The 112,539-nt window shown below is 71.1% G+C and carries 102 protein-coding genes and 5 pseudogenes (2 of these 107 running past the window's edge); 50 read left to right on the top strand and 57 right to left on the bottom strand.

The window, feature by feature from the left end; all coding sequences use genetic code 11:
* The 4 genes and pseudogenes from ACIBNA_RS01605 to ACIBNA_RS01590 all read left to right on the top strand — a co-directional run.
* Positions 1-623 carry the 3' portion of a DUF4389 domain-containing protein gene (locus ACIBNA_RS01605; protein ID WP_399163265.1) on the top strand. Its footprint begins 64 nt before the window's first position, so 623 of the gene's 687 nt are visible here — the last part of the coding sequence; its start codon lies off the left edge, out of view; its stop codon occupies positions 621-623.
* An 82-nt stretch (positions 624-705) separates the two neighbouring features.
* Positions 706-837: a hypothetical protein gene (locus ACIBNA_RS01600; protein WP_399163264.1), complete on the top strand. Its 132-nt coding sequence runs from the start codon at positions 706-708 to the stop codon at positions 835-837.
* A 578-nt stretch (positions 838-1,415) separates the two neighbouring features.
* Positions 1,416-2,645, top strand: a complete 1,230-nt coding sequence (locus tag ACIBNA_RS01595) for an IS110 family transposase (RefSeq protein WP_399163263.1) — start codon at positions 1,416-1,418, stop codon at positions 2,643-2,645.
* Positions 2,646-2,673: 28 nt separating this feature from the next.
* A pseudogene (locus ACIBNA_RS01590) lies at positions 2,674-3,485 on the top strand (DUF5829 family protein).
* Positions 3,486-3,488: 3 nt separating this feature from the next.
* Here ACIBNA_RS01590 and ACIBNA_RS01585 read toward each other — a convergent pair.
* From ACIBNA_RS01585 to ACIBNA_RS01575, 3 genes are all read right to left on the bottom strand, one after another.
* Positions 3,489-4,250 carry an SDR family oxidoreductase gene (locus ACIBNA_RS01585; RefSeq protein ID WP_399163262.1) on the bottom strand — a complete coding sequence of 254 codons (762 nt, stop codon included), beginning with the start codon at positions 4,248-4,250 and terminating at the stop codon, positions 3,489-3,491.
* A 91-nt stretch (positions 4,251-4,341) separates the two neighbouring features.
* Positions 4,342-4,725, bottom strand: coding sequence for a VOC family protein (locus ACIBNA_RS01580; protein ID WP_399163261.1), 384 nt, complete (start codon positions 4,723-4,725; stop codon positions 4,342-4,344).
* Positions 4,726-4,882: 157 nt separating this feature from the next.
* Complete coding sequence (locus ACIBNA_RS01575) at positions 4,883-5,923, bottom strand: NAD(P)-dependent alcohol dehydrogenase (RefSeq protein ID WP_399163260.1); 1,041 nt, start codon at positions 5,921-5,923, stop codon at positions 4,883-4,885.
* Between the two features lie 179 nt (positions 5,924-6,102).
* On the opposite strand from ACIBNA_RS01575, the gene ACIBNA_RS01570 reads away from it, so the two are divergent.
* Entirely contained in the window at positions 6,103-7,023 is a 921-nt protein-coding gene (locus ACIBNA_RS01570; RefSeq protein WP_399163259.1) for a helix-turn-helix domain-containing protein, read from the top strand.
* A gap of 87 nt (positions 7,024-7,110) precedes the next feature.
* On the opposite strand, the gene ACIBNA_RS01565 is transcribed toward ACIBNA_RS01570, so the two are convergent.
* The 3 genes from ACIBNA_RS01565 to ACIBNA_RS01555 form a co-directional block, all read right to left on the bottom strand.
* The gene (locus ACIBNA_RS01565) at positions 7,111-10,425 is read right to left on the bottom strand and encodes a S8 family peptidase (RefSeq protein ID WP_399163488.1); all 3,315 of its coding nucleotides are present in this window, start codon (positions 10,423-10,425) and stop codon (positions 7,111-7,113) included.
* Between the two features lie 317 nt (positions 10,426-10,742).
* The gene (locus ACIBNA_RS01560; RefSeq protein WP_399163258.1) at positions 10,743-11,993 is read right to left on the bottom strand and encodes an Ig-like domain-containing protein; all 1,251 of its coding nucleotides are present in this window, start codon (positions 11,991-11,993) and stop codon (positions 10,743-10,745) included.
* Positions 11,994-12,269: 276 nt separating this feature from the next.
* Positions 12,270-12,602, bottom strand: a complete 333-nt coding sequence (locus ACIBNA_RS01555) for a hypothetical protein (RefSeq protein WP_399163257.1) — start codon at positions 12,600-12,602, stop codon at positions 12,270-12,272.
* A gap of 109 nt (positions 12,603-12,711) precedes the next feature.
* Here ACIBNA_RS01555 and ACIBNA_RS01550 point away from each other — a divergent pair, with 109 nt between their 5' ends.
* On the top strand, positions 12,712-13,026 hold the full coding sequence (locus tag ACIBNA_RS01550; protein ID WP_399163256.1) for an LPXTG cell wall anchor domain-containing protein: 315 nt from the start codon (positions 12,712-12,714) through the stop codon (positions 13,024-13,026).
* Between the two features lie 87 nt (positions 13,027-13,113).
* Here ACIBNA_RS01550 and hutH read toward each other — a convergent pair whose 3' ends face one another.
* From hutH to ACIBNA_RS01535, 3 genes are all read right to left on the bottom strand, one after another.
* The gene (hutH, locus tag ACIBNA_RS01545) at positions 13,114-14,682 is read right to left on the bottom strand and encodes a histidine ammonia-lyase (protein ID WP_399163487.1); all 1,569 of its coding nucleotides are present in this window, start codon (positions 14,680-14,682) and stop codon (positions 13,114-13,116) included.
* A 96-nt stretch (positions 14,683-14,778) separates the two neighbouring features.
* Positions 14,779-15,930 carry a diguanylate cyclase domain-containing protein gene (locus ACIBNA_RS01540; protein ID WP_399163255.1) on the bottom strand — a complete coding sequence of 384 codons (1,152 nt, stop codon included), beginning with the start codon at positions 15,928-15,930 and terminating at the stop codon, positions 14,779-14,781.
* Between the two features lie 197 nt (positions 15,931-16,127).
* The gene (locus ACIBNA_RS01535; protein WP_399163254.1) at positions 16,128-16,928 is read right to left on the bottom strand and encodes an enoyl-CoA hydratase/isomerase family protein; all 801 of its coding nucleotides are present in this window, start codon (positions 16,926-16,928) and stop codon (positions 16,128-16,130) included.
* A 215-nt stretch (positions 16,929-17,143) separates the two neighbouring features.
* On the opposite strand from ACIBNA_RS01535, the gene ACIBNA_RS01530 reads away from it, so the two are divergent.
* On the top strand, positions 17,144-17,812 hold the full coding sequence (locus ACIBNA_RS01530) for a hypothetical protein (protein WP_399163253.1): 669 nt from the start codon (positions 17,144-17,146) through the stop codon (positions 17,810-17,812).
* A 37-nt stretch (positions 17,813-17,849) separates the two neighbouring features.
* On the opposite strand, the gene ACIBNA_RS01525 is transcribed toward ACIBNA_RS01530, so the two are convergent.
* Positions 17,850-18,953, bottom strand: a complete 1,104-nt coding sequence (locus ACIBNA_RS01525; RefSeq protein ID WP_399163252.1) for an adenylate/guanylate cyclase domain-containing protein — start codon at positions 18,951-18,953, stop codon at positions 17,850-17,852.
* A 300-nt stretch (positions 18,954-19,253) separates the two neighbouring features.
* Positions 19,254-20,126, bottom strand: a complete 873-nt coding sequence (locus ACIBNA_RS01520) for a biotin--[acetyl-CoA-carboxylase] ligase (RefSeq protein ID WP_399163251.1) — start codon at positions 20,124-20,126, stop codon at positions 19,254-19,256.
* 110 nt (positions 20,127-20,236) lie between these two features.
* On the opposite strand from ACIBNA_RS01520, the gene ACIBNA_RS01515 reads away from it, so the two are divergent.
* The 4 genes from ACIBNA_RS01515 (at position 20,237) to ACIBNA_RS01500 (ending at position 22,951) form a co-directional block, all read left to right on the top strand.
* On the top strand, positions 20,237-21,838 hold the full coding sequence (locus ACIBNA_RS01515) for an acyl-CoA carboxylase subunit beta (RefSeq protein ID WP_399163250.1): 1,602 nt from the start codon (positions 20,237-20,239) through the stop codon (positions 21,836-21,838).
* A 43-nt stretch (positions 21,839-21,881) separates the two neighbouring features.
* The gene (locus tag ACIBNA_RS01510; RefSeq protein ID WP_031132777.1) at positions 21,882-22,091 is read left to right on the top strand and encodes an acyl-CoA carboxylase epsilon subunit; all 210 of its coding nucleotides are present in this window, start codon (positions 21,882-21,884) and stop codon (positions 22,089-22,091) included.
* A gap of 78 nt (positions 22,092-22,169) precedes the next feature.
* On the top strand, positions 22,170-22,298 hold the full coding sequence (gene mmpB / locus ACIBNA_RS01505) for a morphogenic membrane protein MmpB (RefSeq protein WP_010045609.1): 129 nt from the start codon (positions 22,170-22,172) through the stop codon (positions 22,296-22,298).
* 32 nt (positions 22,299-22,330) lie between these two features.
* A complete protein-coding gene (locus ACIBNA_RS01500; protein WP_399163249.1) occupies positions 22,331-22,951 on the top strand; it encodes a Maf family protein in 621 nt (206 codons plus the stop codon).
* Here the strand turns inward: ACIBNA_RS01500 and ACIBNA_RS01495 are convergent.
* A complete protein-coding gene (locus ACIBNA_RS01495; RefSeq protein ID WP_399163248.1) occupies positions 22,920-23,396 on the bottom strand; it encodes a hypothetical protein in 477 nt (158 codons plus the stop codon). The genes ACIBNA_RS01500 and ACIBNA_RS01495 overlap by 32 nt on opposite strands.
* A gap of 346 nt (positions 23,397-23,742) precedes the next feature.
* Here ACIBNA_RS01495 and ACIBNA_RS01490 point away from each other — a divergent pair, with 346 nt between their 5' ends.
* A complete protein-coding gene (locus ACIBNA_RS01490; RefSeq protein WP_399163247.1) occupies positions 23,743-25,518 on the top strand; it encodes an acetyl/propionyl/methylcrotonyl-CoA carboxylase subunit alpha in 1,776 nt (591 codons plus the stop codon).
* A gap of 485 nt (positions 25,519-26,003) precedes the next feature.
* Here the strand turns inward: ACIBNA_RS01490 and ACIBNA_RS01485 are convergent, their stop codons facing one another.
* Entirely contained in the window at positions 26,004-26,978 is a 975-nt protein-coding gene (locus ACIBNA_RS01485) for a DeoR/GlpR family DNA-binding transcription regulator (protein WP_399163246.1), read from the bottom strand.
* Positions 26,979-27,143: 165 nt separating this feature from the next.
* Positions 27,144-28,592: an NAD(P)H-quinone dehydrogenase gene (locus tag ACIBNA_RS01480; protein ID WP_399163245.1), complete on the bottom strand. Its 1,449-nt coding sequence runs from the start codon at positions 28,590-28,592 to the stop codon at positions 27,144-27,146.
* 95 nt (positions 28,593-28,687) lie between these two features.
* Between ACIBNA_RS01480 and ACIBNA_RS01475 the strand changes: the two genes are divergently transcribed.
* The 4 genes from ACIBNA_RS01475 to ACIBNA_RS01460 all read left to right on the top strand — a co-directional run bounded on the left by ACIBNA_RS01475 (position 28,688) and on the right by ACIBNA_RS01460 (position 33,659).
* Complete coding sequence (locus tag ACIBNA_RS01475) at positions 28,688-29,125, top strand: gamma-glutamylcyclotransferase (RefSeq protein WP_274818823.1); 438 nt, start codon at positions 28,688-28,690, stop codon at positions 29,123-29,125.
* Between the two features lie 93 nt (positions 29,126-29,218).
* Positions 29,219-30,043, top strand: a complete 825-nt coding sequence (locus ACIBNA_RS01470; RefSeq protein ID WP_020274367.1) for a purine-nucleoside phosphorylase — start codon at positions 29,219-29,221, stop codon at positions 30,041-30,043.
* Positions 30,044-30,396: 353 nt separating this feature from the next.
* A complete protein-coding gene (locus tag ACIBNA_RS01465; RefSeq protein ID WP_399163244.1) occupies positions 30,397-32,049 on the top strand; it encodes a phospho-sugar mutase in 1,653 nt (550 codons plus the stop codon).
* A gap of 362 nt (positions 32,050-32,411) precedes the next feature.
* The gene (locus ACIBNA_RS01460) at positions 32,412-33,659 is read left to right on the top strand and encodes an RNA-guided endonuclease InsQ/TnpB family protein (RefSeq protein ID WP_399163243.1); all 1,248 of its coding nucleotides are present in this window, start codon (positions 32,412-32,414) and stop codon (positions 33,657-33,659) included.
* Positions 33,660-33,661: 2 nt separating this feature from the next.
* Here the strand turns inward: ACIBNA_RS01460 and ACIBNA_RS01455 are convergent.
* Positions 33,662-33,942, bottom strand: a pseudogene (locus ACIBNA_RS01455) (DUF6204 family protein); the annotation flags it as partial.
* A 147-nt stretch (positions 33,943-34,089) separates the two neighbouring features.
* Complete coding sequence (locus tag ACIBNA_RS01450) at positions 34,090-34,794, bottom strand: PH domain-containing protein (protein WP_399163242.1); 705 nt, start codon at positions 34,792-34,794, stop codon at positions 34,090-34,092.
* A 102-nt stretch (positions 34,795-34,896) separates the two neighbouring features.
* Between ACIBNA_RS01450 and deoC the strand changes: the two genes are divergently transcribed.
* Genes deoC through ACIBNA_RS01435 form a run of 3 tightly spaced genes read left to right on the top strand, consistent with a single transcriptional unit; the run spans position 34,897 to position 38,193 of the window.
* Complete coding sequence (deoC, locus tag ACIBNA_RS01445) at positions 34,897-35,859, top strand: deoxyribose-phosphate aldolase (protein WP_399163241.1); 963 nt, start codon at positions 34,897-34,899, stop codon at positions 35,857-35,859.
* Between the two features lie 20 nt (positions 35,860-35,879).
* On the top strand, positions 35,880-37,316 hold the full coding sequence (locus ACIBNA_RS01440; RefSeq protein WP_399163240.1) for an aldehyde dehydrogenase family protein: 1,437 nt from the start codon (positions 35,880-35,882) through the stop codon (positions 37,314-37,316).
* Entirely contained in the window at positions 37,309-38,193 is an 885-nt protein-coding gene (locus ACIBNA_RS01435; protein WP_399163239.1) for an aldehyde dehydrogenase family protein, read from the top strand. The genes ACIBNA_RS01440 and ACIBNA_RS01435 overlap by 8 nt, the downstream gene beginning before the upstream one ends.
* Positions 38,194-38,332: 139 nt before the next feature.
* Here ACIBNA_RS01435 and ACIBNA_RS01430 read toward each other — a convergent pair.
* Positions 38,333-38,614 (bottom strand): annotated as a pseudogene (locus ACIBNA_RS01430) (hypothetical protein).
* Positions 38,615-38,669: 55 nt separating this feature from the next.
* Here ACIBNA_RS01430 and ACIBNA_RS01425 point away from each other — a divergent pair.
* A complete protein-coding gene (locus ACIBNA_RS01425; RefSeq protein WP_399163238.1) occupies positions 38,670-39,374 on the top strand; it encodes a uridine kinase in 705 nt (234 codons plus the stop codon).
* 172 nt (positions 39,375-39,546) lie between these two features.
* Here ACIBNA_RS01425 and ACIBNA_RS01420 read toward each other — a convergent pair whose 3' ends face one another.
* Complete coding sequence (locus ACIBNA_RS01420; RefSeq protein WP_399163237.1) at positions 39,547-40,302, bottom strand: SigE family RNA polymerase sigma factor; 756 nt, start codon at positions 40,300-40,302, stop codon at positions 39,547-39,549.
* A gap of 237 nt (positions 40,303-40,539) precedes the next feature.
* Between ACIBNA_RS01420 and afsQ1 the strand changes: the two genes are divergently transcribed.
* The 5 genes from afsQ1 to ACIBNA_RS01395 all read left to right on the top strand — a co-directional run bounded on the left by afsQ1 (position 40,540) and on the right by ACIBNA_RS01395 (position 44,396).
* Positions 40,540-41,217: a two-component system response regulator AfsQ1 gene (gene afsQ1 / locus ACIBNA_RS01415; protein ID WP_010048893.1), complete on the top strand. Its 678-nt coding sequence runs from the start codon at positions 40,540-40,542 to the stop codon at positions 41,215-41,217.
* Positions 41,214-42,821: an ATP-binding protein gene (locus ACIBNA_RS01410; protein ID WP_399163236.1), complete on the top strand. Its 1,608-nt coding sequence runs from the start codon at positions 41,214-41,216 to the stop codon at positions 42,819-42,821. The genes afsQ1 and ACIBNA_RS01410 overlap by 4 nt, the downstream gene beginning before the upstream one ends.
* Positions 42,821-43,438, top strand: coding sequence for a hypothetical protein (locus tag ACIBNA_RS01405; protein WP_399163235.1), 618 nt, complete (start codon positions 42,821-42,823; stop codon positions 43,436-43,438). Before ACIBNA_RS01410 ends, ACIBNA_RS01405 begins: the two co-directional genes overlap by 1 nt.
* Before the next feature lie 95 nt (positions 43,439-43,533).
* Entirely contained in the window at positions 43,534-44,118 is a 585-nt protein-coding gene (locus tag ACIBNA_RS01400; RefSeq protein WP_399163234.1) for a VanZ family protein, read from the top strand.
* A 65-nt stretch (positions 44,119-44,183) separates the two neighbouring features.
* Positions 44,184-44,396 (top strand): PspC domain-containing protein, encoded by a 213-nt coding sequence (locus tag ACIBNA_RS01395; protein WP_399163233.1) that lies wholly within the window; start codon positions 44,184-44,186, stop codon positions 44,394-44,396.
* 85 nt (positions 44,397-44,481) lie between these two features.
* Here the strand turns inward: ACIBNA_RS01395 and ACIBNA_RS01390 are convergent, their stop codons facing one another.
* Together ACIBNA_RS01390 and ACIBNA_RS01385 are read right to left on the bottom strand one after the other, a co-directional pair.
* The gene (locus tag ACIBNA_RS01390; RefSeq protein WP_399163232.1) at positions 44,482-44,835 is read right to left on the bottom strand and encodes an ATP-binding protein; all 354 of its coding nucleotides are present in this window, start codon (positions 44,833-44,835) and stop codon (positions 44,482-44,484) included.
* Between the two features lie 141 nt (positions 44,836-44,976).
* Positions 44,977-46,134, bottom strand: coding sequence for an adenosine deaminase (locus ACIBNA_RS01385; RefSeq protein ID WP_399163231.1), 1,158 nt, complete (start codon positions 46,132-46,134; stop codon positions 44,977-44,979).
* 123 nt (positions 46,135-46,257) lie between these two features.
* Here ACIBNA_RS01385 and ACIBNA_RS01380 point away from each other — a divergent pair, with 123 nt between their 5' ends.
* Positions 46,258-47,016: an alpha/beta hydrolase gene (locus tag ACIBNA_RS01380; RefSeq protein WP_399163230.1), complete on the top strand. Its 759-nt coding sequence runs from the start codon at positions 46,258-46,260 to the stop codon at positions 47,014-47,016.
* 97 nt (positions 47,017-47,113) lie between these two features.
* On the opposite strand, the gene ACIBNA_RS01375 is transcribed toward ACIBNA_RS01380, so the two are convergent.
* Positions 47,114-48,073, bottom strand: a complete 960-nt coding sequence (locus tag ACIBNA_RS01375; protein ID WP_399163229.1) for a LysR family transcriptional regulator — start codon at positions 48,071-48,073, stop codon at positions 47,114-47,116.
* A 63-nt stretch (positions 48,074-48,136) separates the two neighbouring features.
* Here ACIBNA_RS01375 and ACIBNA_RS01370 point away from each other — a divergent pair, with 63 nt between their 5' ends.
* The 3 genes from ACIBNA_RS01370 to ACIBNA_RS01360 all read left to right on the top strand — a co-directional run bounded on the left by ACIBNA_RS01370 (position 48,137) and on the right by ACIBNA_RS01360 (position 51,805).
* Positions 48,137-49,408 (top strand): MFS transporter, encoded by a 1,272-nt coding sequence (locus ACIBNA_RS01370; RefSeq protein ID WP_399163228.1) that lies wholly within the window; start codon positions 48,137-48,139, stop codon positions 49,406-49,408.
* Positions 49,409-49,508: 100 nt separating this feature from the next.
* Positions 49,509-50,669 carry a DNA polymerase III subunit beta gene (gene dnaN / locus ACIBNA_RS01365; RefSeq protein WP_399163227.1) on the top strand — a complete coding sequence of 387 codons (1,161 nt, stop codon included), beginning with the start codon at positions 49,509-49,511 and terminating at the stop codon, positions 50,667-50,669.
* A gap of 119 nt (positions 50,670-50,788) precedes the next feature.
* Positions 50,789-51,805 (top strand): sigma-70 family RNA polymerase sigma factor, encoded by a 1,017-nt coding sequence (locus ACIBNA_RS01360; RefSeq protein ID WP_399163226.1) that lies wholly within the window; start codon positions 50,789-50,791, stop codon positions 51,803-51,805.
* Here ACIBNA_RS01360 and ACIBNA_RS01355 read toward each other — a convergent pair.
* Entirely contained in the window at positions 51,689-52,075 is a 387-nt protein-coding gene (locus ACIBNA_RS01355; protein ID WP_399163225.1) for an STAS domain-containing protein, read from the bottom strand. The genes ACIBNA_RS01360 and ACIBNA_RS01355 overlap by 117 nt on opposite strands.
* A gap of 136 nt (positions 52,076-52,211) precedes the next feature.
* Between ACIBNA_RS01355 and ACIBNA_RS01350 the strand changes: the two genes are divergently transcribed.
* Positions 52,212-53,132 (top strand): AEC family transporter, encoded by a 921-nt coding sequence (locus tag ACIBNA_RS01350; protein WP_399163224.1) that lies wholly within the window; start codon positions 52,212-52,214, stop codon positions 53,130-53,132.
* Between the two features lie 6 nt (positions 53,133-53,138).
* Here the strand turns inward: ACIBNA_RS01350 and ACIBNA_RS01345 are convergent, their stop codons facing one another.
* From ACIBNA_RS01345 to ACIBNA_RS01305, 9 genes are all read right to left on the bottom strand, one after another.
* Positions 53,139-53,732 carry a Uma2 family endonuclease gene (locus ACIBNA_RS01345; RefSeq protein ID WP_399163223.1) on the bottom strand — a complete coding sequence of 198 codons (594 nt, stop codon included), beginning with the start codon at positions 53,730-53,732 and terminating at the stop codon, positions 53,139-53,141.
* Between the two features lie 96 nt (positions 53,733-53,828).
* Positions 53,829-55,106: a thymidine phosphorylase gene (locus ACIBNA_RS01340; RefSeq protein WP_399163486.1), complete on the bottom strand. Its 1,278-nt coding sequence runs from the start codon at positions 55,104-55,106 to the stop codon at positions 53,829-53,831.
* Positions 55,107-55,197: 91 nt separating this feature from the next.
* Positions 55,198-55,602: a cytidine deaminase gene (locus ACIBNA_RS01335; protein ID WP_399163222.1), complete on the bottom strand. Its 405-nt coding sequence runs from the start codon at positions 55,600-55,602 to the stop codon at positions 55,198-55,200.
* The gene (locus ACIBNA_RS01330) at positions 55,599-56,864 is read right to left on the bottom strand and encodes an ABC transporter permease (protein WP_399163221.1); all 1,266 of its coding nucleotides are present in this window, start codon (positions 56,862-56,864) and stop codon (positions 55,599-55,601) included. Before ACIBNA_RS01330 ends, ACIBNA_RS01335 begins: the two co-directional genes overlap by 4 nt.
* Complete coding sequence (locus ACIBNA_RS01325) at positions 56,861-57,982, bottom strand: ABC transporter permease (RefSeq protein WP_399163220.1); 1,122 nt, start codon at positions 57,980-57,982, stop codon at positions 56,861-56,863. The genes ACIBNA_RS01330 and ACIBNA_RS01325 overlap by 4 nt, the downstream gene beginning before the upstream one ends.
* Positions 57,982-59,553 (bottom strand): ABC transporter ATP-binding protein, encoded by a 1,572-nt coding sequence (locus ACIBNA_RS01320; RefSeq protein ID WP_399163219.1) that lies wholly within the window; start codon positions 59,551-59,553, stop codon positions 57,982-57,984. The genes ACIBNA_RS01325 and ACIBNA_RS01320 overlap by 1 nt, the downstream gene beginning before the upstream one ends.
* 207 nt (positions 59,554-59,760) lie before the next feature.
* On the bottom strand, positions 59,761-60,807 hold the full coding sequence (locus ACIBNA_RS01315; RefSeq protein WP_399163218.1) for a BMP family protein: 1,047 nt from the start codon (positions 60,805-60,807) through the stop codon (positions 59,761-59,763).
* A gap of 279 nt (positions 60,808-61,086) precedes the next feature.
* Positions 61,087-62,133 (bottom strand): BMP family protein, encoded by a 1,047-nt coding sequence (locus tag ACIBNA_RS01310; protein ID WP_399163217.1) that lies wholly within the window; start codon positions 62,131-62,133, stop codon positions 61,087-61,089.
* Between the two features lie 1,216 nt (positions 62,134-63,349).
* Positions 63,350-64,582: a M20 family metallopeptidase gene (locus ACIBNA_RS01305; protein WP_399163485.1), complete on the bottom strand. Its 1,233-nt coding sequence runs from the start codon at positions 64,580-64,582 to the stop codon at positions 63,350-63,352.
* A gap of 300 nt (positions 64,583-64,882) precedes the next feature.
* Here ACIBNA_RS01305 and ACIBNA_RS01300 point away from each other — a divergent pair, with 300 nt between their 5' ends.
* Entirely contained in the window at positions 64,883-65,563 is a 681-nt protein-coding gene (locus ACIBNA_RS01300; RefSeq protein WP_399163216.1) for a class I SAM-dependent DNA methyltransferase, read from the top strand.
* 863 nt (positions 65,564-66,426) lie between these two features.
* Here the strand turns inward: ACIBNA_RS01300 and ACIBNA_RS01295 are convergent.
* The 4 genes and pseudogenes from ACIBNA_RS01295 to ACIBNA_RS01280 form a co-directional block, all read right to left on the bottom strand.
* Positions 66,427-67,485, bottom strand: a pseudogene (locus tag ACIBNA_RS01295) (hypothetical protein); the annotation flags it as partial.
* A gap of 47 nt (positions 67,486-67,532) precedes the next feature.
* Positions 67,533-68,471, bottom strand: a complete 939-nt coding sequence (locus tag ACIBNA_RS01290; RefSeq protein WP_399163215.1) for an N-acetylneuraminate synthase family protein — start codon at positions 68,469-68,471, stop codon at positions 67,533-67,535.
* Between the two features lie 14 nt (positions 68,472-68,485).
* Positions 68,486-69,751, bottom strand: a complete 1,266-nt coding sequence (locus ACIBNA_RS01285; RefSeq protein WP_399163214.1) for a cytidylyltransferase domain-containing protein — start codon at positions 69,749-69,751, stop codon at positions 68,486-68,488.
* 44 nt (positions 69,752-69,795) lie between these two features.
* A complete protein-coding gene (locus tag ACIBNA_RS01280; RefSeq protein ID WP_399163213.1) occupies positions 69,796-71,142 on the bottom strand; it encodes a DUF6716 putative glycosyltransferase in 1,347 nt (448 codons plus the stop codon).
* Positions 71,143-71,340: 198 nt separating this feature from the next.
* Between ACIBNA_RS01280 and ACIBNA_RS01275 the strand changes: the two genes are divergently transcribed.
* From ACIBNA_RS01275 to ACIBNA_RS01260, 4 genes are all read left to right on the top strand, one after another.
* Positions 71,341-72,327: a glycosyltransferase family 2 protein gene (locus ACIBNA_RS01275; protein ID WP_399163212.1), complete on the top strand. Its 987-nt coding sequence runs from the start codon at positions 71,341-71,343 to the stop codon at positions 72,325-72,327.
* A complete protein-coding gene (locus ACIBNA_RS01270) occupies positions 72,327-73,658 on the top strand; it encodes an alpha-2,8-polysialyltransferase family protein (RefSeq protein WP_399163211.1) in 1,332 nt (443 codons plus the stop codon). Before ACIBNA_RS01275 ends, ACIBNA_RS01270 begins: the two co-directional genes overlap by 1 nt.
* Before the next feature lie 202 nt (positions 73,659-73,860).
* The gene (locus tag ACIBNA_RS01265) at positions 73,861-75,015 is read left to right on the top strand and encodes an acyltransferase family protein (protein WP_399163210.1); all 1,155 of its coding nucleotides are present in this window, start codon (positions 73,861-73,863) and stop codon (positions 75,013-75,015) included.
* Between the two features lie 63 nt (positions 75,016-75,078).
* Complete coding sequence (locus ACIBNA_RS01260; protein ID WP_399163209.1) at positions 75,079-76,005, top strand: class I SAM-dependent methyltransferase; 927 nt, start codon at positions 75,079-75,081, stop codon at positions 76,003-76,005.
* A 9-nt stretch (positions 76,006-76,014) separates the two neighbouring features.
* On the opposite strand, the gene ACIBNA_RS01255 is transcribed toward ACIBNA_RS01260, so the two are convergent.
* From ACIBNA_RS01255 to ACIBNA_RS01245, 3 genes are read right to left on the bottom strand one after another with little or no spacing between them, the layout of a single operon-like run.
* On the bottom strand, positions 76,015-76,137 hold the full coding sequence (locus ACIBNA_RS01255) for a hypothetical protein (protein WP_399163208.1): 123 nt from the start codon (positions 76,135-76,137) through the stop codon (positions 76,015-76,017).
* Between the two features lie 32 nt (positions 76,138-76,169).
* Positions 76,170-76,817, bottom strand: a complete 648-nt coding sequence (gene leuE / locus ACIBNA_RS01250; RefSeq protein WP_399163207.1) for a leucine efflux protein LeuE — start codon at positions 76,815-76,817, stop codon at positions 76,170-76,172.
* 28 nt (positions 76,818-76,845) lie between these two features.
* The gene (locus ACIBNA_RS01245; RefSeq protein ID WP_399163206.1) at positions 76,846-78,426 is read right to left on the bottom strand and encodes a methylmalonyl-CoA mutase; all 1,581 of its coding nucleotides are present in this window, start codon (positions 78,424-78,426) and stop codon (positions 76,846-76,848) included.
* Positions 78,427-78,572: 146 nt separating this feature from the next.
* Here ACIBNA_RS01245 and ACIBNA_RS01240 point away from each other — a divergent pair, with 146 nt between their 5' ends.
* Entirely contained in the window at positions 78,573-79,424 is an 852-nt protein-coding gene (locus tag ACIBNA_RS01240; protein ID WP_399163484.1) for a L,D-transpeptidase family protein, read from the top strand.
* Positions 79,425-79,581: 157 nt separating this feature from the next.
* Here the strand turns inward: ACIBNA_RS01240 and ACIBNA_RS01235 are convergent, their stop codons facing one another.
* From ACIBNA_RS01235 to ACIBNA_RS01220, 4 genes are all read right to left on the bottom strand, one after another.
* Complete coding sequence (locus tag ACIBNA_RS01235; RefSeq protein ID WP_399163205.1) at positions 79,582-80,631, bottom strand: hypothetical protein; 1,050 nt, start codon at positions 80,629-80,631, stop codon at positions 79,582-79,584.
* Positions 80,631-81,305: an RNA polymerase sigma factor gene (locus ACIBNA_RS01230; RefSeq protein WP_086561247.1), complete on the bottom strand. Its 675-nt coding sequence runs from the start codon at positions 81,303-81,305 to the stop codon at positions 80,631-80,633. Before ACIBNA_RS01230 ends, ACIBNA_RS01235 begins: the two co-directional genes overlap by 1 nt.
* Positions 81,306-81,769: 464 nt before the next feature.
* Positions 81,770-82,690 (bottom strand): hypothetical protein, encoded by a 921-nt coding sequence (locus tag ACIBNA_RS01225; RefSeq protein ID WP_399163204.1) that lies wholly within the window; start codon positions 82,688-82,690, stop codon positions 81,770-81,772.
* A gap of 164 nt (positions 82,691-82,854) precedes the next feature.
* Positions 82,855-83,478, bottom strand: a complete 624-nt coding sequence (locus ACIBNA_RS01220; protein WP_399163203.1) for an RNA polymerase sigma factor — start codon at positions 83,476-83,478, stop codon at positions 82,855-82,857.
* A 316-nt stretch (positions 83,479-83,794) separates the two neighbouring features.
* On the opposite strand from ACIBNA_RS01220, the gene ACIBNA_RS01215 reads away from it, so the two are divergent.
* A complete protein-coding gene (locus ACIBNA_RS01215; protein WP_399163202.1) occupies positions 83,795-86,506 on the top strand; it encodes an N-acetylmuramoyl-L-alanine amidase in 2,712 nt (903 codons plus the stop codon).
* Between the two features lie 188 nt (positions 86,507-86,694).
* Positions 86,695-87,900, top strand: coding sequence for a peptidoglycan recognition protein (locus ACIBNA_RS01210; RefSeq protein WP_399163201.1), 1,206 nt, complete (start codon positions 86,695-86,697; stop codon positions 87,898-87,900).
* A gap of 2 nt (positions 87,901-87,902) precedes the next feature.
* Here ACIBNA_RS01210 and ACIBNA_RS01205 read toward each other — a convergent pair whose 3' ends face one another.
* The 4 genes from ACIBNA_RS01205 to ACIBNA_RS01190 form a co-directional block, all read right to left on the bottom strand.
* Positions 87,903-88,298: a hypothetical protein gene (locus tag ACIBNA_RS01205; protein WP_399163200.1), complete on the bottom strand. Its 396-nt coding sequence runs from the start codon at positions 88,296-88,298 to the stop codon at positions 87,903-87,905.
* Between the two features lie 152 nt (positions 88,299-88,450).
* Positions 88,451-89,005, bottom strand: a complete 555-nt coding sequence (locus ACIBNA_RS01200; RefSeq protein WP_399163199.1) for a hypothetical protein — start codon at positions 89,003-89,005, stop codon at positions 88,451-88,453.
* Between the two features lie 108 nt (positions 89,006-89,113).
* Positions 89,114-89,620, bottom strand: coding sequence for a hypothetical protein (locus tag ACIBNA_RS01195; protein ID WP_399163198.1), 507 nt, complete (start codon positions 89,618-89,620; stop codon positions 89,114-89,116).
* Between the two features lie 96 nt (positions 89,621-89,716).
* Positions 89,717-91,309, bottom strand: a complete 1,593-nt coding sequence (locus ACIBNA_RS01190; protein WP_399163483.1) for a family 20 glycosylhydrolase — start codon at positions 91,307-91,309, stop codon at positions 89,717-89,719.
* A 301-nt stretch (positions 91,310-91,610) separates the two neighbouring features.
* Here ACIBNA_RS01190 and ACIBNA_RS01185 point away from each other — a divergent pair, with 301 nt between their 5' ends.
* The 9 genes and pseudogenes from ACIBNA_RS01185 to ACIBNA_RS01145 all read left to right on the top strand — a co-directional run bounded on the left by ACIBNA_RS01185 (position 91,611) and on the right by ACIBNA_RS01145 (position 98,492).
* On the top strand, positions 91,611-92,069 hold the full coding sequence (locus ACIBNA_RS01185; RefSeq protein ID WP_399163197.1) for a 2-oxo-4-hydroxy-4-carboxy-5-ureidoimidazoline decarboxylase: 459 nt from the start codon (positions 91,611-91,613) through the stop codon (positions 92,067-92,069).
* A gap of 256 nt (positions 92,070-92,325) precedes the next feature.
* Entirely contained in the window at positions 92,326-92,706 is a 381-nt protein-coding gene (sdhC, locus tag ACIBNA_RS01180) for a succinate dehydrogenase, cytochrome b556 subunit (protein WP_031107855.1), read from the top strand.
* A gap of 5 nt (positions 92,707-92,711) precedes the next feature.
* The gene (locus ACIBNA_RS01175; protein WP_328342715.1) at positions 92,712-93,194 is read left to right on the top strand and encodes a succinate dehydrogenase hydrophobic membrane anchor subunit; all 483 of its coding nucleotides are present in this window, start codon (positions 92,712-92,714) and stop codon (positions 93,192-93,194) included.
* A gap of 19 nt (positions 93,195-93,213) precedes the next feature.
* Positions 93,214-94,968 (top strand): succinate dehydrogenase flavoprotein subunit, encoded by a 1,755-nt coding sequence (gene sdhA / locus ACIBNA_RS01170; RefSeq protein ID WP_399163196.1) that lies wholly within the window; start codon positions 93,214-93,216, stop codon positions 94,966-94,968.
* Positions 94,968-95,747: a succinate dehydrogenase iron-sulfur subunit gene (locus ACIBNA_RS01165; RefSeq protein WP_399163195.1), complete on the top strand. Its 780-nt coding sequence runs from the start codon at positions 94,968-94,970 to the stop codon at positions 95,745-95,747. Before sdhA ends, ACIBNA_RS01165 begins: the two co-directional genes overlap by 1 nt.
* 153 nt (positions 95,748-95,900) lie before the next feature.
* Positions 95,901-96,521 carry a Uma2 family endonuclease gene (locus tag ACIBNA_RS01160; RefSeq protein ID WP_399163194.1) on the top strand — a complete coding sequence of 207 codons (621 nt, stop codon included), beginning with the start codon at positions 95,901-95,903 and terminating at the stop codon, positions 96,519-96,521.
* A gap of 86 nt (positions 96,522-96,607) precedes the next feature.
* The gene (locus ACIBNA_RS01155) at positions 96,608-97,378 is read left to right on the top strand and encodes a hypothetical protein (protein WP_399163193.1); all 771 of its coding nucleotides are present in this window, start codon (positions 96,608-96,610) and stop codon (positions 97,376-97,378) included.
* 46 nt (positions 97,379-97,424) lie between these two features.
* Positions 97,425-97,728 (top strand): annotated as a pseudogene (locus ACIBNA_RS01150) (hypothetical protein); the annotation flags it as partial.
* A gap of 17 nt (positions 97,729-97,745) precedes the next feature.
* On the top strand, positions 97,746-98,492 hold the full coding sequence (locus ACIBNA_RS01145; RefSeq protein ID WP_399163192.1) for a TetR/AcrR family transcriptional regulator: 747 nt from the start codon (positions 97,746-97,748) through the stop codon (positions 98,490-98,492).
* A 22-nt stretch (positions 98,493-98,514) separates the two neighbouring features.
* On the opposite strand, the gene ACIBNA_RS01140 is transcribed toward ACIBNA_RS01145, so the two are convergent.
* The 3 genes from ACIBNA_RS01140 to ACIBNA_RS01130 all read right to left on the bottom strand — a co-directional run bounded on the left by ACIBNA_RS01140 (position 98,515) and on the right by ACIBNA_RS01130 (position 102,156).
* Positions 98,515-100,056, bottom strand: coding sequence for an ABC transporter substrate-binding protein (locus tag ACIBNA_RS01140; RefSeq protein ID WP_399163191.1), 1,542 nt, complete (start codon positions 100,054-100,056; stop codon positions 98,515-98,517).
* Between the two features lie 181 nt (positions 100,057-100,237).
* Positions 100,238-101,893, bottom strand: coding sequence for a metallophosphoesterase (locus ACIBNA_RS01135; protein ID WP_399163190.1), 1,656 nt, complete (start codon positions 101,891-101,893; stop codon positions 100,238-100,240).
* 23 nt (positions 101,894-101,916) lie between these two features.
* On the bottom strand, positions 101,917-102,156 hold the full coding sequence (locus tag ACIBNA_RS01130) for an SCO4848 family membrane protein (protein ID WP_010047056.1): 240 nt from the start codon (positions 102,154-102,156) through the stop codon (positions 101,917-101,919).
* A 91-nt stretch (positions 102,157-102,247) separates the two neighbouring features.
* Between ACIBNA_RS01130 and ACIBNA_RS01125 the strand changes: the two genes are divergently transcribed.
* Positions 102,248-103,555: a D-alanyl-D-alanine carboxypeptidase family protein gene (locus tag ACIBNA_RS01125; RefSeq protein WP_399163189.1), complete on the top strand. Its 1,308-nt coding sequence runs from the start codon at positions 102,248-102,250 to the stop codon at positions 103,553-103,555.
* On the opposite strand, the gene ACIBNA_RS01120 is transcribed toward ACIBNA_RS01125, so the two are convergent.
* Genes ACIBNA_RS01120 through ACIBNA_RS01105 form a run of 4 tightly spaced genes read right to left on the bottom strand, consistent with a single transcriptional unit; the run spans position 103,503 to position 106,315 of the window.
* A complete protein-coding gene (locus ACIBNA_RS01120; protein WP_399163188.1) occupies positions 103,503-104,420 on the bottom strand; it encodes a YihY/virulence factor BrkB family protein in 918 nt (305 codons plus the stop codon). The genes ACIBNA_RS01125 and ACIBNA_RS01120 overlap by 53 nt on opposite strands.
* On the bottom strand, positions 104,408-104,860 hold the full coding sequence (locus tag ACIBNA_RS01115) for a GtrA family protein (protein ID WP_399163187.1): 453 nt from the start codon (positions 104,858-104,860) through the stop codon (positions 104,408-104,410). The genes ACIBNA_RS01120 and ACIBNA_RS01115 overlap by 13 nt, the downstream gene beginning before the upstream one ends.
* The gene (locus tag ACIBNA_RS01110) at positions 104,857-105,801 is read right to left on the bottom strand and encodes a decaprenyl-phosphate phosphoribosyltransferase (protein ID WP_399163186.1); all 945 of its coding nucleotides are present in this window, start codon (positions 105,799-105,801) and stop codon (positions 104,857-104,859) included. Before ACIBNA_RS01110 ends, ACIBNA_RS01115 begins: the two co-directional genes overlap by 4 nt.
* The gene (locus ACIBNA_RS01105; RefSeq protein ID WP_399163185.1) at positions 105,794-106,315 is read right to left on the bottom strand and encodes a phosphatase PAP2 family protein; all 522 of its coding nucleotides are present in this window, start codon (positions 106,313-106,315) and stop codon (positions 105,794-105,796) included. Before ACIBNA_RS01105 ends, ACIBNA_RS01110 begins: the two co-directional genes overlap by 8 nt.
* 133 nt (positions 106,316-106,448) lie before the next feature.
* Here ACIBNA_RS01105 and ACIBNA_RS01100 point away from each other — a divergent pair, with 133 nt between their 5' ends.
* The gene (locus tag ACIBNA_RS01100; protein WP_399163184.1) at positions 106,449-107,831 is read left to right on the top strand and encodes an FAD-binding protein; all 1,383 of its coding nucleotides are present in this window, start codon (positions 106,449-106,451) and stop codon (positions 107,829-107,831) included.
* Positions 107,832-107,865: 34 nt separating this feature from the next.
* Positions 107,866-108,621 (top strand): decaprenylphospho-beta-D-erythro-pentofuranosid-2-ulose 2-reductase, encoded by a 756-nt coding sequence (locus ACIBNA_RS01095; protein WP_399163183.1) that lies wholly within the window; start codon positions 107,866-107,868, stop codon positions 108,619-108,621.
* 26 nt (positions 108,622-108,647) lie between these two features.
* On the opposite strand, the gene ACIBNA_RS01090 is transcribed toward ACIBNA_RS01095, so the two are convergent.
* From ACIBNA_RS01090 to ACIBNA_RS01075, 4 genes are all read right to left on the bottom strand, one after another.
* Positions 108,648-109,226 carry a 2'-5' RNA ligase family protein gene (locus tag ACIBNA_RS01090; protein WP_399163182.1) on the bottom strand — a complete coding sequence of 193 codons (579 nt, stop codon included), beginning with the start codon at positions 109,224-109,226 and terminating at the stop codon, positions 108,648-108,650.
* A gap of 186 nt (positions 109,227-109,412) precedes the next feature.
* Entirely contained in the window at positions 109,413-110,426 is a 1,014-nt protein-coding gene (gene trpS / locus ACIBNA_RS01085) for a tryptophan--tRNA ligase (RefSeq protein WP_399163181.1), read from the bottom strand.
* 98 nt (positions 110,427-110,524) lie between these two features.
* Positions 110,525-111,973, bottom strand: coding sequence for a glycine hydroxymethyltransferase (locus tag ACIBNA_RS01080; RefSeq protein WP_399163180.1), 1,449 nt, complete (start codon positions 111,971-111,973; stop codon positions 110,525-110,527).
* Between the two features lie 269 nt (positions 111,974-112,242).
* A protein-coding gene (locus ACIBNA_RS01075) for a glutathionylspermidine synthase family protein (RefSeq protein ID WP_399163179.1) crosses the window boundary here: on the bottom strand, positions 112,243-112,539 show its 3' portion. It continues 879 nt past the right edge of the window; 297 of the gene's 1,176 nt are visible here — the last part of the coding sequence; the start codon falls outside the window, past its right edge — the gene reads right to left on this strand; it ends in the stop codon at positions 112,243-112,245.

Below are 112,539 nucleotides of genomic sequence, written 5' to 3'. Positions count from 1 at the left end.
GGCTGTGGCTGGTGAAGTGGCTGCTCGCCCTCCCGCACTACATCGTGTTGTGCTTCCTGTGGATCGCGTTCGTCCTCGTGAGCGTCGTCGCGTTCTTCGCCATCCTGTTCACCGCCCGCTACCCCCGGTCCCTCTTCGACTTCAACGTCGGCGTGCTGCGGTGGAACTGGCGGGTCAGCTACTACGCCCACACGGCGCTCGGCACCGACCGATACCCGCCGTTCACCCTCTCCGATGTGCCCGACTATCCGGCCCGCTTCGACGTCGCCTATCCCGAGCGGCTCTCGCGCGGACTGGTGCTGGTGAAGTGGTGGCTGCTGGCCATCCCGCAGTACATCGTCGTCGCGATGTTCGTGGGCGGTGGCTGGGGCTGGAGCTGGGGCGACAGGGACGGCTGGCGGGGCAGTGGGCTGGTGCCGTTCCTCTCGCTGGTCGCGGTGGTCGTCCTGCTGTTCACCGCCCGCTATCCGCGGCACCTCTTCGACTTCCTGCTCGGCCTCGCCCGCTGGTGCGCCCGGGTGACCGCGTACGCCGCCCTGATGACCGACCAGTACCCGCCGTTCCGCCTCGACTTGGGCGGACAGGAGCCCCCTCATCAAGGGCCACTGACCAAGAGCCCCTGACCAAGAGCCCCTTGCCCAAGGGCCTTTGACAAAGGCCCTAATCCCCAGCGGAAGCGATTCCTCCCGCTCTACGCTCCTGCGCATGACGGTCAGACGAGCATTACAGGTGATCATGGTCGTCGCCCTGGCCCTCGCGGGGGCGGTCCAGGGCGGGGTGAGCTCCGCGCGGGCCGGGGACGGCGGGCGGCAGCTCCTGTTCTACAACCACGCCTAATCCCCATGTAAGGACGGGCCGGGGCAGTGCAGGAACCCCCGGACGTTTCGAACAGCAGGGCCGTCATGCCCGACCGCATCCGGACATACGGTGTCTCGCCACAGAGCGGCAGACAGTCCTGCGGCTTGTGGCGACGGCCGGGCCGGTGCCGAGCGAATGCCTGAATCACGCCGGGCGTTGACGCCTCGCTGTAGACCGCGCGGCGCTCGGCACCTGCCCGGCCGTCACCGCTGCCAGCGCAGGGCGATTGTTGATGATCGTCGGTCTTGGACGTATGTCTCCCATGCACCTGGTCGTAAGACCTCCCCACAGAGCGGCAGCGTCCAGGGCCGTCGAGCGTCAACACTCGCCCCTTGATCACTCGTTGGTGTTGGTGGTGCGAGCCCGCTGCATGGTGACCTCTTGCGAAGCCCGAGCCGTCTGAGCTCCTGGATAGACCGAGGCCCGTGGGGTGAGCTGGTGCCACGAACGGCTACTGAGGTGGCGGACCGGCCCTCGTGCCGAGTCCTGGGATTAGGTCGCCGCGTGGTTCCGCATGAGCTCGTGACCTGCACAAACTGAACCATGGGGAGGCCATTTTGATCTACTGCGGCATCGACTGGGCGGAGCGGACACACGACGTCGCCCTGGTCGACGACAGCGGCCAGTTACTGGCCAAGCGGCACATCACCGACGACGCCGCGGGCTACAAGATCCTGCTGGACCTGCTGGTCGAGTTCGGCGACAGCGAGGAGAACCCGATCCCGGTCGCGATCGAGACCTCGCGGGGCCTGATCGTGGCGGTGCTGCGGGCCGGCAAGCGGCAGGTGTTCGCGATCAACCCGATGGCCGCCGCCCGCTACCGTGACCGGCACTCGGTCTCGCGCAAGAAGTCCGACGCCGGCGACGCCCTGGTGCTCGCGAACATCCTGCGCACCGATATGCACGCCCACCGGCCCCTGCCCAACGACAGCGACTTGGGCCGCGCGATCGCTGTCCTCGCCCGTGCTCAGCAGGACTCGCTCTGGAACCGCCAGCAGTTGTCCAACCAGCTCCGTTCGCTGTTGCGGGAGTACTACCCGGCGGCCCTGGCGGCCTTCGAGCCCTGGCGCAACGGTCTGTGCCGGCCGGAGGCCCGGGAGCTTCTGAAGGCGGCCCCGACGCCGACCCGGACCGCCAGGTTGACCCGCACGCAGCTGGAGGCCGCACTCAAGCGAGCGGGCCGCAAGCGCGGCATCACGGCCGAAGCTGAGCGGCTTCGTGGCGTCTTCCGTGACGACTACGCTCACCAGCCGCCGTTGGTCGAGAACGCGCTGGGCAAGCAAATGCTCGCGCTCTTGGTCCAGTTGGAGGCCGCCTGCACCGCCGCCGACGACCTCACCGAGGCGGTCGAAGAGGCTTTCCCTCAGCACCCGGACGCTGAGATCATCCTCAGCTTCCCCGGCCTCGGCGTCCAGCTCGGCGCCCGGGTGCTCGCCGAAATCGGAGACGACCGCAGCCGCTTCGCGGACGCACGTGGCCTGAAGGCATACGCCGGTGCATCGCCTATCACCAGGGCCTCCGGCAAGAAGTCGAGCATCACGCGCAGGTGGGTGAAAAACGACCGCCTCAACCACGCCGGCTACCTCTGGGCCTTCTCCTCCATCACAGCCTCGCCCGGCGCCAAGGCCCACTACCGGCGCCGCCGCGACGACCACGGAGACTGGCACGCCGCCGCCCAGCGCAACCTCTTCAACCGCATGCTCGGACAGCTCTACTACTGTCTCCAGCACCACACGCTGTTCGACGAACAAACGGCCTTTCCGACCGCTCTCGCCGCAGCTGCTTGACACCTTGAGCGCCTGAGGTGTCTACGGCGTGCTCGACCGGGAGACCGCCGACGCCATCGAGCACTCCGCCTTTCTGAGGGACTTCGCCAACTTCCAGGTGCGCACCACGACCGGTTCCGGCGGGCAGACCTGGACCGGCCGCTATCTGATGGGCCGCGAGACCTACATCGAGCTGTTCGGGACCGGCGACCTCCCCGGCAAGGACGGCACCCTCGGCGCCGGCGGCATGGGCGTCTCGACCGAGCGGGAGGGCGACCTGGCGAGGGTGATCACGCGGCTGCGGGAGCTGGGGATCAGCGCGACCCCGTCGAGTTCCGGCAGACCCGCGACTTCGGCGACGGCGTCCCGGTGCCCTGGTTTGACGCCGTCTTCACCACCGACCAGTACGACCTCTTCGGCGCCTGGGGCATGGAGTACCGGCCGGAGTACTTCGCCGACCCGCGCGGCAACACCGAGCCCGCCGCACACCCGGGTGACGTGGGAAGGGAGCGCTACCTGTCCGACGCCTACCGCGACCATCTGATGCGGGACGTGACCGGCATCCGGCTCGCGGTGACCGCCCGGGACCTCGCAGGCACGCTGCCGCTGCTGAAGGCCGGCGGGTTCGCCGTGCGGTCCCTGCCCGGCGGGGGCGCCGTCGCACAGGGCGGCGGCACCACACTGCGGTTCGACGCCGTGCCCCTCGACCAGGTGGGACTGCGGCAGGTCGAGATGTCGCTGAACAGGCCGGTGTCGCACCGGCACGAGGAGCGGATCGGCCACTCGGCCCTCGTCGTCGGCCCGGGGTCCCGTGCCGTGTGGACCTTCGGCGAGCAGGGCCAGCCGAGTCGCTCCGGGTGACGCTCAGCCCAGCCTCTCCTGAAGGAACTCCTCCCAGGTCCGCTTCCCTTCCTCCGCCCCCGCCAGCGTCAGGTTCGCCCCCGCCCGGTACGCCCGCCCCGCCTTCCCGGGAATCCGCACCGGCAGCATCGGTCGGCGCCGGCCCCGCAGGCCGAGGTAGGGGCGGGCCAGGGCGGCGAGGTCGTAGAGGTGCGGGCCGGTCAGGTCCGGGACGAGGCCGGACGGGGCGCCGAGGGTCAGTTCCGCGAGGCGGGCGGCGACCTCCCGGGAGTCCACCGGCTGGAGCCGGAGGCCACCGGGTACCGGGAAGACCGGCAGCTTCGCCATCTTCTCGACCATGGTCAACGCCAGGTCGTGGAACTGGGCCGCGCGCAGGGTCGTCCACGGGATGCCGGATTCGGCGACGGCCCGCTCCGACTCCAGCTTCGTCCGCATCCAGGCCAGTGGGACCCGGTCCGCGCCGATGACCGAGATGTAGAGCAGGTGCCGTACGCCGGCCCGGGAGGCGGCGCGCACCAGGGTGCGGGTCGCCTCGTCGTCGCCCTTGGGGCCGCCCGCCAGATGCAGCACGGTCTCCACGCCGTCGACGGCGGCCTCGACGCCCTCGCCCTTCAGCAGGTCACCGGTGACGTACTCGACACCGTCCGTGGCGGGACGGGCGTGCCGGGTGAGGACCCGCACCTCGTGGCCGGACGCGCGCAGCAGCGGCAGGACGTGGCCGCCCAGAGTGCCCGTGCCGCCGATGACCAGGATCGGTGATGTCATGGCTGCTCCCCAGCTCTTCGTCTTCTGATGTCGCCTTCGCCGGTATGACGAGAGGCGGCGCGAAGATGTGACGAGCCGGGGATGCGAGGACTCAGCCGCCGCTGCCGTACGGCCGTGTGATGATCTCCAGGCGATGGCCGTCGGGGTCGTCGAAGTACGCGCCGCGGCCGCCGTCGTGGTGGTTGATCTCGCCGGGACGGCTGTGGAACGGATCCGCCCAGTACGTCAGACCGGCCTGCCGGATCCGGGCGAAGATCTGGTCGAACTCGTCCTCCGAGACGAGGAAGGCGTAGTGCTGCGGCGTGATGGCGCCGGGACTGTCCATGTAGTCGAGCGTCACGCCGTTGGGGATCTCGACCGGGAGGAACGGGCCGTAGGGCGGGCTCACGTCCAGCCCCAGGATGTCGGCGAGGAACCGGGCCGAGACGCGCTTGTCGTGCGCGGCGACGATGGTGTGGTTCAGCTGCACGGTCATGGTGGGCCTCCCCTGACGTACCTGACGAACGACGTACCTGGCGCCCCCTGGTGCACTCCCCCGTGTACCCCGCGGCCACCTCCTCGTGCATCACGAACGCCCTGGGGGCCCCGGCAGCGCGCCGGGGCCCTCAGGGCGGATGCGAAACCGTCCGGTCTCAGATGGTCGCCGTGTCGATCACGAACCGGTAGCGCACGTCGCTGGCGACCACCCGCTCGTACGCCTCGTTGATCTCGTCACCGCGGATCAGCTCGATCTCGGAGCCGAGGCCGTGCTCGGCGCAGAAGTCCAGCATCTCCTGGGTCTCCGCGATGCCGCCGATCATGGAACCGGCGAGGGTCTTGCCGCCGCCGATCACCGAGAAGAGGTTGAGGGCGATGGGCTCCTCGGGGGCGCCCACGTTCGCCAGCGTGCCCTCGGTCTTCAGCAGCGAGAGGTAGGCGCCGAAGTCCAGCGGCGCCGAGACCGTGGAGACGATCAGGTCGAAGGTGCCGGCCAGCTCCTCGAAGGTCTTCGGGTCGCTGGTGGCGTAGTAGTGGTCCGCGCCCAGCTTCAGGCCGTCCTCCTGCTTGCGCAGGGACTGCGACAGCACGGTCACCTCGGCGCCCAGTGCGTGCGCGATCTTCACGCCCATGTGGCCGAGGCCGCCCAGGCCGACGATCGCGACCTTCTTGCCGGGACCGGCGCCGAAGCGCTTGAGCGGGGAGTAGAGGGTGATACCGGCGCACAGCAGCGGCGCGGCGACGTCGAGGGAGAGGCCGCCGGGGATGCGGACGACGAAGTTCTCGTCGACGACGACCTTCTGCGAGTAGCCGCCGTAGGTGGGCTCGCCGTCCTTGCCTATGCCGTTGTACGTCGGGACGTTGCCCTTGAGGCAGTACTGCTCACGTCCGGCCTTGCAGTTCTCGCACTCGCGGCAGGAGTCGACCATGCAGCCGACGCCCACGCGGTCGCCGACGGCGAACTTCGTCACGCCCGGACCGACCTCGGAGACGACACCGGCGATCTCGTGGCCGGGGACCATCGGGAAGATGCCCTCGCCCCAGCCCTCGCGGGCCTGGTGGATGTCGGAGTGGCAGATACCGGCGAACTTGATGTCGATCAGGACGTCGAACTCGCCGACATCGCGGCGCTCGATGGTGGTGCGCTCCAGGGGAGCCTTGGGCGCGGGGGCGGCGTACGCAGCAACAGTGGTCATGCCGGGGGTTCTCCTAGCAGGGTTCCGTGCCCGGCTGCCTTCTGATGTTCTGACCGGGCACGATCACCACCGTGCCAAACCCGCGCGTGTTTACCCAGACCACGCTTTTGCGTACGCACAGCGTGCGTACCACTGGCGGGGTCAGGCTCGTGTGCGTACGACCGTGAATACTGGAGGGCATGGACGAACAGCCCGAACCCGTACAGGAGCCCGCACCTCAGACCGGCGGGGGCCTGGACCGGCGTGCCGAGCTCAGTGAGTTCCTGCGCACCCGGCGTGCCCGGCTGAAGCCGGAGGACGTGGGGCTGCCCGCCTTCGGGCGGCGGCGGGTGCCGGGGCTGCGCCGTGAGGAGCTGGCTCAGCTGGCCGGGGTGTCCGTGGCGTACTACACACGGCTGGAGCAGGGCAACGGGCGCAACGTCTCGGCGGAGGTGCTGGACGCGATCGCGCGCGCCCTGCGGCTGACCGGCGCCGAGCACGCCCACCTGATGCACCTGGCGAAGCCGAAGCAGCACAAGAAGAAGCAGACGGCGCGGGCCCAGCAGGTACGGCCGGCGTTGCGGCATCTGCTGGACTCGATCGACACCGTCCCGGCGTACGTCGTCGGGCGCCGCTCGGACATCCTGGCCTGGAACCGGATGGCCGCGGCCCTCTTCGGCGACTGGGGGGAGCTGCCGGCGGCGGAGCGCAACTGGGCGCGGCTGGTGTTCCTCAGGCCCGACTACCGCGAGCTGTTCGTCGAGTGGGACCAGAAGGCGTCCGACATCGTCGGCTATCTGCGCATGGACGCGGGCTGCCATCCGGACGACCCGCGGCTTTCCGCCCTGGTGGGCGAGCTCTCCGTGAAGAGCGAGGAGTTCCGCCGACTGTGGGCCGCGCACGACGTCAAGGAGAAGAGCTACGGCGTCAAGCGGATGCGGCACCCGCTGGTGGGTGACCTGACCCTGTCCTTCGAGACGTTCCGCCTGGTCGACGACGCCGAGCAGTCCCTGCTCACGTACCACGCGGAACCGGGCTCCCCGTCGGCGGAGGCGCTGCGGCTACTGGCGAGCTGGGGCGCGGACGCGACCCGGGCGGGGGCCGGTACTCCGGCTCAGTGAACGCGAGTGGCCCGCCGGAAGCCGAGGCTTCCGACGGGCCGCTCGCTGACGAGTCCTACAGCTCACCCTGCGGGCGAGCCCTGCGGCTCACTTGCCGTAGTACGCGTTGTAGATCGAGACCGTCGACTTGTTGCCCTTCTTGTCGGCGATCTTGGCGTGGAAGGAGATGGCCTTCCCCTTCGCCGGGTTCTTGAAGCTGACCTTGCCCTTCTTGACGGTGAGCTTCTTCCAGGTCTTGCCGTAGTCGTACGACACATACACCGACAGCGACTTCAGGTTGCTGCCCTTGGCCGCGCCCTCGACGGTGACCGGGATGCTGACCGTCTTGCCGGCCGGGACCTTGCTGTCCAGCCCCGTGACCGCGTTGAAGCGGGCCGTGGAGGCGGGCAGCATCTTGATGCCGGAGGTCTTCTTGGAGCGGAACGTCCAGCTGGCGTCGATGCGGGTGGAGGCCGCCGCGACCTTGACGCTGCGCTTGACCGACGTCGTCAGCTTGTACTCGGCGTCACCGGCCGGGACCTTGAACTGCTTCTCGCCGAACAGCGGGTCGTCGTTGCTGCCGACCTTCTTGCCGTTGCGGTACAGGGTCGTGTTGACCGAGGAGAACTTCGAGTAGCCCGCGTTGCCCTTGCCGTCCGCGAACAGCGGCAGGGAGCCGAAGAGCTGGTTGCCCTCACGGAAGATGCCGAAATCGCTGTTGATACGCGGTCCGAAGACGGCAGTGTTGACGGTCTTCGAGTAGGTCTTGCCGGCGGCGAACTTCTGCGTGCCCAGCGTGTAGCCGGCCTCGTCGACCGGGAAGCCGTCCGCGTCGACACCGCCGTACTGGGAGAAGTCGAGCTGCCACTGCACGCCGCCCGTGGCGGACAGGTGCAGCGTCCGCGTGCCGGGCAGGGACTGCTCGATGCCGATCGAGGAGGCGCCGCTGCTCCACGGCAGCCAGCCCACGGCGCTGAGCGAGCCCTTCTTGCCCTTCGCCGCGGCGCCGAGGCCCGCCTTCACCGTGGCGAGCTCGCTCGCCTTGTAGTGCTTGGTGTAGCCGGTGGCGAGCTGCTTGACCTTGCCGCCGCCGGTGACGTCGTACTGCTCCTTGTCACCCTTGGTCCAGTGGCCGTCCCACTGCTGGGTCACCGAACCGTCGGTGATCTGCGGGCCGACGTGCGCGGTGCGGATGTCGGCGTACGAGTCGAGCATCCAGCCGAAGCCGTAGCTGGAGTCCTTCGTCTCCACCGTGTAGTCGGCATAGGCGAACTCCGACTTGGCGGCCTTGTCCGGCACGGTGATGTTGACCGGCTTGGCCTTGCGGGCGTCCAGCGTGACCGTCGTCTTCTTGGTGACGTTCAGCTTGGGCTGGGCCAGCCAGTCGGCGCCCTGGAACTTCTCCGGGTCGTCGCCCATGTAGACGTTCGTGTTGAGGACGTAACCGCCCTTGGGCACACGGGTGGTGACGGTGCCGTCCTCGTCGTACGGCATGAAGAACTTGCCCTTGCCCAGGCCCGAGACGGCGGCCAGGTCGGCGCTGTAGTTCTTGGTGGGCTTGCCGTCACGGCCGACGAACTTCAGCGTGACGTCGTACGACTCGACCTCGCGCTGCACCGCGGCGGCCGTGCGGACGGTCTGGCCGCCGCCCGTCGCCGTCACGTACGACGAGTAGGCGCCGTCGACCGTGCCGCCGAGCTTGGTGTTCACGGTGAACGGGACGGAGGCCTTGCCGCCGGCCGGGACGGTCACCGAGGTGGCGCCGAGCTTGAAGAAGCCGGCCGGGGCGGCCTGGCCCTTCGGGTTGGTGGCGGTCGACGTCAGCTTCAGCGTGACGTCCTTGGTACCGAGGTTGCGGTACGTCAGTTCCTTGGTGACCGGCTTGTCGTCGGTGTGCGGCCACTGCTGGACGCCGAAGCTCACCGACGACGGGTCGGCGATCACGGACCGCTTGATGGCCTTGTCGACCTGGATACGGCCCGAACCCTGCTGGAACGGCGTGTACTTGCCGCCCTTCGTGGAACCGGTGAGGGCGCCCTTCAGCTCGGCGTACTTCCACGCCGGGTGCTGCTGCTTCAGCAGGGCCGCGGCGCCCGCGACGTGCGGGGTCGCCATCGACGTACCGGAGATCGTCATGTAGCCGGCCGGCTTCTCACCGACCTCGTCGGCTATCAGGTTGCCCTTGGCGGAGGCCGCGGTGATGTCCACGCCGGGCGCGGTCACGTCGGGCTTGAGGGCGCCGTCCATGCCGGGGCCACGGCTGGAGAAGTCGGCCAGCACGTCCTTGTCGTCGACCGCGCCGACGGTCAGGGCCGCGGCGGCGCTGCCCGGGGAGCCGATGGTCTGCTCGCCGAAGTTGCCCTCGTTGCCGGCCGCGATGGCGAACAGGATGCCCTTTTCCTCGGACAGCTTGTTCACCGCCGCTTCCAGCGGGTCGATCGCGGGCGTGTCGCCGCCGCCCAGGCTCATGTTGACGACGTCGGCGCCCTCGGCGGCGGCCCACTCCATGCCGGCGAGGATCTCGGAGTCGCTGCCGAACCCGCCGTCGTCGAGCACCTTGCCGTTGAGGATCTTCGCGCCGGGCGCGACACCCTTGTACTTGCCGCCGGACTTCGCGCCGGTACCGGCCGCGATGGAGGCGACGTGCGTGCCGTGGCCGACCTTGTCGGTCGTGCCGGGCGAGGTGGTGAAGTTCTTGGCACCGATCACCTGGCCCTTGAGGTCGGCGTGGGTGGCGTCGACACCGGTGTCCAGGACGGCGATCTTCACGCCCTTGCCGTCGTAGCCGGCCGCCCATGCCTTGGGGGCGCCGATCTGCGGGACGGACTTGTCGAGGCTGGCCTTGCGGACACCGTCGAGCCAGACGTGCGCGATGCCGGAGGCGGTCTTGTCGCCGTTGGTGACCGCGTTCCACAGCTCGGGCGCGTCCTCCTGCGGCGTCTGAACGGCGTCCGCGTTCACGGTCTTCAGAGAGTGGCTCAGCCGGCCCGCGTCGCGTACGTCGGCCTTGGTGGCCGCGGCGCTGCCCTGGTAGCCGACGATGACCTTCAGGCCCTTCTTCTGGGCCTTGCGGGTCGCGGACTTGTTGAGCTCGGTGACGTCGAAGAGCCGCTGGTCGAGCTTGCCGGTGGCGACCAGGCGGGCCGCGTCGGCCGGGATCACGAGCGTGTGTCCGTCGAGCTTGCGGACCTGGACGGGAATGTCCTCGCGTCCCTTGGCCCGCTCCAGGCCGATGACACGGCCCTTGGCGTCCAGGACGACCCGGTCACCGGTGATCAGCGTGATGCGGTGCTTGGCGGTGACCGACGCCTGCTTCGCGGCTGCGGTCGTCTGCTCGCCGTTCGCCGACGCCGGGCTGGTCATACCCGCCGCCAGGGCCACGGCTGCCGCTGTGGCGACCGTGGCCGCGCACGCTCTTTTCACTTGTCTGCGCAAGTTTCCCCCTTGCAGAAGTACCGGGTGAATTCCCCGTTCACCCGGCCGGGGGTGGTCTCGTACGCATGGGCGTACACCCCCCGGAACACGCAGTATGCCGAGGGGTGATCAGGTGCTCAATAGGTGAGAGGAAGGTAAGAGATCCGTCGGCAGGCTGTTACACGGCTGCCGGAACTCCGTTACAGGGCTGGACGATTGCGCACGCGTGTTCTCCTTGACACAAGAGACGGGGAGAAGACGGAAGCCGCCGCCCGCCCCGGGATCGGGGCAGGGCGGCGGCTCCCTTACGTGCAGCTACGGGGTCGTCAGACCGCCGAACCGGCCTTCCAGTCGGCCCAGCTCATGTTCCAGCCGTTGAGCCCGTTGTCCGGCGCGACGGTCTTGTCGCCGGTGTTCTCGACGACCACCACGTCACCGATCATCGAGTTGTTGTAGAACCACGCGCCCGGGGTGTTCGGGTCGTCGGCGCCCTTCGCGTCCTGGAGGCCGACGCAGCCGTGGCTCGTGTTCACGTTACCGAAGATGGACTTCGCGCCCCAGTAGTTGCCGTGGATGAAGGTGCCGGAGCTGGACAGGCGGATGGCGTGCGGCACGTCCTTGATGTCGTACTCGCCCTTGCCGTCGTCGTCCGTGAAGCCCACGGTCGCGCCGTTCATGCGCGTCTCCTTGAACTTCTCGGACATCACCATGATGCCCTGGTAGGTCTTGTTCTCCGGCGAGCCGGCGGAGATGGGGATCGTCCGGACGACCTTGCCGTCCTGCGTGATCTTCATCTGCTTGGTCTTCGCGTCGACGTACGAGACCTGGTTGCGGCCGACCTTGAACGTGACCGTCTTCTGCTGGACGCCGTAGACGCCCTCGGCACCCTCGACACCGTCGAGCGCGAGCTTCAGCGTGACGGTGGAGCCTTCCTTCCAGTAGTCCTCGGGACGGCAGTCCATGCGGTTGGCGTTGAACCAGTGGCAGGCGACCTCCTGGCCGCTGGTCGTGCTGACCTTGACGCCCTTCTGGACGGCGGCCTTGTTGGTGATCGCCTTGTCGAAGTTGATCGAGACCGGCATGCCGACGCCCACGGTGGTGCCGTCGTCCGGGGTGAAGTTGCCGATGAAGCTGTTGGCGGGGGAGACCGTGGTGAACGAGGCGTTCTCGTGGGCGACGCGGCCCTCGGAGTCCTTCGCCTCCGCCGCCAGCTTGTAGGTGGTGGAGCGCTCCAGCTGCGTGCTGGGCTTCCAGCTGGTCTTGTCGGCGGATATCTCGCCGCTGACCTCCGCGCCGTCGGACGTCGTCATCTTGACGCTCGTGAGCGTGCCCTTGCTCACGGTGACGGCGGCGGAGTTGTTGATGGAGGCGTTGTCGGAGCCGTCCTCGGGCGTGATCTTGATCTGGGCCTTGGAGGCCTTCTTGGCCGCGGCCTCGTCGACCTTCGACTGGGAGCTGTCGCCGCCGTCGCCCCCGGAGGCGCTGTCACCGCCGCCGGAACAGGCCGAGAGCACCAGCACTCCGCCGAGCAGTGCGGACGCGACCGTCAGGCCCCTGCGCCGCTTACTGACCCTCATCACACGCTTCTCCATCGTTGCCGATTTGCCCAAAACCCCGAGTGTCCCCGTCGAAGTCCAAGTGCCCCTGTCAGGACTCGTGAGTCCTCACCCAGAACTTTCAACGCTACGACCGGTTCGTCCGGTTCCCCATGTCGCGCACGTGTGGGGATCACCACGTCCGCGCCCGCCCGCGGCGAACGGGCGCGGACGGTGCGGATCAGGCCGGTGCGCCGCTTGAGACGCCAAGACCCCGGACGACGGTTGCCGCCCGGGGTCACTATTTTCCCAAGTGCCTCAGTTGTCACTGTCGTCGTCGACATCATCCTCGTCGAGGTCCCACTCCGGCGAATCGGGGTCGTAGTCGATCCGCTCGCTGCTCCAGCCGGCCTGCTGGAGCTCCACCCCCGGCACCTGGCTGACCAGGTCGAAGGGGTCCACGAGGTACGCGAGGGCCTCCGCCGTGTCTTCCGTCACAGCGCCCTCGGCGTGGACTCGTTCCGCCGCCGGCATCCCACCGTCGTCGGCGATCCGGCGCAGCGCGGCCTTGGTGATCCCGTCCGCGTCCTCGATTTCGAGAACGAGTTCCACCCGAAGCCGGACAAAACGTGATGTCTCTGGAGTGCTCATGGCGCGAGCGTACGTCGAGGACCTCCCGTGACTTTCCCGTGACCCGCGACTTTCACTAACATCGCCCCACACGGCCAATTCGCCAGCGCCACAAGGGGATCGATATTCCGTGTCATCCGCTCGCCGTCCGTTGCTGACCGCCACTGCCGCGGCGACCCTGCTGGGCGCCCTGTGGTTCGTCCCGTCCGCCAACGCGACGTCGGACTCCCCGGTGAGAGACGCGGTCGCGGCGAGCCCGTCGCCGCAGGTCGCGGAGCAGGCGCGGATCGCGGCCACGACCGCGGGCGACACCGTCACCGGCACCCGCCTCGCCGACACGGGCAGCTTCGACAGCACGCCGTACGTCCTCGGCGGCACGCTCTTCCTCACGCTGGGCGCGGGCTTCGTCGCGTACTCGGTCCGCCGGGAACGGCTCGGCTTGTGACGTCACCCGGCCGGGGCCCTGTCGCACGGCAGGGCCCCGGCCGGTCTTCTCCTGCTGAAACGCAGTCCTTCTCTTACTGAAGCGCGTCTACTGAAGCGGGCCGGTGACCGTCTGCACCGCTGCCAGCAGCCGCCCGTCGCGCACGAACGCGTCCGCCGCGGCCAGGTCGGGCGCCAGGAACCGGTCCGGTCCCGGGCCCTGAACTCCCGCTTCCCGCAGGGCGTCGATGACCGCCCGCGTCGCGGGCGCCGGGGTCAGTCCCTCGCGCAGTTCGATCGCGCGTGTGGCGGCGTACAGCTCGACGGCCAGGACCCGGGTGAGGTTGTCGACGGCCGTGCGCAGCTTGCGCGCCGCCGACCAACCCATCGAGACGTGGTCCTCCTGCATGGCGGAGGACGGGATCGAGTCGGCGGACGCCGGTACGGCGAGCCGCTTCAGCTCGCTCACCAGCGCGGCCTGGGTGTACTGAGCGATCATCAGGCCCGAGTCCACACCGGCGTCGTCGGCGAGGAACGGCGGCAGGCCGTGGCTGCGGTTCTTGTCGAGCAGCCGGTCGGTGCGCCGCTCGGCGATCGAGCCGAGGTCGGCGACGGCGACGGCGAGGAAGTCCAGGACGTAGGCGACCGGCGCCCCGTGGAAGTTGCCGTTGGACTCCACACGCCCTCCCCCAGTGCCGAAAGCCTGGGAGGTGCCCCCAGGCAGCACGACCGGGTTGTCCACCGCGGAGGCCAGCTCACGGTCGGCGACCAGCCGGGCGTGGGCCATGGTGTCCCGCCCGGCCCCGGCGACCTGCGGGGCGCAGCGCACCGAGTAGGCGTCCTGGACGCGCGGGGCGTCGTCCTGGTGATGGCCGGTCAGCCCCGAACCCTTCAGCACCGCCAGCATGTTGGCGGCACTGGCGGCCTGCCCCGGGTGTGGCCGGATGGCGTGCAGCTCGGGGGCGAGGACCTTGTCGGTGCCGAGCAGGGCCTCCAGCGACAGGGCGGCCGTGACGTCGGCGGACCGGTAGAGCGTGTCCAGGTCGGCCAGGGCCATGACCAGCATGCCGAGCATGCCGTCGGTGCCGTTGAGGAGGGCGAGGCCCTCCTTCTCGCGCAGTTCGACCGGCTGGATGCCGTGCGCGGCGAGGAGTTCGGCGGCCGGGCGCACGGCACCGTCGGGGCCCTCGGCGTCCCCCTCGCCCATGAGCGCGAGCGCGCAGTGCGACAGCGGTGCGAGGTCGCCGGAGCAGCCGAGGGAGCCGTACTCGTGCACGACCGGGGTGATACCGGCGTTGAGGAGGTCGGCCATGGTCTGCGCGACCTCGGGACGTACGCCGGTGTGTCCGGAGCAGACGGTCTTCAGCCGCAGGAACATCAGGGCGCGTACGACGTCCCGCTCTACCCTCGGCCCCATGCCGGCGGCGTGCGAGCGGACGATGTTGCGCTGGAGCTGTGCGCGCAGCTCCGGGCTGATGTGCCGGGTCGCCAGGGCCCCGAAGCCGGTGCTCACGCCGTACACGGGGTCGGGCTTGGCCGCCAGCGCGTCCACGATCTCGCGGGCCGCGGCGAGGGCGGCCACGGCCTGCTCGGAGAGCTGGACGCGGGCGCCGCCGCGCGCCACGGCGAGCACGTCGGACGCGGTCACCCCGGACGTCCCCACCACCACAGTGTGCATATCCATATTCAGGAGCGTACGCAGTGAATTCGATGATGTCATCACTGGGGGCGGGGTTCGCCCCTTACCGATATGTCACACCGCCCGGGGCTCGTGTCAGGGCGCGTGCCGGCCCCGGAACCGCCTGCGCTCGCCGTCGGCCTCCTGGGGCGGCTCGTCCGCGAGCCGCATCACGGGATCGTCGGGCCCGGCCCGCCCGGCGACGACCGGCCGGGTGGCCCGCTCGGCCTTCGCCCGGTACTGGGCCGCGTCGGCGAGCCGGAACAGCCGGCGGGCGGAGCTCACGGGCCCGATCGGATCCTCGGTGCAGGCGACCCCGCAGGCCACACCGTCCCCGAGCTCCAACTCCGCCGCCCGGCGGCACAGTTCACCGGCCGCCTTCACGACCTGGTCGGCGGGCGACCCGACCGCGAGCAGACAGAACTCGTCCCCGCCGAGCCGTGCCGCCAGGGCCCCCGGCAGCATGGCCCCGCACAGCGACAGCACGGAGCCGAAACGCTCCAGGAGCCGGTCGCCGGCGGCGTGCCCGTGGGTGTCGTTGACGCGCTTGAGCCCGTTCAGATCGCAGACGACGAGGCTGACGACGGCTCCGTCCCTGCGGTGCCGCTCGATCGCCTGCTCCAGGCGTACGTCGACGGCACGGCGGTTGGCCAGTCCCGTCAGCGCGTCGGTGAACGCGAGGCGCCGGGCCTCCTCCAGCCGCTCGGTCTGGGCGATGCCGGCGGCAACGACGGCGGCCAGGACGGTGGCGAAGTCGGCGTCGGCCCGCTCGAAGACGGGCTCCCCGACCGGCCGGGCGACGTACAGCTCGCCCCAGGCCCGGCCGTGCAGCACGATGGGCGCGACCACGCAGCAGCCGCGGCCACGGCGGCGCAGGGCGGCGACGCGCTGGTGGCAGTAGCCGGGACGCCGCCCGGCGGCGGGCCCCTCGGCCGTCTCCACCCAGGCGTCCGGCTCCCCGCCACCGGCCCACTGCTCGTGCAGGAACTCGGTGATCTCCGCGAACTGGTGCACCGGGTAGGACTCGTCCTCCGGGAACTCCTCCTCCCCGTCGGCCAGCTCACCGACGTTCACGAGGACCTTCAGCCGCCCGAGCTCCCGCTCCCACACCGACAGCGCGGCAAAGCTCCCGCCCAGCGCCCGGCACGCCCCGACAGCCGCCGCACGCCACGCCTCACGCGACCCGTGCGCGGCCGCCATCCCCTGAGCCAACGCGACGACAGCCACGAGCCGTCTGTCCTCACCCATCACCCCAGGCTAGGCAGTTTCCAGCCATTTGGTTCTGTTGACGGGGCGAACGGGGAGAACGAAGCCGCCCAGCTGCGAACACGGTCCCGCCTGGCTGCGGGCCGCCGGTCCCGCCTGGCTGCGGGAGTCGTGCCGCCGGGCTGCGGACCCACCCGGCCCCGGCCCCCACGCCGAGCACCCAGCAACCAACCCTCAGCTCACTCCCCCGGCCACTGCGGCCTCCGCTTCTCATTGAACGCAGCGACCCCCTCCGCCCGATCCCCCGAAAACGCCACAGCCCGCCAGGCCGCATCCTCCACCTCAAGCCCGGCCCGCAGATCCAACCCCTGCCCCAACCGCAACGCCCGCTTCGCCGCCCGCAACCCCACAGGCGAATTCCCGGCGATCCGAGCAGCCAGCGCCAACGCCGACTCCCGATCCCGCCCCTCCTCCACCACCTGATCGACCAGCCCCAACTCCCCCGCCTCGACAGCCTCCACCCGCCGCGCCGAGAAGATCAGCTCAGCCGCCCGCGCCGCCCCCACCCGCCGCGGCAGCAACTGCGTGCCCCCGCCCCCGGGAATCACCCCCACCGACACCTCCGGCAACCCCACCACCGCCGTCCGGTCCGCCACGATCACGTCACACGCCAGCGCAAGCTCGAACCCGCCCCCCAGCGCGAACCCGTGCACCGCCGCCACCGTCGGCACCGGCAACTCCAGCACCCCGGTGTACGCCCCCCGCGCCACCGGCCGCTGCCGCACCAGCTCCACATCACTGAACGAGTTCCGCTCCTTCAGATCGGCCCCGACACAGAACGCCCGCTCATGCGTCGAGGTCAGGACGACCACCCGTACGTCCCGGTCCTCCCCCAGCGCCGCACACGCCCCGGCGATGGACCGCGCCATCTGCGTCGACACCGCGTTCATGGCCTTGGGCCGGTCGAGGACGAGCTCCGCGACATGCCCCTGCTCATGCCGCCGCACCAGCACGAACTCCCCGAACCGTTCCTCACTCATGACACCCTCCGGTTAACGCGGGTTAACAACCTCACCGCCCCGATCATCGCAGCCCCACCCCACCCGCGAAAGAGCGGACGCGTCCGGTTCCCGCACCCCCACCCCGCCCACCCGTTCGGGTGACATCACCCCAACTCGGGTCCGATCGCCCATGGGAGCGCATAGCGTGCATCCGCCGCGGCGCACTGGGGGCGCGTGCGTACCGGGGAGGAACCATGACGACGACGAACACGCCGGCGAAGCCGCAACGGGACACGCCTTACGCACCAGGCAGGCCCTGGGAACCGGCCACGCCCTACGAACCGGACCCGACGGAAACAGGCCCCTCGTCCCCCCGCTCCCGAGGCCGGCACCGCAAGCCCCGCCCCCGCAAGGCCCTGCTCGCCGCCGGCGGCCTCGTCCTGGCAGCCGGCGCCCTGAGCCTCGTACGCCTGACCTCCGGCCCCGGCACCGACAGCGTCGGCACCGTCGAGGCCGAGCCCGGCCCGGGCCCGGTCTCGACCGGCACGGACGAGGCCGCGAACACCGCCGCCGCCCCCGAGGCGAGCCCCTCGTCGCCCGCCGCCCTGGGCGGCCTGACCCCGTCGCCGGGCACCCGTGGCCCGGCCGCCGCCGCGCCCACCCCGTCCGAGTCCCTGTCCATCGACACCCGAGGGGCGGATACGGCAGCGACTCTCCGGCCCTCGACCACCACCGACACGACAAATCCCCCGGCTCCGACGGCAGCGGGCAACGGCAAGGCCCCACGCCCGGCCCCGACCACGCCCCTACCGCCGAACCGGGCCGCACCCGCCCCGGCACCCGAGCCCGAAAAGCCGAAGAAACCACACGACCCGGGCCTGTGCGTGCCGGTCATCGACCTGTGCGTGGACCCGCCGGGCTGAGAGCCCCGGCCGGTCGGAAACCCGCGGTCGGCCCCCGTCAGCCGCTGTCCCGCCGCGTGAGCAGCCACGGCTCCACGACGCCCAGCCCACGCACCGGCCGCTGCCACATCGGCTGCAACGCGAACCGGTACGTCGGCGGCTCCTCGCCCTCCTTCTCCGCCGCCGCGGCCTCCTCGGCCGCCTCCGCCTCCGAGGACGGGGCGTCCTGCATGCGGATCAGCTCCTCGGCGAAGGCGGTGTCGACGAGTACGGCGTCCTTCGGTGCTATCGAGGTGAGCCGGGAGGCCAGGTTCACGGTCGTACCGAAGACATCACCCATACGGGTGGTCACCGTGCCGAACGCCATGCCGACGCGCAGCTCCGGCATCGTCTCGTCGTGCGCCATGGTCTCGATCAGCCGCAGGGCGATCTCGGCGGCCGTGCCCGCGTCGTCGGCGGCGTACAGCACCTCGTCGCCGAGGGTCTTGATCAGCCGGCCGCCGTTCGCGGCGACCAGGTCGGCTGCGGTGGTCTCGAAGGCCTCAACCAGCTCGCCGAGCTCCTCCTCCTCCATCCGGCGGGTCAGTCGCGTGAACCCGACCAGATCGGCGAAGCCGACCGCGAGCCGCCGGTCCACCATCTCCTCGTCGTCCGCGGCCTGCACGACCCGTCCGGCCGAGGCGGCGAGCTGCCGCCGCCAGACGTAGACCAGGAACTCCTCCAGCTCGGGCAGGAGCAGCTCGACGATCGGGTACGTCACCTCGGTGCGCGTCATGCCCGGCTCGGGCGGCTCGGTCAGCCCCTCCAGGAAGGAGTCGATCTGCCACTCGGCGAGCCGCGCGGTGGTCTGCCCGGTGGACCGGGCCACCTGTACGGCCATCGCCTCGCTCAGCAGCCCCGCCTCGACGAGACCGGCGAGGCGCCGCAGTGCGAGTACGTCCGCCTCCGTGAGCGCCTTGGCCTGCCCGATGTCGGCGAAGCCCATCGCCCGCCAGAAGCGGGAGGCCAGTTCCATGGAGACGCCGGCGCTGCGGGCCGCCTGGAACGGGGTGTAGCGGCGCTCGGCCCCCAGGATCAGCTGTTCCAGACGCAGGGCGAGCGGATCCTCGCCGGGGTCGGCGCCCTGCGCGTCCGTGCCGGAACCCGAGTCGTCGACGGTCACGCGTGCTGCCCTTCCGATCTGTCACGGTCATGTATCGACCGGCCTCAACTCTACGGCAGGTGTGCGCCAGCTCACTCCGTTAGGTCCAGCGGAGGGGTGAGGTGCCCGGCGTTTGCTTGGCACTCGGCGTTGGCGCCCCGGCCTCCCTGGGGGCTGCCGCCCCCAGACCCCCGCTTCGGCCTGAACGGCCTCGTCCTCAATCGCCGGACGGGCTACCCAGCTGCGGGCAGTCGTGCCGCTCGGGGCGGCACGGGCGGGGCAGCGGCACCCCGCAGCGCCGGGCTGCGCAACGCCCCGACCTCAGCCTCGGGCAGGCCGCAAGTGGACGATGTCCCCGGCACCGACAGGCTCCTGCACCCCCTCCCCCGTAGCCAGCACCAACCGCCCGTCCCCGTCCACCGCAACCGCTTCCCCCATCACGGCCCGATCCCCCGGCAACTCCGCCCGCACTTCCCTGCCGAGCGTCGCGCACCCCGCCGCATACGCCTCGTGCAACCCGCAGGCACCCGCGTCACCCCCCGCGGCACGCCACTTCCCGTACCACTCCTCCAGAGCCCGCAGCACCCCCCGCAACAGCGGATCCCGGTCCGTGCTCACGGCCCCGGCCAGCCCCAGCGACCCCGCCGTAGGCACGGGCAGCTCGTCCTCCTTCAGCGTGACGTTGACACCGACCCCGATGACGACACCGTCGTCGCCCGCCCGCTCCGCCAGAATCCCCCCGGCCTTGCGCTCCTCACCCCGCACGGTGACCAGCAGGTCGTTCGGCCACTTCAGCGCCGTGTCGACACCTGCCGCCCGCGACAACCCCGTCGCCACCGCGACACCCGTGAGCAGCGGCAGCCACCCCCACCGCGCCACCGGCACCTCGCTCGGCGTGAGCAGCACGGAGAAGAACAGGCCGGAGCGGGGAGGCGCGGTCCACTGCCGGTCCAGACGCCCGCGCCCGGCCGTCTGCTCCTCGGCGACGAGCACCGCGCCCTCGGCCGCCCTGCCCTCGGCCGCCCGGGCGACCAGGTCGGAGTTCGTGGAGCCGGTGCGCTGGACCACGTCCACCTCGGACCACAGCCCGCCCTCACGCACCAGCCCCCGGCGCAGGGCGGTGATGTTGAGGGGCGGACGGTCCAGGTCCGACCACCGGCTACCGTTCGGCTCTGATGCATCTCGCGGCGTCATGCAAGCCACCCTAGGTGTGGTAAACGCCGCACTGCCGAAGCGGAGGCACCCCACTAGTCTACGGATGAGTAACCGTCCCCCCTTTTGAGCAGGCAGGGAGCCGCATCCCGATGTCCGAGCCGGAAGAGCAGCAGCCTGATATTCACACGACCGCGGGCAAGCTCGCGGATCTGCAACGCCGCATCGAGGAAGCGACGCACGCCGGCTCCGCACGCGCGGTCGAGAAGCAGCACGCCAAGGGCAAGCTGACGGCCCGTGAACGGATCGAACTCCTGCTGGACGAGGGCTCCTTCGTCGAGCTGGACGAGTTCGCCCGGCACCGCTCCACCAACTTCGGCCTCGACAAGAACCGGCCGTACGGGGACGGGGTCGTCACCGGTTACGGCACCGTCGACGGCCGCCCGGTCGCCGTGTTCTCGCAGGACTTCACCGTATTCGGCGGGGCCCTCGGCGAGGTATACGGGCAGAAGATCGTCAAGGTCATGGACTTCGCCCTGAAGACCGGCTGCCCGGTCATCGGCATCAACGACTCCGGCGGCGCCCGGATCCAGGAGGGCGTCGCCTCCCTCGGTGCCTACGGCGAGATCTTCCGCCGCAACACCCACGCGTCGGGCGTCATCCCGCAGATCAGCTTGGTCGTCGGCCCGTGCGCGGGCGGGGCCGTCTACTCCCCCGCCATCACCGACTTCACGGTCATGGTCGACCAGACCTCGCACATGTTCATCACCGGGCCCGACGTCATCAAGACCGTCACCGGCGAGGACGTCGGCTTCGAGGAGCTGGGCGGAGCCAGGACCCACAACTCGATGTCCGGCGTCGCCCACCACATGGCGGGCGACGAGAAGGACGCCATCGAGTACATCAAGCAGTTGCTGTCGTACCTGCCGTCCAACAACCTCTCCGAGCCGCCGGCCTTCCCCGAGGAGGCCGATCTCGAGGTCACCGACGAGGACCGCGAGCTGGACGTGATCGTCCCGGACAGCGCGAACCAGCCGTACGACATGCACGCGGTGATCGAGCACGTCCTGGACGACGCCGAGTTCTTCGAGACGCAGCCGCTGTACGCGCCGAACATCGTCACCGGCTTCGGCCGGGTCGAGGGCCACCCGGTCGGCATCATCGCCAACCAGCCGACGCAGCTCGCCGGGTGCCTGGACATCAAGGCCAGCGAGAAGGCCGCCCGCTTCGTGCGGACCTGCGACGCCTTCAACGTCCCGGTCATCACGTTCGTCGACGTCCCCGGCTTCCTGCCCGGCGTCGGCCAGGAACACGACGGCATCATCCGCCGCGGCGCCAAGCTGATCTACGCCTACGCCGAGGCGACCGTCCCGCTCATCACGATCATCACCCGCAAGGCCTTCGGCGGCGCCTACGACGTCATGGGTTCCAAGCACCTGGGTGCCGATCTCAACCTCGCCTGGCCCACCGCCCAGATCGCCGTCATGGGCGCCCAGGGCGCGGTCAACATCCTGCACCGCCGCACGATCGCGGAGGCCGAGGCGGGCGGCGAGGATCTGGAGGCGGTTCGCGCCCGGCTGATCCAGGAGTACGAGGACGCCCTCCTCAACCCCTACGTCGCGGCCGAGCGCGGCTACATCGACGCGGTGATCCTGCCGTCCGACACCCGCCGGCACGTCGTACGCGGTCTGCGTCAACTGCGGACGAAGAGGGAATCCCTGCCTCCGAAGAAGCACGGCAACATCCCCCTCTAGCACCGACATCCCCCTCTGGCACCGGCGAGCCCAGGAGGCTCACATGACGATCAAGGTCGTACGGGGCAACCCGACCCCGGAGGAGCTGGCCGCCGCTCTGGCGGTGGTCAGGGCCCGCGCCGCGGCGGCAGCCGCAACGCCGCCCGGCGCGCCGGCCACCCGCGACTCCTGGTCCGACCCGTCCCGCATCGCAGCCCACCGCCTGCCCCAGCCGGGCCCGGCGGCATGGGGCCGCACGTACTGGCCGGGCTGACCCCTAGGGGTGGCGCCTGCGACAAGTTGAGTACTCGTACTCAGGCGCCACCCCGACCCCCGTCCGACGATGGAAGGCATGCTGTGGTCCGACCCCGAGAACGAACCGCCGAAAGAACTGCGGGACACGCAGGACATGCTTCGGCGGCTGGGCGTTCTCATGGCGTTGGCCATGGTGCTGGCGATGATCGTGATCGGCGTGAGGTGAGAGGCGTCAGGTGACGCCGATACGCTGAACGCATGACTGATCAGCCGCGCCGCCGACTCGTCCTCGCCTCCCAGTCCCCCGCCCGGCTCGGACTGCTCCGCCAGGCCGGTTTCGCCCCCGAGGTGATCGTGAGCGGGGTGGACGAGGACGCCGTCACCGCACCCACCCCCGCCGAGCTGGCGCTCGCCCTGGCCGAGGCGAAGGCCTCCGTCGTGGCGGCCCGGCCGGAGGCCAAGGGCGCGCTCGTGATCGGCTGCGACTCGGTGCTCGACCTGGACGGCCGGGCCCTCGGCAAGCCCGCGGACGCCGAGGAGGCCACCGCCCGCTGGAAGGCGATGCGCGGGCGCGCGGGAACACTCCAGACCGGCCACTGCGTCTACGACACGCTCTCCGGCCGCTACGCCTCCGCCACCGCGTCCACCGTCGTCCACTTCGGCGAGCCCACCGACGAGGAGATCGCCGCCTACGTCGCCTCCGGCGAACCCCTCTACGTCGCCGGGGCCTTCACACTGGACGGCCGCTCGGCCCCGTTCATCGACGGCATCGACGGCGACCACGGCAACGTGATCGGCATCAGCCTGCCCCTCGTCCGGCGACTGCTCGCCGAACTGGGCGTCGGCATCACGGAGTTGTGGGAGCCGGCGAAGAAGTGACCGGGGTCCCGTCGCCGCCCGTGCCGTCCTGGGGCGCGGCGTCGGCGGGCTCGGCCGGACGGTCGTACGTCATCAGCAGCAGCACGATCAGGCCGAGTACCAGCATCATGGACAAGAACGCGGGCCAGCCGACGAGTCCCCAGGTGAACGCGCCGAGCAGCCCGTGCACGACCGCCGCGCTGATCAGCAGCACCCGGCCGAAGCCCGCCGCGGGCCGGTCCCGCAGCGCCACCAGCAGGGCGACCAGGCCGCACAGCGCGAAGTAGAGGCCGAAGGCGATCCCGCCGGCCTTCGACGACACGGACATCAGGTGCGGGTCGAGCCCGGCCAGGGACATGTTTTGCCGGTCGACGGCGACGCCGAGGAACCAGTTCAGCGCGGCGATGCCGAGCGCCTCGCCGAACAGCACCACCGCCGCGATCCACGCCACCGGCCTGCGCGCCACCGGGCCCACCCACTTACCCCTAGTACGGTTCGGGACATCGCGAACGCTACTAACCGGTAAACCCTTGGACAAGGGTTCTGCGGCGGGCAAAGAATCATTGGGCCATTCGTAGGGACTCCACAAAGAAACCGAGTGGCCCGCAGCACGTGATGACAGAGACCTTGACCACAGGGGACGGCTAGGGTTTGCCGGAGGAGTACTGCGTACCCGCGGTGCGACAAGGGATTTCGCGGGTCGAGCGAGCCTCGCATCACGCTCCGTGTGGGCAAGCTCACCACTGGGGACGGGTCGAAGTGCCGTGTCGGCAGTCCCTAAACTCGGCTTGTTTCAAGGAGGGAGCCTCATCGTGCGCAAGGTGCTCATCGCCAACCGTGGCGAAATCGCTGTCCGCGTGGCCCGGGCCTGCCGGGATGCCGGCATCAAGAGCGTGGCCGTCTACGCCGACCCCGACCGGGACGCTCTGCATGTCCGCGCCGCGGATGAGGCGTTCGCCCTGGGCGGTGACACGCCGGGCACCAGCTACCTCGACATCGAGAAGGTGCTGAAGGCCGCGCGAGAGTCGGGAGCGGACGCGATCCACCCCGGCTACGGCTTCCTCTCCGAGAACGCGGACTTCGCGCAGGCGGTCCTGGACGCGGGCCTGATCTGGATCGGCCCGCCCCCGCAGGCGATCCGCGACCTGGGCGACAAGGTCGCGGCCCGGCACATCGCGCAGCGCGCGGGCGCCCCGCTGGTGGCGGGCACGCCCGACCCGGTGTCCGGCGCGGACGAGGTCGTCGCCTTCGCCGAGCAGCACGGACTGCCGATCGCCATCAAGGCGGCGTTCGGTGGCGGTGGCCGCGGTCTGAAGGTCGCGCGGACGCTGGAAGAGGTCCCGGAGCTGTACGACTCGGCGGTCCGCGAGGCCGTCGCCGCCTTCGGCCGGGGCGAGTGCTTCGTCGAGCGCTACCTCGACAAGCCCCGCCACGTGGAGACCCAGTGCCTCGCCGACCAGCACGGCAACGTGGTCGTGGTCTCCACGCGTGACTGCTCCCTCCAGCGCCGGCACCAGAAGCTGGTGGAGGAGGCCCCCGCCCCCTTCCTGTCCGACGCGCAGGTGCAGGAGCTGTACTCGGCCTCCAAGGCGATCCTGAAGGAGGCCGGCTACGTCGGCGCCGGCACGGTCGAGTTCCTCGTCGGCAACGACGGCACGATCTCCTTCCTGGAGGTCAACACCCGCCTACAGGTGGAGCACCCGGTCACCGAGGAGGTCGCCGGCATCGACCTCGTCCGCGAGATGTTCCGCATCGCCGACGGCGAGGAGCTCGGCTACGACGACCCGGCGCTGCGCGGGCACTCCTTCGAGTTCCGCATCAACGGCGAGGACCCGGGCCGCAACTTCCTGCCGGCCCCCGGCACGGTCACGACGTTCGCCCCGCCGTCCGGTCCGGGCGTGCGGCTGGACGCGGGCGTGGAGTCCGGGGCGGTCATCGGCCCGGCGTGGGACTCCCTGCTGGCCAAGCTGATCGTCACCGGCCGCACGCGCAAGGAGGCGCTGGAGCGGGCCGCCCGTGCCCTGGAGGAGTTCCAGGTCGAGGGCATGGCGACGGCGATCCCGTTCCACCGTGCGGTGGTGAAGGACTCGGCGTTCGCGCCGGAGGTGCACGGTCAGGACGGGCCGTTCACGGTCCACACCCGCTGGATCGAGACGGAGTTCGTCAACGAGATCAAGCCCTTCGCGGCGGCTGCGGACGCCTTGGAGGCGGACGAGGAGCCGGGCCGCGAGACGGTGGTCGTCGAAGTCGGCGGCAAGCGCCTGGAGGTCTCCCTCCCCGCGTCCCTGGGCATGTCCCTGGCGCGCACCGGCCTCGCGGCCGGCGCCAAGCCCAAGCGCCGTGCGGCGAAGAAGTCGGGCCCCCTCGCCTCCGGCGACACCCTCGCCTCCCCGATGCAGGGCACCATCGTCAAGGTCGCGGTGGAGGAGGGCCAGGAGGTCAAGGAGGGCGACCTGGTCGTCGTCCTCGAAGCCATGAAGATGGAACAGCCCCTCAACGCCCACAAGTCCGGCACGATCAAGGGCATCAGCGCGGAAATCGGCGCGTCGGTGACGTCCGGCGCCGCCATCTGCGAGATCAAGGACTGACGTCGTCGAACGGACGGACGCCTACGGCGCGGCCCCGGAGCGGGGCCGCGCCGGGGTTGTCTCCGTCTCCGCTTGGCTGCGGGCAGTCGTGGCCGCCTAGGGTCTGTCGTTTGGATCAGGTCGCAGGGAAGCGACTGTTCTGCTCGGTGCCGGCGAGCGGGGTCTGGTGCGTGCCTCTGCAAGGCGGAGGAGGGCGTCGACGCGATGGGGGTCCCCCCTTGCTCGAGCGAAGTCGAGAGCTTGGGGGAGTCGACAACCGACGACAACGCCGCAGAGGTGCGTGCCAGACCCCGCGTCCGCGGCGTGATCCAAACGACAGACCCTAGCTGCGGGCAGTCGTGCCGCTTGGGGCGATGGGGGTCCCCCCTGCTCGAGCGAAGCCGAGAGCTTGGGGGGAGGGTGGGCGCAGCGGCACCCCACAGCGCCGGCTGCGGCCCCACCCCGCCCCGGCAACAACACCGAGCACCTGGACTGACGCCCAGCCCTCAACGCCGCCGCAGATCCGCAACCCTGGCCCGCTCCGTCCCAGGACTCTGCTCCCCGAGCATCGAGGCCGGCCGCAACCCACTCCCCGCCCCCGGCACCTGCCTCCGCGGCCCGGGCAACGGCACATCCCGACGCTGCTGACGCGCCGGGACGGCATCACCCCCGGGGCTCCCCGCCCCCGCCGAACCCCCCGGCGCCCCCGCGACAGCGATCTGCACTCCCTGATCGGCAAGCGCCTGAAGCTCCGTCGCCGCACGGTCGTCGTGGGCGGGCGGCTCGTCCGTCACGAGGCGGGTGATGAGATCCGTCGGCACGGTCTGGAACATCGTGTCCGTCCCGAGCTTGGTGTGGTCGGCGAGCACCACGACCTCCGCGGCCGCCTGCACCAGCGCCCGGTCGACCGACGCCGACAGCATGTTGGACGTGGACAGCCCGCGCTCCGCGGTCAGACCGCTCCCGGACAGGAACGCCCGCGACACCCGCAGCCCGTGCAGGGACTGCTCGGCACCACTGCCGACCAGGGCGTAGTTCGAGCCGCGGAGCGTACCGCCGGTCATCACGACCTCGACCCGGTTGGCATGGGCCAGCGCCTGTGCGACCAGCAGTGAGTTGGTGACGACGGTCAGCCCGGGCACCCGGGCGAGCCGGCGTGCCAGCTCCTGGGTCGTCGTACCCGCCCCGACCACGATCGCCTCGCCCTCCTCCACGAAATTCGCGGCGAGGTCGGCGATGGCGGTCTTCTCGGCGGTCGCGAGATGAGACTTCTGCGGAAAGCCGGACTCCCGCGTGAAACCGCCCGGCAGTACCGCACCGCCGTGCCGGCGGTCGAGGAGTCCTTCTGCCTCCAGCGCGCGCACGTCCCGCCGTACGGTCACTTCGGAGGTCTGGACGACGCGGGCGAGCTCACGGAGCGACACAGCCCCGTTCGCTCGCACCATTTCGAGGATCAATTGGCGACGTTCTGCAGCGAACACGAAACTGACAGTAACGCCAGCGACCGTCTGCTTTCAGCAGTTTGCGCTGAATAGCAGAAGATGTTCGCACGGAGCTGCGGGAAGTGGTATAGGACCTAGTCCGCCCGCCTATGCCGTACGCATGGTCGAACACGCCCCGTGACCAGCGAGGAGCCGGATCCGGCCTCAGCCCTCGCCGGTGTCCTTCCGGGTGTGCAACTGCCGTGCCACTTCGGCGATCGAGCCCGACAACGAGGGATAGACGGTGAAGGCGTTCGCAATCTGTTCGACTGTCAGATTGTTGTCGACCGCGATCGAGATGGGGTGGATCAGTTCCGAGGCGCGCGGCGCCACGACCACACCGCCGACCACGATCCCGGTCCCCGGCCGGCAGAAGATCTTGACGAAGCCGTCGCGGATGCCCTGCATCTTCGCGCGCGGGTTGCGCAGCAGCGGCAGCTTCACGACCCTGGCGTCGATCTTCCCGCCGTCGACGTCGGCCTGGGTGTAGCCGACGGTGGCGATCTCCGGGTCGGTGAAGACGTTCGAGGAGACGGTCTTCAGGTTCAGCGGGGCCACGGCATCGCCCAGGAAGTGGTACATGGCGATACGTCCCTGCATGGCGGCCACGGAGGCGAGGGCGAACACGCCCGTCACGTCACCGGCCGCGTACACGCCCGGGGCGGTCGTACGCGACACCTTGTCGGTCCAGATGTGACCGGACTCGCGCAGCCTGACCCCGGCCTCCTCCAGCCCCATGCCCGAGCTGTTGGGCACGGCACCGACGGCCATGAGGCAGTGCGACCCGGTGATGACCCGCCCGTCGGAGAGGGTCACCTCGACCCGGTCTCCGACCCGCTTGGCGGACTGCGCCCGGGTACGCCCCATGACGTTCATTCCGCGCCGCCGGAAGACCTCCTCCAGCACGGCGGCCGCGTCCGGGTCCTCACCGGGCAGCACCCGGTCCCGCGACGACACGAGCGTCACCTTCGACCCCAGCGCCTGATAGGCGCCGGCGAACTCGGCACCGGTCACACCCGACCCGACCACGATCAACTCCTCGGGGAGCTCGTCGAGGTCGTAGACCTGGGTCCAGTTCAGGATCCGCTCACCGTCCGGCAGGGCGTCGGGCAGCTCACGGGGGTGCCCGCCGGTGGCGATGAGCACCGCGTCGGCCGTGAGGGTCTCTTCACTCCCGTCGGCGGCGCGCACCACGACCTTCCGCGACCCGTCGAGCGCCTGCATGCCCTCCAGCCGCCCGCGCCCGCGCAGCACACGCGCCCCGGCACGCGTCACGGAGGCCGTGATGTCGTGCGACTGGGCGAGCGCGAGCCGCTTCACACGCCGGTTGACCTTCCCCAGGTCGACCCCGACCACCCGGGCACTCTGCTCCAGGGGCGGGGTGTCGTCCGCGACGATGATCCCCAGCTCCTCGTACGAGGAGTCGAAGGTGGTCATCACCTCGGCCGTGGCGATGAGGGTCTTGGACGGCACGCAGTCGGTCAGCACCGACGCACCGCCCAGACCGTCGCAGTCGACGACGGTCACCTCCGCACCGAGTTGGGCGCCCACCAGGGCCGCTTCGTATCCGCCGGGTCCGCCACCGATGATCACGATCCGAGTCACGTACTCCATTGTCCCGCACGCCTCAACGTGGCACCGCCCCGGGGCCCGCCCGATGCGGCTCCGTTACGCGAGTGACCCCGGGGCACCTGCCGTACGCTCTCCTCATGTCGCTCTACGCCGCGTACGCCGGCAACCTCGACGCGCGGCTGATGTCCCGCCGCGCCCCGCACTCGCCGCTGCGCGCCACCGGCTGGCTGAACGGGTGGCGGCTGACCTTCGGCGGCGAGCACATGGGCTGGGAGGGCGCCCTGCCGACGATCGTCGAGGACCCCGTCTGCCAGGTCTTCGTCGCGCTGTACGAGATCGCCCCCATGGACGAGGAGTCGCTCGACCGCTGGGAGGGCGTGGGGCTCGACATCTACCGCCGTACGCGCGTACGGGTCCACACCCTGGAGGGTGACGAGCAGGCGTGGGCCTTCGCCCTCAACGCCTACGAGGGCGGCCTGCCCTCCGCCCGCAACCTGGGCGAGATCGCCGACGCGGCGGAATCGGCCGGCGCCCCCCACGACTACGTGATGGAACTCCGCAAGCGCCCCTGCTGACCCCCTTGTCGTCGGAAACGACAAGACAACGATCGCCACCCCGTGAGCTCCGCCATCTACGCGCGTAGGCAATCACCGGCTACCCTCGTCGGCGTGAACGCATCTCTTCTTCCGGACGACATCCAGGGCGACCCCCACGCCGCCGCCGACGCCGCCGCGGCCCGCCTGCGCGAACTCACGGGCGCCGAGACCCACGACGTCGCCCTCGTGATGGGCTCCGGCTGGGCCCCGGCCGTGGACGCCCTCGGCGCCCCCGAGGCAGAGCTCCAGGTCACCGAGCTGCCCGGCTTCCCGCCGCCGGCGGTCGAGGGCCACGGAGGCAAGATCCGCTCGTACCGGATCGGCAACAAGCGCGCCCTCGTCTTCCTCGGCCGCACGCACTACTACGAGGGCCGCGGCGTGGCAGCCGTCGCCCACGGTGTCCGCACCGCCGTGTCGGCCGGCTGCAAGACGATCGTCCTCACCAACGGCTGCGGCGGCCTGCGCGAGGGCATGCGCCCCGGCCAGCCGGTCCTGATCAGCGACCACATCAACCTCACGGCGACGTCCCCGATCATCGGGGCCAACTTCGTCGACCTCACCGACCTCTACTCCCCGCGCCTGCGGGCCCTGTGCAAGGAGGTCGACCCCACCCTGGAGGAGGGCGTCTACGCCCAGTTCCCCGGCCCGCACTACGAGACACCGGCCGAGATCCGCATGGCCCGGGTCATCGGGGCGGACCTGGTGGGCATGTCGACGGTCCTGGAGGCGATCGCCGCGCGCGAGGCGGGTGCGGAGGTCCTGGGCATCTCCCTGGTGACGAACCTGGCCGCGGGGATGACCGGGGAGCCCCTCAACCACGAAGAGGTCCTCCAGGCCGGCCGCGACTCCGCGACGAGGATGGGCTCACTGCTCGCGCAGGTCCTGGGACGCCTGTAGGCAACCCGGCGTCGCTGCTGAAGCCGGGTGGGCCCGCAACCCGGCGGAGCGGGGTGCCGCTGCGGACCCACCAGTGCCGCCCCAAGCGGCACGACTGCCCGCAGCTGAGCGGACCCGCACCCGCCGGCGCAGGGAAGGGGACGTGTCGGGGGGTGTCCGCCCGCAGCGGTTGGCGCGTCGACGGACGGTTAGTCGGTATCCGACCCCATCGCGCCGTTCCGAGGACGGACGCCCCCGGCACGGCCCCGCCCCACAGCCCGCGCGTAGGCGCGAGACGAGCCCTCACCGAAGCCGCACACGCCGCCGCAGGCATCCCCCGGCACCCACCCACAACCGAGAGGCTGACACAGACCGTGCACGACGAACTCATCGCACAGGCCCAGGCGTGGCTCACCGAGGACCCCGACCCGGACACCCGCACCGAGCTCGCCCGCCTCATCGACGCCCAGGACCACACCGAACTCGCCGCCCGCTTCAGCGGCACCCTCCAGTTCGGCACCGCCGGCCTCCGCGGCGAACTCGGCGCCGGCCCCATGCGCATGAACAGCTCGGTCGTCATCCGCGCGGCCGCCGGCCTCGCCGCTTACCTCAAGAAGCAGGGTCCCCCTCAGAGCGAAGGGGGTGCCGGCCTCGTCGTCATCGGCTACGACGCCCGCCACAAGTCGGCCGACTTCGCCCGCGACACCGCCGCCGTCATGACCGGCGCCGGCCTCCGCGCCGCCGTCCTCCCCCGACCCCTCCCCACCCCCGTCCTCGCCTTCGCGATAAGGCACCTCGGCGCGGTCGCCGGCGTAGAGGTCACCGCCAGCCACAACCCGCCCCGCGACAACGGCTACAAGGTCTACCTCGGCGACGGCTCGCAGATCGTCCCCCCGGCGGACATCGACATCGCGGCAGAGATCGCCGCCATCCCGTCCCTGACCACCGTCCGACGCCCCACCGAAGGCTGGGACACCCTCGACGACAGCGTCCTCGACGCCTACCTCGCCCGCACCGACGCCGTACTCGCCAAGGATTCCCCCCGCACCGCCCGCACGGTGTACACGGCGATGCACGGCGTGGGCAAGGACGTCCTCCTCGCCGCCTTCGCCCGCGCCGGCTTCCCGGAACCGGCCCTCGTCACGGAACAGGCAGAGCCCGACCCGGACTTCCCGACCGTCGCGTTCCCCAACCCGGAGGAGCCCGGCGCGATGGACCTGGCGTTCGCGAAGGCCCGCACGACCACTCCCGCCCCCGACCTGATCATCGCCAACGACCCCGACGCGGACCGCTGCGCCGTCGCCGTGCGGGACGGCGACGACTGGCGCATGCTCCGCGGCGACGAGGTCGGCGCCCTCCTCGCCGCCCACCTGGTCCGCCGCGGAGCGACCGGCACCTTCGCGGAGTCGATCGTCTCGTCCTCCCTCCTCGGTCGTATCGCCGAGAAGGCAGGCCTCCCCCACGTCGAGACCCTCACCGGCTTCAAGTGGATCGCCCGCGCCGAGGGCCTGCGCTACGGCTACGAGGAGGCCCTCGGCTACTGCGTCGACCCGGACGGCGTACGCGACAAGGACGGCATCACGGCAGCGCTCCTGATCACGGAACTGGCCTCGCACCTCAAGGAGGAGGGCCGCACCCTCCTCGACCTCCTCGACGACCTGGCCGTGGAACACGGCCTGCACGCCACGGACCAGCTCTCGGTCCGCGTCGAGGACCTCTCCCTCATCGCGGCCGCGATGCGCCGCCTGCGCGAACAGCCCCCCACCCGACTCGCCGGCCTGCCGATCACCCGCACCGACGACCTCACCCGGGGCACGGACACCCTCCCGCCCACCGACGGCCTGCGCTACACCCTCGACGGCGCCCGGGTGATCGTCCGCCCGAGCGGCACGGAGCCGAAGCTGAAGTGCTACCTGGAGGTCGTGGTCCCGGTCGCGACCCACGCCGACCTCCCCGCGGCCCGCGCACAGGCGACGGACCTACTGGAGTCGATCAAGCGCGACCTGTCGGCGGCGGCAGGCATCTGACGGCACCCGCGGCACCCGCATTCACACCCGCGCCCGCGACAACCGCCCCCACGACGACTCAGGAACTCTTCCGGGCAGCCTCACGACGCTGCCGCTTGCCCAGGGGCGCCTGGGAGAGGTCCTCGGCCGATGACTTCAGCCTGTTCTTGCGAGGAACCCCGGGGCTTCAGCCCCGGGAGTAATCGCATCTTCGGGCTCGCGGCGCGGAGCGCCGCGGTATCGCTGTGTCTGCCCGGCCGCGTAGCGGCCGGGTATCACTCGGGACCCGGCGCGTCAGGACAAGGTGCGCGCGGGTCACTCGATGGGGTGAGCGGTGGGGAACATGTGGCGGGGTGTCGTGCGGGTGTCTACGATCGCTGATCGTGAAGCTGGTGGTGCAGGTCAGGCTGCTGCCGACGGCCGTGCAGGCGGCGGCTCTGGAGGCGACCCTGCATGCCTGCAATGAGGCTGCCACCTGGGTGAGCGGGGTCGCCTTCGAGCGTGGGGAGTTCAAGAACTTCGCTCTGCGCAAGCTCACCTACGAGCAGGTCAAGTCGCGTTGGAACCTGGGTGCTCAGGCGGCCCAGCACACGATCAAGAAGACCTGTGACGCGTATGCCACGCTGAAGGCGAACCTGAGGGCGGGCCGTCTGGGTCGTCCCGGCTCAGCGCGCTACCGCCGTGCCACGCGGAAGCCCGTTGCCTTCCGCCCCTTTGGTGCTCAGCCCTATGACGACCGGATGCTGTCGTGGCAGATCGCCGGGCGGACGGTGTCGGTCTGGACCACCGGCGAGCGGATGAAGAACGTGGCTTTCACGGCATCTGTCGAGCAGCTGGCCACGCTCGCGCTGTACCGCAGGGGCGAGTCCGATCTCGTGCACAGGGACGGCATGTGGTTCCTGAACGCCACGTGCGACGTCCCCGAGGCTGAGCCGAACACAGATCCGGTGGACTTCCTCGGTATCGACCTGGGCATTGTGAACATCGCCACCACCTCGGACGGCGAGATCATGGCCGGGCGTGAGCTCAACCGGATCCGGGTCCGCGAGCGCGGCCTGCGCACCAAGCTCCAGAAGAAGAACACGCCCTCTGCAAGGCGGCGGCTGAAGAAACGCCGCCGTAAGGAAGCACGGCGGGCGAAGGACATCAACCACAAGATCGCGAAGCATGTGGTGGCCGAGGCTGAACGCACCGGTCGGGGAATCGCCCTTGAAGACCTCACGGGCATCCGCGAGCGGGTACGGCTGAGGAAGCCCCAACGGGCCGCCCACACCAGCTGGTCCTTTCACCAGCTGGGGCAGTTCATCACGTACAAGGCCCGCAAGGCCGGGGTCCCGGTCGTGCACGTCGATCCGGCGTACACCTCCCGTATCTGTGCCGAGTGCGGTCACATCGACAGGGCGAACCGGGTCTCCCAGGCCTGGTTCGCGTGCCGGTCCTGCGGCGTCGTTGCGCACGCGGACCGGAACGGCTCCCGCAACATCCGCGCCCGCGCGTGGGAGTTGTGGCGACGCGGGGCCCAGTCAACGGCCCCAGCCCCACCGCGAAGTCGGCCGGAGGGGCAGGACGCAAACGCAGAACCACAGCCAGTGGCGCCCGTTGTGCAAGCCCGTCGCTTTAGCGACGGGTAGTTGACGTTCTTGTGGCCGTACCCGCGCTGGTCCAGCCAGGCCCGCGCGGCCTCCTCGGCCCGCTCGGTCGCCTCGAGGATGTCCTCCTCCGCCTCCCCGGAGTCCAGGTAGCGGAAGGTGAAGGCGGGCCGCACGGCCACGTCGTACGTGAGGCTGCCCTCGGGCGTGAAGGCCGCGCGCAGCACGTCGTGCTCAGCGGCACGCTCCAGCAGCCCGGCCCGCTGCTCGGCGCTCAGCCCGTCGAAGACGCCACGCACGGTGACCCGAAGGTACGAGTACTCATCCCCCGAACGTAGGCGCCGGGGCCACCCCGGCTCCACAGATTTTCCGGGCACTCACCCACGACGACGAGGCCGCTGGACGAGCCGGCCGCCCGGCACTGACGGAACCGGCCCCCGGCGGCCCCCCACCAGGCCCCGGAGCCGACCCGTCAGCCCACCACCAGCAGAATCAACACCAACAGCGCCCCCGCAACCGCCGGCCCCACCACCTCGTAGGCCCACCGAACGGTCACCTCCCCCTGCGCCGTCTCCGCCCGGTGCCGCGCCTCGTGCAGCCCCCGCAGCTCATCCATGATCCGGTCGGTCTCCGCCCGCACGGGCCCGTCCGACACCGGGCCTCCACCAAGGCCCTGTCCCAGCCCCGCACGCATCCCGAGCGCACTGCCGCGCCCCTCGTCCCGGCCCATCTCCCGCCGCGCCTGCGCGGTCGCCCGCATCTCACTCCGGGCGGCCTTCTTGCGGGCGCGCAGCGAGACGGGGACGGCCCACAGCTGGTACTTCGCGCCGGACTCGGTGAGGACCTCGTTCGAGTAGGCGGACTTCAGCGAGGCGACCTGCCCCCAGGGCAGCACGATGACGCGGAACGGGTTGCGGATGCGCAGCCGGTCGTCGCCCGCGTACACCGCGGGCCGCAGCGTGAAGGCGACGACCAGCGGCACGATCAGGATCAGCACGGCGAGCGCCATCCACGGCGTGCGCCCCTCGCCCGAGATCACCGCGTCGATGCCGAGCCACCCGGCGATGGCGAGCAGCAGCACGCCACCGGCGATGGCCGGAACCGACCGGTACACCCGGTCCTTGGACTCGGGCTCCGGAGGCTGCGGCGCGGGCGACTGGGACTCGGGGCTCGTCATGCCTCGATTCTGCCGGACCGTATGCCGGCCACCCTCACCCCACCCGAGCAAACCCGGGGGCTGTACAGCCGCTACGCGCGTAGATATGCTCGTCTGGTGACCATGCCCAGTTCTGCACTCACCGCAGCTCACCCCCTCAAGGACGTCACCGCGTCCGACAGCGCGCTGCGCCGCTTCCTCCACGGGCTCCCCGGCGTCGACGCGGTCGGTCTGGAGGGGCGTGCGGCCTCCCTCGGTACCCGTTCGATCAAGACGACCGCGAAGGCCTACGCCATCGACCTCGCCATCTCGATGGTCGACCTGACGACGCTGGAAGGCGCGGACACCCCGGGCAAGGTCCGGGCGCTCGGCGCGAAGGCGGTCCGGCCCGACCCGACCGACCGTACGACGCCCACGACGGCCGCGGTCTGCGTCTACCCCGACATGGTGGCCGTGGCCAAGGAGGCCGTCGCCGGCTCCGGCGTGAAGGTCGCCTCCGTCGCCACGGCGTTCCCGGCCGGCCGCGCCCCGCTCACCGTCAAGCTGGCCGACGTCCGCGAGGCCGTCGCCGCGGGCGCCGACGAGATCGACATGGTCATCGACCGCGGGGCGTTCCTCGCGGGCCGATACTTGAAGGTGTACGACGAGATCATCGCCGTGAAGGAGGCCTGCGGCACCTCCGCGCGCCTGAAGGTCATCTTCGAGACGGGCGAGCTGTCGACGTACGACAACATCCGCCGCGCGAGCTGGCTCGGGATGCTGGCCGGCGCGGACTTCATCAAGACGTCCACCGGAAAGGTCGCCGTCAACGCGACCCCGGCGAACACGCTCCTCATGCTGGAGGCGGTACGTGACTTCCGAGCACAGACCGGCATCCAGGTCGGCGTGAAGCCGGCCGGCGGCATCCGCACCTCCAAGGACGCCATCAAGTTCCTCGTCCTGGTCAACGAGACCGCCGGCGGGGACTGGCTGGACAACCACTGGTTCCGCTTCGGCGCCTCCTCGCTGCTGAACGACCTGCTGATGCAGCGCCAGAAGCTGGCCACCGGCCGCTACTCCGGCCCCGACTACGTGACGGTGGACTGAGCCCCATGAACAGGGAAAACGTGTCATCGGTATTCGAATACGCCCCGGCCCCAGAGTCTCGCTCGATCGTCGACATCGCGCCCTCGTACGGCCTGTTCATCGACGGCGAGTTCGTGGAGGCGACCGACGGCAAGGTCTTCAAGACGGTCTCGCCGAGCACCGAGGAGGTCCTCTCCGAGATCGCCCAGGCCGGCGAGGCGGACGTCGACCGCGCGGTGCAGGCCGCCCGCAAGGCCTTCGAGAAGTGGTCGGCGCTGCCCGGCTCGGAGCGCGCCAAGTACCTGTTCCGCATCGCGCGGATCATCCAGGAGCGCTCCCGCGAGCTCGCCGTCCTCGAAACCCTCGACAACGGCAAGCCGATCAAGGAGACCCGCGACGCGGACCTCCCCCTGGTCGCCGCGCACTTCTTCTACTACGCCGGCTGGGCCGACAAGCTCGACCACGCCGGCTTCGGCGCGAGCCCGCGGCCGCTGGGCGTGGCGGGCCAGGTCATCCCCTGGAACTTCCCGCTGCTGATGCTGGCGTGGAAGATCGCGCCCGCCCTCGCCACCGGCAACACGGTCGTGCTGAAGCCGGCCGAGACCACGCCCCTCTCGGCGCTCTTCTTCGCGGACATCTGCCGCCAGGCGGGCCTGCCGAAGGGGGTCGTCAACATCCTCCCCGGCTACGGCGGCACGGGCGCGGCGCTGGTGGCCCACCCGGACGTGAACAAGGTCGCCTTCACCGGCTCCACGGCCGTCGGCAAGGAGATCGCCCGCACGGTCGCCGGCACCCGCAAGAAGGTCACGCTCGAACTGGGCGGCAAGGGCGCCAACATCGTCTTCGACGACGCACCCGTGGACCAGGCCGTCGAGGGCATCGTCAACGGCATCTTCTTCAACCAGGGCCAGGTCTGCTGCGCGGGCAGCCGCCTGCTGGTCCAGGAGTCGATCCAGGACGAGCTGCTGGAGTCCCTGAAGCGGCGCTTGTCCACCCTCCGCCTCGGCGACCCCCTCGACAAGAACACCGACATCGGCGCGATCAACTCCGAGGAACAGCTCACGCGCATCACCTCCCTCGTCGACCAGGGCGAGGCGGAGGGCGCCGAGCGCTGGTCGCCGGCCTGCGAACTGCCCGAAAGCGGCTACTGGTTCGCCCCGACGCTCTTCACGAACGTCACCCAGGCGCACACCATCGCCCGCGACGAGATCTTCGGCCCGGTGCTGTCGGTCCTGACCTTCCGCACCCCGGACGAGGCGGTCGCCAAGGCCAACAACACGCCGTACGGCCTCTCCGCCGGCATCTGGACGGAGAAGGGCTCCCGCATCCTGGCGGTCGCGAACAAGCTCCGCGCGGGTGTCGTCTGGTCCAACACGTTCAACAAGTTCGACCCGACCTCGCCGTTCGGCGGTTACAAGGAGTCGGGCTTCGGCCGCGAGGGCGGCCGCCACGGCCTGGAGGCGTACCTCGATGTCTGATCGGCTCACCGTCCTGAAGACCTACAAGCTGTACGTCGGCGGGAAGTTCCCGCGTTCCGAGAGCGGCCGGGTGTACGAGGTGACGGACTCGAAGGGCAAGTGGCTGGCGAACGCGCCGCTGGCGAGCCGCAAGGACGCCCGTGACGCGGTAGTGGCCGCCCGCAAGGCGTTCGGCGGCTGGTCCGGCGCGACGGCGTACAACCGCGGCCAGGTCCTCTACCGCGTCGCGGAGATGCTGGAGGGCGGCCGCGACCAGTTCACGCGTGAGGTGGCCGACGCCGAGGGGCTGTCGAAGTCCAAGGCGGCGACGGTCGTGGACGCCACGATCGACCGCTGGGTCTGGTACGCGGGCTGGACCGACAAGATCGCCCAGGTGGTCGGCGGCGGCAACCCGGTGGCGGGTCCGTTCTTCAATCTCTCCTCCCCCGAGCCGACGGGCGTGGTCGCGGTCCTGGCCCCTCAGGAGTCGTCCTTCCTGGGCCTGGTGTCGGTGCTCGCCCCGGTGATCGCGACCGGCAACACGGCGGTCGTGGTGGCGAGCGAGAAGTCCCCGCTCCCCGCGCTGTCCCTCGCCGAGGTGCTGGCCACCTCGGACGTCCCCGGCGGCGTGGTCAACGTCCTGTCGGGCCGCACGGCGGAGATCGCGACCCCACTGGCAGCCCACCAGGACGTCAACGCGATCGACCTCGCGGGCGCCGACGAGGTCCTCGCGAAGGAACTGGAGATCGCCGCGGCCGACAACCTCAAGCGCGTCCTCCGTCCACAGCCTGTGGATTACACGGAGACTCCTGGCATCGACCGTCTGACGGCGTTCCTGGAGACCAAGACGGTCTGGCACCCCACGGGGTCACTGGGCGCGTCCGGTTCCTCGTACTAGACGCCCCTCACAGCGAAAAGCCCCGGCCCTCCTCCGTCCGGGAGGGCCGGGGCTTCTCTCGTGCGCGCTCGTCGCCGCACAAGCCCTACGGCGACAGCAGCCCCGCCGCCTGCCCCACCACCGGGATGCTCTCGATCGACTACGCCTGCGCCACCGGCCCCGTCAGCGCCCGGGGCGTCATCGGCTGGAAGTCGGCGAGCTTGGTGCCGACGCCGTTGTCGAGCGGGTCGACTCCGGTACTCGCGAGCGGGTTGGGCTTGAGGCCCGCGACCGGGCCGGTGACGTAGCCGAGCGTGCCGGTCGTGGCCTGGAGGCCGGACTGGGGTCGATCTTGCCGAGGGAGGTGGGGCGGGTGTTGACCATGCCCAGGGACCGAGTCGGTGTCCGCGGCGGCCGTCGCCGTACCCGCTCGCAGCGCCATTCCCGCGGTCGCGAGGACGGCCAGGGCACGATTCGACGCAAAAGGTAGTCGAGGTGTGACGCGCGCTTCAAAGGCGACCCGCGGGGTCGTGCGGCCCCCGATGGATGCCTCACACTGGTGTCCCGTGAGTTCCCCTCTGCCCATACCGACGCGAGTCGTGCTGCTCTGCGGCCCTTCCGGCTCCGGCAAGTCCCTCCTCGCGGCCCGCTCCGGCCTCCCGGTGCTGCGGCTCGACGACTTCTACAAGGAGGGCGACGACCCGACGCTGCCGCTGGTGGCGGGCAGTTCGGACATCGACTGGGACCATCCGGAGTCGTGGGACGCTGACACGGCCGTCGCCGCGATCACCCGGCTGTGCCGCTCGGGCCGTACGGACGTCCCCGTCTACGACATCGCACTCAGCGCCCGCACGGGCACGGAGACGGTGGACATCGGGCGGACCCCGCTGTTCATCGCGGAGGGCATCTTCGCCGCGGAGATCGTCACGCGCTGCCAGGAGCTCGGCGTCCTCGCCGACGCGCTGTGCCTGAGCCGTGGCCCGGTGAAGACGTTCCGCCGCCGCTTCCTGCGAGATCTGAAGGAGGGCCGCAAGTCGGTGCCGTTCCTGCTGCGCCGTGGCTGGCGTCTGATGCGTCAGGAGCGCTCGATCGTCGCCCGCCAGACCGCGCTGGGCGCTCATGCCTGCGACCGCGACGAGGCGATGGGGCGGCTGGCGGCCGCGGCGGCGGGCCGGTGCGCGAGCCTGCGTACAGCGGCCTGAGGGACGAACAGAGGAACAAAAGAAAGCGGGACCGGATGGACCCCCCTGCCCTCCAGTCCCGCTCTTGTGCTCCCCCGTTGTCCTCCCCCGAGTTCCCCCACTCTCCTGAGGAGACGCCCCCCAGCGTCTCCGCAGTTCCCCCGTGGGCCCCTTTTGGTGCTTCCCCCCAGCCTCAGGCGACGAGCTCGCCGAAGGCGTCCTCCTCGTCACGGCCGAAGCTGAGGACCTCGTCCTCGCGCAGCCGGCGGAGCGACCGCCAGATGCTGGACTTCACCGTGCCGACACTGATGTCGAGGATCTCCGCGATCTCCGGGTCCGTGCGGCCCTCGTAGTAGCGCAGGACCAGCATGGTGCGCTGGAGCTCGGGCAGCCGGGCCAGCGCCTGCCACAGGACCGCGCGCAGTTCCGTGCCGCGCATCGCGTCCGTGTCGCCGGGCGTCTCCGGCAGTTCCTCGGTCGGGTACTCGTTGAGCTTGCGGCGCCGCCAGGCGCTGATGTGCAGGTTGGTCATGGTGCGGCGGAGGTATCCGCCGACCGCCGCCTTGTCACTGATCCGGTCCCACGCCCTGTACGTCGAGAACAGCGCGCTCTGGAGCAGGTCCTCGGCCTCGAAGCGGTCTCCGGTGAGGTGGTAGGCGGTGGCGTACAGGGAGGCGCGGCGCTCCTGGACGTAGGCGGTGAACTCCGCCTCCGACAGCGAGCGGCGCTCCCCCGAGTCCTCCCTGTACGCAGCTCCCCCGTGAGCCGCCCCCGTCCCCTTGCTCTCCCCCGTGTGTGCGTCAACCACCGTCATGAACGCGGTGTGCTGACGCCCGGTGCCGCGAGCGCACCCCCGCCCGCTCACGGCACCGGACTTCTCGGAACCCCGGCTCACGTCGTGCAGACGCGTGATCACTGCGCTGGTGCTGGTGCCGTGCAGCGTGTTCATCTCGCGCCCCCCGTCGTGGACTTCCGGTGTGCGGCCCGCCGGCCGGGCGGGCTTTCCTGCTTGTGCCGAAAAGCTTGCCGCGGCACTTTCATGGCCGTGTCCGCCGACTGTCACAGACCTGTCACAGGGCTCGGCCACATGGCGGACACGCCTCGTACACAGGCGTCGGCGGTAGGTGCGGCGACCATCTCGGCCCACAGGTCGAACCCCGACCCCTCCATGGGCCAGAATGAGCCCGTGCCTTCCCTGTTGCTGATCGAGGACGACGACGCCATCCGGACGGCCCTGGAGCTCTCACTGACGCGCCAGGGTCACCGGGTGGCGACCGCTGCCAGTGGTGAGGACGGTCTGAAGCTGCTGCGCGAGCAGCGCCCGGATCTGATCGTGCTGGACGTGATGCTGCCCGGCATCGACGGGTTCGAGGTGTGCCGGCGCATCCGGCGCACGGACCAGTTGCCGATCATCCTGCTCACCGCGCGCAGCGACGACATCGACGTGGTCGTCGGGCTGGAGTCCGGCGCCGACGACTATGTCGTCAAGCCGGTGCAGGGGCGGGTGCTGGACGCCCGGATCCGGGCCGTGCTGCGGCGCGGCGAGCGGGAGTCCAACGACGCGGCGACGTTCGGCAGCCTCGTCATCGACCGCTCGGCGATGACCGTGACGAAGAACGGCGAGGACCTCCAGCTGACGCCGACCGAGCTGCGGCTGCTGCTGGAGCTGAGCCGGCGGCCGGGGCAGGCGCTGTCCCGGCAGCAGCTGCTGCGGCTGGTGTGGGAGCACGACTACCTGGGCGACTCGCGGCTGGTGGACGCCTGTGTCCAGCGGCTGCGCGCCAAGGTCGAGGACGTGCCGTCGTCCCCGACGCTGATCCGTACCGTGCGTGGTGTCGGCTACCGGCTGGATCCGCCTCAGTGACACAGCGGCACCACCAAGGGGGGGACCGCGGCTGGACCGCGGCGCGCAAGGGAGTTCTGTCGCGGCTGCGCTTCACGAGCCTGCGGCTGAGGCTGGTCGTCGTCTTCGGCCTGGTGGCGCTGACGGCCGCCGTGTCCGCGTCCGGCATCGCGTACTGGCTCAACCGCGAGGCCGTGCTCACTCGCGCCCAGGACGCAGTGCTGCGCGACTTCGAGCAGGAGATGCAGAACCGGGCGGGTGCGCTGCCCGAGCAGCCGACCCAGGACGAGCTCCAGCACACCGCGGGCCAGATGGCGGGCAGTGACCAGCGCTTCAGCGTGCTGCTGGTCGCGAGCAACGCCGACGGCAGGACCGTCTTCGGCAGCTCCGGCGGGCTGAGCGGCTTCTCGCTGCAGGACGTGCCGGTCTCGCTGCGCACGGCGGTGAACAAGACGCAGAAGGCCGACGGGGCCGACAAGCACCCGCACCACCTGTACTGGCAGCGGGTCGTCGACCACGACACGCCGTACCTCGTGGCCGGGACGCGGGTGATCGGCGGTGGTCCGACCGGGTACATGCTGAAGTCACTGGAGCCGGAGGCGAAGGATCTCAACTCGCTGGCCTGGTCGCTGGGGATCGCCACGGGGCTGGCACTGGTCGGCTCGGCGCTGCTCGCGCAGGCCGCCGCGACGACCGTGCTGAAGCCGGTGCAGCGGCTCGGGGCGGCCGCGCGGCGGCTCGGGGAGGGCAAGCTGGACACCCGGCTCCGGGTGTCCGGGACCGACGAACTCGCCGACCTGTCACGGACGTTCAACAAGGCGGCCGAGGCACTGGAGAAACGGGTCGCCGACATGGCCGCGCGGGACGAGGCGTCCCGGCGGTTCGTGGCCGACATGAGCCATGAGCTGCGTACGCCGCTCACCGCCATCACCGCCGTGACGGAGGTGCTGGAGGAGGAGCTGGAGGCGGAGACCGGCAGCATGGACCCGATGATCGAGCCCGCCGTCCGGCTGGTGGTCAGCGAGACGCGGCGGCTGAACGACCTGGTCGAGAACCTGATGGAGGTCACCCGCTTCGACGCGGGCACGGCCCGGCTCGTCCTGGACGACGTCGACATCGCCGACCAGATCACCGCGTGCATCGACGCCCGCGCCTGGCTGGACGCGGTCGAGCTGGACGCCGAGCGCGGCATCCACGCCCGCCTCGATCCGCGCCGTCTGGACGTCATCCTGGCCAACCTGATCGGCAACGCGCTCAAGCACGGCGGCTCCCCGGTGCGGGTGTCCGTCCGCGAGGCCGACGACTCGATCGTCATCGAGGTGCAGGACCACGGGCCCGGCATCCCCGAGGACGTCCTGCCGCACGTCTTCGACCGCTTCTACAAGGCCAGCGCCTCCCGGCCGCGCTCCGAGGGCAGCGGCCTGGGCCTGTCCATCGCCCTGGAGAACGCCCACATCCACGGCGGCGAGATCACCGCGGCCAACTCGCCCGACTCGGGCGCGGTGTTCACCCTGCGCCTCCCGCGCCACACCTACGCGCCGGGGGAACAGCCCGCCGAGGGCGAGCGGAAGCACGAGGACGACACCGCCCAGGACCGGGGCGAGGGCTCGAAGGGGGAGGCCTGATGACCACACGTCTCGTGTCCAGGGCCCGGGTCGGTGCCGTGTCCATGCTCGCCCTGCTGCTCGCCGGCTGCGGGATCCGGGCCACGGAGGTGCCGACGAACTTCGGGCCCGCGCCCTCGCGGGTGCGCTGTTCGCTCGCCGAGCCGGACGTGTCGAAGCAGACCGCCCGGGGGCTGCCGGTGCAGGTGTTCCTGCTGTGCGGGTCGTCGCTGGTGACCGTCGACCGGACCGTACGGGTCCCGGACGGCGCGGCCGACTCCGAGCGGCGCATGCTGGTGGCGCAGGGCCTTCTGGACCAGCTCGCGATGCGGCCGTCGCCCGCCGAGAAGGAGGCCGGCTACGGCACGGACGTACGCGGCGGCATCACCGTGGGCGGGGCACGGCCCGGCGATCCGGAGGACACGCTGCGGCTGAGCATGGCGCCGGACAGCCTCACCTCCTACGCCCTCGCCCAGATCGTCTGCACCTTCGCCGACTCGGCGGCCGCCGAGGGCGACGGCTCCGTGGTCCTGGGCGGCCCCGGCGCCGAGCCCCCGCGCCGCTGGGAGTGCACCGACGAGGTACGGGCCCGCCCGGGCAGCAAGGAACCGCCGTCCAAGGACGTGGCCGGGGAGTGAGCGGGCCGGGACTCCGCCGGGCTGTGGCGCATGCCTCACAGGCGTACCGGGGGCATCCAGGAACCGATTCCGCCGGAGGCCGCGTCTAGGGGGTCGTGCAGCGTCAAGGCTCCATCGGCGGCAGCGCCGCGTTCCGCATCCGTGTGACAGGAGGTGTCCTCCTCGTCGCACACCTCGCGTTCGTCGCCTGGTTCACGCTGCGGCCGCTGGACGTGCCCTGGGTGATGCCCGCCAATCTGCGGCCGTTCGACGGCATCCGGGCCGATCTCGCCCTGGGCTGGCCCGAGGCGGCCCGTCACATCGGCGAGAAGCTGGCCCTGCTCGCCCCGCTGGGCGTGCTGCTGCCCACCGTGAGCGGCAGACTGGTCGTCTCGCCGCTGGCGTCCCTGCTGCGCACCGTCACGGCCGGTGCCCTGCTGTCGCTGGGCATCGAACTGCTCCAGACCGGCGTTCCCGGTCAGGTCGTCGACGTCGACTCGCTGTTCCTGAACACCGCGGGCGTGGCCCTCGCGCATCTCGCGCTCGTCCCCGCCGGCCGCTCCTGGCTGCGCCGCCGCACCACCGCGCGCCCTCCCGGTACGCCCCTTCCCTCCGAGGAGCCGGCTCAGGGTCGGACCCCGACGATTCCCAGGGTCGGGATCGCCCCGTGGAGCGACGCTTTGCCCCCTTCGTCTCCGTAGCGTGGAGTGCAGATGGGGTACTCGGACGAGAGACCTCACACCGACGCCTCACGAAGGAGCCGCACATGTCCCGCCTCGCCCGTCCCACCCACGGCCGCATGATCGGCGGAGTGTGCGCCGCGCTGGCACAGCGCTTCGGCACCTCCGCGACGACGATGCGGGTGATCTTCCTGGTCTCCTGCCTGCTGCCCGGTCCGCAGTTCCTGCTGTACATCGCGATGTGGATCCTGCTGCCCTCGGAGAGCAAGGTGCAGAACAAGGCACAGACGGCCTGGTAACGACCTGTACGTGAAAACGCCGATGGGGCGCACCCTGTGTCCGGGGGTGCGCCCCATCGGTGTGTGGTCCGCCCGGGTGGGAGGTTCAGCCGACCGGAGCGCCGTTCACCGGCAGGCCGTGCGCGGGCAGGCCCTCCACCGGCACACCCCCGAGCAGCTTGCCGGCCGACCCGGTCGGGCCCTCGGCGAGCAGCTGCTCGGCGACCGGCTGGGCGGCGGCCAGACCGGTACCGGTCGCCGTCTGCCCCTGGCCCAGCACCTCGCCCGTACCCGGCAGCGTCTGGGAGAGCTGCTCCGCCGGGAGCGCCTGGGTGACCGTCTCCAGCGTCTGGGTGGTGTCCGGGACGGCCGGGGCGGCGTTGGCGGCGCCCGCACCGGCGGCGGCGAAGGCGGCACCGAGAGCGGCGACACCGAGGGACTTGGCAGCAGACTGCTTCATGAAATGCGTCCTCATAATGGGATGATGGGGTGTGTGAGCGGTCCAGCGACCGTAATCACGCGGCGCCATCCGTCGCAAACATCGGAATGCGGACGGATTGTGAACACCGCCCGCATTCCCTGTGTGCCGATATCCCTCGGATCAGCCCTCCGAAGACGAAGAACCGCTGGTGGAGGCGGTCTGCCGGAACAGCCATTCGGATTTCAGCTCGGCATATCCGGGCTTGATCACGTCATTGATCATGGCCAGCCGTTCATCGAAAGGAATGAACGCCGACTTCATAGCATTGACAGAAAACCATTGCATGTCATCGAGCGTATAACCGAACGCCTCGACCAGGTGCGCGAATTCCCGGCTCATGCTGGTGTGCGACATAAGACGATTGTCCGTGTTGACCGTGGCACGGAAATGCAGCCGGCGCAGCAGTCCGATGGGGTGCTCGGCGTACGAGGCCGCCGCCCCGGTCTGGAGGTTGGAGCTCGGACACAGCTCCAGCGGGATGCGCTTGTCCCGGACGTACGAGGCGAGCCGCCCGAGTTCGACCCTGCCGTCCTCGTGGACCTGGATGTCGTCGATGATCCGCACCCCGTGCCCGAGCCGGTCGGCGCCGCACCACTGGAGGGCCTGCCAGATCGAGGGCAGCCCGAAGGCCTCGCCGGCGTGGATGGTGAAGTGGTTGTTCTCGCGCTTGAGGTACTCGAAGGCGTCGAGGTGCCGGGTGGGCGGGTAGCCGGCCTCGGCACCGGCGATGTCGAAGCCGACGACGCCCAGGTCCCGGTAGCGGTTGGCGAGTTCGGCGATCTCCAGGGCGCGGGCCGCGTGCCGCATGGCGGTGAGCAGGGCACCGACGCGGATGCGCAGGCCCTTGTCCCGGGCGCGGCGCTCCCCTTCCCGGAAGCCCTCGTTGACGGCCTCGACGACCTCTTCGAGGCTCAGCCCGCCCTCCAGGTGCTGCTCGGGGGCGTAGCGCACCTCGGCGTAGACGACGCCGTCCTCGGCGAGGTCCTCGGCGCACTCGGCGGCGACCCGCACCAGGGCGTCGCGGGTCTGCATGACGCCGACGGTGTGGGAGAAAGTCTCCAAGTACCGCTCCAGAGAACCGGAGTCGGCGGCCTCGCGGAACCAGACGCCGAGCTTCTCCGGGTCGGTGTCGGGGAGCTGGGAGTAGCCGGTCGCGTGGGCGAGTTCGACGATCGTGCCGGGGCGCAGTCCGCCGTCGAGGTGGTCGTGCAGCAGAACCTTGGGCGCCCGGTGGATCTGGTCCGGTGTCGGGGTGTTCGCGATGGTCTGGCTCGTCATTTCCGCACTCTAACTCCTACGCGCGTAGATGGCGCGTCCTCGTGTCCTTTACGTTTCCGTCGATACGTAACGGTGACCCCAAGGACGGGTCGAGTACACCCGAGCTTCTGACACTGTTCTGTCATGGCACACCAACCGACGCCGGTTCGCAGGGCCCGGCTGGGCAGGACATTCGGTCCGGATCCGTCGGCGGTGAGCGGCGTGGTGCTGCTGCTCCCCGGCGGCGACGAGGTCTCCCGCCGCAGGCCGTCCCCCATGGTGGCGACCGCCTCCGTACGCGCCCTGGGGCGCCGCCTGGCCCGCGCGGGCCGGGACGAGGGGCTCGTCACGCACGTGGTGCACTACCGCTACCGCGGCTGGAACGGCAGCGAGGCCAACCTCGCGGTCGACGCGGCCTGGGCGGCCGAGGAGGTCGTACGGCGTTACGGAGACGTTCCCGTCTGCCTCGCCGGCATCGGCATGGGCGGCCGGGCCGGGTTGCGGGCGGGTGGGCACGAGGCCGTCAACTCCGTGCTGGCGCTCGCTCCCTGGCTGCCGGAGGAGGATGTGGCCGCGCCACCCGAACCGGTGAAACAGCTGGTGGGGAGGCAGGTGCTGATCGTGCACGGCACGAACGACGAGCGGACGGATCCCGAGTTGTCGTTCCGGCTGGCGGCGCGGGTGAAGAAGGCGAATCGGGATGTGTGCCGGTTCGAAGTGCACGCGGACGGGCACGGGTTGAGTCAGTACCGGGACGAAGTGCTCGCGCTGGCCGAGGACTTCGTGATGGGGGCCTTGTTCGGGCGGGCCGTGTCCCGGCCCGTGCGGGATGCGTTCGCCGCGCCGCCGCCGTTGGGGTTGCGGATGCCGTTGGCCGCGGGGTTCAGTCCTTCGAGGCGGTAGCGCCGCTTGAGGTGCCTGTGGTTTTGGGAGTGCGGGTGGTCTGTGGCTGGTCGCGCCCCCGCGGCGGAGCCGCATATTGAACACAGCGCCGCGCCCCTCAGGCCAGAAGACTTCCCCTCCTTGAAAGCAAGAACTTCTTGAACGCTGCTACCGGGGGTGTGTCCGGGTGGCCTTCCAGCCAGGCCACGCCGATCTCGCGGGCTGCTCGGGGGGCGGTGACCGTCAGTTCGACCACGCCAGGGCGCGGGACCGCCGGTGGGGGCAGGAGGGCTACTCCCAGGCCCGCTGCCACCAGGCCCCGCAGGGTTTCCGCCTCCTCTCCCTCGAAGGCGATGCGGGGCTTGAAACCGGCCTCCTGGCAGAGGTCGTCGGTGATACGGCGGAGGCCGTAGCCGGGCTCCAGGGTGACGAACATTTCGTCCGCGGCCTCGGCGAGGCGGATGCGGCGGCGGCCCGCGAGGGAGTGGTCCGCGGGGACGACCAGGCGGAGCTTCTGTTCGTCGAGGCGGCGGGCCACCAGGTCGGGGGCGTCGGGGACGGGGGACGTCAGGCACAGGTCCAGTTCGCCGGCGCGGAGGCGTTCGAGCATGGCCTCGCCGTAGTTCTGGACGAGGCTGAAGCGGACGCGCGGATGGTCGGCGCGGAAGGCCTGGAGGAGACCCGGGACCGTCTCGGCGCCCATGGTGTGCAGGAAACCGAAGGCGACCTTGCCGGTGGCGGGGTCGGCGTCGGCCCGCACCTCCTCGGCGGCGCGCTCGACCTCGGCCAGGGCGCGCTCGACGGAGGTGAGGAAGGTGCGCCCGGCCGGGGTGAGGGAGACCGTGCGGCCGTGGCGGGCGAAGAGGTCCACGCCGAGGTCCTGCTCCAGGCGGGCCATGGCCCGGGAGAGGGTCGACTGGGGGACGTTCATCTCCTGGGCGGCGCGGGTGACGTGCTCGGTGCGGGCGACGCCGGCGAAGTACGCGAGGCGGGGGGCCAGCACCTTCGACATCTCCGTCATGTCTTCTGTGTCACTGGATGGTGACAGCCGAGCCGTTGAGCTGTGTTGATGCGCCATGGGAACGATTATGGCCGATCCATGCATTGGACGGATCAGTGAGCACGTACGTAGGTTCGAAGCATGTCTCCCGCCAGTACCGGGGCGTCCACGATCGTGGGCGCCGATGCCTCTGCCCCTGCCGCCGACTCACGTATGTCCCCGGGCGGGCCCGGCTACCGCCGGATGAGCCTCGCCCTCTTCCTCGCGGGTGTCGCCACCTTCGCGCTGCTGTACTCCACACAGGCGCTGCTCCCGCTGATCTCCGGCGAGTTCGGGGCGGCGGCGAGCGACGCGAGCTGGACGGTGGCCGCCGCGACGGGCGGGCTGGCGCTGTTCGTCCTGCCGATGAGCGCCCTGTCGGAGCGCTTCGGGCGGCGTACGGTCATGACGGCCTCGCTGGCCGTGGCGGTGACCGTCGGACTGCTGGTGCCCTTCGCCCCGTCGCTGGGTGTCCTGGTCGTGCTGCGGGCGCTCCAGGGCGCGGCCCTGGCCGGGCTGCCCGCGTCGGCGACGGCGTACCTCGCGGAGGAGGTCAGCCCCAAGGCGCTGGTCACCGCGATCGGACTGTTCGTCGCGGGCAACAGCGTCGGCGGGATGAGCGGCCGGGTCATCACCGGCTGGGTCGCCCAGGAGTGGGGCTGGCGGGTCGCCGTCGGTGTGGTCGGCGCGCTCGCGGTGGCGTGTGCGGTGGCCTTCCGGGCGCTGCTTCCGGCACCGAGGAACTTCCGGGCGGGTTCGCTGCGTCCCGGCGTGCTGGCCCGGACGGTCCGTGACCACCTGTCCAACCCGCTGCTGTGCCGGCTGTACGCGATCGGCGCGCTGTTCATGACGGTGTTCGGCGGCGTGTACACGGTCATCGGCTACCGGCTGACCGAGGCGCCGTTCTCGCTGCCGCAGGGCATCATCGGCTCGGTCTTCCTGGTGTACCTCGTCGGTACCGTGTCGGCGTCGACGGCCGGCCGCCTGGTGGGCCGGCTGGGCCGCCGGGGCGCGCTGTACGCGGGCGGCGGTACGACGGCGGCGGGTCTGCTGCTGTCCCTGGCCGGCTCCCTCCCGCTGATCCTGCTGGGCCTGGTCCTCATCACGGCGGGCTTCTTCGCGGGCCACGCGGTGGCGTCCTCGGCGGTCAGCAAGACGGCCACGACCGGCCGCGCACAGGCCTCGGCGCTCTACCAGTCGGCGTACTACATCGGCTCCAGCGCGGGCAGCACGGTCGGCGCGATCGCCTTCCACGCGGGCGGCTGGGCCGGGACGGTCGGGGTCGGCCTGCTGGCGGTCCTGGGCGTCGTCACGATCACGGTCTTCGGGACGCGGGCGGCACGGATGCAGCGACGTCTGGCCACGGCCGCCTGAGCCCGGGGACGGGCCGTTCCCCCTGGTCGGGGCCGGTTGTCAGTGGGCGCGGATAACGTCCGCCTCCGCTGACCACCGGATTCGAGCAGGGGGATTTTCCATGGAGTTCCGCATCGACCGTACGGCGTTCGCCGAGGCCGTGGGCCGGGCGGTACGGGCGCTGCCCGCGCGGACGCCGGTGCCGGTGCTGGGCGGTCTGCTGCTGGAGGCGGACGCGGGACGGCTGGCCGTGACGGGGTTCGACTTCGAGGCGGCGGTACGGGTCGAGGCAGACGCCGAGATCGCGGTGCCCGGGCGGGTGCTCGTCCTGGGGCGGCGGCTGCTTGACGTCTGCCGGGTGCTGCCGGACGGGCCGGTGAGCTGTGCGCTGGAGGCGTCGCGGTTCGCGGTGGAGGCGGGCGGTACGCGGTTCGGGCTGTCGACGCTGCCCCTCGCCGAGTACCCGGCGCTGCCGGCGCCGCCCGCGCCGTACGGCACCGTGGACGCCGCCGCGTTCGCGACGGCCGTCGCCCAGGTCGCCGTCGCGGCCGGGCGCGACGACACGCTGCCGCTGCTGACGGGCGTCCAACTGCGCCTGGACGGCGGGGAGATGACACTGGCCGCTTCGGACCGCTACCGGTACGCCGTGCGGCGGCTTCAGTGGCAGCCGGGGGCGGCGGCCGACGGTGTGGTGGAAGCGCTGCTGCCCGCGCGACGCCTGCTGGATGTCGCACGGTCGCTGGGGCGCTGCGGGGACGTAGTGATCGGGTGGGACCCGGCCGCCGGCGGCGGGCTGATCGGCTTCGAGGGCGGGCGGACACGGACGGCGCTGCGGCTCCTGGACGGGCGGCTGCCGACGTACAAGTCACTGTTCGACATGGCGGGGGCCGCGGTCGCCGAGGTGGAGTGCGAGGGGCTCGCCGAGGCCGTGCGGCGGGTCGCGGTGGTGGCGGAGGCGAACAGTCCGGTGCGGTTGGACTTCTCGTCCGACGGGTCCGTCATGCTCCGCGCCGGCTACGGCGACGACGTGGCGGTCCAGCGGCTGCCGGCCACGCTGAGCGGCGCCGACGAGATGCCGGTGGCCTTCAACCCGGCCTATCTGCTGGACGCGCTGACGTCCTTCGAGAGCCCGCGCGTGCGGCTGGAACTGCTCGGTGCGGGGCAGCGGGCGCTGCTGCACGCGGCGCCGGGCGACGGGGCCGCCGAGGCAGCCGGGGAGATGCCCCGGGAGCCTGCCGGAGAGCACCGGCATCTGCTGATGTCGGTGAAACAGCTGGTGTGAAGCACTGCGCCTGCCTGCGCTTTTGTGCACTCGGAGGGCCGCTGTCAGTGGGCTGCGGTAGCTTCCGAAGTGCTGGACGCGATGGCGCGTGACAGAAATTCCACAGGGGTGGGTGGACGATGACGAACGGCACGGCGACACCAACAGATCTGGACACCAGGCTGGAAGCACACCGGACCGAGCTGACGGGGTACTGCTACCGGATGCTCGGCTCCTCCTTCGAGGCCGAGGACGCGGTGCAGGACACGATGGTCCGCGCCTGGCGCAGCTACGACAAGTTCGAGGGGCGCTCCAGCCTCCGCTCCTGGCTCTACCGCATCGCGACCAACGTGTGCCTGGACATGCTGACCGCGGGCAACAAGCGCGCCAGGCCCATGGACCTGACCGAGTCCACCCCGCTCGCCCAGGCGGCCCTCTCCCCCCGCCCGGACAACACCTGGCTGGAGCCCATGCCGGACGCCCGTGTGCTGCCCACGACCGACGACCCGGCGCAGGCGGCGATAGCCAAGGAGTCCGTGCGGCTCGCCTTCATGGCCGCCCTGCAGCAGCTGCCGGCCAAGCAGCGGGCCGTGCTGATCCTGCGCGAGGTGCTGGCCTGGAAGGCCAGCGAGGTCGCCGAGCTGCTGGGCACGTCCGTGGCGTCGGTCAACAGCGCCCTGCAGCGGGCCCGCGCGACCCTGGCCGAGCGGCAGGAGCCGGGCGCCGACGCGACCGTCTCCGACCCGCTGAACGAGGACCAGCAGAAGCTGCTCGACCGCTATGTGGCGGCCTTCGAGGGCTACGACATGACGGCGCTGACGGCCCTGCTGCACGAGGACGCGGTCATGACGATGCCGCCGTTCGACCTGTGGCTGACCGGCGTCGGCGACATCACCGGCTTCATGACCACCCTCGGCGCGCCCTGCGCGGGCTCCCGGCTGGTGCCCGTGCAGGTCAACGGCCTGCCGGGGTTCGCGCAGTACAAGCCCGACCCGGAGAAGGGCGGCTTCACGCCGTGGGCGGTCCAGGTGCTGGAGATCTCAGACGGCCGGATCACCGGGTTCCACTGCTTCCTCGACACCCAGCGCTGGTTCCCGCTCTTCGACCTGCCCCTCCACCTCGAAGCGGAGACCGACCAGGTCGAGCAGGGCGCGTAGGGCCGGGTCGGGGTCGCGCAGCCGTATCCGTCCCCCGGCCCGGCGGGCGGCGAGCTGGAGGCGTGCGAGCAGGTCGACGGCGGCGAGCCCCGGCGGCCCGAGGCCTCCGACATCGCACACCACGACCCGGGCACGGCTGGCGTGCAGCAGTGCCCTCACGTCGTCGCTCAGTCCGCTCACCTCGTCCCGGGCGACGGGGCCGGGGAGCACGAGCACGGGGGGTGTCATGGCGTCCACGATCGGTAGACCGGGCGGGCGGCGGTAACTCATCGCGGCTGTCCGTCCTTTCGGCGCCGTGAGGATCACATTGACCTCGGTACGGCCTTCCCCGGAGGGTTGGCTGTATGCCCCATGCATCTGCCCCTCCCACGCTGTCCGATGCCCGCGTCGCCGGTGAGGGGGCGCCGTGCAGGGGGTGCTGAGCGGTTTCGCGGTCATCGCGGTCGTCATCGGGGTCGGCTATCTGATCGGTCGCCGGGGATATCTGGGCGACGGCGGGCGCGAGGTGCTGACCAGGCTGGCCTTCCACGTGGCGTCTCCCGCCCTGCTCTTCACGACCCTCGCCCAGGCCGACCTGTCGGTGATCTTCTCCGACCGGCTGCTGGTCACGGCGATGAGCACGGCAGCGGCGGCGGGTGTCTTCGTGGCGGTGGGTGCCGCGCGCGGCTGGGGTGTGGGCCGGACGACGATCGGCGCGCTGTGCTCCAGCTACGTCAACTCGGGGAACCTCGGCATCCCGATCGCGGTGTACGTGCTGGGCGACGCGTCACTGGTCGCGCCGGTGCTGCTGTTCCAGCTGGTGGGCGTCACGCCGGTGGCGCTGACGGTCCTGGACCTGGCGAGCGGCGGGGAGAAGCGGCCCCTGTGGCAGCGCCTGCTCACGCCCCTGCGCAACCCGATAGCCCTGGGCTCCCTGGCCGGCGTGGCGACATCGGCGTCGGGCCTCACGGTGCTGGGCCCCCTGATGGATCCCCTGACCCTCATCGGCAACATGTCGGTCCCGGCGGTCCTCCTGGCCTTCGGCATCTCCCTGCGCGGCAGCACGCTCCCGCTGCGCGGTGCGGAAAGGGCCCCTGTCCTCCTCGCCGTGACCCTCAAGGCGGTCGTCCAGCCCCTGGTCGCCTGGGCCCTCGCAGCGGGCGCCTTCGGCCTCCACGGGGCCTTGCTGCTCGACGTGGTGGTGACTTCGGCGCTTCCGGCGGCGCAGAACCTGTTCACGTACGCGAGCAGTTATCGGGTGGGCGAGGTGCTGGCGAGAGAGGCGATCTTGTTGTCGACGGTGTTGGCGGTGCCGGTTCTGGTGGTGGTGGCGGCGCTTCTCGGGTGAGGCTCCTCAGCTTGCGGGGAACTCGTCCGTGTCGAGCGCGAGGTTGAACGGCTCCGGCAACACGACCTGCTCGCCGAACTTCCCTGCGCGCAGGACCCGGTAGACGTCTCCTTGCGGTTCGCCGTACAGCGTGATCGTGGGTCCGCCGGGGGCCCAGCCGTCGATGAGCAGGTAAAGCGGGACACCGGCCTGGGCGTATCCTGCGGCCTTCTTGATCCGGTCGTTGGCCGCATTGGACTGAGACGTGATCTCGACGACGAGTTCTGCCGCAGCCGCTGGAACGAAGTTCCCGCCCCCGTCACGCAGAACCTGCCTGGGGACAACTGCGAGATCAGGAACGTAGAGCCCCCCACGAGACGGGACCGCCGTACCCAGTGTCTGGTAGATGCCCCAGTGCCTGGGGATGACCTCGTACAGCGCCCGGTGAACCAGGTCGGCGATGTCGTTGTGGGCATTGGACGGCGGTGGCGCCACGGTGACGATCCTCTCGATGATCTCCACCTTGCAGCCCTCGGGCGCGTCCGTCTCCTGCCAGATTCGGACGAGGTCGTCCCACTCGTGGCCGCTGGCCGTCGAGTGGTCGACGGTGAGTGCGCTCATGGCGGTTCTCCAATCGGTGCGTCACCGATCCCAGCATGCCGAACGGGACCGGTGGCGGTCCACCGATCCCGTTCACCCGAAAGGGAAACCGCCTGGTCAGGCGATACGTTCCAGCACCACCGGCGACGCCGTGAAGGCCGTCCCCGGCGCGGCGATGTCGTACGAGCCCGCCACCGCCTCCAGCGCGTACGCGAACCGCTCCGGCGTGTCCGTGTGCAGAGTCAGCAGGGGCTGGCCCTCGCTCACCGTGTCGCCCGGCTTCGCGTGCATCTCCACGCCCGCGCCCGCCTGGACCGGGTCCTCCTTGCGCGCGCGGCCCGCGCCCAGGCGCCAGGCGGCGACGCCGATGCCGTAGGCGTCGAGGCGGGTCAGGACGCCCGAGGCCGGGGCCTTGATCACGTGCTGTTCGCGGGCCACCGGAAGCGCCGCGTCCGGGTCACCGCCCTGGGCCGTGATCATGCGGCGCCAGACGTCCATCGCCGAGCCGTCGGCCAGGGCCTTCGCCGGGTCGGCGTCCTTCACGCCGGCGGCGTCCAGCATCTCGCGGGCCAGGGCGATCGTCAGCTCGACGACGTCCGCCGGGCCGCCGCCCGCCAGGACCTCCACCGACTCGCGGACCTCCAGGGCGTTGCCGGCCGTCAGGCCGAGCGGGGTCGACATGTCCGTGAGGAGCGCGACCGTCCTCACGCCGTGGTCGGTGCCCAGGCCCACCATCGTGGAGGCCAGTTCGCGAGCGTCCTCCAGGGTTTTCATGAAGGCGCCGGTGCCGACCTTCACGTCCAGGACCAGGGAGCCCGTGCCCTCCGCGATCTTCTTCGACATGATCGAGGAGGCGATCAGCGGGATCGCCTCGACCGTGCCCGTGACGTCGCGCAGGGCGTACAGCTTCTTGTCGGCCGGGGCCAGGCCGTCGCCCGCCGCGCAGATCACCGCGCCGGTGGTGTCCAGGACGGACAGCATCTCCTCGTTCGAGAGCAGGGCACGCCAGCCGGGGATGGACTCCAGCTTGTCCAGCGTGCCGCCCGTGTGGCCGAGGCCGCGGCCCGACAGCTGCGGGACCGCCGCGCCGCAGGCGGCCACCAGAGGGGCCAGCGGGAGCGTGATCTTGTCGCCGACGCCGCCCGTGGAGTGCTTGTCGGCGGTCGGGCGGGACAGGGACGAGAAGTCCATGCGCTCGCCGGAGGCGATCATCGCGGCCGTCCAGCGGGCGATCTCGCGGCGGTTCATGCCGTTGAGCAGGATCGCCATGGCGAGCGCGGACATCTGCTCGTCGGCGACCTCCCCGCGGGTGTACGCGTCGATGACCCAGTCGATCTGCGCGTCGCTGAGTTCGCCGCGGTCCCGCTTGGTGCGGATGACGGAGATGGCGTCCATGGCCATGGCTTGGCTTCCTTCCGAGGGTTCCAGAAGCCGTACGGCCCCCCTGAGCCGGTCGCGTGAGCAACTCAGGAGGGCCGCACGGGAGTTACTTGCTGAGGTGGCCCGGGCCGAATGCCTGGGGCAGCATCTGCGACAGCGGCATGATCCCCGCCGGGGTCTCCAGCAGCAGGTCCGGGCCGCCGAACTCGTACAGCAGCTGGCGGCAGCGGCCGCACGGGACGAGCGACTCGCCGTTCCGGTCGACGCACGTGAAGTGCGTCAGCCGGCCGCCGCCGGTGTTGTGCAGCTCGGAGACCAGGCCGCATTCGGCGCACAGGGCGAGCCCGTACGAGGCGTTCTCGACATTGCAGCCGGAGATGATCCGGCCGTCGTCGACCAGGGCCGCCACGCCGACCGGGTAGCCGGAGTAGGGGGCGTACGCCCGGGACATGGCGTCCCGGGCCACCGCGCGCAGCTTCTCCCAGTCGACGTCCGGGCCGGCGTCGGTCACTTGCCCTGCCCCTTCCGGTACGGCATGCCGTTCGCCCTGGGCATCCGCAGGCGCTGGGCGGACAGGGCGAGGACCACCAGGGTGATGACGTACGGCGTGGCGGAGACGACCTGGTTGGGGACCTCGTCGGTGGTCGCGTACCAGGTGAACACCAGGGCGCCGGCGATCAGGGTGGCCACGGCCGGGACGTACTTCTTGCGGACGACCAGCCAGATCGCGCCGATGACCAGCAGCAGCGCGCCGAGCAGCAGCAGGGCGTGGACGTTGGCGGAGCCGCCGCGCAGGTTGAGACTGTCGGTGTAGCCGAACAGGCCCGCGCCGAGGGCGAGGCCGCCCGGCATCCAGTTGCCGAAGATCATCGCCGCGAGGCCGATGAAGCCGCGGCCGCTGACCTGGCCCTCCAGATAGAAGGGGTTGGCGACGATCGACAGGAAGACACCGCCGAGGCCGGCCAGGCCGCCGGAGATGATCACGGCGATGTACTTGTACTTGTAGACGTTGACGCCGAGGGACTCTGCGGCGACCGGGTTCTCGCCGCAGGAGCGCAGCCGCAGGCCGAACGCGGTGCGCCACAGCACCCACCAGGTGCCGGGGATCAGCGCGACGGCGATCAGGGTCAGCCAGGAGACGTTGGTGACCAGGCCGCCGAGCAGGCCGGCGATGTCGGAGATGAAGAACCAGCCCTGGTTGTTGAGGTCCCTGAGCGCGTCGGACAGGCCCGGCACCGTGAAGCTGCCGAGGGAGTCGACCGCCGGGGACTGCTTGGCGGAGCCGCCCGTGTGGCCCTCGAAGGCGAGGGGCGCGAGGTAGCGGGTGGCGCCGAGGGCGAGGATGTTGATGGCCACACCCGAGACGATGTGGTTGACGTTGAAGGTGACGGTCACGAAGGCGTGCAGCAGGCCGCCGATCGCGCCGCCGGCGATGCCGACCAGGACACCGGTCCACGGGCCCCACTGGAAGCCGGCCCAGGCGCCGAACCAGGTGCCGAGGATCATCATGCCCTCGAGGCCGATGTTGACCACGCCCGCGCGCTCGGCCCACAGGCCGCCGAGACCGGCGAGGCCGATCGGCACGGCGAGCTGGAGCGCGGTGGACATCTGGCTGACGTTGGTGATGCCGTCGGCGCCGGTGATGAGGCGGACGGTCGAGGTGAGCGCCAGGCCGCCGGCGATGATCAGCAGCAGGACGGGCAGCGACAGGCGGCGGCCGGTCGGCGCCGCGGGCTGCAGCGTGGGCTGGTTGAGGTCGGTCACGGTGGTCATCGGCCAGCCACCTCCTTCGTGGTGTTGTTGTTGCCGAGGACGTGACCGGCGGCCAGTTCGGCGCCGACCCGGCGCTGCTGGCGGCGCAGGCCCCACTCGCGGACGGCCTCGTAGGAGACGACGACCGAGAGCACGATCAGGCCCTGCATGATGACCGCGATCTCCTTGTCGTAGCCGTGGAAGTCGAGCTCGGGCGAGGCCTTGTCGAGCCAGGCCCACAGCAGGGCGGCGAAGGCGATGCCCACGGGGCTGTTGCGGCCGAGCAGGGCGATGCCGATGCCGAGGAAGCCGATGCCCGTGGGGAAGTTCAGGCTGTAGGTGTGGGTGTCGCCGAGCAGGATCGGCAGGCCGGCGAGGCCCGCGATGCCGCCGGAGATCAGCATGGCGCTGAGCACCATGCGCCCCGGGTCCACGCCGCTGGCCGCGGCGGCGGTCTGCGAGGCGCCGGAGGCGCGCAGGTCGAAGCCGAAGCGGGTGCGGTTGAGGACGACCCAGTAGCCGATGCCGAGCAGGACGGCGAGCAGCACCAGGCCGTAGATCTCGCCGGCCGCGCCCATGCCGATGCCGGGGATCCAGCCGGACTCGTGCATCTCGCCGGTGGTGTTGTTGTTGCCGACCTTCACACCGAAGACGCTCGGCAGCCACAGGTAGGCGATCACGGAGGTGGCGATCGCGTTGAGCATGATCGTGGCGACGACCTCGCTGACGCCCCGGGTGACCTTGAGGACACCGGCGATGCCGGCCCAGAAGGCGCCGGTGAGGACGGCGGTCAGGAGCAGCAGCGGGACCTGGAGGGCGGCCGGCAGGGCGACGTGGGCGCCGACGATCGCGGCCAGCATCGCGCCGAGCTGGTACTGGCCGTCGACGCCGATGTTGAACAGGTTCATCCGGAAACCGATGGCCACCGCGAGCGCCGCGATGTAGTACATCGACGCCTGATTGATGACCAGCACCTGGATGTCCGAGAAGCCGATCTGCTCGAACATCAGGGCGAACGGCTCGACGGGGCTCTTGCCCGACGCGACCAGCACGATCGCGCTCAGGACGAAGGCCACGGCGAGCGCGATGACCGGTCCGGCCACCGCGAGGAGCACGCGCTCCCTGTCGAACTTCTTCATCAGCGGGCCTCGTCTTCCGGAGACTCGGGGGCGTCGGCCTTCGAGATCTCGGGGGTCTCTTCGTGCTCGAGGTGCCCGGTGGCGGCACCGGTCATGGCCGAGCCGAGCTCCTCGGGGGTGATGGTGGCCGGGTCGGCGTCCGCGACCAGCTTGCCGTTGTAGATCACGCGCAGCGTGTCGGACAGGCCGATGAGCTCGTCCAGGTCGGCGGAGATCAGCAGCACGGCCAGGCCCTCGCGGCGGGCCTCGCGGATGTGGTCCCAGATGGCGGCCTGGGCGCCGACGTCCACGCCCCGGGTGGGGTGGGCGGCGATCAGGAAGCGCGGCTTGTGGCTCATCTCGCGGCCGACGATCAGCTTCTGCTGGTTGCCGCCGGACAGGGAGGCGGCGGTGACGTCGATGCCGGGGGTGCGGACGTCGTACTCCGTGACGATCCGGCGGGTGTCCTCCTGGGCCGCCTTCGGGTCCAGCCAGACGCCCTTGGCCAGGGGCTTCTCGGTGACGTGGCCGAGGATGCGGTTCTCCCAGAGGGGGGCCTCCAGGAGCAGACCGTGACGGTGGCGGTCCTCGGGGATGTAGCCGATGCCCTGCTCGCGGCGCCTGCGGGTGGGCCAGGCGGTGATCTCCTCGTCGGCGAGCCGGATGGTGCCGGAGTCGGCGTGCCTGAGGCCGATGAGCGCGTCGACCAGCTCGGTCTGGCCGTTGCCCTCGACGCCCGCGATGCCGAGGACCTCGCCCGCGTGGATGGTGAAGCTGATGTCGTCGAGGAGGGCCTTGCCGCCGGGGGCCGCCAGGCGCAGCTTGTCGACGCTGATGACCGGGCGGTCGGTGACCGTGGACTCGGCCGTCTCGGGCGTGGGCAGTTCGCTGCCGACCATCATCTCCGCGAGCTGGCGCGAGGTGGTCTCGGCGGGGACGGCCGTGCCGACGGTGGTGCCGCGGCGGATGACGGTGATCTCGTCGGCGACGGAGAGCACCTCGCCGAGCTTGTGCGAGATGAAGATGACCGACAGGCCCTCGGAGCGCAGTTCGCGCAGGTTGACGAAGAGGGCGTCGACCTCCTGCGGCACGAGCACGGCGGTCGGCTCGTCCAGGATGAGGATGCGGGCGCCGCGGTAGAGGACCTTGAGGATCTCCACGCGCTGGCGGGCGGCGACGCCGAGCTCCTCGACCAGGAGGTCGGGCTCGACACCGAGGCCGTAGCGCTCGGAGAGCTCCTTGATCTTGCGGCGGGCCTTGGCGCCGATGCCGTACAGCTTCTCGCTGCCGAGCACGACGTTCTCCAGGACCGTGAGGTTGTCGGCGAGCATGAAGTGCTGGTGGACCATGCCGATGCCGCGGGCGATGGCGTCGGCCGGCGAGGAGAAGCCGACCTGCTCGCCGTCGACGGCGATGGTGCCCTCGTCCGGCTTCTGCATGCCGTAGAGGATCTTCATCAGTGTCGACTTGCCGGCGCCGTTCTCGCCGACGAGGGCGTGCACGGTGCCCTTGCGGACGCTGAGGTGGATGTCGTGGTTGGCCACGACGCCCGGGAAACGCTTCGTGATCCCGGCGAGCTCGACGGCGGTCACCGATTCCTGGACCGCCGCTCCGGCCGGAGGGCTGCTGGACGCGTTGATGGCGCACTCTCCTGGGGACGGGGGTCGTCTACGCGCGTAGCGCCCCTACGGCATACAAAGGGGCCGACGCACCGCGACAACGGGGTACGAGGAGCAGCCTCCCCGTACCCCGTTGAGCGGACGTAACCCCGGGGTTACTGCCTGCTCAGCAGTCGGTCGTCAGCTGCTCTTGACCTTGATCTCGCCGCTGATGATCTTCTCCTTGGCCGTCTTGATGGCTTCCTGGAGCTCGGCGTCGTCCGCGAACTTCGGGTTGGAGTCCGACAGGCTCACCTCGCCGGTCTTCAGATCGCCACGAACGATACCGGTCTCGGGCTTGCCGTCCTCGACCGACTTCGCCAGGTTGTACACCGCCTTGGCGACGTCCTTCATCGCCGAGGTGAGGATGAAGTCCTTGTACTTGGCAAGGGCGGCCTGCTTGTACTGGTCGGAGTCCACACCGATGGCCCACACCTTCTTGGCGGCGGCGGCCTCGATCACTCCCTGGCCGGACAGACCGGCGGCCGCGTAGACCACGTCGGCCTTCTTCTCGATCTGGCCCTCGGCGGCCGTCTTGCCCTTGTCGGGGCTGGAGAAACCGCCCTCCTCGGCCGTCTGGGTCAGGTACTGGGAGAGGACCTTGACCTTCGGGTTCGTGTCCTTGACGCCCTGCTCGAAGCCCGCCTGGAACTTGTGGATCAGCGGGATGTCCACGCCGCCGACGAAGCCGACGATGTTCGACTTGGTGCTCTTGGCGGCGGCGACACCGGCCAGGTACGAGGCCTGCTCCTCGCTGAAGACGAGGTCGGCGACGTTCTTGGTGTTGATCGTGGCGTCGTCGACGATGCCGAAGGTGGTCTTCGGGAACTTCTCCGCGGCGCCCTTGACGGCCGAGGCGTACGCGTAGCCGACGCCGATGACCGGGTTGTAACCCTGCTTGGCCAGCGAGGCCAGGCGCTGCTCCTTGTCGGCGTCCGTCTCGCCCTCGGTGGGCTCCACGTCGGCCGTCTCGTAGCCGAACTCCTTCTGCGCCTGCTCCAGACCCGCGTACGCGGCGTCGTTGAAGGACTGGTCGCCCTTGCCGCCGACGTCGTACGCGATGGCGAGACCCTTGTTCCCCTTCGAGTCCGACGACCCGGAGGTCGAGGTGCTGCCGCAGGCGGCGAGGGCGAGGGCCAGGGAGGCGGTCGCTGCGCCTGCGACCGCGATCCGGGAAATCCGGCGCATGTGTGGGTGCTCCTGTCGTACAAGCTTGCACAAGCGCCGGACGGTTCGGCTGCGGCGCTGGTTTCGCCGCAGATTAACGCGCGTAGACCTGCCTGAAAACCCCTTCTGTCCACCTTGTTATGCGCCCGTGCCCAAGCCATCACCGGGTCTTGGCCCGGGGGTTGCCGACCGCAAACGGGAGGTGGCGCTGGGTGATCCGGGCGGCCGGGGCCCGGGAACGGCGGAGCGGGCGGGCACTGTGGGTGCCCGCCCGCTCCGGCTGTCGTCCTGACGGTGCGTCTACTCGGTCTTGACCTTGATGGAGCCGTCGATGATGCCTTCCTTGGCCTTGTCCACGGCGTCCTTGAGCCCTGCGATCTTGCCGTACTCCGGGTTCGCCTCGGAGAGCCCGACGCCGTTGACCTTCAGGTCGAAGGTCTGGGTGCCGGTCAGCGGCTTGTCGTCGTGCACGGACTTGGCCAGCGCGTAGACCGCGCCGCCGACGTCCTTGAGGGCGGAGGTGAGGATGTACTGCTTGTACGAAGCGAGGGCGGCCTGCTTGTACTGGTCGGAGTCGACGCCGATCGCCCAGACCTTCGCCTTGGCGGCGGCCTCGATGACACCCTGGCCGGAGAGGCCGGCCGCCTGGTAGACGACGTCGGCCTTCTTCTCGATCTGGCCCTCGGCGGCGGCCTTGCCCTTGTCGGGGCTGGAGAAGCCGCCCTCCTCGGCGGTCTGGGTCAGGTACTGGGAGATGACCTTGACCTTGCCGCCGCTGGTGTCCTCGACGCCCTGCTTGTAGCCGGCCTCGAACTTGTGGATCAGCGGGATGTCGACACCGCCCACGAAGCCGACCGTGTTCGACTTGGTGGCCTTGGCGGCGGCGACGCCGGCGAGGTACGAGGCCTGCTCCTCGGCGAAGACGAGGGAGGCGACGTTCTTGGCCTCGACGACGGAGTCGACGATGCCGAAGGTGGTGTCCGGATACTTGGAGGCCACGGCCTTCATCGCCGGGCCGTAGACGAAGCCGACGCCGATGATCGGGTTGTAGCCCTGCTTCGCGAGCGAGGCCAGGCGCTGTTCCTTGTCGGCGTCGGTCTCGCCCTCGGTGGGCTCGATGTCGGCGGTCTTGTAGCCGAACTCGTCCTTGGCCTTGGTCAGGCCGGCATAGGCGGCGTCGTTGAAGGACTGGTCACCCTTGCCGCCGATGTCGTAGGCGATGGCGAGACCGCGGTCGTTGCCGTCGCCGCCACCGCTCTCACCGCTGGTGCCGCCACAGGCCGTGGCGACGAGGCCCAACGACGCGACCCCCACCGCGACGCGGGTCAGTTTGGAAATCCGACGCATCTTGAAGTTCCCCATTCTCCAAAGCCCCGCAGCGGGTGCTCGGTTCGGCGCACATTAACGCGCGTAGACACTCCTGGGAACGGGTCGCTGCGGGGCCGTTATCCATTCGTGCCGATGGCCGGTTACGCCCTTGTGAACCACGGGGTCGAACAGGGTCGAAAGGTGCACTCGGGGACACGGCGCGTGCCTGCTCGTCACGCGCACCAGGCTGCCCCGGGGCTGCCCGGGGCGCAACCGGAGGCTCTGGGAGGCTCCGCGGGGCGGGGGTGGTCGTGGGGCGGGCGCTCTGCCGGGCGGGGCGGGCGTGGGGCCAGGGGCTCCGCCGGGCGGGGTCGGGCGACGGGCGGGGGGGTTCCGCGGGGCGGGGGCGACATAGGGCGAAGACTCCGCGGGGCGGGGCGGGGTCGGGCGACGGGTGGAGGCTCCGCCGGGCAGGCGGCGGGCGGGCGATGACTCCGCGGGGCGGGCGGGGGCCAGGGGCTCCGCCGGGCGGGGCGGGCGTCGAGCGGAGGCTCCTCCAGTCGGGCGGCGGGCGAAGGCTCCGCCCGGCTGGGGAGCGAGCATCGGGCGAAGACTCCGCCGGGCGGGCGGAACCAGGCGTCAGCCGGGCGGGGGCCAGGGTGTTCTCCGGGCCAGCCCCAGGGGTGCACCACCACCGGACGACACGCCGGGCGGCCTGAGGGGAAACCGCCGGACGGCCGGGGCCGGGGCCCCGGCGGGCGTCAGCCGGGCGGGCGGAACCAGGCGTCAGCCGGGCGGGGGCCAGGGTGTTCTCCAGGCCAGCCCCAGGGGTGCACCACCACCGGGCGACACGCCGGGCGGCTGAGCGGGAACTGCCGGACGGGCCCGGGGGCATGAGTCCGACGGCCTGCCGGCGGGTGTCGGGCTCGGATGAGCCAGGGGCCATGCGGCCGAGAGACCGGAGGGGGAGGCCGGAGGAGTCCGGAGTCGTGCGCCCTACCGCCGTGCGGTCACGCCACCCGGCAGGCCGGCTTCCTGCCCGTCGGACGTGAAGCCGCGCGCCGGACCGCCCAGCCGCCACGGCCAGCAGACCAGCCCGGAGCGGTCCGCGCCGACACGCCCTCACCCACTCGATACGCGCAGAGCCCACCCGCAGTCGACAGACCGCAGGCACCCACCCGGCAAGCCCAGGGCCACCCGCACCCGCAGACCACGCAGGTCGCCCGAGACCCCTCAGCACCCCGGTGGCCAGCCCTTAGCGCAGGCCGTCGACCAGGGCCGCGGCCGTGAAGAGTTCCACGCCGACCGTGATGGCCGACTCGTCCACGTCGAAGTCGCCCTGGTGGAGGTCGCGTACCTGGCGTTCGCCGGGAGTGCGTACACCGAGGCGGGCCATGGCGCCGGGGACGCGCTCCAGGTACCAGGAGAAGTCCTCGCCGCCGAGGCTCTGCTCCGTGCCGACGACCGACTCGACGCCGCGTCGGGCGATCATGGCGTCGCGCAGCAGCTCGGTCACGCCGGGCTCGTTGACGACGGGCGGGACGCCGCGGACGTAGTTGATCTCCGACTTGGCGCGGTACAGGTTGGCGACCTCGTCGATCGCCGCGACCACGACGTCGGGCGCCTGCCGCCACGCCTCGATGTCGAGGCACCGCACGGTGCCGGAGAGCTCGGCGTGCTGCGGGATGACGTTGGGCGCGTGCCCGGACTCGACGCGGCCCCAGGTGATGGCGAGCCCGCTCCGGCTGTCGAAGCGCCGGCCGACCAGGGCGGGTACGTCCGTGACGACGCGGGCGGCCGCCGTGACCAGGTCGGTCGTGAGGTGGGGGCGTGCGGTGTGCCCGCCCGGGCCGTCCAGGGCGATCTCCAGCCGGTCGCAGGCGGAGGTGATGGGACCCTCCCGGAGTCCGACCTGCCCCGCGTCCACGCGTGGGTCGCAGTGCACGGCGACGATCGCGCCGACCCCTTCCAGCGCCCCGCACTTGATGACGTCGGCGGCACCGCCGGGCAGTACCTCCTCGGCGGGCTGGAAGATCAGCCGGACGGGGCGGGGCAGCAGGCCCTGCTTGTGCAGTTCGGCGAGGACGAGACCGGCGCCGAGGACGACGGTGGTGTGCACGTCGTGGCCGCAGGCGTGGGCGCGGTCGGGCACGGTCGAGCGGTACGGGCAGTCGCTCTTCATGTCGGGGATGGGCAGGCCGTCGATGTCGGCCCGCATGGCGAGCATGCTGGGGCCCCCGGCCCACTGTTCGCCCTCTACGCCGATGTCACAGACGAGTCCTGTCCCGACGGCGAGTACGCGCGGCTTGAGGCCGGCCTGCTCGAGCCGCTCCTTGATCGCGGCTGTCGTGCGGAACTCCTGGTTGCCCAGCTCCGGGTGCATGTGCAGGTCGCGTCGGAACGCGATGAGCTCGGCGCGCAGAGCGTCGGGCAGCGCGCCGGGAAGCACGGCTCCCCCGGGAAGGTCGACCTCGGACTCCAGTGACATCAATTGCTTCACCCTCTGAAGGGTAGGGCGCCAGGGCGGTCGTCCGACCCTCGATCAACAAAACTTCAACCCGTTCGGGGAAGAAAATATGACCGCCGAACGCATAGCTATCAACTGAGATGGGTAAGCTCGCCCGCCTTTAGGGCCGAGCCGGTCACCACGACCCACAGAGTGTGACATCGGCCACACATGACTCACGGCGCCGGTATCCATCCATCCTCCTCCACGGATACCACGCCCTGCGCGGGGAACACGGCCTTGTTCGTCTGGCGGACGCACGGCCCCGATAGTGTGCGCCCCGTGCGCGCCGACAGCCCCGAGTTCGTCCAGTCCACCCAGGCCTCGTACGACGCCATCGCCGAGGACTATGCCGCCGGGTTCCCGGACAGTCTCGCCGGTAGACCGCTGGAGCGGGCCCTCCTCACGGCCTTCGTCGACCTGGTGCGGGCCCCCGGGGCGCCGGTGCAGCCGCCGGTCGCCGACATCGGCAGCGGGCCCGGACACGTGGCGGCCCGGCTGCACGACCTGGGGCTGCCGGTGTTCGGGGTGGACGTCTCACCCCGCATGGTGGCCCTGGCCCGCCGGGCGCACCCTCGGCTGCGGTTCCACGTCGGTTCGATGACGGCCCTGGACCTGCCGGACGAGACGCTCGGCGGCATCGTCGCGCTGTACTCGATCATCCATGTGCCGGACGACCATCTGCCCTCGGTCTTCGCCGGGTTCCACCGCGTCCTGGTGCCGGGCGCGCCCGTGCTGCTCGGGTTCCAGTCCGGTGCCGAGGACGGCCGGGCGCACCTCACCGAGCGCTTCGGGCAGAAGATCTCGCTCGACTACTACTGGCGCACCCCGGAGACCGTCGCGGCGCACCTCACGAAGGCGGGCCTGGAACTCCACGCCCGTGTGCTGCGGGAGCCCGAGGGCGAGGAGCAGCATCCTCGGGCGTTCCTGCTGGCACGCAAGCCGGCGTCCGCCGACGCGTGAGCCTCACGGGGTGGTGGTGCCAGCCTGCCGTGCGCGAGCCCGGCCCCCGACCTGTTCGTGAGCCCGCCGCGGTCTGGGCCTGAGTCCGCTCTGGTGGGCTGAGTGGGCCCGACCCGAGCTGTGCGTGAACCGCCGCGGTCTGGGCGTGGGCCGCTTCTGCCGACGCGTGAGTCCGCCGCGAGTCGTGGGTCCGTCGCCACCTGGCCTGCCTGAAACGCCAGGTCCACGAGGTCCGCCTGAGCGGCCGGCGCCGCCTGAGCCGGCCGACCCCGCCGTTTCCCGAGGCGCCCGCGGCACGTCAGCCGACGGCCACCCCGCCCTCAGCGGCTACCGCCCCGGCCGGCTCGCCGGGCTCGCCGCACTCGCCGAGCCCGCCATCCCGCCCGAACCCGCCGCGCCCGTGATACTCCCCGGACCCACCGGGCCCGGCCGGACCCGCCGGTCCCCAGGGCATCTCCCGCACGTCAGCCGACAGCAACTGCGCCCGCAGCACCCGCTGCCACAGCCGGGCCCGCCGCGCTCGCCGAGCCCACCGTGCCCGTGCCACTCCCCGGACCGCCGGACCCCGCCGGTTCCAAGGCGCCTCCGACCCGTCAGCCCGCTGCCACCGCGCCCGCCGCCCCAGCCGAGCCGACCACACCTGCCGAACCCGCCGCCCCAGCCGAGCCGGCCATGCTCGCCGAGCCCGCTGTCCCGGCCGAGCCCGTCGTGCCCGTCGTCGTGCCCGTGATGCGCCCCGGGTCGGCCGTACCCGTCGGGCCAGTCGGGCCCCCGGCGGCCGCCGAGCCCCTCGGTCCCCCAGGGGCTGCCGTACCGGTCGGACCCGCCGTACTCTCCGGGCCCTCCTGGCCCTCCTGGCCCGCCGCCCCCGCCGTGGACAACCGATGCACATCCCGCGCCGCCCCCGTCACCCCCGACAGGAAGCCCTGGGCGCGAGGGGAGGCGTGGTCGGTCAGCCACGTCGGGTCGATGTCGCAGACCGCGACGCGGACCTCGGTGCCGGAGAGGGCGAGCGGGAGGGTGTGGACGACCGTGGAGGGGAAGCTGAGGATCGTCCGGCCGATGGGGCCGCGGCGGGCGATCAGTTCGAGGGGGAGTTCGGGGCGGACGATCTCCAGGCCGGTCTCGACCGCGAGCCGGTGGAGCTTGTCCGTGCTCTCGCGGCGGTGGGCGAAGTAGCGGGTGGCGCCGTGGGCCCTGGCCAGGGCGCGGACGGCCTCCAGGTAGCGGTCGTCGTCGACCACGCCCGTCTCCACCAGGGACGTGCCGACCATGTCGGCGCCCTTGGTGATGCGGGGCGGGCCGAAGCGGGCCCGGGTCCAGGCGAAGTCGTTGGCGCTCACGGTGACGCCCGCCGGGGTCTCCTCCATCGGCATGGAGGAGAAGATCTCGACGCGGCGGTCGCCGCCGGGGGTCAGGCGGCGGCGGGCCGAGGCCGACACCGGCGCGAAGATCAGGTCCCGCGGACCGGGACGGCCGCCCTTGCGGTGCCAGCGCACCAGCCGTTCCCCCCGGGCCAGCTGGCCGACGAACTCCATCGTCGCCGTGCCGTCGTCGACGACGACCAGGTCACGGGCCCGGGTGATCGTCAGCAGCAGCTGGACGTAGCGGGAGAAGGGGTCCCCCAGCACGATCCGGCGCGCCCTGCGGAGCAGGCGCGCCAGGCCGCCGATGGTCTGGAAGGGCGCCATGGGGCCGCCGCGCGCCTCCTCCCAGCGGACCTCGTGCCCCTCGTCGCGGGCCAGGTCGGACATCCGCCGCAGCTGGCCGCGCGTCATCGGGTCGACGGGCGACAGCACCACGAGGGTGAGCCCCACGCCGGGCGCATGCGCGTGCGCCCACTCCAGCACGTTCAGCAGCTGTACCGGACTCTCGACGAACGCGAGAGTGTGGGGGCCGGCATTCCCGGCGCGGGGGCTCATCGACGTACGACCGTCCCGTCGTAAGGGGGGTTGTGGGGGTTGAGGGCTCAGACGCCTACCGGCTCACCCGCCGCGTCGGCGATCTCCGCCTCGGCGACCACACCGGCCACGCGGCGCAGCTTCTTCATCGGGGCCAGCTCGGACTCGTAGACCTTCTTCACGCCGTCGCCGAGGGAGGCCTCGATGGTGCGGATGTCGCGGACGAGGCGGGTGAGGCCCTGCGGCTCCACGGAGGCGGCCTGGTCCGAGCCCCACATGGCGCGGTCGAGGGTGATGTGACGCTCGACGAACACCGCGCCCAGCGCGACCGCGGCCAGCGTGGTCTGCAGGCCCGTCTCGTGACCGGAGTAGCCGATCGGGACGTTCGGGTACTCCTGCTGGAGCGTGTTGATGACGCGGAGGTTGAGCTCCTCGGCCTTGGCCGGGTAGGTCGACGTGGCGTGGCACATCAGGATGTTGTCGGAGCCGAGGACCTCGACCGCGTGGCGGATCTGCTTCGGGGTCGACATGCCGGTGGAGAGGATCACCGCGCGGCCGGTGGCGCGCAGGGCGCGCAGCAGCTCGTCGTCGGTGAGGGAGGCGGACGCCACCTTGTGGGCGGGGACGTCGAACTTCTCCAGGAAGGCGACGGCCTCGGTGTCCCACGGGGAGGCGAACCAGTCGATGTTCTTCGACTTGCAGTACTCGTCGATCTGGCGGTACTCGTCCTCACCGAACTCCACGCGGTGGCGGTAGTCGATGTACGTCATCCGGCCCCAGGGCGTGTCGCGCTCGATGTCCCACTGGTCGCGCGGGGTGCAGATCTCCGGGGTGCGCTTCTGGAACTTGACCGCGTCACAGCCGGCCTCGGCGGCCGCGTCGATCAGCTTGAAGGCGTTCTCGAGCTCGCCGTTGTGGTTGATGCCGATCTCGCCGCAGACGTAGACGGGCTTGCCCGGGCCGACCTCACGCGAACCGAACTGACGGATACGGGAGTTGGTGCTCATGGCAGGAGATGTCCTTACTTGGTGAGGGAATCGAGAGAGGGGCCGAGGATCCAGCTGGCGATCTCTCGGATCGCGCCGTCGCCACCGGGGACGGTGGTGACCGCGCGTGCGGCGCCGCGCACGACGTCGTGGGCGCTCGCGACCGCCACGGGCCAGCCCACGAGGGCGAAGCACGGGAGGTCATTGACGTCGTTGCCGACGTAGAGCACGCGCTCCGGCGCGATGCCCTGCTCCTCGCACCACTGCTTCAGCGCGAGGTCCTTGCGGTCGATGCCGTGCAGCACCGGGAGCTTGAGCTTCCGGGCCCGGGCGGCGACCACAGGGTTCTGTTCCGTGGACAGGATCAGCATCTTCAGGCCGCTCCTGCGGAGGGCCGCGATGCCGAGTCCGTCCCCGCGGTGCACGGAGACGAACTCCCGTCCGTCGGAGTCGACCAGCACCCGGTCGTCGGTCTGGGTGCCGTCGAAGTCGAGTACGACCGCGTCGATGTCGGCGGCGGTCGGGAGCGCGCCGGGCCGGTCCGCGTCGAAGAGCGGCGCGAGGGCCCGGGCGCGGGCGAGGTCGTGCGGGTCGTCGACCTCCAGCACGCGCGCGGCGTCGGTGCGGACCAGTTCGGTCCGGCCGAAGAAGCGGTGCTGGTGCTTGCGGAAGCCGACCGCCTCCATGGCGTAGGCGGCTCCGGTCTCCAGCAGGTCCTGGGGGCGGTCCTGGCGGCGGGGGCGGAAGGACTTGTCGTGGTTGACGCCGTAGCCGCCGCCGACGGCCGCGTCGGCCTCCGCGACCGTGCCGGCCGCGACCTCGTCCTCGGCGTCGCGCCAGACGAAGCCGTGGAACGGGGCCACGGTGAGGGCCGTGTCGGCACCGTTCTCGACGATGGCCGCGGCGACGCCGTCCACGTCCTCGCGGGCGATGAACGGGCTGGTGCACTGCACCAGCAGCACGACGTCCACGACGGCGCCGTGCAGGGCCTCGTGCGCGTCCATGGCGTGCAGGACGGCGGCCTCGGAGGTGGCCGTGTCGCCGGCGATGGCGGCGGGCCGCAGCACGACCTCGGCGCCGGCCTCACGGGCGGCGGCCGCGATGGCCTGGTCGTCGGTGGAGACCACGACGTCCGTCACGAGCCGGGCGGCGCGGCACTCGCGCACCGCCCTCGCCACCAGCGGGACGCCGCCGACGGGGAGGAGGTTCTTCGCGGGCACGCCCTTGGAGCCGCCGCGCGCGGGGATCACCGCGAGCACGCGGCGCACCGAAGCGCCTTTGCCCGCTTCCGGGTGGGACATGGGGTCTACTCCTTGGGCTCCTTGGGCGGAGGGCTCGGGGCGGCTCACAGCTCCCCCATCCGCCGGATGACGGGCGCCACGCGCTGCACGCCGTGCCGGTAGGCGCCGCGCGCCGCCCGGCGCACGACCTGCCGGACCGGGCCGGGCTCCTTGTCGGCGGCCGGCGCGCCGGGCAGCGGGGTGCCGTCCGGGCCGAGGTGGTGGCGGGCGAGGATCCCGGGCAGATAGCCGGGCGCGGTGGCGGGTGTGTAGTACGGGGCCAGCGGCGGCAGGCCGCCCGGCCGGTCGAGCAGCTTGTCGATGCGTTCGCGCGCCGCGTCGAAGGCGGATTCGTAGGAACCGTCCGCCACCACACCCTGCCGGGCCACCCACTCCTCGTCGGGCGCCGGCCGGTGCCCGGCGTCGAGCTGGTCCCAGGAGGCGAGGCAGCCGGAGCCCACGAAGTGGTGGTTGCCGAGCGACTCGCGGATGCCGAGGTCGGTCAGCACGACGGTCGGGATACGGCGGTGCAGCGACTCCAGGGCGGCGGTGGAGCTGACCGTCACGAGCAGGTCGGTGCGGTCGAGGACCTCGCCCATGTTGCCGTACACCAGGCGGAAGTTGGCGGGCGGATCGAGGCGCTGCACCAGCTTCTGGTACGGCAACTCCTCGATGTGGGTGGTGTGTTCGCCGGGCTTGGACCGCAGCTTCAGCAGCACCTCACGCTCGGGGTGCTTGCGGGCGTGCTGGACCAGCCGGTTCAGCAGGTACGTACGGTCCTTGCGGCTCTCGGGGACCGAGGGCTGGGCGGCGAAGACGACCGTGTAGGGGTCGCGCTCACCTTCGTACGGCGCGCCGCCGAGGAACGGCAGCGCCACCTCGGTCACCGACGAGGCGTCGGCTCCCACTCCCTCGTACACGGCCCGGAAACGGTCCGCGTCCTGACGGGAGTTGGCGAGGACGAGGTCCGCGCCGTGCCGCAGCAGCAGGCCGTCGGCGAGCTTCTCGTAGACGACACCGACGTAGCCGGTGACGACGACGGGCCGCGAAGTCCGGTTCTCCCAGACGCGCCGCAGGCCGTGCAGCATCGCCTGCACACCGCCGCCGACGAGGGAGAGGACCAGGACGTCGTAGGACTGGTCGGCCATGGTGCGCAGGAACTCGACGGCGGTGACCTCCCGCAGCGAGTCGGCGCGCACGCCCACTTCCTCCAGCTGGCGCGGCGTGGGCGTGGCCCGGCCGCGCAGCAGGAATCCGTCGAGGGCGGGGCCGACTTGCGCGCCTTCGCGCGGTCCGGTTTCCATGGACTGTCCCGGGGCGATGCGGTGCGCGGTGAGCGCACCCCATTTCCAGCGGGTGTCGGAGTCCGCGAGGACGGCGATTCGCGGGCGCTTCGGTGTACTTGCTGGCACATCGAAGACGCTAGGAAGCAATTCCTAGGTATGGCGGAACCACGACTCAACGAAAAGTTAACAACACCCCACCGGGAGTCGAACTGGCCCGTGGCGAACCGGGAAGTACACGGGGTGCACCGTTCTGACACATTGAGTTCACCCAGTGTATGTTCACCGGAAAGTTCCGGAGCCGGACGGCCTCCTAACGTTTTGCGGGTGCCTAAGCTTTCCGTGATCGTGCCGTTCTACAACGTGCAGCAATACGCCCCGGACACACTCAGAAGCCTTCGGTTGAACGCCGACCGCGATTTCGAGTTCATCCTGATCGACGACCATTCGAAGGACGAAACGCCGGCCATTCTCGAACGGGCGGCCGAGGACCTTTCGGATGTCGCACAGGTGCGTTACATCCGACACGAGAAGAACGGGGGGCTCGCCACCGCCCGCAACACCGGCCTGGACGCGGCGCAGGGCGAGTACCTGACGTTCCTGGACGGCGACGACTGGCTGGCCCCCGGCTACTTCGCCGAACTGGTGTCCGCCCTGGACGAGTTGGGCTGCGACTTCATCCGCACCGACCATGTGCAGGCCACCGCGCGCGCCCGTTCCGTCTCCCGGGTCCCGGTCGGCCGGCGCTGGGAGGCGTTCGACCCGCGGGACGCGATCCTCCCCTCCCACCGCTCGACCTCGGTGGACTACGCCTACGCCTGGGCCGGCGCCTACCACCGCCGGCTCCTCGAGAGGGGCGTGCTCCACTTCACCGACGGGCTGCGCACGGCCGAGGACCGGCCGTGGATCTGGAAGCTGCACCGCGAGGCGGAGTCGTTCGCCGTGGTGAGCCTGCTGGGCGTGTTCTACCGGCGCGGGGTGGCCTCGTCCCTGACCCAGATCGGGGATGTCCGCCAGCTCGACTTCATCCGCGCCTTCGACCAGGTGATCGAGGAGACGGCCGCCGACCGTGAGGCCGACCGGCTGCTGCCGAAGGCGGTACGGACGTACTGCGCGATCATCGCGCACCACCTTTCCAATGAAGACAGGTTCGAACCGGCCGTGGCGAGGCAGCTGCGGTCGATGAGCGCGGCGGCCATCAAGCGCATGCCGCAGGACGCGCTCGGTGACGCACTGGAGGCCATGGACATGGACCGCTCGTCCAAGCTGCGGCGGCTGCGGCGCAGGGTCACGCCGGCGGGAGCGGCCGTCTGATGCCCGGGACCACACAGATCTTCTGCGCCTCGACGCTGTACGGCGTCGCCACCCTGGCCGCCGCGATCGACTCCGACCTCTTCGAGGAGCCGAACCGCCGGGTGCTGCTGGTGTTCAACAACTCCGCGAACCCGGAGACCACCCCGGCCCTCGACGAGATGCCGGGCTTCGCGCCGCTGCGCGAGCACTTCGACGACGTGCTGTCCTGGAACGACGCCATCCGCCCGTTCCACCCCGGGGCCTGGACGCCGCGCTCCGACGACATCCCGCTCTTCGAGCGCTATCTGCGGACGCTGTGGGGACTCGGCGACGACCGGGTGAGCCTGGTCCTGGAGTCCATCCAGGTCGCTCCCGCGCTCACGGTGGCGCAGTTGTTCACCGACGCCCCCATCGACGTCTACGCCGACGGGCTGATGAGCTACGGCCCCACGCGCAACAAGCTCGACCCGCTGGTCGGCACGCGCGTGCGGCGGCTGCTGCACCTCGATCTGGTGCCGGGGCTCACGCCGATGCTGCTGACCGAGTTCGAGGTGCCGGCGCATCTGGTGCCGTCGCCCGCGTTCCTGAAGGTGCTGGGCGAGGTCACCGAGGCCCTACCCGAGTTGCCGGCCCTGCCCGGCAACGCGGCTCTGCTGCTCGGCCAGTACCTGTCGGCGCTGAACATCCTCTCCCCCGAGGAGGAAGAGGACCTGCACGTGCGGATGATGCGGGGCGCGGTCGCCCGCGGCCACCGTACGGTCGTCTTCAAGCCCCACCCGACCGCACCGGCCCGCTACAGCCGCGCCCTGGAGACCGAGGCGGAGAAGCTCGGCGTGGACCTCACGGTCCTGGACACGCCCGTGCTCGCCGAGGTGCTGTTCGACCGGGCCCGGCCCGCGCTCGTCATCGGCTGCTTCTCCACAGCGCTGTTCACGGCCTCGGTGTTCTACGAGCTTCCGGTCGCGCGCATCGGCACCGAGCTGCTGCTGGAGCGGCTGACTCCGTACCAGAACAGCAACCGGATCCCCACCACCCTGGCGGACGCCCTGCTGCCCGACCTCGACGGCGGCAAGGACGGCGACCTGCTGCCGGCCGAGCTGCTGTCCGACCTGGTGACCGCCGTCGGGTTCACCATGCAGCCGCAGATCTATCCGGACCTGCGCCCGCAGGCGGAGGCGTTCCTCTCCCGCCATCTCGGTCCGCGCACCCGGCGCTACTTCAAGAAGCGCCGTCTCACCTCGCTCGGACTGCCCGGCGGTATTCCGCAGCGGCTGGCGTTCCTGCCCCGCAATTCCACGGCGCGCCGGGTGGTCCGGCGGGCGCGGGCGCTGCGCAAGGGGGTGCGCCGCTGAGGCAGCCCGCTCGGCGGCCGAGGAGGTCCGCCCGGCGGCCGAGCTCGGCGACATCCAGATGAACCCGTGGAAACCGGCAGGCGAAGGCTGACTCCGTCGAACGTTTTAGCGTCAACCTCCGTCCTAGGGTGACAACCGGCGCCCTGCCCGCCCACAGGCGGCTCAGGTGAAGGACATACGAGCTACTACAGAGGTTTTCAGCGTGACCGAGACGGTCGTCAGCACCCCGAAGCCCCGGCCCGAAGTCACCGTGCTGGTCGAACCACCGGGCGCCACGACCGTCCCACCGCGCCGGAAGGACTCCGGCGGCCGGCTGCGCGCCCTGGACGGGCTGCGGCTGGTGGCCGCGCTGATGGTGGCGGCGTACCACTACGGCGGGCGCGACGGTGAGGTCTCCCATGCCTGGGGCGGCTCTCCCAAGGAGCAGTTCCCGACCCTGCACGAGTACTTCGCCTACGGCTGCCTCGGCGTCCAGGTCTTCTTCGTGATCAGCGGGTTCGTGATCTGCATGAGCGGCTGGGGCAGGCCCCTGAAGTCGTTCTTCGCCTCCCGCGCCTCCCGGCTGCTGCCCGCCTACTGGGTGGCGGTCGCGCTCGTGACGGCGGTCTTCGCGCTGCCCATGGTGGCCTACAAGGCGGTCTCGCCGAGCGACGCGCTGGTGAACCTGACCATGCTTCAGATGCCGCTGGGCGTGGACCGGGTGCTCGGCGTGTGCTGGACGCTGTGGGCGGAGGTCCGCTTCTACGCGCTGTTCGCGCTGTGCGTGGTGCTTCCCGGGGCGAACCGCCGCCGAGTGATCATGTTCTGCGCCGGCTGGATGCTGGCGGCGGTGATCGCGGCGAACGCGAACATGCCGCTGCTCGACATCGTCGTGATGCCGGAGTACGCCCCCTTCTTCATCGGCGGTGTCGGCCTCTACCTCGTCCACCTGGACCGGCGGGACGCCTACGGGTGGGGCATCGTCGCCGTGAGCTGGCTGATCGGTCAGCACTTCGCGGTGCAGGGGCTGTGGCATGCCCCCGACGCGGGCGGCTTCTCGTACCGCTCCTCGCTCGGCATCGTCCTCGTCGTGACCTTCGGCTTCGTCGCGGTCGCGGCGATCGCGCTGGGCTGGCTGCGCTGGGCGAACTGGCGCTGGCTGACGGTGGCGGGGGCGCTGACGTATCCGTTCTACCTCGTCCACGAACACCTCGGCTGGGTGGTGATCCAGGCGCTGCACCGCGGCCTGGATCTGCCGTCCGCGGCGACATTCGCGCTGGCAGTGGCCTCAATGCTGCTGCTTGCGTGGTTGCTGAACCAGTATGTGGAGAAACCGCTGACCCCACGGCTGCGGACCCTGCTGGCCAAGGCCCGCTGAGCTGTTCACGGGACGTTCAACCAACCGTCGGTTTGAGCACCGCTCAGGGAGAAGGCTCGACTCATGACCAACGCACAAGCGACCGACACGTACCCCGGCGAACTCGCCGACGTCCCGGGCTGGTTCCCGCCGCTGGACCAGATGCTGTTCACCTGGTTCCTGGAGCGGCAGCAGAAGCAGGGGATGAACGGCGACCTGCTGGAGCTCGGCGTCTACATGGGCAAGAGCGCGATCCTCCTCGGCCACCACCTCCAGGAGGGCGAGAAGTTCACGGTCTGCGACCTGTTCGAGGGCGACGCCCCCGACGGGGCCAACCAGGCGGAGGCGACGAAGTCGTACTCCTCGCTCACCCAGCAGGCCTTCGAGCGGAACTACCTCTCCTTCCACGACACCCTGCCGACGGTGATCGCGGCCCCCAGCTCGGTGGTGGCCGAGAAGGTGGCCCCGGACAGCTGCCGCTTCGTCCACATCGACGCCTCGCACCTGTACGAGCACGTGCACGGCGACATCGGCGCGGCCCACGACATCCTGATGCCCGAGGGCATCGTGGTCCTCGACGACTTCCGTTCCGAGCACACGCCGGGCGTCTCGGTCGCCGCCTGGGAGGCCGTCCTCAACCGGGGTCTGCGCCCGGTCTGCCTGAGCACGCAGAAGCTGTACGGCACCTGGGGCGACCCCGAGCCGCTCCAGGAGGAGCTGCTCGAGATGCTCCGGCAGCGCACGGACTGCGGGCTGAGCGTGCAGGAGGCGGCCGGGCACCGGCTGGTCCGCGCCCGGTCCAAGGGCATGAAGCCGCCGCCCTTCCCGCCCTCCCGGCACTACGCGGAGCCCGCACCGGCACCGGCACCGGCCCCCCTCCCCAAGGCCACCGAGTCCCGCGCGGCGCGCCCGGCCCGCCCCGCCCCGTCCCGGGCCCGCCGGCTCGCCAAGGACCTGCTGCCTCCCGTGGTCACCCGGGCCGTACGGCGGGCGCGCGCGAAGCGGTCCTGAGCCGCGGTGTCATGAGACGTCGTAGCACGCCCCGCTCCCCTCGATCACGAGGGCGAGTCCCTCCTCGAAGCACCCGTCGCAGTCCTCGAAGATCTCCGCGCCCGCCTGGGCCGACAAGGGAAAGTCGGCCATCAGGCGGGCGCGTTCGTGAGCGCGCGGACCGCCTACGCACTCGCGAGGGACAACTTCACCGCGAACCCGAGGAACAACGCGCCCGCCGCCGAGGTCGCCCCCGCGGACAACCGCCGACGCCGCCGGAAGGCACTCGCCAGCCTCGTCCCGCTGAAGATCAGCGCACTGAGGTACAGGAAGCTCGCGAGCTGCGCGAACGCCCCGAGGACGACGAACGACAGCGCCGGGTGGGCGTACCCGGGGTCGACGAACTGCACGAAGAAGGCGACGAAGAACAGGATCGCCTTGGGGTTGAGGAGACTGATGACGAAGGCACGGCGGTAGGGCCGCTCGTCGGTGACGGCGTCCGGCGTCGCGTCGACGGCCTTCTCCCGCCGAGTCCGCCACATCCCCCACGCCGCCCGCAGCATCCCGAGCGCCAGCCACGTCAGATACCCGGCCCCGGCGTACTTCACGATCCCGAACAGCACGGCGTTGGCCTGCAGCAGGGACGCGACCCCGGCCGCCGACAGCGTCATCAGCACGGTGTCCCCGCACCAGACTCCGGCCGCAGCGGTGTACCCGGCACGCACACCGCGCCGGGCGGCGACGGACAGGACGTACAGGGAGTTGGGGCCGGGAAGCAGGACGATCAGGACGAGTCCCGCCAAATACGTGGGAAGGTCGATGACACCGAACATGCACAGGAGTCTCGCAGAGACTCGCGCGCTAGAACGCGTCGGCCGGAACGTACGCCCCCCACACCTCCCGCAGGGCGTTGCACACCTCGCCGACCGTGGCACGGGCGCGCAGGGCGTCCTTCATCGGGTACAGGACGTTGTCCTCGCCCTCCGCGGTCTTCTTCAGGGCGGCCAGGGCCGTGTCCACCGCCGGCTGGTCGCGTTGCGCGCGGAGCCTGGCGAGGCGTTCGGCCTGCCGGGCCTCGATGGCGGGGTCGACGCGCAGGGGCTCGTACGGCTCCTCCTCGTCGAGCTGGAAGCGGTTGACGCCGACCACGACCCGCTCGCCGGAGTCGGTCTGCTGGGCGATGCGGTAGGCGCTGCGCTCGATCTCGTTCTTCTGGAAGCCGCGCTCGATGGCGTCGACCGCGCCGCCCAGCTCCTCCACCCTGGCCATCAGCTCGACGGCCGCGGCCTCGACGTCGTCCGTCATCTTCTCGACGACATAGGAGCCCGCGAAGGGGTCGACGGTCGCCGTCACGTCCGTCTCGTGGGCGAGGACCTGCTGGGTGCGCAGGGCAAGGCGCGCGGACTTGTCCGTGGGCAGCGCGATCGCCTCGTCGAAGGAGTTGGTGTGCAGGGACTGGGTGCCGCCCAGGACCGCGGCCAGGGCCTGGACCGAGACGCGGACCAGGTTCACCTCCGGCTGCTGGGCCGTCAGCTGGACACCCGCCGTCTGCGTGTGGAAGCGCAGCATCAGCGACTTGGGGTTCTTGGCGCCGAACTCCTCCTTCATCACCCGCGCCCAGATCCGGCGCGCGGCGCGGAACTTGGCGACCTCCTCCAGGAGCGTCGTACGGGCGACGAAGAAGAAGGACAGGCGGGGCGCGAAGTCGTCGACGTCCATGCCGGCCGCCACCGCCGTGCGGACGTACTCGATGCCGTCGGCGAGGGTGAAGGCGATCTCCTGCACCGGGCTCGCGCCCGCCTCGGCCATGTGGTAGCCGGAGATCGAGATCGTGTTCCACTTCGGGATCTCGGCCTGGCAGTACTTGAAGATGTCGGCGGTCAGGCGCAGCGAGGGCTTCGGCGGGAAGATGTACGTGCCGCGGGCGATGTACTCCTTCAGCACGTCGTTCTGGATCGTGCCGGTGAGCCGTTCGGCGCTGACGCCCTGCTCCTGCGCGACCAGTTGGTAGAGGAGCAGCAGCAGGGCCGCGGGGGCGTTGATCGTCATCGACGTCGAGACCTGGTCCAGCGGGATGCCGCCGAACAGCACCCTCATGTCGTCGATGGAGTCGATGGCGACGCCCACCTTGCCGACCTCGCCGTGCGCGAGCGGGGCGTCGGAGTCGTGGCCCATCTGGGTGGGCAGGTCGAAGGCGACCGACAGGCCCGTCGTGCCGTGGGCGATCAGCTGCCGGTAACGGGCGTTGGACTCGGCGGCCGTGCCGAAGCCCGCATATTGGCGCATCGTCCAGGGCCGGCCGGTGTACATGGTCGGGTACACGCCACGGGCGAAGGGGTACGCCCCCGGCTCCCCCAGCTTCTGTGCCGGGTCCCAGTCCCGCAGGTCGTCCGGCCCGTAGACCGGTTCGATGGGCAGTCCCGACTCCGACTCGCGCGTCATGGTCTGATGCCTCCCGCAGGACGGACTGTAGGGACCTCGCTCACCACCATGCCCCCTGGTTCGCGACGGGTCACCTCCGGGGAACATCTCAGGTGACATCCGGGCACACCGGTGAGACGACGGAGGGCCGCGTGCGTACCACGGGCATGGGCAGAGCAGCGATCGCAGTGGCAGTCGCCGGGGCGGCCGTACTGGCCGGCTGCAGCGTGCAGGCCCCCGACGGCGACGGGAAGCGCCGCTCACCGGTGCACATCGAGTTACCCGGCGACACCCCGCCCCCGGCCCGCAGCCCCGACGGCGACGGACCGGGCACCGCTTCCGCCGCCCCGCCCGGCGACGACAAGCCGAGCGCCGCTCCCGTCCCGCCCCGCGTGCTGTGGTCCCGCGGTCACGCCGGCCGGGACGTCCGCGAGCTCCAGGCCCGGCTGCGGCAGGTCGCCTGGCTCTTCGACGGGCCGACCGGGACGTACGACGAGTCGACGGAGCGGGCGGTCAGCGGCTTCCAGGGCAAGCGGGGGCTGCCGCGCACCGGGCGGACCGACACCGTCACCTGGCAGCGGCTGCAGCGGATGACCCGCGAGCCGGGCACCTGGGAGCTGTACCTCATGGGCGGCCAGCCGGCCGATCCGCCCGATCCGCGCTGCACGACCGGGCGGGTGCTGTGCATCGACAAGACCAGCAGGACGCTGCGCTGGATGATCGACGGCCGGACCGTGTCGACGATGGCGGTCCGCTTCGGCTCCCGCGGCACACCGACCCGGGAGGGTGTGTTCTCCGTCTACTGGAAGTCCCGCGACCATGTGTCGACGCTCTACGACTCGCCCATGCCCTACGCGATGTTCTTCAGCGGCGGCCAGGCCGTGCACTACTCCCCCGACTTCGCGGCCCGGGGCTACGCGGGCGCCTCGCACGGCTGCGTCAACGTACGGGACGAGGGGGCGATCGCGCAGCTGTACGCGCGGGTCCGCGACGGCGACAAGGTCGTCGTGTCCTGGTGAGGACGCGGAAGGGGAAGTGGGGCGCGGGCGGGACCGGGGGAACGTGTCCCGCCCGCGCTCAGGTGCACGAGCCGTAGGTACGGGGGGAACCCCGGCTCAGTGCGACGGCCGATGACCAGTCGGCTCACTCATTACTGCGCCGGGGCGGCCGAAAACGTCACACCCTCGGCGAGGAGATTTTCCCGGAGTGCGAAACCGCAGGTCGCAGGGGTGCGAGAGAGCGCGTGGACCGGCCGCGGTCCGCGTGGTCGTCGTCGCCGTCCCGCCTCTCGGCCCGCTCCCCGGCCTTCCGCTCGGCCTTCTTCTCGGCCTCGTCCCGCTCACGTTCCTGCTTCCCGGACCTGTCCTCGCTCTCGCGCCGGTCCGTGTCCTCGTCCTGCCGCTCGCCCGAGCGGCCGCCGGCCCCGGACAGGACGCCCTTGCAGTACTTCCAGACCGGGGAGCCGTCCGCCGCGTCCCGCAGGGCGCGCCTGCGGTCGGCGTCCAGCCGCTTGCCGTCGCGCAGGTCGCGGCAGGCGGAAGCGATGTCCCTGCGGCTGTCGCCGGGGTGGTCTCCCCGGTCGCCCGAGCCGGGGTTCGGGGACGGGTCGTCGCGTGCCACATCCCGTCCGGGGTCATCGGCGCCGCCGGTCGAGCCGCCGCTCGGGTCGTCGTCCGGCGTGCCCCCGCCCTGCACCGAGTCGCTCGGCGCGGGCGACACCAGCGGGCGCTCGGGCGGAGTGACCGCGGCCGAGACCGTGGAGCCGGGGTGGGGCTCGTCGTTGCCGAGCGGTGCTCTGAGGGCTCCGGTTCCGGCCACGAGGGCGGCACCGCCGGCCATGCCGACGGCCAGCACGGCGGCCAGGGCGAGCCGCGCGGGACGGACCCGGCGAGGCCGCCGGACGTCGCCGGAGCCGCTGCCGCGCGGGGTTCCGATCCGGACCAGCCCGGCGTCGGCGACCTCGGTGCCGGCCTGTCCGCCGTCGGCCGCAGGGGCCGCTCGGGTGTCGGCGCGTTCCGCGCGCGCCGTGCGGAAGGCGGCCATCGCCGCGGCCTCACCGGGGAGTTCCTCGCTGGTCGGCGGGGGTGAGGCGGACAGTGCGCGGAGCGCTGCGGCGAGTCGTTCGGCCTCGCCCGGCGCGGCGCCGTCGACAGCTTCGAGTGGCTCTCCGCTCAGCAAACGCTCCGCCGTTTCGCGGTCAAGCCACCAGTACTGCTCGTCGGCCATCACACATCCTTCTGCGTCCGCGCGACGCTGTGCGTCACACGTGCGGACGCCATGGCACCGCCGCGCGGTTCTCGCTGGGGAGGCAGGGCGTCGAGCACCCCGGCCGATTCCGGATCGGCCTCCGGATCGTCGCCGAGCAGTTCGGCGAGCCGCTTCAGGCCGCGGTGGGCCGCGGTACGGACGGCGCCCGGTCTCTTGCCGAGGGTCTCGGCGGCGGTCTTCGCGTCGAGCCCCACGACCACCCGGAGCACGACCGCCTCGGCCTGGTCCTGCGGCAGCCGGGAGATCAGGGAGAACGTGCCGTCGGTGGCGAGCGCCTCGATGGCCTCGTCCGCGGTGTCGGACTCGGCGGCCCGGCCGGTCAGTTCCGTCTCGTCGCCGCCGATCGCGGGGCGGCGTCCGCGCATGCGTATGTGGTCCAACGCACGGTTGCGGGCGATACGGGCGGCCCAGCCGCGGAAGCGGTCCGCGTCGCCGGTGAACCGCTCCAGGTCCCGGGCGATCTGCAACCAGGCCTCGGACGTCACGTCCTCGGCGTCGGGGTCGCCGACCAGCGTCCGTACATACCCGAGCAGCCGCGGGTGCACGGCTCGGTACACAGTCCGGAACGCGGTTTCGTCTCCGTCCTGTGCCGCGCGCACCGCGGCGGTCAGCTCCGCGTCGTCCCCCAGCACCGCGCGCCTTTCTGCGCCTGAGCCGGCGCCGCTTTCGCGGACCGGGTTCTCGCCGTCGTGGTTCCTCAATTGATGGTTGCGGTTATCAAGACCGCAGGTGGTTGCGGTAGCAGGACCGCAGGTGGTTGCGGTGGTCTTGGTGCCTCCGCGTTGGCGCGAATGGCACGTTACGACCTGAAACCACTCCCCGTCCATGTCCGCCCAGGATGCAACTAAGCCGTGACACGGTGAGGTGTGACAGAAAATGCACCCGAGGCGCTGTAGGTAGTACGGGCCGCCGCGCGGCCCGTGCCGCGCGACGGCCGGGGCCTCTCCTGTGGGGGGTGGCGGCCCCGGCCGTTGCCAAGGCGGGACCCACCGGAATCCTGGAGATGCGGCCAGGCACCCTGACGGTGCGGTCTGGCACCTGGCCGGTGCAGCCGGGCGTGGACACGTGGCTCTCTGGCTCCTGTTGCCGAATTCTGCTACGGACGGCGGTCGTTGGGCTGGGCGGGCCTGCCCTTGTCCCCGGACGAGGCACCGTCGGCAGCGCCGTCCCCGCCACTCTGCGCGGCACCCGATCCGTCGTCCGCGTTGCCGGCGCCGTTGTCCGCGTTGCCCGAGCGGTTGTCGACGCCCGCGGATCCGGGGGCGCTCGCACTCTTCTCCGGCTTGACGGTGCTGCCGGGCTTCGCCCCGGCCTCGGCCAGTCGCCTGGCGCAGTACGCCGTGACGTTCCTCTCACCGCCCGCGGCCTCGACGAGGCGCTTCCAGTCCGTCGCGTCCATGGCAGAGCCCCGGCCGTCGACCTGCTCATAGGCGCGGCAGCGGGCCTCGGTGTCCCGGGAGGGGGCGGGGCGGTCCGGACGCGCGGACGGGGAGCCGGTCACGGAACCGGGTGCGGTGCCGGTGGGCCCGTCCGCCGAGGAACCGGAAGAGCGCGTGGGGGCGGGCGGGCGACCGCGGTCGTCGGCGCCGTCCGTGGAGCCCACCGAGCCGATCGCCGCGACCGCGACCCCGCCCAGCGTGAGACTGGCGAGCAGCACGGAGAGCGTGGCCTTCAGCGAACGCCCCGGATGCCGCCGCTCCTTGGGCCGCCAGTCGTCCCGGCGGCGGGTGCGGGCGCGATGGGCGCCGGCTCCCCGGGCGGCCAGGAACGCGGCCACGGCCCGCTGCTCGGCCTCGGCGTCGATCCGGTCCCGGATGAGGGCGGCCACGAGCAGGGCCTCCAGCTCTGCCTCGTCCAGGACGCGGCGGGAGCCGAAGCCCGGGCTGTCGAGGCCGGCTCCGTGAGGGCCGGTCAGCCGGCCGTCGGCATCCCGCGCCGCCCGGTGACCGTACGCGGAACCCCCAGGGTGCACACGCCGGCGGCCCGGAAACCCGCCGTCGCTTTGATGTTCACCCATGTTCTGTTCCGTCCCTGCTCGATCCACACGTCCCGCGGTGTCCGCCGTGTCCGTACGACTCGGCCGACCCGGCCGACCGGCCCGGCGTTCCGGGACCGATCCATACGTCTCGCTCATCCGCCCCGTTCAGGGCACCGGACCCGGGAGTTCCGCCCGGCCCGACGTCATCGTTCATTCGACTCCCCCAGCGTCCTGGGAGCCTCATCCGTCACACCTTCCGCGCCCAGCCGGGTGGCGAGGCGTTTCAGGCCCCGGTACGCGGCTGTCCGTACGGCCCCGGGCCGCTTGCCCAGGATGCGGGCGGCGGCGGGTCCGTCCAGCCCCACCACGACGCGGAGCAGCACGGCCTCGGCCTGGTCCTGCGGCAGGCCGCTGACCAGCCGCAGGGCCTGCTCGGTGGACATGGCCTCCAGCGCCTGGTCGTGGGTGCTGTGCGGCCCGGGCAGGTCCAGGACGTCCTGCTCCAGCGCGGACGACCTCGGCCGTACGCGCCGGCGGCGCAGATGGTCCAGCGCCCGGTGCCGGGCGATGGTCGCCGTCCAGCCCCGGAACCCGGCCCCGTCGCCCTTGAACCGCCCCAGGTCCCGGGCGATCTCCAGCCAGGCCTCGGAGGCCACGTCCTCCGCGTCCTCCCCGACCAGTCCGCGCAGATAGCCGAGCAGTCCGGGCTGCACGATCCGGTAGGCGACCGCGAAGGCCGCCTCGTCACCGCTCTGAGCCCGCTCGACGGCCGCGCCCAGTTCCCCGTCGCGCGCCTGCGCGCGCCGGGGTTCCCCTCCGTGGCCCAAGAACCGTCCTCGTCCGTACCGAGTTCGCCGGCGATCCGCTCCCGGCGGAACATCCCGGATGCCCGGAGTGCCCTGCCCGGTGCGCCCGCACCGCGGGGAACGCGTCCATGCCACGTCCTCCACGATGATCAGCGCCGTGCCGCGAAGAAATGTCACAGCAGGCGGCAGGTTCCCGTGCCGTACGGCATGCACCGGTCGGTACCGCGAGCACGCGGCAGGGGCACAACCGGGTGACGTTTGGCCACAGATATGCGCTGAGCGAGTGGCACCTGTGTGACGCCAGGTGCGAATGTATCCAGTTCTAGGGGTGGGGTAGTTGAGTCCTCGCAGCACACGTGCGTACAAACCGCTCAGTCTGAAAAGACGGGCGTGGCTGACCATCGGCGCGGTCGTCCTGAGCGGAGCGGGGGTCGTCACGTACGCGGTGGCCGATCCGCCCGGCCGGTCCGACGGCGCGTCCCAGAGCCGCAAGCCGGCCGTCCAGACCGTGAAGCTCAAGGACAAGGGCTCCGGGCGCAAGGGCCTGGCCAAGCAGGACACGGACCGGTTCAGCGCGGTGCTGGTGACCTGGGACGACCCCGACGCCCCGGTCCGGGGCACGGCTCAGGTGCGGACCAGGGATCTGGAGAGCCGGCGCTGGTCCGGCTGGCAGAAGCTGTCGGCCGAACCGGGCCAGGCCGACGGCGCGGAGGGCGAGCGGGCCGCGCTGCGCGGCGGCACCGAGTCCCTGTGGACCGGCGACGCGGACGGCGTCGAGGTGCGTGTCGTGAACGCGGACGGCACGGAGGCCGGCGGCCAGCCCGCCGGCATGGACGTGAAGCTCCTCGATCCGGGCACCGACCCGAAGGGCGGCATCCGGCCCGCGGCCTACGCCGAGGAGACCGCCTCCCCGACGCCCGAGCCGACGACCCCCGCCCCGCCGACGACGGACCCGACGGACCCCACCCAGCCCCCGGCCGAGACGGTCACCCCCACCGAGACGGTCACGCCGACCGGCACCCCCGGCGACACGGCGTCCCCGTCCACGCCCGCCTCCCCGTCCCCGACGGCCTCCCCCTCCCCGACCCCCACGGTCCCCGCGCCCCGCCCCTCCACGGTCGTCAAGCCGCCGATCATCACGCAGGCCGAGTGGGGCGCCTCCACGGACTACGACGGCACACCGGCCTACGGCACCGAGATCAAGGCCGCCGTCGTCCACCACACCGGCATGGACAGCGACAACACCCTCTCCTGCGCCCAGTCACGGGCCCGGATGCGCTCCATCCAGCAGGAGCACTTCGCGCGCGGCTACTACGACATCGGCTACAACTTCGTCGTCGACAAGTGCGGCCAGATCTTCGAGGGCCGCAGCGGCGGCATGGACCTGCCGGTCACCGGCGCGCACGACGTCGGCTTCAACACCGACACCGTCGGCATCTCGTACGTCGGCAACTTCGAGAAGGCCCGCCCGAGCCGCGCCGCGCTCGACGCGATCTCCCGGCTCGTGGCCTGGAAGTTCGGCATGTACGGCATCGACCCGACCGGCAAGGTGACGCTCACCTCCGGCAGCGCGGCCGGCCAGGACGGCAACAAGGTCGCCAAGGGCACCTCGATCACCCTGCCGAGGGTCTTCGGCCACCGCGACACCAACGCCACCGCCTGCCCCGGCGCGAACCTCTACTCCCAGCTCTCCCGGATCGCCCAGATCGCCAGGACCCCGGGCATCTCGCACGCCCTCGCCACCTCCGACTACAACCGGGACGGCGTCACCGACCTGGTCGCGGGCACGCCGAAGGCCCTGAGCGGCGGCGGCACCGTCACCGTCGTCCCGGGCGGTATCGACGGCCCGGTCACCGCCGCCAAGGTGACGCTCACCCAGAACAGCCCCGGCGTCCCCGGCTCCCACGAGTCCGGTGACGGCTTCGGCACGTCCAGCGCGTGGGGCGACGTCAACGGCGACGGCTACGCCGACCTCGCGATCGGCGCCCCCGGCGAGGACGACACCAGCGGCCACGCCGACCGCGGCTCGGTCACGGTGGTGTACGGCCCCGCCCTCGACACCGGCTTCTCCTACACCACGTCAGGGGTCACCTCGACGGGCGCCAAGCTCGGCTCCACGGTCGCCGTCGGCGACTTCAACGGCGACGGCAAGGCGGACGTCTTCTCCGCCGGCACCGGCAAGGGCGGCAACTGGAACGCCCGGCTGACCGGCGGCGCCACCAAGTACGGCACGCTCACCACGGCCACGGGCGCCGTCTCCTACCTCGACGCCGCGACCGGCGACTTCAACCGGGACGGCTACGCGGACATCGCCCTGAACTACCGCGACACCGGCGGCATCGGCCGCGTGGTCCGCTTCGCGGGCTCGGCGACCGGTCTGGCCAAGGTGGGCGTCATCTCCGTCAAGGGCGGCCGCTCCCTCGCGGCCGGTGACGTCAACGGCAACGGCTACGACGACATCGTGATCGGCCAGCCGGTCGCGTCCGAGTCGGGCGGCAAGTCCGGCGGCCAGATCACCATGGTCCCCGGCACGTCCACGGGCTTCACGACCACCGGCATGACCGTGATCCACCAGGACACGGCGTACGTCCCGGGCGGCAACGAGTCCGGTGACGCCCTCGGCAGTTCCGTCTCGGTCGGCGACTACAACGCCGACGGCTACGCGGACGCCCTCGCGGGCGCCCCGGGCGAGGACCTGACCCGGGACGGCGCCAACCGCGCCGACGCGGGCAACGCCATCCTCGTCAAGGGCACCGCGTCCGGTCTGACCGGCTCGGGCTCGGTCGGGATCTCGCAGGACACCTCCGGCGTCCCGGGTTCCACGGAGACCGGCGACCGCTTCGGTTCTTCGGTGTCGCTGACGGACCTTTCCGGCTTCGGCCGGGCGGACCTCACCTTCGGCGCCGACGGCGAGGACGGGGGCGACGGCATCCTGCTGCACCTGCCGAGCAACAGCACCGGCCTCGGCTACGCCGACTCCGTCATCTTCAGCAAGTCCACGCTGGGCACCCCGACGGACGCCTACCTGGGCCAGACGCTGACGCCGTGACAACTCGCCCGCCGAGGTGACGACATACAGGGGCCCCGTGCACCGCACGGGGCCCCTGCCGGTCCTGCGCCGCTCCTCCGCCGTTTGCCGGATTTCTCCGGCAGACCGAACGGACAGCTCCACAGGGGGGAATGACGATGACGATCACCGCATCCCATCACCCCCAGAGGACCCGAATCGAGCCGCGAATGACACGCCTCCTGCTGCACACCGCCGTCGCCACCGCCCTGGCCGCCGGCGCGCTCGGCCTCAACCAGCCCGCCCGGGCCTCCTCCTCCGACGGCGTACACACCGTCCGGGTGCCGGACGGTGACCCGCGCGAGCGGTCCCTCGCCCCGCGCACCACCGAGCCGTTCAGCATGATCGGTGTCACCTGGGACGACCCGGACGCGGCCCTGGACGGCACCGCGCACGTGCGCACCCGCTCCCGCGAGAGCGGCCAATGGAGCGCGTGGCGCGCACTCGACACCGGCGTCCGGACGCCCGAGACCGGCCCCGACCGCCACCGCGCCGGGGTCCGCGGCGGCACCCAGCCGCTGTGGACCGGGCCCTCGGACGGCGTCCAGGTGCGGGTGTCGGGCGCGCGGCTGCCCGAGGGGCTGCGCGTCGAGCTGGTCGACGCGGACGGCGGGTCGGACGCCGCGCACACCACGGTCGTCGAACCGGGTTTCGTCGAACCGGACGTCGTCGAACCGGGCGTCGTCGGGCCGGCCGCCGGTGGGCCCGACGCCGAACGTCCCGCCGTCACCTCACGTTCCGCCTGGGGCGCCGACGAGTCCCTGGTGCAGGACCCGCCCACCTACACCACCGGCACCCAGGCGATGTTCGTCCACCACACGGCGGGCACCAACGACTACACCTGCGCCGAGTCGGCGGCGATCGTGCGCGGCGTGTTCCTCTACCACGTGCGGAGCAACGGCTGGAACGACATCGGCTACCACTTCCTCGTCGACAAGTGCGGCACGGTCTTCGAGGGCCGTGCGGGCGGCATCGACAAGCCCGTCCGCGGCGCGCACACCTACGGCTTCAACGCCCGCACCAGCAGCATCTCGGTGCTCGGCGACTACAACACGACGACCGCGAACACCGCCGTGCGCGAGTCGGTCGCCAAGGTCGCGGCCTGGAAGCTCGGCCTGTACGGCTTCGACCCGACCGGGACGGTGGTGCTGACCGCCGGTGCCGACAACGGCAAGTACGAGGCGGGCCAGCAGGCCACGCTGCACCGCATCTCCGGCCACCGCGACGGCTACCCGACCGAGTGCCCCGGCCAGAACCTCTACGACGACCTGCCCGCGATCCGCACCCTCGCCGGGAAGGCCGCCACGCCCCAGGGGCCGGCCCCGGAGCAGACCGAACCCGGAACCGATGACGTCACGGCGGTGCTCGCGCGCTGACGCTACCGCCGGGGCGCGGCGCTCGTCGCGTCCCGGCACAGCAGGCGAAGCGAGCCGTGCCCGGCGTAACAGCGGCGGGCCTCGTCGATCGGGTCCCAGAGGCGTCCGTCGGGGGTGCGGATCCAGTGGTCGCCGCCCGTCGCCCACCACTCGGCCCCGGCCTGACGCGCCATCACCTCACCGGCGTAGGCCCCGAAACCGCGCAGCACCTCCCGCACGGCGGCGTACGGCGCTCCCTCCCGCCGTATCCCCTCGATCATCCGGTCGATGCTCCACAGACTCTGTGCCGAGTAGTCGAGGTTCAGCCGTGCTCCCTCGCGCATGGTCGCCACCGTGTCCGCCGCCCACCGCAGCGGCTTCGCCGCAGCCGAGGGCCTGGTTTCCGCTTGAGTCGTCACATCCCGGATAGCGCTGCGGCGTGGCGTTTCGTCACACGGAATCGGCGACTTCGCCGAAGCGGTGCAGGACCACCCCACCTCGGCCTTACGACAGTCACAGGACTCTCCCAGGAAGCGGGTTTAGGCCGGTCGCAGGCCCGGTGGCCCGGTTCTCAGCCCTGTTGCCGGCTCCGACGCGAGACGACCGCGCGCAGCACCCGCCGCCCCTCGGTCGACACCTCCACCGCCCGCCGCAGCCCGGCCGGGCCGTGGCCGGCCATGACCTCCAGGACGGTGATCTGGCGGCGCAGTTCCGCGGCGACGAGCGGGGACATGCCCTGAGTCCGCCCCTTGCGGCGGGAGTCGACCGAGGACGCCTCGTCCTCGGCGGTGTCGAGGAGCCGGTGGATCTGGAGGGAGGCGACGGAGCAGGCGTCGGCCCACACCCGCACCTCGGCGGCGAACCGCTCGGCGGGGGCGGCCTGGAGCATCCGGTGGGCGAGCACGACCGCCTCGTCCTCGGTGCCTGCGCCGTCCAGCTTCACGCGCGTCTGCTCCAGCCGCTCGGTCCAGTCGTCGGCGCCGGCTCCGTCGGCGAGGCTCGCCCACAGCGGCCGCAGGGTCTCGTCGTCGCCGCCCAGCAGGGGCACGCAGCGATCCAGACAAGCCAGCCCGCTCGCGGCCAGCCCGCGTTCGTCGGCCTGCGCGATCAACTCCACCAGGCTCATCCACGTCTCCCTCCGCGGGCCTTGTCCGGGGCCCTACCAGGCCGCTTCCAGCCCTCACCCCTCACGGAACCCGCACTTCCCCTTACTGCGTGCAACGGGCCCGGAACGTCACAGGGACACCACGCCCAGCCGGTCGAGGAAGCGGAAGAAGAGGTTTTCGGCCAGGGGATCGGGGTCCGAAGTGAGTACGTCCACCAGCGCGTCGGCGTTCACTTCGTGCCCGGCCTCGGCGGCCCAGCGGACGGCACGCTCGGCGGCGTCGCGAGGTTCGAGGAAGTAGTCCTCCAGCGTGAGGCCCTCCCGGCCGGCCCCCAGGTACCCGGCCGTGGCGGCCCGGGCGAGGCAGGTCGTCCACGTCCCGCTCTCCGGTGCCGCGGCCTCCAGCACCACGCACTCGCTGTTCATGACGTACCCGAAGAGCGCGGGCGCCCCGGTCTCCCGGGCGAGGGCGTTCATGTTCCCGACGTCGCCGTCGCTGCTCGGGTACTCCCAGACCTGCCACCCGCCCGGCGCCGAGGTGCGCCGCACCATCGCCTCCGTCGTCCCCGCCAGCGCGTCCAGCTCCGCCAGCGGCCGCTCCCCACGGCCCACGACGAAGTACCCCCAGTACCCCATGCTCCGGTTCCCCCCGGCATATTCGTTTCGGCTCGTCCCCGAAGACCACCACACCCGTACGGCGGTTCGCAGCCGTACGGGCCAATTCGTGCGTGGTCAGCCGAGCCTGTCCGCAAGCGCCCGGAACTCCGCCCAGGACAGCTCGGGCCTGTCGGGATCCCACAGCTTCTGGACGGTCGCCCGCAGCGGCATCCGGATCCCGGCCGCCACCTGGTCTTGCGTCTGCGAGTTCGCGAGGTCGCACCAGACGGCGAAGGACCCGCCGAGGATCTGCCCGTCGTAGCGCTCCGGCACGGCCGTGGTGCCGCGCAGCACCCGCGGCGTCCACTGTTCGTAGATCCGCTGCCCCGTCGGATAGACGAAGGTCTGCGGCTGGCCGAGCACGTAGTACAGGAACTCGTCGTTGTAGTTGATCACCTTGCGGCCCTCGGCCAGGTACTCCGCCGGCTGCCGGGCGCCGATCTCCTTGCCCGTCCAGTAGGCGACCTGGATGTCCTCGGCGGCCTTGACGGAGGTGCCGCGGAAGAAGCCGTCGTTCCACGCGCGCGGGGTGCGCTGGTGGGCGCGGACGGTGTCGGCCCGGTCGTTGAGCCAGCCGGTGGTCAGGTCGGCGACCGTCGCGCCGGAGCCGTACTTCTCCCGCGCGGCTGCGGCCAGCTGCGGGAACGACGCCTCCGGGTCGGAGCGCACCAGTGCCTGGTACTCGTCGCCGCCGAGGTGCCACGGCCGGCCCGGGAACAGGTCCGCGTACTCGTTCAGCAGATCGTCGACGATGTCGGCGCTCTCGCTCTTGGAGATGTCGATGGCCCCTTGCACCGCCGAGCCCTGCGCGGTGCGCAGCTGGAGGTCGGGGTGGGCGTCGATGACCGCGCCGAGGTGCCCGGGCGAGTCGATCTCGGGCACGACCGTGATGTGCCGGCTCTCGGCGAGGTCGACGATCTTCCGGACCTGCGCCTTGGTCAGATGCTGCCGGGACACGATCTCGGGGTGCGATGTGGACTCGATCCGGAAGCCCTGGTCGTCGGAGAAGTGCAGGCCGAGCTGGTTGAACTTCAGATCGCCCAGCTCCCGGATCCGGTCCTCGATCCAGTCGGCCGTGAAGTTCTTGCGCGCGATGTCCAGCATGAACCCGCGCTGTGCCTTGGCCGGCTCGTCCCGCACCACGCCCTCGGGCGCCGTGCCGCCGTCGTGCACCTCCTGCTTGAGGGTGCGGGTGCCGTGGAAGACGCCCGCGTCGGCGGGCCCGCTGATCTCCACCCGCCCGCCGCGCACATTCATGACGTACGACTCGGGGTTCGCGCCCTTGTCCTCGTTCAGCGTCAGCCGTAGGTCCCCGGCGCGCCGGTCGTCCTTCTCGCCCTCGTACGTCAGCCCCAGCTCGCCGGCGATCAGCCGGCCCTCGTCGGCCAGCGCCGGGTCGTCCACGACGACGCGGTTCCCGCTCGCGGGACGCCAGCCCGGGCCGCGCGCCGCGGTGTGCTCGCGCACGGCGGGGATGGTCTGCGGCGCCTTGGACAGGGCGTACGAGCGGCTCGGACTCGGGGCGTCCTCCGGCGAGGTGCCGTGCGGGGCGGCCGCGGTCCGGCCCTGGGAGGATCTGGCCTCCGGCCCGATGGCTCCGCCGTCGCCCGAGGCCGCCCAGAGCCCCAGACTCACCCCGGCCGCGACCACGACCAGGGCGATGGCCATGGCCACGACCAGCACCTGCCGCTGCTGCCGCTGCTTCACCTGCTTCGCCGAACCCCGGCGCCTGTGCTGACTCACACCCGCCAACCTAAGACCCGACCCCGTCCCGCGCGCGTCCACCACGCGTTCCGAATCTCTCTCTCCCGGGTGAAATTCGGGCATCCGTCGGACACGTCATGGTCGTACTCGATAGCGTGACGTCACATCTCTCACAACATTGCCCTGCCGACACACGTGACGCCCACGAGGACACACGCTGCCTGCGCACCGTCTCCCAGACCTCCCCGGCCGACTCGCCATACCGGTGGAGCACTTCAACGCAGCCTCCGCCGAGGCCCTGGAGCAGACGCTCCTGTCCTGCCTGCGCAGCCCCCGCTGGTCGCGGCGCGTCGCGGAACACCGCCCCTACCCGGACCTGAACTCCCTGCTGGCCGCGGCGGACGAGGCGGCCTACGACCTGACCTGGCCCGACCTGACCGAGGCCCTGGCAGCCGAGTCCCTGCCGCCCCTCCCGCCGGACACCTACTCCGCGGCCCACACGGCCCTCAGCGCAGCTCACGCCGCCTACGAGGCCCGCTTCGGACATGTGTTCGTCATTTGTCTGGAGGGCGTGCCGCAGGGTGAATGCCTCGACCACATCCTCGAGGGCATCCGGTCACGATTGACCAACGATCCAGAGGAAGAGCGGATGGTGGTGGCCGACGAACTGCGCCGCCTGGCGAGGGAGCGGTTGGTTGGCATCCTCAGGGGCGCGGGGCTGTAATCGATATGCGGCTACCGCCGCGTGGGCGCGACCAACCACAACGAACCCGCACCCGGCCGATAACAGGACACCCCACCCCAGAAGCCGCCGGAGCCTAGCCCGTACGCATGCCAGTTTGATCACACAGCCAGACCCCGGCTCAGTCCAGCGGCAGCGCATCGCTACGATGCTGGGGGCCGGTGGACCGTACCCGGCCGGGCCCGACCGACACACCAAGCCGGCGCGGCCCCAATCCCCGCTCCCGGAGGAAACTTCCGTGCCGGCTGGAACGCTGTACCGCGGCCGGGAAGGAATGTGGTCCTGGGTGGCTCACCGAGTCACCGGCGTCCTCATTTTCTTCTTCCTGTTCGTTCACGTGCTGGACACCGCACTCGTCCGTGTGTCGCCCGAGGCCTACGACACCGTCGTGGCCACGTACAAGACGCCGATCGTCGCGCTGCTGGAGTACGGCCTCGTCGCCGCCATCCTCTTCCACGCGCTCAACGGTCTGCGCGTCATCGCCGTCGACTTCTGGATCAAGGGCGCCCGCTACCAGAAGCAGATGCTCTGGACCGTCGTCGCCCTGTGGGTCGTGCTGATGCTCGGGGCGATCTACCCCGTCCTCGGCCACGCCGCTCGTGAACTGTTCGGGAGCTGACGCCAATGTCCACGACTGACAAGACCGCTGCGGGCGTCGGCCCCGTCGAGGGCGGCGCCGTCTACACCGTCGACAACCCGGCCCCCTTCATCGAGGCCCCGCGCAAGCGCACCAAGAAGACCCCGAAGACCACCCGGGGCAACTTCGAGCTGGCCGCCTGGCTGTTCATGCGCCTGTCGGGCGTGGTGCTGGTCGTGCTGGTCCTCGGCCACCTGCTGATCCAGCTCGTGCTGGACGGCGGTGTCTCCAAGATCGGCTTCGCCTTCGTGGCGGGCCGCTGGGCGAGCCCCTTCTGGCAGGTCTGGGACCTGCTGATGCTGTGGCTCGCGATGCTGCACGGCGCCAACGGCCTGCGCACGGTCATCAACGACTACGCGGAGCGCGCGAACACCCGGCTATGGCTCAAGGGCCTGCTCTACACCGCCACGGTGTTCACCATCCTGCTGGGCACGCTGGTGATCTTCACCTTCGACCCGAACATCCGCTAGGCACGGGGCTGCGAGAATCATGAAGATCCACAAGTACGACACCGTCATCGTCGGCGCCGGTGGCGCCGGTATGCGCGCCGCCATCGAGTCGACGAAGCGCAGCCGCACCGCCGTGCTCACCAAGCTCTACCCCACCCGCTCCCACACGGGCGCCGCGCAGGGCGGCATGGCCGCCGCGCTGGCCAACGTGGAGGAGGACAACTGGGAGTGGCACACCTTCGACACGGTCAAGGGCGGTGACTACCTGGTCGACCAGGACGCCGCCGAGATCCTGGCGAAGGAGGCCATCGACTCGGTCCTCGACCTGGAGAAGATGGGCCTGCCGTTCAACCGCACCCCGAACGGCACGATCGACCAGCGCCGCTTCGGCGGTCACAGCCGCAACCACGGCGAGGCCCCGGTCCGCCGCTCCTGCTACGCGGCCGACCGCACCGGCCACATGATCCTCCAGACGCTGTACCAGAACTGCGTCAAGGAGGGCGTGGAGTTCTTCAACGAGTTCTACGTCCTGGACCAGCTGATCACCGAGGTCGACGGCGTCAAGAGGTCGGCCGGTGTGGTGGCGTACGAGCTCGCCACCGGCGAGATCCACATCTTCCAGGCGAAGGCCGTGATCTACGCGTCCGGCGGCTGCGGCAAGTTCTTCAAGGTGACGTCGAACGCGCACACGCTGACGGGTGACGGCCAGGCGGCGGTCTACCGCCGGGGCATCCCGCTGGAGGACATGGAGTTCTTCCAGTTCCACCCGACCGGCATCTGGCGCATGGGCATCCTGCTGACGGAGGGCGCCCGTGGTGAGGGCGGCATCCTCCGCAACAAGGACGGCGAGCGCTTCATGGAGAAGTACGCGCCGGTCATGAAGGACCTCGCCTCGCGTGACGTCGTCTCGCGCTCCATCTACACGGAGATCCGCGAGGGCCGCGGCTGCGGCCCCGAGGGCGACCACGTCTACCTGGACCTCACCCACCTCCCGCCGGAGCAACTGGACGCCAAGCTGCCCGACATCACGGAGTTCGCCCGTACGTACCTCGGCATCGAGCCGTACACGGACCCGATCCCGATCCAGCCCACGGCCCACTACGCGATGGGCGGCATCCCGACGAACGTCGAGGGTGAGGTCCTGGCGGACAACACCACGGTCGTCCCGGGCCTGTACGCGGCCGGCGAGGTCGCCTGCGTGTCGGTGCACGGCGCGAACCGCCTCGGCACGAACTCGCTGCTGGACATCAACGTCTTCGGCAAGCGGGCCGGTATCGCCGCGGCCGAGTACTCCCAGACGGCGGACTTCGTCGAGCTGCCGGAGAACCCGGCCGAGTTCGTGCTCGAGCAGGTGGAGATGCTGCGCGACTCCACCGGCACCGAGCGCGTGACGACGCTGCGTCGTGAGCTCCAGGAGACCATGGACGCCAACGTCATGGTGTTCCGCACCGAGCAGACGATCAAGACGGCGGTCGAGAAGATCGCGGAGCTGCGCGAGCGCTACAAGAACGTGTCGATCCAGGACAAGGGCAAGCGGTTCAACACGGACCTGCTGGAGGCCATCGAGCTGGGCAACCTGCTCGACCTCGCCGAGGTCATGGCGGTCTCCGCACTCGCCCGCAAGGAGTCCCGCGGCGGTCACTACCGCGAGGACTACCCGAACCGCGACGACGTCAACTTCATGCGCCACACCATGGCGTACCGCGAGGTCGGCGCCGACGGCTCCGAAACCGTCCGTCTCGACTACAAGCCGGTCGTCCAGACCCGCTACCAGCCGATGGAGCGTAAGTACTGATGGCTACCCCTGTTCTGGACAAGGAAGACGCGGCCGGCAAGCCCGAGCCCGGTTTCGCCGACTCCCCCTACATCACGGTCACCTTCCGCATCCGCCGGTTCAACCCGGAGGTCGCGGCGGAGGCCAGCTGGGAAGACTTCCAGCTGGAGATCGACCCGAAGGAGCGCGTCCTCGACGCCCTCCACAAGATCAAGTGGGAACTCGACGGCACCCTCACGTTCCGCCGCTCCTGCGCCCACGGCATCTGCGGCTCGGACGCGATGCGGATCAACGGCAAGAACCGCCTTGCCTGCAAGACGCTGATCAAGGACATCAGCCCCGAGAAGCCGATCACGGTCGAGGCCATAAAGGGCCTTACGGTCCTGAAGGACCTGGTCGTGGACATGGAGCCGTTCTTCCAGGCGTACCGGGACGTCATGCCCTTCCTCATCACGAAGGACACGAACGAGCCCACGCGCGAGCGTCTGCAGACGGCCGAGGACCGCGAGCGCTTCGACGACACGACGAAGTGCATCCTCTGCGCGGCCTGCACCACGTCGTGCCCGGTCTTCTGGAACGACGGCCAGTACTTCGGCCCGGCGGCCATCGTCAACGCCCACCGCTTCATCTTCGACTCGCGTGACGAGGCGGGCGAGCAGCGCCTGGAGGTCCTCAACGACCGCGATGGCGTCTGGCGCTGCCGCACGACCTTCAACTGCACGGACGCCTGCCCGCGCGGCATCGAGGTCACGAAGGCGATCGCCGAGGTGAAGCGAGCGCTGATCACCCGCCGCTACTGAGGTCCGACCGCAGTACGTCGAGGGCCCTGTTTCCGCTGGAAACGGGGCCCTCGGGCATATGCCACACCAACGGGTGAACGCGGCCGCGAAGGACGCACAGACGTCGTCCGACCTACGATGACGGTCTCGACACCAGACCCCAGGAGGCACCTGATGTCCGCAGCTTCCGTCGAGCAGCCCTTCGACCACGAAGAGCCGGTCACCCTGACGACCATCGCCGACGAGATCATGGAGCGCCATCCGGGCTACCGCGTCGAGATCATCGGAGGCCATCTCCTCGTGACCCCGTCCCCGGATGCTCCCCACGCTCGGGCCCTGACCGGCCTCATGATCCCGTTCATCGCAGCCGGCCTGCACGGCGGCGAAACCGAGACACTCCAGAACGTCGGGCTCTGGCTCCCCACAGGCGCCGAGGACTACGCCATCCCCGACCTCGTGGTGGTGGACGCCGACATCGACGACCACTTCGTCGAGAACAACGCGTACGACCCGGCCTGCTTCCGTCTCGTCCTGGAGGTCACCTCCGGGAACTGGAAGGACGACCTCAAGACCAAGGTCGCCGCCTACGCCGAGGCCAAGGTGCCCGTCTACGTCATCGTCGACCGCAAGCACCAGCGCCTTCACGTCCTCACCGACCCCAGTGGGACCACTTACGAGAACCACCGTCCTCACGCCCCCGGCGAGATCGTCACCCTTCCCGACTCCATCGGCGCCAAGGTCACCTTGGACGTTGCAGAGATCCTGAAAGCGGGCCAAGCGAAAAAGGTCGGGTGACCCGATCCGGACAGAAACGGAACTTGCCCAGCCACTTGGGGCTCGGTGTCTGTCACGGGTGTGACTCCCGTGGCCAGACTTCCCGCATGGCATACCTCAGAAGGGCCGCCGCCGCGCTGCTGGCCACGGCCGCGCTGCTCACGGCATCCCCCACAGCCTCGGCGACACCCTCCCCGGTCCTCGCGCGGGAGAGCTTCGACCGCCTCCCCCTCGGCCCGGTCACCGAAGGCCGCGACTGGACCTCGGACACCTCCGACGGGACGCTCACCGTCACCCCCGCCTCCATCGGCCACGGCCGTGAACTGCGCATCCACACCGAGGGCAACGGCCGCGCCTTCCTGGTGTTCCCGCACCTCGCCCCGCCCGGCAACAGCTTCTGGGCCCGGATGCGGCTGTGGGTGGACGCGTTCCCGACCGCCCCCGACTGGGCGCACTGGACCCTGGCGGAGGCCTCCGGCCCGGACTCCCCGACCCTGGTCCGTCCGCTCGGCGGCCAGTACGTGCCCACGGAGAAGCGCAACTTCTACGGCGTCGGCTCCGACCTCGGACCGACCGGGGACTGGACCGCGTGGAAGACCTCCGCGCCGGCGACGGCCGGCCGGTGGCAGTGCGTCGAGTTCCACCTGGACGCCACCGACAACCGCGTCACGGTCTACTTCGACGGCGTGCCCCAGCCCGACCTGACCGTCTCCACCGACCGGCACGGCGGTACGGCGGACCCGTTCGCCTTCCCGACGTTCGACAAGCTGAAGCTGGGCTGGCAGTTGTACCAGTCCGACCCGAGCCCCTCCTCGTACGACGTCCGGATGGACGACATCGCGCTGAGCACGCGGAGGATCGGGGGGTGCGCGCTCTGAGGGGCCGGGGTGTTCGGCCTTGCGGTCAGGCATTGGTGCAGATCTGTCCGCCTCATCTTCTGTCACCCTGTGGGCGCTGCGCGAGCACCGGCCGCTCGCTCTCCGGCTGAGCGCCCCGTCCGGCGCCCGGCTCGCCAAGGGCGCGGTGCCGGCCGCCGCCAAGTGGCGCGGGGCGCAGTGGAACCGGGGGCAGCGGGGCGGGGCACAGTGGGGCGGCCGGGTGTACCGGCGGGCGGCCGGGTGTACCGGCGGGCGACGGGTGGGCGTACGACCCGGACCTCGGCTGGTCCTACACCGCGCCGGGCTGCGCCGACGGCACCTGCGCCCCGCGCCGGGTGCCGGAGCGCTGACGTTAGGCTCTCTTTCCGTGCCCGCGAAGAACGACGGCCCCGACGACGGCGCCACCCCGACCAAGTCCGAGCAGACCCGCGCCCTGATCCTGGAGACGGCCATGCGGCTGTTCCAGGAGCGCGGCTACGACAAGACGACGATGCGGGCCATCGCCAAGGAGGCCGGGGTCTCCGTCGGGAACGCGTACTACTACTTCGAGGGCAAGGAGCACCTGATCCAGGGCTTCTACGACCGGATCGCCGCCGAGCACCAGGTGGCGGTCCGGGAGATCCTGGACCGGGAGACCGATCTGGAGGCCCGGCTCGCGGGCGTGCTGCGGGCGTGGCTGGACATCGCCGCGCCGTACCACGAGTTCGCGGTGCAGTTCTTCAAGAACGCCGCCGACCCGGACAGCCCGCTCAGCCCCTTCTCCCCGGAGTCGGAGCACGCGCGCGAGGAGGCCATCAGCATCCACCGGGAGGTGCTGGCCGGGGCGACGAAGAGCAAGGTGCCCGACGAACTGCGGGACATCCTGCCCGAGTTGATGTGGCTGTCCCAGATGGGGCTCGTCCTGTACTGGATCTTCGACCGGACGGAGGGACGGGAGCGCAGCTACCGGCTGGCCGAGCGCGGTGCCCGGATCACCGCGCGGGGCGTCGCCCTGGCCCGCTTCCGGGTGCTGCGGCCTCTCGTGCGCGAGGTGCACGAGCTGTTCACGGACTTCCTGCCGGGGATGACGCGGGCGATCCCGGATCCGGCGGCACCGCGTCGCACCGGCTCCTGAGCACGGCGCCCGAAGCACGGCGTCAGATTCCGGCGAGGCTCCAGAGGCGGAACACGCCCGTGCCGTCCGACAGGTACTGGCCGCCGCCGATGTCCTCGGTGGTGACGACGTACTCCTTCGCCTGCCACAGCGGCAGCACCGGCACGTCCCTGGCGACGGTCTGCTGCACCGAGCGGAAGTCCCGGTCGGCCTCGCCGCGGTCGGCGTAGCGCTGGCTGTCCTGGATGAGCCGGTCGACGGTCTTGCTGCTGTAGCCGGTGTTCATGGCGCTGCCGGTGCCGACGAGCGCGGCTCCGAAGGTGTCCGGGTCGGGGAAGTCGGCGACCCAGCCGACGGCGTACGCGTCGAGTTTGCCGCTCGCCCACCGCTTCTGGAAGTCGGTCCACTCGTAGCCCTGGAGGGTGACCTTGAACAGGCCGCTCGCCTCCAGCTCCCGCTTGATCTCGGCGGCCTCCTGCGCACCGGCGCCGCGGCCCTTGGCGTAGCCGTAGGTGAAGCGGACCGGCAAGGTCACGCCGGCCCGGGTGAGCAACTGCCGCGCCTTCTTCGGGTCCGGGCTGGGGTAGTCGTCGAAGAATGAGGCGGTGTGCCCGGTGATACCCGCCGGGATCAGCGAGTACAGCGGGTCGACGGTGCCGTCGTAGACGGTGGCGGCCAGCCGCTCGCGGTCGATCAGCCAGGCCATGGCCTGCCGGACCTTCGGGTCGTGCAGGGGCTTGCCCGCGCGGGTGTTGAAGTACAGGTTCCGGGTCTCGGAGCCGTCCGCCTCGAAGACCCGCTGCGTGGGGTCGCTCGGGTTCAGGTCGGCGAGGACGTCGGGCGGCAGCTGGCGGGTCGCGACCTCGACCTGCTTGTGCTTCCAGGCGGTGTCCAGGGCGTCGGGGGTGTCGTAGTAGCGCAGTTCGACGGGCCGGTCCGCGCCGCCCTTGACGGCGCCCTGGTAGCGGCTGTTGGGCGCGAGGACCGCCTTGTCGTCCTTCGTGTAGGAGGTGAGGGTGTACGGGCCGGTGCCGTCGACACCGTCGCCGGTGCGCAGCTTGGCGGCCGGGTACGCGGTGTGGTCGACGATCGAGCCCGCGCCGGTGGCCACCTTGAACGGGAACGTGGCGTCGGGCGAGGACAGGTGGAAGGTGACGGTCGGCCCGTTTGCGTCCACGGAACGGAGGGTGTCGAGCAGGGGCGCCGGGCCGACCGGGGACTTGATCTTCATGATCCGGTCGAAGGAGTACTTCACGTCCTCACCGGTCATCTTCCGGCCGCTCGGGAAGGTGAGGCCGGAGCGCAGTTCGCAGCGGTACGTGGTCAGATCGCCGCCGGCGAACGCGCAGCTCCTGGCCGCGTCCGGTACGGGTGTGGTGCCGCCCGGGGCGAAGGTGAGCAGCGACTGGAAGACGTTGCTGAACAGCGCCCAGGAACCGGCGTCGTAGGCGCCGGCCGGGTCGAGGGACGTGACGGCGTCCGTCGTGCCGACGGTGATGGTCCTGCCGTCCTTCTTCGACGGCACGAGCTGCCAGGCTCCCACCCCCACGACTGCCAGGACGAGCAGTCCCGCGAGTATCCGCATGCGAACCGATCGCATCGGCCTTGCCCTCCCGAGGCCCTTGGGCCCTTGTGCCAGTGCCACACCCTTTTGCGGCGGCCTCACCCAATCACAGGTGTTTGACCTGGCGGAAGGGAGATCTGCCGAGTTGGGAAAGAACTTACCGATGGTCGTTTCGGTCTGGTTTCACAGCGCTCACACAGGGTCAGGCCTGCTTCGACGCCAGCTCGATCAGCGTGATGTCCGACGGTGCCCCCACCCGGGTGGGCGGGCCCCAGGCGCCCGCGCCGCGTGAGACGTAGAGCTGGGTGTCGCCGTAGCGCTCCAGGCCCGCGACGGTCGGGTTGGCGGCGGCGGCAAGGAGGTTGCCGGGCCAGAGCTGGCCGCCGTGGGTGTGGCCGGAGAGCTGGAGGTCCACGCCGTACTCGACGGCGTCGTGGATCTGCACGGGCTGGTGGGCGAGGAGCACGCAGGCGCGTGCGGTGTCGCGGTCGCCGAGGGCCCGGGCGTAGTCGGGGCCCTGGCCCTCGTCCTCGCCGGTGACGTCGTTGACTCCGGCCAGGTCGAAGTGCGGCAGCTGTCTGCGGGCGTTCTCCAGGGGGTCGAGGCCGAGGCGCCGGACCTCCTCGACCCACTGCTCGGCGCCGGAGAAGTACTCGTGGTTCCCGGTGACGAAGTAGGACCCGTGACGGGCCCTCAGCTGGGCCAGCGGGGCCGCCGCGGGGCCCAGGTCCTTCACACTGCCGTCGACCAGGTCGCCGACGACCGCGATCAGGTCGGGCTGGGTCGCGTTGATCGTGTCGACGACCTTCTGCGCGAAGCTGCGGCCCAGGACCGGGCCGAGGTGCACGTCACTGACCACGGCGATCCGGTACCCGTGCGCCGCGCGCGGCAGCTTGGCCAGCGGCACGGTGACCCGCTTCACCTTGGGCCCACGCAGCACGCCGTACGTCCCGTACCCGACGGTCCCGACAGCGGCGGCCGCGGCGGCCCCGGCGACGATGCGGGAGACGAAGAGGCGGCGGGAGGGCCCGGAGGGGGCGGGGGCGGTGAGCGGCTGGGGCGAGCCCTCGGGGGTGTTGTCGGTCTGCGGGTGGGGAGCGCCCGCAGAGGAGGCAGCCGCGAGGGAAGCGGGCGCGACTACGCCACCGTCCGTCGGCGGCCCGGCCACCGCTACCACCCCGGACGCACCCGCGCCGCCCTCCCCCGGCGGCCCGACGCTCACCGCGCCGCCGGCCACTCCATCACCCCGGCCCACCTGCGAGGCCGCTGCCGCCGCGGCAGCCGGCGTACCGGCAGGCACGCCCGCGTCGCCATCCTCCCGCGGGCCGGCGGTCGACGCGGGAGCAGACGCTGCTCCGCCCGGGCACACCTGCGCCGCGGCCGCCGTCGCGGCACCCGGCGCACCCGCGCCGCCGTCCCCCTGCGGGCCGACCACCGCCGTGACGGCGGAAGCGTCCCCGGGCGCACCCGCGATGCCGTTCTCCTCCGGGTCGGCTGTCATGTCGGGATGCGGGCCCGGCTCCGTCGTCGATCTCGCCCGCCGTTCCAGGAACCGCCGCAGCACAGGCCGTACGACCTCGCCCGCCAGCACCGCCAGCAGCAGGTATATCGACAGGGCCAGCCACAGGAAGCCCGGCCAGGCGAGGACCTGCTGGAGCCAGAAGGGGGCGCCCGAGCGTTCGGCGACCAGGGCCGTGATCGCGAGGGTCCAGCCGCCGGCGATCAGGACCGCGCCCGCGCGGCGGGTCAGGCCCGGGCCGCGGGTCGTGTCGCGGAACAGGCGGCGCCACACGTACCAGTTGGCCGTCACGATGACGGTCAGGACGAGGGTTGCGACGAGCACGAAGACGATGGCCACGGTGTCGTGTCTCCCGATTTCCGTTATGACGTCCGGCGCAGTGCGCGCAGACCACGCAACCCGATGGCCCCGATGGCCGTCCCCAATACGAAGGAAACGACGGCGAGCAGCAAGTGCACCCAGAAGTACGCCGTGGGATGACCGTCGTCGAAGGCGAGCCCGCTGCTGTCCTTGACAAGGTTCTTGACGAAAGTGATCCAGATGACCCAGCTCCACACCCCGAAGGCGAGCAGGAACCAGGAGACGGGGCGGCTGAGCTTCATCAGACCAGTATCGCCGGAGCCTGTCCGGTTCCGTTCCCGGGGTGGGGGCACCGGCGGGACTTCCCCCCGTACGGCATGTACGTTTCCGATCGTGCCCGTTCCGAAGAAGACCGCCAGGCGATCCCTGCTGGTCACCTCCGCCGTCCTGTCGTCCCTCGCCCTGGCCGCACCGGCGGCCGTCGCGGCCCCGAGCCCCTCGGGCAGCCCGTCGGCGAGCCCCTCGGCCACTCCCCCGGCGTCGATGTCGACCGTGGGCGGCGCCCGGCTCGGGCAGCCGGGGACGCAGGTGAACCTCGCGAGCGGCGTGCCGGTGCTGCCGAAGGACGTGAGCGCCCGCTCCTGGATCGTCGCCGACGCCGAGTCCGGTGACGTGCTGGCCGCGCACAACGCGCACTGGCGACTGGCCCCGGCGAGCACGCTGAAGATGCTGTTCGCGGACACCCTGCTGCCGAAGTTCCCGGGGACGGCCAAGCACAAGGTCGCTCCCTCCGACCTGGCGGGCATCGGCTCGGGCTCCAGCATGGTGGGGATAAAGGAGGACGAGACCTACACGGTCCACGATCTGTGGCTCGGCGTCTTCCTGCGCTCCGGCAACGACGCCGTGCACGTACTGTCCGCGATGAACAAGGGCGTCGAGAACACCGTCAGGGAGATGAACGAGCACGCCGAGGAGCTTCAGGCCCTCGACACCTACGTCGTCAGCCCGGACGGCTACGACGCCGAGGAGCAGGTCTCCTCCGCGTACGACCTGACGCTGATCGCCCGCTCCGGGATGCAGAAGAAGGACTTCCGCGAGTACGCCTCGACGGTCAGCGCGAAGTTCCCTGGTGAGACGAAGAAGGACAAGAAGGGCAAGACGGTCCGCAAGTCCTTCGAGATCCAGAACACCAACCGGCTGCTGAGCGGCGACACGGGCCTGCCCGTCTACCAGGGCATCGCCGGCGTCAAGAACGGCAACACCACCAACGCGGGCGCCACCTTCACCGGTGTCGCCGAGCGGAACGGCAAGGTGCTGCTGGTCACGGTGATGAACCCGGAGAAGGACGAGCCCAACGAGGTCTACAAGGAGACCGCGCGGCTGTTCGACTGGGGCTTCAAGGCGGCCGGGAAGGTGCAGCCCGTGGGCGAGTTGGTGCCGCCGAAGGGCGCCGCGCAGGCCGGCGCCCAGCCCGGCGCGAACCCCTCCGGCGAGGCCGGTGGCTCCGGGAACGGCGCGGGCGCCACGGCCGGGACCGGTTCGAAGCCGGTGGCCAGTGCCCCGGCGGCAGGCGGCTCCAGCGGCATCGGGATCGCGCTCGGCATCACCGGCGGGGTGCTGGTGCTGCTCGCGGGCGGTGCGTTCCTGGTCAACCGCCGTTGGCCGCTGCCGGATCTGGTGCGCCGCCGGACTCGCCCGTGACGCCCGGGAGTTCCTCCTCCTTGCTCTGCGTCGCCGTCCAGGAGGCGCAGAACAGCACCAGCTTCGAGGTGAAGTTGATCCACAGCAGCAGCGCGACGGGCACGCCGAACGCGCCGTACATGCTCTTCGCTGCCACGCCCTGGAGATAGCCGCTGAGCAGCAGCTTCAGCAGTTCGAAGCCGACGGCGCCGGTCAGCGCCGCCACGAACAGGCGGTGGCGCGTGGGCTCGACGCCGGGCAGCAGCGTCAGGACGTAGAGCAGCAGCAGGAAGTCGGCGAGTACGGCGATCAGGAACGCGGCGCTGTGCAGCAGGACACCGCTCCAGCCGCCCTCGTCGATGCCCAGCTGCCGGGTGGCCCAGCCGATCATCGCGGACGCGACGGCGGAGGCGGCGATGGTGACCAGGAGCGCGCCGCCGAGGCCGATCAGGACGCCCGTGTCCTTGGCGTAGCGCAGGACCGGGTTCTCCTCCTCGTCGGGCAGCTCCCACACCGCGCGCAGGCACTCGCGCATCGAACCGGCCCAGCTGATGCCGGTGAACAGCAGCAGGGCGCCCGCGATGAGGCCGATCGTGCCGGCGTTCTCCACCAGCCCGGCGATGTCCAGCTGGTCGGATATGCCGGGCACCTGCTCGGCGATCTTGTCCTGGAGCCTGTCCTGCTGCTCCGTGCTGAGCGTGGCGGCGGCGATGGTGGCGGACACCGTCAGCAGCGGGAACAGCGCCACGAAACTCGTGAAGGTCATCGCGGCGGCCAGCCGCGTCCACTTCACTCGGTCCAGCCGCTCGTACGACCGCCACGCGTGGGTGATCATCAGCCGTGTCGCCCACGGCCCGACGACCGGGAGCTTTTTCAGCCAGTCCATGATCCGACTCTGCCCTCCGCCCGGAAGACCCATGTACGGGTACCCCAGAACCGCAGAATCGTGGCCAGCGCCATGCCGATGACCGCGCCGGAGACGGTGTCCGCGCGCTGCGAGGTGAGCCCGAGGCCGTAGTGGCTGACGGCGAGGCAGAGCAGTTGGACGGCGGCACCGGCGAGGTTCACCGCGAAGAAGGCGGCGTACGGGCGCAGGCCCCGGATCCGGGTGGACCGGTAGGTGCCGAGGGCGTTGCCCGCGTAGGCGACCGAGCAGGCCGCCACGAAGGACAGGGCCTTGGCGGTGAGCGGGCCGAGTCCGGCGGGGCCGCGCAGGCAGGTGAACAGGGCCAGGTCGACGGCGTAGGCGAGGAGACCGACGGTGGCGAACCCCAGGAGCTCCCGGCGGCGGGGGGCCGTGGGGCTCGACCACGCGCGCGTGGTCACCAATTGGCCACCGCCAGGCCGTACATCGCCACCCACACCAGGCCGATGAGGGCGAGCGCCCTGTCGCGCAGGACGACGTCCTCGGGTTCGCCGGCCGTGCCGCGGTCGGCGAAGACGGCGTATCTGAGGACGGCGAGGATGAAGGCGACCATGGACAATTGCCGCCAGGGCAGCACGCTGGTGTGCGGGACGCCGCCCTCCTCCATGGCCCACAGGCAGTAGCCGAGGACGGCGACACCGGCCGCGAGCTGCCAGACGAAGCGGAGGTAGCCGGTGGTGTACTCGGTGAGCAACGCGCGCGTGGCGCCCGCTTTTCCGGCCATCTGCACGGCTTCGGAGTAGCGCTTGGCCGACACCATGAACAGCGCGCCGAACCCGGTCGTGATCAGGAACCAGCGTGACAGCGGGATGCCGAGGGCGAGCCCGCCGACCATCGCCCGCATCAGGAAGCCGGTCGTGACGACGGCGAGGTCGACGACGAGGACGTGCTTGAGGCTGACGCAGTAGGCCAGTTGCATGCCGAGGTAGGCGGTCAGCAGGGCGGCGACGGCCGGGGAGCAGAGCCAGGCCGCGGCGGCGGGCGCGAGCAGGCCGAGGCAGCCGCCGACGGCGTAGGCGACGGGCACGGGGACCTGCCCGGCGGCGACCGGGCGGTGGCGCTTGGTGGGGTGGGCGCGGTCGGCTTCGGCGTCGCGGGCGTCGTTGACGAGGTAGACGGCGGCGGCGCAGGCGGTGAAGAGGACGAAGACGAGGGCGAGTTGGCTCAGGGCGTGCCGGGAGAAGAGCTCGCCGGCGGCCGCCGGGGCGGCGATCACCAGGACGTTCTTCACCCACTGTTTGGGCCGCGCGGTCCGGACGAGACCGGCCAGGAGACTGCCCTTGCGGGGTGGCGCGGACCGCCCCTGGGGGGTGCGCTGCCGCAGGACGGCCGTCTCAGTCATGGTGGGCCTCTCCCCTCATCCAGCGGGCGCCGAGCCGGGCCGTGAGCGCGCCGAGGGCCGCGCCCGCCGCGACGTCCGAGGGGTAGTGGACGCCGGCCACCAGCCGCGAGACGCACACGGCGGCGGCGAGCGGTGGGACGGCGCGCGCTCCCAGGGCGCCGAAGGCGACGGCGGCGGCAGCGGCCGAGGTGGCGTGCGAGCTGGGGAAGGAGTGCCGGCCGGCGGTGCGCACCAGGGGCTCGACGTGCGCGGGGCGCGGTCGGCGCACGACCCGTTTCACCCCCATGCTGACGAGGTGCGCCCCCGCGGTGAGGGCCGTGCCGCGCAGCCAGGCGCCGCGCCGTCTGCCGTCCACGGCGGCTGAGGCGAGCCCCGCCGCCAGCCACAGCGCCGCGTGTTCCCCCGCCCAGGACAGGGCACGCGCGGCGCCGGCCACGCGCGGGTCGGTGCCGCACGCCCTGAGGGCCGAAACGATCCGGTGATCCATGTCGTGCAGGTCGTCGAGGTCGTCCATGTGGACTCACTGTTCACGCCCACCTGGCCTGAACTCCGGCAATATTGAGCGACATCCCATTAATCACCCGTTTCGGGGAGGGGCGTCATGTTCTCTAACTAATAGCTCACATTGGGGCGATACGGTCACAGACATGTCTGCCGACACCGATTCCGTCCCGGACGTCATGGGCCTGGACCACACCACCGTCACCGGCTGGGGCCGCACCGCTCCCACCGCCGCCCGGCTCATCCGCCCCCAGACCTACGAGGAGGCCGCGGCGGCCGTCCGCGACTGCGGGGCGCGCGGCGGGATCCCCCGGGGCCTGGGACGGGCGTACGGGGACGCGGCGCAGAACGCGGGCGGGTCCGTCCTCGACATGACGGGCCTGGACCGCGTCCACGCGATCGACGCCGACGGCGGCACCGTGCTGTGCGACGCGGGCGTCTCCCTGCACCGGCTGATGGAGGTGCTGCTGCCGCTCGGCTGGTTCGTGCCGGTCACCCCCGGCACGCGCTACGTCACCGTCGGCGGGGCGATCGGCGCCGACATCCACGGCAAGAACCACCACGTCTCGGGCTCCTTCTCGCGCCACGTGCTGGCCTTCGAACTGCTCACCGCAGACGGCGAGATCCGCACGGTGATCCCGGGCACACCCCTGTTCGACGCCACCGCGGGCGGCATGGGGCTGACCGGTGTGATCCTCACCGCGACGATCCGGCTCCAGCCGGTCGAGACCTCGCTGATGTCGGTCGACACCGAACGCGCGACGGACCTCGACGATTTGATGGCCCGGCTGGCGGCCACCGATCACCGCTACCGCTACTCGGTCGCCTGGATCGACCTGCTGGCCCGGGGCGCGTCCACCGGCCGCGCGGTCCTCACCCGGGGCGACCACGCGCCCCTGGACGCGGTGCCCGCACGCACGCGTGCCAACCCGCTCTCCTTCCGCACCTCCCGCTTCCCGTCCGCCCCCGCGGTCCTGCCCGAGGGCCTGCTCACCCGCACGACCGTGGGTCTCTTCAACGAGCTCTGGTACCACAAGGCCCCCCGCGCGCGTGTCGGCCAACTCCAGGGCATCTCCGCCTTCTTCCACCCCCTGGACGGCGTGCCCCACTGGAACCGCGTCTACGGCCGGGGCGGTTTCGTGCAGTACCAGTTCGTCGTCGGCTACGGCCAGGAGGACGCCCTGCGCCGCATCGTGCGCCGTATCTCCGAACGCCGCTGCCCGTCCTTCCTGGCCGTCCTCAAGCGCTTCGGGGAGCCCGACCCGGGCTGGCTGTCCTTCCCGGTGCCGGGCTGGACGCTGGCCCTGGACATCCCGGCGGGCCTGCCCGGCCTCGGCGCGTTCCTCGACGAACTCGACGAGGAGGTCGCCACCGCCGGCGGACGCGTCTACCTCGCCAAGGACGCCCGGCTGCGCCCGGAACTGCTCGCGGCCATGTACCCACGGCTGGACGACTTCCGGGCCCTGCGGGCGGAACTGGATCCGCACGGGGTCTTCACGTCCGATCTGTCCCGCCGCCTCAGCCTCTAGGCACAGGCACACCAGGCAACCTCTAGGAGCTGTCATGAAGGACGCCTTCGGTCTCCCCCAGTCCCTGCTCGTCCTCGGCGGTACGTCGGAGATCGCGCTGGCCACCGCCCGCCGGCTGATCGCCCGCCGCACCCGCACGGTCTGGCTGGCCGGCCGCCCGTCGCCCGCACTGGAGGAGGCCGCAGGGCAGTTGCGCGGACTCGGGGCCGACGTGCACACCGTCGCCTTCGACGCGCTCGACCCCACCTCCCACGAGGCCGTGCTCGGCAAGGTCTTCGCCGAGGGCGACATCGACATGGTGCTGCTCGCCTTCGGCCTCCTCGGCGACCAGGCCCGCGACGAGCGGGAGCCGGAGGCGGCGGTGCGGGTCGCGCAGACCAACTACACCGGCGCGGTCTCGGCCGGCCTGGTGTGCGCCCGCGCGCTCCAGTCCCAGGGGCACGGCTCACTGGTCGTCATGTCCTCCGTCGCGGGCGAGCGGGCCCGCCGCGCGAACTTCATCTACGGCTCCAGCAAGGCCGGCCTCGACGCCTTCGCGCAGGGCCTGGGCGACGCGCTGCACGGCACCGGCGTGCACGTCATGGTCGTACGCCCCGGCTTCGTCCGGACAAGGATGACCGCCGGACTGCCCGAGGCGCCCCTGGCGACCACGCCCGAGGCGGTGGCGACGGCCGTCGAGCTGGGGCTGCGGCGCCGCTCGGAGACGGTGTGGGTGCCGGGCGCGCTGCGCGTGGTGATGGCGGCGCTGCGGCACCTGCCGCGCGGGGTGTTCCGGCGGCTGCCGATCTGACCTGAGGGGGACCCCCTAGGAGCGGATCACCAGGTGGGGACCGAGCCGCGCTCCACATGCCCGGCCTGGGGCGGGACGACCGAGCCGCCGAAGGGGAACTCGCGGAGCTTGCGCCAGACACCGTCGGCGCCCTGTTCGTAGAGGGCGAAGCCGGTGCACGGCCACTCGGCCTCGTAGTCGGCGAGCTCCTCGAAGGCGCGGTCCATCGCCGCCTCCTCGATGCCGTGCGCCACCGTGACGTGCGGGTGGTACGGGAACTGCAGTTCGCGTACGACCGGCCCGGCGGGGTCGCGGACCTGCTCCTGGAGCCGGGCGCAGGCCTCCGCACCCGCGACGACCCGGACGAACACCACCGGCGACAGGGGCCGGAACGTGCCGGTGCCGGACAGCCGCATCGGGAACGGCCGGCCGGCCGCGGCGACCTCGGCCAGATGCGCCTCGACGGCCGGCAGGGCGGACTCGTCGATCTCCGTCGGCGGCAGCAGGGTGACGTGCGTGGGAATGCCGTGAGCCGCGGCGTCGCCGAAGCCCGCGCGCAGCTGCTGAAGCCGGCTGCCGTGAGGCTCCGGGACCGCGATCGAGACACCGATCGTTACGGTCCCCACGTCGTCTCCTGTCGTTTCAGTTGGTGAGACCCGTCCTGGCGGAGCGAGTCCTGCCGGATCGAGCGGGAGTGGCCGCTGATACGACCACCCGGTTATCGACTGTACGGCCACGACCCGGTTACAGGCAGGCGCAACCGAAGTGATGTACAGCGCTGTGCGGTGGTACGGGTGTGCGCGGGAGCGGGTTCAGTGCTTGGCGGGCAGGAAGCCGACCTTGTCGTACGCCTGGGCGAGGGTCTCCGCTGCGACGGCGCGGGCCTTCTCGGCACCCTTGGCCAGGATCGAGTCGAGCGTCTCCGGGTCGTCCAGGTACTGCTGGGTGCGCTCCCGGAACGGCGTCACGAACTCGACCATGATCTCGGAGAGGTCCGTCTTGAGCGCGCCGTAGCCCTTGCCCGCGTACTTCTCCTCCAGCTGAGCGATGCCCTCCCCGGTGAGGGTCGAGTAGACCGTGAGGAGGTTGCTGATGCCCGGCTTGTTCTCGACGTCGTAGCGGATCACCGTGTCCGTGTCGGTGACCGCGCTCTTGACCTTCTTCGCCGTGGCCTTCGGCTCGTCGAGGAGGTTGATGAGGCCCTTCGGCGTGGACGCCGACTTACTCATCTTGATCGACGGGTCCTGGAGGTCGTAGATCTTCGCCGTCTCCCTGAGGATGTACGGCTTCGGGACGGTGAAGGTCTGGCCGAAGCGGCCGTTGAAGCGCTCGGCGAGGTCGCGGGTGAGCTCGACGTGCTGGCGCTGGTCCTCGCCGACCGGGACCTCGTGCGCCTGGTAGAGCAGGATGTCCGCGACCTGGAGGATGGGGTACGTGAACAGGCCGACGGAGGCGCGCTCGGCGCCCTGCTTGGCGGCCTTGTCCTTGAACTGGGTCATCCGGCCGGCCTCGCCGAAACCGGTGAGGCAGTTCATGACCCACGCGAGCTGGGCGTGCTCGGGGACGTGGCTCTGGACGAAGAGCGTGCAGCGGTCCGGGTCGAGACCCGCGGCGAGCAGCTGGGCGGCGGCCAGGCGCGTGTTCGCCCGCAGGTCCTTCGGGTCCTGCGGGATGGTGATCGCGTGCAGGTCGACGACCATGTAGAACGCGTCGTGGGTCTCCTGGAGGGCCACCCACTGGCGGACGGCGCCGAGGTAGTTGCCGAGGTGGAACGAGCCGGCGGTGGGCTGGATTCCGGAGAGCACGCGAGGTCGGTCAGAGGCCATGTTGCTTATTGTCTCAGAGCGCCGTGGGTGGTTTCGGCGGCGGGGAACTGCGGACCCGTTGTAGCTGGTCACGCAGTTCCCCGCGCCCCTGGGGCGCTTCAGCCGAGGTCGATTTCCGGGTACAGGGGGAAGCCCGCCACCAGGTCCGTCGCGCGGTGGCTGATCTCGTCGGCGATCTTCGCGTCGAGGACATGGGCCGCCTTGGAGGGGGCGCCCGACTTCGTCGTGCCCGGCTCCGTCGTGGTGAGGACGCGGTCGATCAGGGCCGCCACCTCGTCCATCTCCGCCGTGCCCAGACCGCGGGTGGTCAGGGCCGGGGTTCCGATGCGGATGCCGGAGGTGTACCAGGCGCCGTTCGGGTCGGCGGGGATCGCGTTGCGGTTGGTGACGATGCCCGACTCGAGCAGGGCGGCCTCGGCCTGGCGGCCGGTGAGGCCGTAGGACGTGGCGACGTCGATCAGGTTGAGGTGGTTGTCCGTGCCCCCGGTCACGAGGGTCGCGCCGCGGCGCATCAGGCCCTCGGCGAGGGCGCGGGAGTTGTCGACGATGCGCTGGGCGTAGTCGCGGAAGGACTCCTGGCGGGCCTCCGCGAAGGCGACCGCCTTGGCGGCCATGACGTGCGGGAGCGGGCCGCCGAGGACCATCGGGCAGCCGCGGTCGACCTGGTCCTTGAGGGAGTCGTCGCACAGGACCATGCCGCCGCGCGGGCCGCGCAGCGACTTGTGGGTGGTCGTCGTCACGATCTGGGCGTGCGGGACCGGGTCGAAGTCGCCGGTCAGGACCTTGCCCGCGACCAGGCCGGCGAAGTGCGCCATGTCGACCATGAGCGTCGCGCCGACCTCGTCGGCGATCTCGCGCATGATCCGGAAGTTCACCAGGCGGGGGTAGGCCGAGTAGCCCGCGACGATGATCAGCGGCTTGAACTCACGGGCGGAGGTGCGCAGGGCCTCGTAGTCGATCAGGCCGGTGGCCGGGTCCGTGCCGTAGGAGCGCTGGTCGAACATCTTGCCGGAGATGTTCGGGCGGAAGCCGTGGGTGAGGTGGCCGCCGGCGTCCAGGGACATGCCGAGCATGCGCTGGTTGCCGAAGGCGCGGCGCAGCTCCGCCCAGTCGGCCTCGGAGAGGTCGTTGACCTGGCGGGCGCCGGCCTTCTCCAGGGCCGGGACCTCGACGCGCTGGGCGAGGACCGACCAGAAGGCGACGAGGTTGGCGTCGATGCCGGAGTGCGGCTGGACGTAGGCGTGGCGGGCGCCGAAGAGTTCCTTGGCGTGCTCGGCGGCGAGGGACTCGACGGTGTCGACATTGCGGCAGCCGGCGTAGAAGCGGCGGCCGATGGTGCCCTCCGCGTACTTGTCGCTGAACCAGTTGCCCATCGCCAGCAGCGTGGCCGGGGAGGCGTAGTTCTCCGAGGCGATCAGCTTGAGCATCTCGCGCTGGTCGGCGACCTCCTGGCCGATGGCGTCGGCTACGCGCGGCTCCACGGCGCGGATGACGTCGAGGGCGGCGCGGTAGGCGGTGGAAGCGGTGGAGAGGGGCTCGGCTGGCATGTAGGACCTCCGGACGTTGCGTTCAGCGTTCACGGTACGGCCCAGGCGCACGGCACGGTTCCGGTCCCCGGGGGTCAGCCGGGTCCGGGGGCCGCTTCCCGATGGTCGGTCCCATCCCAGCACGCCAGTCACGGCCCGGTGATCAGCCTACCGGGTGTGGAGCGGGAGCGTCTGCCGGGTTGCCGACCCTTGCCGTCTGCGGGTTCGTGGGGGCTGGTCGCGCAGTTCCCCGCGCCGCTTGAAAGAAGGGCGTGTCCCCTCAGCCCCTTCTAAAGGATCACGTGCGGCAGGAAGCGGGCGTACTCGTCCGTGATCAAGCCCGATGATTCGCGGATGCCCAGACCCGCCGACTCGTTTTCCACCACCCATGCGCCCAGGACCACGTGGTTGTCGTCGAAGGTGGGGAGCGGGGCCAGTTGCTGGTAGCAGCAGGGTTCGTCCCGGAGGGTCCGGGGGGATCCGGGGTCGTGGATCGTGACGCCAGCGCCCTCTCGGCCGAGGAGGGGCTTGGCGGCCCAGCCCGGTAGGTCCCGGGGGCCGTCCAGGTAGGCCGGGAGGAGGTTGGG

It is taken from the genome of Streptomyces sp. NPDC050164, from assembly GCF_044459945.1.
Taxonomy (GTDB): domain Bacteria; phylum Actinomycetota; class Actinomycetes; order Streptomycetales; family Streptomycetaceae; genus Streptomyces; species Streptomyces coeruleorubidus_A.
Note: the sequence above shows the minus strand (reverse complement) of the source record. Positions and strands in the feature narration are given on the sequence as shown.

Excerpts from the sequence above, each read along its gene's own strand:
- ACIBNA_RS01600 (WP_399163264.1), top strand. The coding sequence starts at position 706 with ATGACGGTCAGACGAGCATTACAGGTGATCATGGTCGTCGCCCTGGCC.
- ACIBNA_RS01355 (WP_399163225.1), bottom strand. The coding sequence starts at position 52,075 with ATGAGTTACCGCCGCCCGCCCGGTCTACCGATCGTGGACGCCATGACA.
- ACIBNA_RS01165 (WP_399163195.1), top strand. The coding sequence starts at position 94,968 with ATGGCTACCCCTGTTCTGGACAAGGAAGACGCGGCCGGCAAGCCCGAG.
- ACIBNA_RS01345 (WP_399163223.1), bottom strand. The coding sequence starts at position 53,732 with ATGAGCGCACTCACCGTCGACCACTCGACGGCCAGCGGCCACGAGTGG.
- ACIBNA_RS01235 (WP_399163205.1), bottom strand. The coding sequence starts at position 80,631 with ATGGCCGACGAGCAGTACTGGTGGCTTGACCGCGAAACGGCGGAGCGT.
- ACIBNA_RS01155 (WP_399163193.1), top strand. The coding sequence starts at position 96,608 with ATGGCATACCTCAGAAGGGCCGCCGCCGCGCTGCTGGCCACGGCCGCG.
- ACIBNA_RS01110 (WP_399163186.1), bottom strand. The coding sequence starts at position 105,801 with ATGACTGAGACGGCCGTCCTGCGGCAGCGCACCCCCCAGGGGCGGTCC.
- ACIBNA_RS01530 (WP_399163253.1), top strand. The coding sequence starts at position 17,144 with ATGACGACGACGAACACGCCGGCGAAGCCGCAACGGGACACGCCTTAC.
- ACIBNA_RS01105 (WP_399163185.1), bottom strand. The coding sequence starts at position 106,315 with ATGGACGACCTCGACGACCTGCACGACATGGATCACCGGATCGTTTCG.
- ACIBNA_RS01290 (WP_399163215.1), bottom strand. The coding sequence starts at position 68,471 with ATGAGCACCAACTCCCGTATCCGTCAGTTCGGTTCGCGTGAGGTCGGC.
- ACIBNA_RS01255 (WP_399163208.1), bottom strand. The coding sequence starts at position 76,137 with ATGGCCGACTTTCCCTTGTCGGCCCAGGCGGGCGCGGAGATCTTCGAG.
- ACIBNA_RS01200 (WP_399163199.1), bottom strand. The coding sequence starts at position 89,005 with ATGAGCCTGGTGGAGTTGATCGCGCAGGCCGACGAACGCGGGCTGGCC.
- sdhA (WP_399163196.1), top strand. The coding sequence starts at position 93,214 with ATGAAGATCCACAAGTACGACACCGTCATCGTCGGCGCCGGTGGCGCC.
- ACIBNA_RS01515 (WP_399163250.1), top strand. The coding sequence starts at position 20,237 with ATGTCCGAGCCGGAAGAGCAGCAGCCTGATATTCACACGACCGCGGGC.
- ACIBNA_RS01570 (WP_399163259.1), top strand. The coding sequence starts at position 6,103 with ATGGACGAACAGCCCGAACCCGTACAGGAGCCCGCACCTCAGACCGGC.
- ACIBNA_RS01210 (WP_399163201.1), top strand. The coding sequence starts at position 86,695 with ATGACACGCCTCCTGCTGCACACCGCCGTCGCCACCGCCCTGGCCGCC.
- ACIBNA_RS01095 (WP_399163183.1), top strand. The coding sequence starts at position 107,866 with ATGAAGGACGCCTTCGGTCTCCCCCAGTCCCTGCTCGTCCTCGGCGGT.
- ACIBNA_RS01175 (WP_328342715.1), top strand. The coding sequence starts at position 92,712 with ATGTCCACGACTGACAAGACCGCTGCGGGCGTCGGCCCCGTCGAGGGC.
- ACIBNA_RS01225 (WP_399163204.1), bottom strand. The coding sequence starts at position 82,690 with ATGGGTGAACATCAAAGCGACGGCGGGTTTCCGGGCCGCCGGCGTGTG.
- hutH (WP_399163487.1), bottom strand. The coding sequence starts at position 14,682 with ATGCACACTGTGGTGGTGGGGACGTCCGGGGTGACCGCGTCCGACGTG.
- ACIBNA_RS01130 (WP_010047056.1), bottom strand. The coding sequence starts at position 102,156 with ATGAAGCTCAGCCGCCCCGTCTCCTGGTTCCTGCTCGCCTTCGGGGTG.
- ACIBNA_RS01315 (WP_399163218.1), bottom strand. The coding sequence starts at position 60,807 with ATGCGCCGGATTTCCCGGATCGCGGTCGCAGGCGCAGCGACCGCCTCC.
- ACIBNA_RS01475 (WP_274818823.1), top strand. The coding sequence starts at position 28,688 with ATGTCGCTCTACGCCGCGTACGCCGGCAACCTCGACGCGCGGCTGATG.
- ACIBNA_RS01240 (WP_399163484.1), top strand. The coding sequence starts at position 78,573 with ATGGGCAGAGCAGCGATCGCAGTGGCAGTCGCCGGGGCGGCCGTACTG.
- leuE (WP_399163207.1), bottom strand. The coding sequence starts at position 76,817 with ATGTTCGGTGTCATCGACCTTCCCACGTATTTGGCGGGACTCGTCCTG.
- deoC (WP_399163241.1), top strand. The coding sequence starts at position 34,897 with ATGCCCAGTTCTGCACTCACCGCAGCTCACCCCCTCAAGGACGTCACC.
- ACIBNA_RS01305 (WP_399163485.1), bottom strand. The coding sequence starts at position 64,582 with ATGTCACTGGAGTCCGAGGTCGACCTTCCCGGGGGAGCCGTGCTTCCC.
- ACIBNA_RS01370 (WP_399163228.1), top strand. The coding sequence starts at position 48,137 with ATGTCTCCCGCCAGTACCGGGGCGTCCACGATCGTGGGCGCCGATGCC.
- ACIBNA_RS01195 (WP_399163198.1), bottom strand. The coding sequence starts at position 89,620 with ATGGGGTACTGGGGGTACTTCGTCGTGGGCCGTGGGGAGCGGCCGCTG.
- ACIBNA_RS01100 (WP_399163184.1), top strand. The coding sequence starts at position 106,449 with ATGTCTGCCGACACCGATTCCGTCCCGGACGTCATGGGCCTGGACCAC.
- ACIBNA_RS01375 (WP_399163229.1), bottom strand. The coding sequence starts at position 48,073 with ATGGCGCATCAACACAGCTCAACGGCTCGGCTGTCACCATCCAGTGAC.
- ACIBNA_RS01395 (WP_399163233.1), top strand. The coding sequence starts at position 44,184 with ATGTCCCGCCTCGCCCGTCCCACCCACGGCCGCATGATCGGCGGAGTG.
- ACIBNA_RS01390 (WP_399163232.1), bottom strand. The coding sequence starts at position 44,835 with ATGAAGCAGTCTGCTGCCAAGTCCCTCGGTGTCGCCGCTCTCGGTGCC.
- ACIBNA_RS01575 (WP_399163260.1), bottom strand. The coding sequence starts at position 5,923 with ATGACCACTGTTGCTGCGTACGCCGCCCCCGCGCCCAAGGCTCCCCTG.
- ACIBNA_RS01535 (WP_399163254.1), bottom strand. The coding sequence starts at position 16,928 with ATGAGTGAGGAACGGTTCGGGGAGTTCGTGCTGGTGCGGCGGCATGAG.
- ACIBNA_RS01325 (WP_399163220.1), bottom strand. The coding sequence starts at position 57,982 with ATGAAGAAGTTCGACAGGGAGCGCGTGCTCCTCGCGGTGGCCGGACCG.
- ACIBNA_RS01120 (WP_399163188.1), bottom strand. The coding sequence starts at position 104,420 with ATGGACTGGCTGAAAAAGCTCCCGGTCGTCGGGCCGTGGGCGACACGG.
- ACIBNA_RS01560 (WP_399163258.1), bottom strand. The coding sequence starts at position 11,993 with ATGAGGGTCAGTAAGCGGCGCAGGGGCCTGACGGTCGCGTCCGCACTG.
- ACIBNA_RS01140 (WP_399163191.1), bottom strand. The coding sequence starts at position 100,056 with ATGCGGATACTCGCGGGACTGCTCGTCCTGGCAGTCGTGGGGGTGGGA.
- trpS (WP_399163181.1), bottom strand. The coding sequence starts at position 110,426 with ATGGCCTCTGACCGACCTCGCGTGCTCTCCGGAATCCAGCCCACCGCC.
- ACIBNA_RS01160 (WP_399163194.1), top strand. The coding sequence starts at position 95,901 with ATGTCCGCAGCTTCCGTCGAGCAGCCCTTCGACCACGAAGAGCCGGTC.
- ACIBNA_RS01270 (WP_399163211.1), top strand. The coding sequence starts at position 72,327 with ATGCCCGGGACCACACAGATCTTCTGCGCCTCGACGCTGTACGGCGTC.
- ACIBNA_RS01340 (WP_399163486.1), bottom strand. The coding sequence starts at position 55,106 with ATGGACGCCATCTCCGTCATCCGCACCAAGCGGGACCGCGGCGAACTC.
- ACIBNA_RS01510 (WP_031132777.1), top strand. The coding sequence starts at position 21,882 with ATGACGATCAAGGTCGTACGGGGCAACCCGACCCCGGAGGAGCTGGCC.
- ACIBNA_RS01330 (WP_399163221.1), bottom strand. The coding sequence starts at position 56,864 with ATGACCACCGTGACCGACCTCAACCAGCCCACGCTGCAGCCCGCGGCG.
- ACIBNA_RS01555 (WP_399163257.1), bottom strand. The coding sequence starts at position 12,602 with ATGAGCACTCCAGAGACATCACGTTTTGTCCGGCTTCGGGTGGAACTC.
- ACIBNA_RS01585 (WP_399163262.1), bottom strand. The coding sequence starts at position 4,250 with ATGACATCACCGATCCTGGTCATCGGCGGCACGGGCACTCTGGGCGGC.
- ACIBNA_RS01380 (WP_399163230.1), top strand. The coding sequence starts at position 46,258 with ATGGCACACCAACCGACGCCGGTTCGCAGGGCCCGGCTGGGCAGGACA.
- ACIBNA_RS01435 (WP_399163239.1), top strand. The coding sequence starts at position 37,309 with ATGTCTGATCGGCTCACCGTCCTGAAGACCTACAAGCTGTACGTCGGC.
- ACIBNA_RS01420 (WP_399163237.1), bottom strand. The coding sequence starts at position 40,302 with ATGAACACGCTGCACGGCACCAGCACCAGCGCAGTGATCACGCGTCTG.
- ACIBNA_RS01190 (WP_399163483.1), bottom strand. The coding sequence starts at position 91,309 with ATGGCCATCGCCCTGGTCGTGGTCGCGGCCGGGGTGAGTCTGGGGCTC.
- ACIBNA_RS01310 (WP_399163217.1), bottom strand. The coding sequence starts at position 62,133 with ATGCGTCGGATTTCCAAACTGACCCGCGTCGCGGTGGGGGTCGCGTCG.
- ACIBNA_RS01360 (WP_399163226.1), top strand. The coding sequence starts at position 50,789 with ATGACGAACGGCACGGCGACACCAACAGATCTGGACACCAGGCTGGAA.
- ACIBNA_RS01520 (WP_399163251.1), bottom strand. The coding sequence starts at position 20,126 with ATGACGCCGCGAGATGCATCAGAGCCGAACGGTAGCCGGTGGTCGGAC.
- ACIBNA_RS01580 (WP_399163261.1), bottom strand. The coding sequence starts at position 4,725 with ATGACCGTGCAGCTGAACCACACCATCGTCGCCGCGCACGACAAGCGC.
- mmpB (WP_010045609.1), top strand. The coding sequence starts at position 22,170 with ATGCTGTGGTCCGACCCCGAGAACGAACCGCCGAAAGAACTGCGGGAC.
- ACIBNA_RS01245 (WP_399163206.1), bottom strand. The coding sequence starts at position 78,426 with ATGACGCGCGAGTCGGAGTCGGGACTGCCCATCGAACCGGTCTACGGG.
- ACIBNA_RS01405 (WP_399163235.1), top strand. The coding sequence starts at position 42,821 with ATGACCACACGTCTCGTGTCCAGGGCCCGGGTCGGTGCCGTGTCCATG.
- ACIBNA_RS01260 (WP_399163209.1), top strand. The coding sequence starts at position 75,079 with ATGACCAACGCACAAGCGACCGACACGTACCCCGGCGAACTCGCCGAC.
- dnaN (WP_399163227.1), top strand. The coding sequence starts at position 49,509 with ATGGAGTTCCGCATCGACCGTACGGCGTTCGCCGAGGCCGTGGGCCGG.
- ACIBNA_RS01500 (WP_399163249.1), top strand. The coding sequence starts at position 22,331 with ATGACTGATCAGCCGCGCCGCCGACTCGTCCTCGCCTCCCAGTCCCCC.
- ACIBNA_RS01540 (WP_399163255.1), bottom strand. The coding sequence starts at position 15,930 with ATGGGTGAGGACAGACGGCTCGTGGCTGTCGTCGCGTTGGCTCAGGGG.
- ACIBNA_RS01385 (WP_399163231.1), bottom strand. The coding sequence starts at position 46,134 with ATGACGAGCCAGACCATCGCGAACACCCCGACACCGGACCAGATCCAC.
- ACIBNA_RS01450 (WP_399163242.1), bottom strand. The coding sequence starts at position 34,794 with ATGACGAGCCCCGAGTCCCAGTCGCCCGCGCCGCAGCCTCCGGAGCCC.
- ACIBNA_RS01480 (WP_399163245.1), bottom strand. The coding sequence starts at position 28,592 with ATGGAGTACGTGACTCGGATCGTGATCATCGGTGGCGGACCCGGCGGA.
- ACIBNA_RS01080 (WP_399163180.1), bottom strand. The coding sequence starts at position 111,973 with ATGCCAGCCGAGCCCCTCTCCACCGCTTCCACCGCCTACCGCGCCGCC.
- ACIBNA_RS01285 (WP_399163214.1), bottom strand. The coding sequence starts at position 69,751 with ATGTCCCACCCGGAAGCGGGCAAAGGCGCTTCGGTGCGCCGCGTGCTC.